The following is an 84,434-nucleotide window of genomic DNA, read 5'->3' on the forward strand; positions in this document are numbered from 1 at the left end:
CCGCCGTGGCGCTGCTGATGGCGGGCGCGGTCTCGATCGGGCTCGCGCCGGTGATCGGCGTCACGGCGCTCGCCGGCGGCGCCTTCGTCGGGCTCTACGCGTTTCGCAGCTACCTGCGGATCGTGCTGCTCGCGCGTCAAAAGCCCTGGGTCGCGGGCGCGAGCGACATCGTCTACGCCGCCTGCGGGCTGGGCCTGGTCGCGTTCCTTCAGTCCAGCGACGAGGCCCTGCTCGAGCACGCCTTCCTCGGCATCGCGGGGGCGCAAGCCATGGGGATCGCCGTGGCGCTGGCGGCTCTCGGGCGTCCCGTCCGGGTCTCGTTCCGCGCCAGCGTGCGGCGGCGCTACGCCGGCATCTGGCGGCCGCTGGCCTGGTCGCTCCTCGGCGTCACCGGCACCACCGTACAGGGGCAGGGGCTGACGCTGCTGTTCGCGGTGCTCGCCGGACCCGCGGCCTATGCGCCGATCGCCGCGACCCTGGTTCTGTTCGCGCCACTGCGCATCCCGACCAACGCCCTCAACAACATGGTCCTGCCGGAGATCTCGGCGCTGCTCGCCGCGGGTCGGCGGCGCGAGGCGCGGCGCCTCGTCCTGCGCAGCACGGCCCTGATCGGGCTCGCCTGCTTCGCTTACGGCGCGGCGATGTGGGCGGCACTGCCGATGATCGAGAGCCACCTCTTCAAGGGGCGCTTTTCCCACGAGCCGATGGCGGGCATCGGCTTCGGAGTCTGGTGCGTGGTGACGATGGCGCTGCTCTACGCGATTCCGCGGGCGTTCCTCGAAGCGTCGGCCGCCTTCCGGGTGATCGCCGCCGGCGCGCTGGTCAGCGCCGTCGTCGGCTTCCTGATCATGGTGCCGCTGCTGCTCACCATGGCGCCGCCCTTCGCGCTGATCGGGCTCGCGGTCTCGGAATGCGTCACGGCCCTGTGGTCGGCGAAAGCCTTCCGCGACCGGTCGCGCCACCCGGACGGACGTGTCCGAACGGCGGCGCACCGTGTCGTCGGGGCCGCCGCGCCGCCGGCCGGCGCTTAAGCGGGCGTTGAAAGCGCGGTTTCAGGCCGCTTCGCTGGCCGCGGCGACCTGCGGAGGCGCCGGCTTGACAGTCCGGCGGCGCATGTCGCGGACCACGAGGTTCCAGGAATCGAGCATCATCGCCGCCGCGCCCGGCAGGGTCCTGCGTCCCATGAAGGCGTCGAGGGTGACGCTGGTGGTGGCGAAGCGGCTCTTGAACGCCTCGGCCCCGCACAGGAAGTCGACGGTGTGCAGGCCCTGGTCGATCGACCACTGGATGTAGTCCATCATCAGGACCATGCCGGGTGAGCCGCGCTCGAAGGCCGGATCGTAGGTGGTGACGAACGCCATCATCGTCCCGGCCTGGACGAAGTTGATCGACACGGCGACGACGACGCCGTCGCATTCGAGCACGAAGGCCCGCAGCAGGCCGGTCTCGGCCAGCACCCGGACCAGCGCGGGAAGTGCCAGCGAGCCCTCGTCGTAGAGGTTCGATTCAAGCTGGTTGCCGGCGAGCCACTTGCGCTTCAGGTCGGCCAGCCGAAGCAGCACCGGCTCCATCGGCTCGTCGGGGGGCAGCAGGCGGAAGCGCAGGGTGCCGGATTCGCCGATGAACTTCTGGCCGCGGCGGTAATTCTGACGGGTCTTCTTCGATTGCGAGGCCATCCAGGCCTCGCCGGTCGGCCAGTCGCCGGCGACGCGAAAGCTCACATCGCTGCGATGGTTCGGACGCAGGCGCACGCCTGCTGCGGCGGCCGGCTCGAGCAGCGCGCGCGCCTTTGCGCCGGGAAGCAGGCGGTTGAGGTAGACGAGGTCGAACCCGCCCGCAGACGAGAGGTGCGCCCACATCCGCCGGACGAGGCCGGAATCGTCGCCAACGAGAAGGGCGTCGCCGTAATCGGTGTGGTCCTTGGCCGCCCATTCGAGCAGACGCAGACCTTTACGCCGACAGGTCGCCATCGGCAGGACCGCGACCAAGGTCTCGCCGCGCCAGGCGAGCACGACCTGCAGGGCGCGGCGCTCGCGGTCGGGCACCGTCGCCCACCATGCCGCGATCCAGGCATGGCTCTGGAACACCAGCGCGCCGGATTCGCGCCACAACGCGGCCCAGGCCGGGCCGACGGCGGCGAGCCGCTCGGCGGTGCGGACGATCTCGAAACGTTCGGCGCTCACGGCTGGACCCCTTTATGGGATGAGATCGCGGCCGGGCCGCGCGGCCGCAGGCGCCGCTTGATCACGAGCCACATCTTCTTCAACGGCAGAATGTAGAGGCCCTTCAGCGACTGGTAGTCGCGCACGTCGCGGTCCACGAGGCCGAACTTGAAGCTCTCGTTCGGCTCCGGCACACACAAGGTCCCGAAGACCCGGTCCCAGAACGAGAACAGCAGCCCGAAGTTCTTGTCGTAGTGCCGCGGATTGGTGCTGTGGTGCAGCTGGTGCCAGTGCGGACACAGGATCAGGTTGTTCAGCTTCCCGAACGAGATCTTGAAGTGCGTGTGCCGGACGAAGTCCATCATCAGGATGTTGCGCATGATGTAGACGTTCACGCCGAACACAGTCACCTCCACCGGATTCAGGGCGATCAGCGTCCAAAGTCCGAAGCAGATTCCCGGGATGACGCCGTCCCAGGCGCGATTCATGAGCTCGTCGAGCGGGTGGACGCGATCCTTGGTGATGCCGACCATCACTTCCGCGGAGTGGTGGACCTTGTGCAGCTCCCACAAGAATGGGAAGCGGTGCTGGGCCGTGTGGTAGAGATAGTACGAGATGTCGTAGGCGAGCAGCATCGTCACGGTGAAGACGATGACCGTTATCGGCCCCGGCGATCCACCCATCAGCGGCGCATCGATTCCGAACAGCGTGCCGACGACCTTGTTGGTGGCGTAGCCGACCGCGACCACGAAGGTGACGCCCGCCGGGATCAGCAGGAAGGGCATGATCGCCTTCCGGGTAATGTAGAAGAGCAGGTCGGCCCGCGCGGACGGGTGCGTGATCACCTCGTGCGGCAGGATGAACTCGAAGAACTCGGCGAAGGATTTCTCCTCCACGGTCCGCCAATACGCGATCACCGCGCAACCGAGGGCGGTCGCCAGTAGAAGGCCGGCTGCTAGGAGGTTCGCGGCGGAGATGCGGTCGAGGATTTCCTCGATGAAGGTGCTGATCATATCCCATCTCTCATGCCCGCGGCGACCGGTCGGCCGCTTGCAGGTCGAAGTACGGAAGACCGGCGCGCGCGTGCGCCCCGGCTAGATCGTATGACGTTCGCCACCGCGGGTTGCGGTCTGCGGCGATGAGGGACAGCAATACAACGTGCGGTCGTTCGATGGAACGACGCACGGCAAAACATTCGCAGAAGAATACCTACGAAGGACTTACCGGACAGTGTAAGCTCGACCGTATCCTCAAGCTCTCGTTCCGTTCCCAGTTCCTTGACCGATCAAACGGGCCGGCCGGGAAACCGAAGTTTGGATAACGGATCGTTGCGCCGGCGCCGGTGACGGCAGCTTGCGCAACCGACTTCGCTGACTGTCAGCCGGCGGATTTCGAGGCGGCGTCGGCGGGGGCGCGGGCGTCGCGCACGCGGGCGGGCTCGCGCTGAAGGGTGAGGCGCAGCATCGCCGCGATGCCCTCGGCCGCGAGCTTCTCGTCGAAGATGCGCTCGTAGCGGGCGCGGGCAGCTGCGGGATAATCGCGCCACAGGTCGGGACGGGTCACGATTTCGGCGAGGGTGCGCGACAGCGCCTCGGCGCTGCCCGGCGGCACGACCCAGCCGGTCGCCCGGTCCTCGACGATCTCGGTCAGCCCGCCGATCCCGGAGACGAGCGGCGGGATGCCGTAGGCCAGGGCCTCGATCGCGACGCGGCCGAGCGACTCGGGCAGTTGCGAGGGCACCGCCACCACGTCCGCCCATCGGTAGAGCGAATCGGGGTCGGCGACGAAGGGCGAGCAGGTGACCTGGCGCGAAAGGCCTGCCTCCGCGACCTGCGCCGCGAGCGCAGCTTCGCGGGCGTCGTCCTCGAAGGCGCTGCCGACGATCTTCAGCTCGACCCGCGACCGGACCGCATCCGGCAGCTGACGGATCGCCTCGACGAGGACCTCCTGGCCCTTGATCCGGCTGATCCGCCCGAGCATCAGCAGGCGAAGCGGCCGGCTGCCGTCGTAGCGGGCCGGGTTGGGCACGGCCGGGCCGGCGATCCCGTTGTAGACCACGCGCGCGGTCGCATCCTTCGGCATCGCGAAGGCGGCCTGGGTCGCGCGCGAGTTGAAGATGATGTTCGCCCGGCTCCAGCGGATCAGGCTGCGCAGCACCGTCAGGGTCGCGCCCTCCGGGATTTCGTGGACGTGGACCACCGTGCGGCCGGGCAAGAGCCGCGCGGCGAGCAGATAGTCGGCCACCACCGTGGTGTTCACGTAGACGAGATCGCTCGCGCGGATGCGCCGGAGCGCCCGAGCGACCGCGAAGGGAAGAGCCGCCATGCCGAGCGTCGCGAGGCGCAGGAGGTTACGCCGGCGCAGCACCCAGATCGGCTCGATCACGATCCGCGAGGCGGCGCCTTCGAGCGAGGCGACGATCGGGCCGGCCTTCGGCAGCACCACGTCGATCCAGGCCTGCGGATAGGCTTCGCGGATCGTCCGCACCGTTTCGCAGAAGCTGCGATCCGATCCATAGAGCTCGTAGCCCTGATGCACGCAGGTGATGCACCGCACGGCGCCGCCCCCCTCACGTGCCGAGAGGAACCCGCCAGCCGGAGAAACATTCCCGTCCGTGATGGACAACCCGGTTCGAAGTACTGATTGAAAACGCATAAGTTGAACACACTTCTATTACAACAACTATGGGTTGTAATCATAAGAGAATTCGTTAGTAATTCTGATGACATACCGTAACTCGATTGAAATCGGAAGGGGTATGCGTATGCGGGAACTTGCGCCGGCGATCCTTATTCTTGGAACGCGCGGCATCCCTGCGGCGCATGGCGGCTTCGAGACGTTCGCGGAACGGCTCGCCCTGCATCTCGCCGCACGTGGCTGGCGCGTCGGCGTCTACTGCCAGCGGGAGGTCGAGACGGTCGGGCAGCGTGTCTCGACCTCGGTCTGGCGGGGGGTCGACCTGATCACCGTGGAGGTCGCCAGCACCGGCCCGGCGGCGACGCTCGCCTTCGACGCGTTGTGCGCGCACGACGCCGCCGCGCGAGGCGGCGTCTGCCTTGTGCTCGGCTACAACGGGGCTGTGTTCCTGCCTTATCTCCGCTTGCGCGGCGCGAAGGTGCTGACCAACATGGACGGGATCGAGTGGCGCCGCCCGAAATGGTCCGCGGCGGTGCGGGCGTTCTTCTGGATCAGCGAGTGGATCGCGGCCTGGAGCTCGCACCGCCTGATCGCGGACCACCCGGCCATCGCCGACCACCTCGCGACCCGCCGCCCGCGAAACGCGATCACCACGATCCCGTATGGCGGCGACCCGATCCGCGCCACGAGCGAGGCGCCGATCCGGGCGCTCGGGCTCGAACCGGACGGGTTCCTGGTCTCGATCGCCCGGATCGAGCCCGACAACAACATCCTGACCTTCGTCGAGGCGTTCTCACGCGCGCCGCGCCCTGCCAAGCTGGTGGTGCTGGGAACCCTCGATCCCGAGAACGCCTACCATCGGGCGCTGCGGGCCGCGGCAGGGGAGGGCGTGATTTTTCCGGGAGCGATCTACGAGGCCGAGACGGTCCAGGCGCTGCGCCATCACGCCCGCGCCTACCTCCACGGTCACACGGTCGGCGGCACGAACCCCTCTCTGGTCGAGGCGCTGTGGGCCGGCAACGCGGTCATCGCGCACGACAACGCCTTCAACCGCGGCACCGCGGGCGAGGGCCAGCTCTACTTTGCAGACGTGGACGGCTGTGCGCGCGCGATCGAGACGGTGCTCGGCGACGCCGCCGCCCTCGCCGCGGCCCGGACGGCGGCCCGGCGGCGGGCGGCCGACTTTTCGTGGGGCGACATCCTCGCCGCCTACGAGCGAGAGGTGCGCCGGCTCGGCGGCTACCCGCCATCCTCCGAGCCGGTTTCGGACGGGACGCGCCCCCTCGGCGTCGATGTTCCTGATCCCGTCGAGGGAAGCCCGAGAGTGACGGCGGCGGACGGGGTCGCCTGACGATGGATGCGAACCGCCGTGCGGTCATCGGTGGCGCCGTGGCGCTGACGCTCGCCGGTCCGGCCAGGGCCGCGCCGCCCGAGCCGCTGGTCCTGCGCCGCGGCATCAGCCTGTGGCCCTGGTTCTCGCTGACACAGGAGTTCCTGGCGCCGCGCACCGACTACGCCTGGCCGCCGTTCCAGCCCGACCGGCCGGTGCCGAATGCCGACGACCTGCGCCGGCTGGCCGAAGCGGGGTTCGACTTCGTGCGCCTGCCGATCGATCCCGGCCCGTTCGCCGCCCTTGCCGGGGCGCAACGCGAGCGGCTGTTCGGCATCCTGTCCGAGGCGGTCGACCTGATCCTCGCGAGCCGGCTCTCCCTGGTGCTGAACGTCCAGGCCAACGCCGCGACGCACCACTACACCCCGGACCGGTTCTACGGCTCGGCGACAGCGCCGCTATTTTCCGCCTACCGCGACGTGGTCGTCGAGCTGGCGCGGCGCTTCGGCGCCCGGGCGCCCGGCCGCATCGCACTGGAACCGGTCAACGAGCCTCCGCAGGCCTGCGGGGCGGTGGCCTGGAACCGGGTGCAGAAGGCCCTCCTCGGCGCCGCGCGAAAGGCGGCGCCGTCCCTGACGCTGGTTGCGACCGGCGCCTGCGGCGGCATGGGCGCGGGCCTGACCGCACTCGATCCCGCGGCCTTTACCGCGTTGGACCCCGTGCTCTTCACCTTCCACTTCTACGAGCCGTACCTGTTCTCGCACCAGGGCGCGCCGTGGATGAAGGACGAGCCGATCTACCGGGCGCTGAACGACGTGCCCTGGCCGGCCCGCGCCGGGAAACTGGAGGAGACTCTCGCGGCGGTCCGAGCCCGCATGCGCGCCGACGCCCAAACCTCGGAGACGGACAAGGCGGCGGCCTACGCCGTGACCGAGGCGAAGCTGAAGGAGTATTTCGCCGCCGACCCGGACCGCGGCTACCTCGACCGCAACCTCGTCGACATCCGCACCTGGGCCGACCTCTACGGCATCCCGCCGGGGCGGATCCTGATGGGCGAGTTCGGCGCCCTGAAGAGCGATGCGCACTACGTCGCCTCGCGTGCGCCCGACCGCGCCCGCTACATCCGCGACGTGCGCGAGGCGGCGGAGGCGGCGGGCTTCGCCTGGGCGTTCTGGAACCTGTTCGACGGGCTCGGCCTAATGGACGACGCCCACCGGATCGATCCCGCGATCATCGCGGCGCTCGGCTTGGCGATGCCGGGGACGCCGAGGCGATGACCGGTCGGCGCGGGTAGAGCACCAGCAGCATCAGCGCGAACTTGGCGAGCATGGTCGTCTTGCCGCCGATGCTCTCGAACGTGTTGATCAGCACCACGAAGGCGAGGATCGGCAGGAACACACCGTGCCGGCACTGGCGCGCCACCTCGTAGAGGAACAGCGCGATGGCGACGATGAGCAGCACCGTCATCGCGACGCCGTTGTAGAGCAGGCTGCGCACGATCGGGTTCTCGATGCCCCATTCGAGCCCGTACATCCGGCGCAGGGTGTCGACCACCGACGGGTCAGGCCCAACGAGCAGGTCGCGGAACGGGATCGCGTCGAAGATCGCCAACATCTCGACCCGGGCGTTGGCGCTGCCGCCGTCCGAGACGAAGCGCTCCAGCAGCGCGTCGAAGAAGCCGCCGACGGCGAGGCCGCCGACCACGATCGGCACCATGGTCAGCCCGAAGGCGGCGATCGCCGCGCCGAGCAGCGGCACCCGTCCGTTGCGCAGGGCGCGGTTCAGGGCGACCACCGCGAAGACGCTGCCGAAGGCCAGCGTCACCACCGTGGCCGAGCGTCCGCCGAAGGTGATCAAGGCCACGAGCTGCAGGACGATGAACCCGGCCCGCGTCGTCGGCCGCAACCGGCCGCCGCCGTTGAACAGCGCCAGGATGTAGCAGGCGGTCAGCGTCGCGTTGGACAGGGGATGCCCCTGCAGCGCGGCCGAGCGCGTGTCGGTGTCGAAGGCCTGCCCGTCCATGCGGAACGGAAAGAAGCGCTGGCCGCTTGCGAACTCGAAGAGGCCGAGCAAGGCGTTCGTGACCATCACCGCGTGCACCGCGATCTCCACGCGTCGCATGGTGATCGCGTCCCGGTCGGCCATCAGGATCACGACGAGGCCGGTGAGCACGTAGGTGTCGATCGAGCCGGCGAGCCCAGTGCCGTTGCGTGAAGCGATGAAGGCGAGCAGACCGAATCCGACGAGGCAGAGCAGCGTGCTAGCCGGCCGCCGCTCGCCGGCTGCCGCCACCGCGATCACCGGGTTGCCGGATCGCAGCATCGTCCAGCCGAACAGAAGGACCGCGAGATAGCTCGCCGGGTGGACCTTCTGCGCCGCCGAGCCGGTGATGCCGTCGTAGTTGATGCCCAGCACCCAGAGCATCCCACCCGACAGGCCCCAGGTGACGAGCGCCAGCGCCACCAAGGCCCAGGATTCGAACCCCACGAGCGACGGCAACGGGAACGCTTGCGGCGTCCGGCGGACGGAGCCGCCTGTCGCTGCGGAGCGATAGGCCCGGGTCACGGGTGCCGCCTCAGCTCGCCGCGCGGGCATCGAGCAGGAGCGAGCCCGAGACCGGCCGCCCTAGGGCTTCCGACGTGCCGACGAGGTTCAGGAGGTCGCGCTGGCGGGTGGCGCCGTTGCGCACGATCAGCAGCAGGCGGTCCGCCGCGGCCGCGACCGGCCCGATCCGCAGGTTCTCGGAGAGCACGCCGCCATCGAGGATCACCAGCTCGTAGCGCCCCTTCACCCCGGCGAGGAAACGCTCGACGTTGGTGCGCAGGAACGCGTCGCGCACCGGCTTCTGCGCGTCGCCCATGCCGATCCGGCGCGCGCCCGTGGCCGGGTCGAGGCGGGCGACGGCGTTCAGGCTCTGCTCGCCGCGCAAGACGTCGAGGAGGCCGCCGACCTGCGAATCATCGATGCGCATGTCGGCGTCGACGATCAACACGCGCTCGCCGCGGGCGACGGCGACGGAGGCGAGCAGGTCGATCACCGCCTTGCGGTCGGCGTCCTCCGCCTCGCCGGAGGTGACGAGGATGCTGATCGAGCGGCCGCCCTCGGCCGATTCGTGCAGGTGGTCGAGGGTGAAGCCCGCCACCGACGCGCTGGCGCCGTCGCCCCCCCGGCGCAGGCGCGGCAGGGTCGCGACGACCGGCGCGTTCGACAGGCGTTCGAGCTGGCGCTGCGACAGCACCGTCGGCTCGGCATATTCCCGTACCAGGGCGAAGCCGGTGCCGAGGCCGAGGCCCGCGAGGGAGGCGGCGAGCACCAGGAACAGCCGCGGCGGCCATGACGAATCGGCAGGCGGGCGCGCCCAGGTGATGACGCGGGCGTTGGTGGTGTCGATGCCGGTCTGCTCCTTCAGCTCGCGCGAGCGCACCAGGAAGTTGTTGTAGACCGAGCGACTCGCTTCCACGTCGCGCTCGAACTCGCGCAGGCGGATGCTCGACTGCGCGCTGACGGCGGATTGCTTCTGGAGCTTCTCGAGGTCCGCGGTGAGCGTGCGCTCGTTGGCCTGCGCCCGCTGGTATTCGGCTTCCGCGGCTTGCGCGATGCGCCCGAGTTCGCTGTCGATCAGCTGCTTCACGTCCTGCATCTGCGCCCGGGTCGCGGCGATGAAGGGGTGCCGCTCGCCGAGGTTGGTGCGCAGGTCCGCCTCCTTGCTCGCGAGCTCGGCGTACTGGCCGCGCAGGCGGTCGATCACCGAGGATTGGATCGCCTCCGGCGTCGCGCCGGCGGCGAAGGGCCGGCCGCGGGCATCCTTGACGCCCTGCAGACGGGCGCGGGCCTCGGCCGTGCGGGTGCGGGCCGCGACGACGCGGGCGTTGCTGTCGGTGAGCTGCTGCTCGCCGACGAGGCGCCCGCTCGATGCGATCAGCCCGTTCTTCGCCTTGTAGTCCTCGAGCCGCATGTCGGCCTGGTTGACCGCAGCGCGCAGGTCGTCGAGGCGGCCGCGCAGCTCGCCCGCCGCGCGCTTGGCACCCTCGGCCCGCGCCTCGCTCTGGTCGGAGAGGTAGGATTTGGCGATGGCGTTGACGATCCGGGCCGACTTGTCCGGGTCGGTGGTCGTGACGATGACGTCGACGACGAAGACCTTGTCGGCGCGCTTCACAGCGAGCTTGCGCCGGAGCCGGTCGAGGGACTGGCCGCGGGCGTCGACCAGGCGTTCGGGCTGCGGCCCGGTGACGAGCTCGCGCAGGGAGCGGACGGCGCCCGCGACGGCTCCGCCCTTGGCCGCGCCGAACTCGGGATCCTTGTCGAGCCCGGTCTCGGCGATGGCGCGCGACAGAACGGTGTCGGATTCGATCACGCGGACTTGGCTCTCGACCTGCGTCACGCCGCCGTCGGGCGCGAGCGCGCCGGGGTTGATGTCGTTGGTCACCACCATGCGGTCCCTCGGGTCGATCAGGAGCTGCGCGGTCGCGGTATAGAGAGAGGGCGTCACGACGGCGTAGGCCAGCGCCGCCAGGCCCAGGACGGCGGCCGTGCCGAGGATCATCTTCCAGCGTCGGGCGAGGATGCGCCACAGGTCGCCGAGTTCGGCCGTCGTCTCCGGCTTGGACGGCGCGGCGCGCTCGGGCACCATCGGCTCCATCCAGGCCGAGACGGCGAGGTTTCTGTTCAGCTGTTCCACCGTCGGACACCGTCGTCTCGAATGGGGTCGTTTTTATGGACGTGCGACCTGACAGTGCAAGTTGCGCGCAAGTGAATGAAAATCCCTCAAGACTGCGTAGGGGCGCAGCTTCTGGGATCGATTCTTGCGGCGAGGGTTAATCTAGATCAGCCGCCCGCTCTGTTTTTCCGGTTATCGTCTCGGTTACAAAGTTAGTGATAGATCGCGATGGCGGGTCGCGTCGGGCATCCGGGATTGGCGCTGGACGCCGATCCCGTCCAGCGCCCACGCTGCGTTCGAGGGCATGTCCCAGAAAGATCGGTCGGCGGCATGCGTCTGAGGTTGCGTCTCGATGGTCGGAGGCCGCGGCTTTGGCAGGCGCAGCTGCTCCGCCGGGTCGCCGGCCTGCCCGGCGTCGAGGCGATCGAGATCGATGCCCGCCCCGGGTCGGACGTATGGCCTGCCAACGCCGACCTGCTGTTCTCCCTGGAATCGCTGATCCACCGCCTGCCGCGCTCGGGCGCCTCGGCGCCCGCCGACCTGTCGGCTTGGCCGCAGGCGGGGCGCGCCCGCCCGGACCTGATCCTCGACCTCTGCGGCGACGTCGAATCCGAGGCGGCCGATGCGATCTGGCGGCTGACCTTCGACGGTTGCGCCGGCGAGGCGGGCCTCCTCGCCAGCCTGCTGGACGGGCGGGCACCGGGGATCGCACTTTCGGACGGAAGCCGGGTCGTCGCGTCGGGCCGCACCGGCACCGAGCGTCGCGGCGTGATGTTGACTTCCTTCGACGACGCGCTGTTCCGCACGGTGTCGCTGCTGTCGGCCGCCGTCGCCGGGCGCCGCGAGCCGAGCCCCATCCGAGCCGACGCCGACGCGCCGCCGGCCGAGCTTCCCGCCCGCGAGATCCTGGCGCGGACCGGGCGCATCCTCGCCCACGCGATCGCGCAGCGGCTGTATCACCTTTGCTACCATGCCCCGCACTGGCGGGTCGGCTGGCGCCGGCTCGCCGGCTCGCCGGATGTGATCGACCTGCGCCGCCACCCCGACGCCGGCTGGACCACGCTGCCCGACGACGGCCGGCGCTTCTACGCCGACCCGTTCCCCCTCGACCATCGCGGCGAGACCTGGCTGTTCGTCGAGGACTACGTTCACGCTCTGGCCAAGGGCATCGTCTCGGCGGTTCGGGTCGGGTCCGATGGGCCGATCGGCGTGCCGGTGCCGGTGCTGGAGGAGGCGCATCACCTGTCCTACCCGTTCGTCTTCGTGCGCGACGGCGAGGCCTGGATGGTGCCCGAGACCGGCAGCGCCGGCACGATCGAGCTCTACCGCGCCACCGCCTTCCCCGGCGGTTGGGTGAAGGAGGCGACGCTGGTGTCCGGAGTGGTGGCCAGCGACGCGACGCTCGTCGAGCACGGCGGCCTGTGGTGGATGTTCGCGACGGTCCGCGACGCGCCGCTCGGGGCGGCGCTCGGCAGCGGCTCCTACTCGGATGCGCTCCACCTCTGGTCGGCCCCGGATTTCCGCGGGCCTTGGACGCCGCACGCCCACAACCCGGTGCTGGTGGACGTCGCCTCGGCGCGTCCGGCCGGACGCATCGTCGCGCGCGGCGGCGCGCTGATCCGACCGATCCAGGATTGCACCGAGGGCTACGGCCGCGCCCTCGCGCTCGCGCGGATCGACCGCCTGGACGCCGACGGCTACGCGCAGACGGTCGAGACCCGGCTCACCGCCGGCCCGGCCTGGCCCGGCACGCGCCTCCACACCCTGAACCGGTCCGCCAGGCTGGAATGCATCGACGGCTCGGCGCGCTCGCCGCGGCTGCGCACGATGCTCGGCCGCTGAAATCGCAGGAGCCGGCGCCGCCGACCCCTGGCGCGACGGGGGTCGCACCGCTACATGGGTTGTGCGGGGCTGCAGAGTCCGTCAGGAGCACTTTCCCCGGGGCCTTATCGACTCCCCCGGGAGCTGTCCCTGGCCTCGTCCCTGGACTTGGTCAACACGGCGCCCACCTACACTGTAGGTTTCCCGGGATCGATCCTCCAACGGCTCACGTGGCTCCGCACTCGACTTCCTCCGACAAGGCCGCCCTGCGCGGCCAAGCCCTCGCCCGGCGCGACGCCCTCGACCCGGATGCCCGGCGCTCCGGATCGCTTGCGATCGCCGAGCACGTTCTGACGGTCGACGGCCTCGCCGACGCCGCCCTCGTCGGCGCGTTCTGGCCGATCCGCAGCGAGGTCGATCCGCACCCGCTGATCGAGCGGTTCTTCGCCCGAGGGCAGCGGGTCGCCCTGCCGAAGGTGACGCCGGACGGGCTGGTGTTCCGCGAGTGGCGCGCCGGCGAGGCGTTGGTCGCCGGCCGCTTCGGCCTCAGCGAACCGCGCGACGACCTGCCGGCCCTCGACCCCACAGCCCTGATCGTGCCGCTGGCGGCCTTCGACCGGCGCGGCCAGCGCATCGGCTACGGCCGCGGCTACTACGACCAGGCGATCGCCCGGCTCTCGCGGAACGGGCCGGTGCTCACCGTCGGCATCGCCTTCTCGGTCCAGGAGATCGACCGGGTCCCGGCCGAGCCGCACGACCGCCCCCTCGACCACCTCGTCACCGAGGCCGGCTTCGTTCCCCTGAGCAAAGACCTCTGACGATGCGCCTCCTCTTCCTGGGCGACGTAGTCGGGCGCCCCGGCCGCAAGGCCGTCACCGACCGGCTCCCGTCCCTGCGCGAGCGCTGGCGGCTCGATTGCGTCGTCGTCAACGGCGAGAATGCGGCCGGCGGGTTCGGCATAACCGAATCGATCTGCGACGAGATCCTGGGGGCCGGCGCCGACGCGGTGACGCTCGGCAACCATTCCTTCGACCAGCGCGAGGCCTTGGTCTTCATCGCCCGGCAGCCCAAGCTCGTGCGGCCGGCGAACTACCCGCCCGGCACGCCGGGCCGCGGCGCGACCATCGTCGAGACCCGCGCCGGCGCCCGCATCCTCGTCGTCAACGTGATGGGGCGGCTGTTCATCGACGCGCTCGACGACCCCTTCGCCGCAGTCGAACGCGAGTTGTCCGCCTGCCCGCTCGGCGAGGCCGCCGACGCCGTGATCGTCGACGTGCATGCCGAGGCCACGAGCGAGAAGCAGGCCTTCGGCGTGTTCCTCGACGGCCGCGCCAGCCTCGTCGTCGGCACCCACACCCACGTGCCCACCGGCGACCACCGCATCCTTCCCGGCGGCACGGCCTACCTGACGGATGCCGGGATGTGCGGCGACTACGATTCGGTGCTCGGCATGCAGAAGGAGGAGCCGCTGCGCCGCTTCCTGCAGAAGACGCCGGGCGCCCGCCTGGAGACGGCGCAAGGGGAGGGGACGCTCTGCGGCATCGCCGTGGAGACCAACGCCGCCGGCCTCGCCGTGCGGGTCTCGGCCGTGCGCCTCGGGCCTCACCTTGAGGAAACCTGGCCTCGGGACTGGGATTAGCGGCTTCGAACGCCGGGAACGACAGTCGCGCGGCTTGATCGCACCGGAGCCTGACGCCACAGTGCCGGCCTGTTCGATCGAGGCCGCCGATCATCTTGGGGAGACGGCCTCGCGTCACCTTCCCCTCGCGTCACCTGCCGAAGAGTCGCGACCGATGGCCGCCCGTTCCGACACCGCGTTTCCCGCCGCCCCGAGGGCGGAGGGGCCGACCACGAGGCCGATCGCGAAGCCGGGCATCTACCTGGTCCGGATGCTGGTCTTCCTGATCCTGGTCGGCTTCCTCGCCTTCATCCTGTTCCGGCAGATCACCCCCGCCTTCCAGGCCAACCCGGGCCTGAACGGACTGATCCTCGGCGTGCTGCTGATCGCGGTGCTGCTCGCCTTCGGGCAGGTGATCCGGCTCTACCGCGAGGCGTCCTACGTCAACGCCGTCGCGTCCGGCGAGGCGGCCAAGCGCCCGCCGAGCCTCGTCGTCCCGCTGGTGCCGGCGATCCAGGCCCGGCGCGAAGGCGCGACGCTTCCCGGCGTCCGCCCGTTCCTCGACACCGTCGCCGCGCGCCTCGACGAGGGCCGGGACATCCTGCGCTACATCGCCGGCATCCTGATCCTGCTCGGTTTGCTCGGCACGTTCTGGGGCCTGATCGACACGCTCTCCGCGGTCGGCTCGGTGATCAAGTCGATGCGCGGCGGCGGCGAAGCCAGCGTGATGTTCGACGAGCTGAAGAACGGGCTCGCCGTCCCCTTGAGCGGCATCGGGCTGGCGTTCTCGGCGTCGCTGTTCGGCCTGGCGAGCTCGCTGATCACCGGCTTCCTCGACCTGCAGGCGGGGCAGGCCCACGCCCGCTTCCACAACGAGCTAGAGGATTGGCTGGTCTCGGGCGAGGGGGCGGCCGCACCCGCCCTCGTCCAGGCGCACCCGGAGCCCGCGGCGGCCGAGGCGCTGACAGAGGCGGTCGAGCGGCTCACCGCCGTCGTATCGGAGGGCGCGAACGGGCGCGCGGCGACCCAGGCGATGACCAACCTCGCCGAGGGCATCCAGGGCCTCGTCCAGCATATGCGCGCCGAGCAGCAGATGATCCGCGACTGGGTCGAGGCCCAGGCCGGCCGCGAGCGCGAGATGAAGCAGGTGCTCGACCGGCTCGGACGCGAGCGGGCCTGATGGCCTCTCGTCTCGTCCGCCGCGACCGCAGCGTCAACGTCTGGCCGGGCTACGTCGACGCGCTGGCGACGCTGCTGCTGTCGGTGGTGTTCCTGCTGACGATCTTCGTCGTCGGCCAGTTCTTCCTGTCGCAGGAGCTGACCGGGCGCGACACCGTGCTGGCCAAGCTCAACCGCCAGATCGTCGACCTCACCGACCTCCTGGCGCTGGAGCGCTCGAACCGGCGCGGCCAGGAGGAGACGGTGCAGGCGTTGCGTAACACCCTGCTCGCCGCCGAGGCCGAGCGCGACCGTGCCCGCGCCGACGTCGCTGCGTCCGCCGCGCATCGCGGCCAGGCAGGCGACCTCGACAAGCAGCTACAGGCCGAGCGGAGCGCCGCCGGCCGGGCGCAGTCGCAGATCGACATGCTCAACGACCAGATCGGCGCGATGCGGCGCCAGCTCGCAGCCCTGGAGGATGCGCTGGCAGCCTCGGAAAGCCGGGACCGCGAGAGCCAGGCCCGGATCGCCGACCTCGGCAGCCGGCTGAACGTCGCGCTCGCGCAGAAGGTGCAAGAGCTCGCGCGCTACCGCTCCGACTTCTTCGGGCGCCTGCGCCAGATCCTCGGCAACCGCACCGACATCCGCGTCGTCGGCGACCGCTTCGTGCTGCAATCCGAGGTGCTGTTCCCGGCGGGCTCCGCCTCGCTCAAGCCGGAGGCCGGCCCGGAGCTCGATCGGATCGCCGGGGCGATCCTCGACCTCGCCAAGCAGATCCCCTCCGACCTGCCCTGGGTCCTGCGCGTCGACGGCCACACCGATGCGCGGCCCATCGCCAGCGCGCAATTCCCCTCGAACTGGTCGCTTTCGGCCGCGCGCGCCATCGCCGTGGTCCAGTACCTCGCCAGCAAGGGGCTGCCGCCGCAGCGGCTGCTCGCCGGCGCCTTCGGCGAGTTCCAGCCGCTCGATGCCGGCACAACCGAGGAAGCTTACGCCAAGAACCGGCGCATCGAGATGAAGCTGACCGAGCGCTGACGGTCGCTCAGCCCTCGGCGAACGCGCTCGGATAGGCGAATAGCCCCGGCACGCCACCGGTCATCAGGAACAGGACCGCATCGCCCGGCCGGTAGTGACCCGCCCGGATGTCGTGCAGCAGCCCGGCGAAGGCCTTGCCGCTGTAGACCGGATCGAGCAGCACGCCTTCGGTGCGTGCGATCAGCCGGACGGCCTCGCGCATCGCGTCGGTCGGGATGCCGTAGCCCGGACCGCGATGGCTGCCATCGACCACGACGTCGGACGGGTCCAGCGTCGCGCCGGGCTTGAGCAGCGCCAGGGTTGCGTTGGCCTTGGCCAGCGTCTCGGCCTCGGCCTGCTCCTGCGTCGCCAGCACAGCGTAGGATTTCGCAAGCTTCGCATCGCGCCCCATCGCGAACAGCCCGGCGGCGAGGCCGGCATGGGTCCCCGCGCTGCCGTTGGCGGTGATGATGTGGGCGAAGGTGACACCCATCGCCTCGGATTGCGCGACGATCTCCTCGGCGCACGCCACGTAGCCAAGGCTGCCGACCGCGCTCGATCCACCCGACGGGAACACCTGGACGCGCCGGCCCTCTGCCCGCAACGCAGCGGCGCGAGCCTCGGCTGCCGCCAGGGAATCGGCGTCGCCGGCCAACTCGTGGACGCTGGCGCCGAACAGGTCGTCGAGGAAGCGGTTGCCGTTGCCGGTGTAGTCCGGGTCGGTCCGCGGGACGGTGCGCGTGAGGAAAAGCTCGCAGGCGAAGTTTTCACGCGCGGCCGCCGCGGCCGTCAGGCGCGCATGGTTGGATTGCAGGGCGCCGACCGTGATGACGGTGTCGGCGCCATCGGAGCGCGCGGCCCCCAGCAGGAACTCGAGCTTCCTGAGTTTGTTGCCGCCCCCGCCGACATACGCGATGTCGTCGCGCTTCATGAAGAGGCGGACGCCGTTCAGCGCCGCGCCGAGGGCCGACGAGAGCCCGTTGAGCGGCTGGATCGGCGTCGGATGCGGGACCAGCGCAAGGCGCGGGAAGCGGTCGAGGTCGAGGCTCATGCCATCGATCTAGCGCATCGCGTCGCCGCGACGAACCAGGAAAGCCCCCGGGGCGAACGCTCGAAGGGCGACTCGGCGAAGGCGCTACTCGCCGGCTGAGACGCTCACCCCGCGCACCCGCGGCTCCTTGCCCCGCGCAGTCTCGTCGAGCGCGTCGGTGAACTGGAGCGCGGCGAGCTGCGCGTAGAGCGCGCCCTGGGCGAGCAGGCTCTCGTGGGTGCCTTCCTCGACGATGCGGCCCTCGTCGAGGACGAGGATGCGGTCGGCGGCGCGGATGGTGGCGAGGCGGTGGGCGATGACCAGGGTCGTGCGCCCGCGCATCAGCCCGTCCAGCGCCGACTGCACCGCGCGCTCGCTCTCGGCGTCCAGCGCCGAGGTCGCCTCGTCGAGGAGCAGGATCGGCGCATCCTTGAGGATCGCGCGGGCGATGGCGACGCGCTGGCGCTGGCCACCGGACAGCGTCACGCCGCGCTCGCCCACCGGTGTGCCATAGCCCTGGGGCAGGGCGCGGATGAAGCCGTCGGCATGCGCCAGCTCGGCGGCGCGGTGGACCTCTGCGTCGCTCGCATGCGGGCGGCCGTAGCGGATGTTCTCGGCGACCGAGCCCGAGAACACCGTGGGGTCCTGCGGCACCAGCGACATGCGGGCGCGCAGGGCCTCCGGGTCGACGCGGGCGATGTCGACGCCATCCACCAGCACCCGACCGGATTGCGGATCGTAGAAGCGCAACAGCAGCTGCAGCACCGTGCTCTTGCCGGCCCCCGAGGGCCCGACGATGGCGATGCGCTCGCCCGGCGCCGCCGCGAAGGCGAAGCCGTCGAGGGCCGCGGTGGTGTCGCGGGTCGGGTAGGCGAAGCGCACCGCCTCGAAGGTGACGGCGCCGCGGGCCGGCACCGGCATCGGCACCGGGTCGGCCGGCGGCTTGATCGCCGGCACGGCGGCCAGGATCTCGCCGAGGCGTTCGGCAGCACCCGCGGCCTGGGCGAGCTCGCCGTAGACCTCCGAGAGCTGGCCGAGCGCGCTCGCGCCGAACACCGCGTACAGCACGAACTGCGACAGCTGCCCGGCGCTCATGGTGTGGGCGAGCACCCCCTGGGCCCCGTACCACATCACCCCGACGACGGAGGCCGAGATCAGGAAGATCGCCACGCCCGTGAGCAGTGCGCGGGCGCGAATCGATTCGCCAGCCGCCGAGTAGGCGTTCTCGGAGGCCTGAGCGAAGCGGTCGGCGGTGGCCGCGCCCATGCCGAAGGCCTGCATTGTGCGCACCGCGCCGACGGCTTCGGCGGCGTAGGCCGAGGCGTCGGCGAGGCGGTCCTGGGCGGCGCGCGAGCGGCGGCGCACGCCGCGGCCGGAAACGATCAGCGGGAACACGATCAGCGGGATCGCCACCAGCACCAGCACCGACAGGCGCGGGCTGGTGATAACCATCATCGCGACCGCGCCAACGAACAGGAACAGGTTGCGCAGCAGGATCGAGATCGAGACGCCGAACACCGCCTTGACCTGCGTCGCGTCGGCGGTGAGCCGCGAGACGATCTCGCCGGACTGCGTCTTGTCGAAGAACGCCGGGTCCAGCAGCGTCAGCTGCCGGAACACGGCGCTGCGGAGGTTCGCCACCACGCGCTCGCCCAGGGTCACCACGGTGTAGTATCGGGCGGCGCTCGACAGGGCGAGCACCGCGACGACGCCGAGCAGCGCCAGGAAGTAGGCGTTGATCATGCTCTCGCCCTCGGGCGAGAAACCGTGGTCGATCACCCGGCGCATGGCGATCGGCACCGTCAGCGTCGCACCGGACGCGGCAAGCAGCGACAGGAAGGCGGCGACGATTCGCCCGCGATAGGCCGCCGCGAAGGGGATCAGCGGCCGGAGCGAGCTCAACGGCGCCTTGTCGCGACCCTCGGCGGGCGGGTTCTTCTTGCGGGCCATCACGCCTCTGGTGTTTCGTCCCTCGTCCGCGCCACAAGCGTGCTTGTGAGCGGCCGGAGCCTGCGGTATACGCGCGCCTTCTTCCGATTGCGCGTGTGCAATGGCCGCGGGCCGCCAAGACGGGCCGTCGGCATCGCATGAGCGGTTCGCACGAACGTGAGGTTCGTGGCAACGGCCCGATCACAGAGTTTTAACCCACGGATCTTACGGGCGCGCCCTCCGCGCTCCCGGAGTTCGTGCACCGTCGAGGACGACACGTCATGGCAAAGAGTCCGGCCGTAAAGGCCCAAACGAATTCCGCCCCCGCGCCCATCGTCAAAGAGAAGAGGACCGGCGCGACGGTGCACCCCGAGTACCACTTCATCAAGGTCGTGATGACCGACGGCACCGAGTACCGGACGCGCTCGACCTACGGCAAGGACGGCGACACCCTGAACCTCGATATCGATCCGCTGACGCACCCGGCCTGGACCGGCGGCGAGCAGAAGATGCTCGATCGCGGCGGCCGCGTCTCGCGCTTCACCTCGCGCTTCGGCAACCTCGTCGGCCGCAAGTAGTCGGACGCAAGTAGTCATCGAATGCCCGGCCTCGCGCCGGGCGCAAACGAAAAGGGCGGCACCGCGGTGCCGCCCTTTTTGCGTTCCGGCCCGAGCCGGTCAGGCCTGGAGGCCGGGGAAGGCCGAGCGCAGGCGGTTCTGCTGGGCCGCGACCGGGCTCTCGACTGCGACCGGCGTCGGGCGGTCGTCCGAGATCAGCCCGTCGAGGTGCAGGATGCGGGCATGCAGGCGGCGCGCGCGCAGGATCACGTTCTGGAGCCGGACCGGCAGCAGCGTGAAGCTTTCGGCCTTCGGCGCCTCGGTCGCGGCGAGCCGCACCCGGTTCTTCTCCTGCAGGGCCTGGCTCGCGGTGAGCTCGCCCTCGGAGACGGCCCGCTGGACCAGCAACCACGACGCGATCTGCATCAGCAGGGTCGTCAGGCGCATGCTCTCGGAGGCGTAGGACAAGGTCGCGTCCCGCGAGATCAGGCGCGACTCGTCGCGGCCTTCGCCATCGAGGTAGGCGGCCGTCTCCTCCACCAGGGCCATGCCGTCGTGGAACAGGGTCCGGAAGGCTTCCGAGGTGACGTAGGTGCGGCCGAAGTCGACCCAGTCCTGCTCGTCCCGGAACGTGACGTCGTACCCGTTCATCCTACCTCCTGCGTCGCTGCCGGAGCCGGTGCCGTCCCATCTCGGAACGCGTCCGGCGTCTCAGCGACCCGTGCCGCAATCCTAGCGCCGATCCGGGGAGCGCGCCGCGACAACCCAACGGTAACCTTAACGGCGCACCCCGGGCGCCGCCTCACGATTGCTGAGACCGAAGCGCTCGCGAACACGCCTACGAATGGCCACGGCGATAGATGTCGCCCGACATCAAGGCCGAAGCGCGACGCCGCATGCGACGAGGCCGACGCGCCCGACATGCGTTCCTACCGCGTGGACGCCGCCGTCGCGCGCGACGCCGCCCATCAGACTCCCGCGAACACGCCGTTCGCGCTGTGGCACGCTGTGGCGCGCTGTGGCGCGCAGGCCGCACGCGCTCGTGATGTGCGCGCTCGCACCGGCGCGCCACAATATAGCCCGGTCGCCATGGAGTCTTAACCGTACCCGGACACCCTGGGCCCAAGGGAACAGGCGGAACACCGCCGGTTCCACTTCGCCCATCCATGGACCAGAGCCACCACGATGCTCATTCAGGCTACCACCCGCGCCACCCTGAGCCTCGCGCTCCTCGGCACCGTCGCCCTCGCGGCCCCGGCCTCGGCGCGTGAGGCCGCCGGAGCCGGCTACGCCCAGGCCGAGTGGGCGCAGGACTACGCCTCGCCCGCCGCGATGCAGGTCCAGCGCTCCTCGACGCCGATCCTGTCGCCGCAGACGGTGGCCACCACCGAGCAGATGGTCGAGCGCTACAAGGAGATCGTCTCCCGCGGCGGCTGGAAGCCGGTGTCCGGCGCCGACCGCCTGCGTATCGGCGCCCGCGGCCCGGTCGTCGGGGCGGTGCGTCAGCGCCTGATCGTGACCGGCGACATCGACCCGGTGGCCGGCAATTCCGGCGTGTACGATTCCTACGTCGCCGCCGGCGTGAAGCGCTTCCAGGCCCGCCACGGCCTGAGCCAGACCGGCACGATGAGCATGGCGACGCAGCAGGCCATGAACGTGCCGGCCGACATCCGCCTGCGCCAGCTCGAGATCAACGCGGTGCGCCTGCGCTCCTATTCGGGCAACCTCGGCAACCGCTTCGTCATCACGAACATCCCGGCGGCGCTGGTTCAGACCGTCGAGAACGGCCAGGTCGTGACGCTGCACGCCGCCGGCGTCGGCAAGATCGACCGCCAGTCGCCGATCATGAACACCAAGGCGACGCAGATCAACTTCAACCCCTTCTGGACGGTCCCGGCTTCCATCGTGAAGAAGGACCTCATCCCCAAGATGCAGAAGGATCCGAACTACCTCACCGACAACAAGATCCGCATCTTCACCGGCGAGGCCGAGATCCAGCCGTCGCAGGTGAACTGGAACTCGGACGAGGGCACGCGCTACCGCTACCGCCAGGATTCGGGCGCCGACTTCAACTCGATGGGCATCGTGCGCATCAACATCCCGAACCCCTACGGCGTGTTCATGCACGACACGAACACCAAGGGCGTGTTCGGCGACGACTTCCGCTTCATCTCCTCGGGCTGCGTGCGCGTGCAGAACGTGCGCGAGTACATCACGTGGCTGCTGAAGGACACGCCCGGCTGGGGCCGCGAGCAGGTCGAGCAGGCGATCGAGAGCGGCAAGCGCGTCGACGCCACGCTGTCGTCGCCGGTGCCGGTCTACTGGACCTACATCACCGCGTGGGCGACGCCGGACGGCCTCGTTCAGTTCCGCGACGACATCTACAAGCGCGACGGCGTGAACGTGCCCTCGACGATCGGCGCGGCCACCCCGGTCGCCAGCGCCGAGACCGCGCCGCAGAGCTTCGAGCCCGGCGACGAGGAGAACTAGGCTCGGTACCATCGGCCCTTCGAGGTTCGCTGAAGCGGCCCGCATCCACCCGGATGCGGGCCGCTCTCGTTCTCACACGCCGCTTCCTCCACACGTGGACGCAGGGACAAATCTTCGGGACGTACAGCCATCGCGCGCGTCCGCATTCGCGCTCAAGTGAGACGACCGAGGCCCCGCGGCCGTCGAGCGAGAGAACGTCGGATGGAACGCACGGCATCGATCCCCGCCTGGGTCGCGCGACGCGGCTGGAGCCGGCGAAACCCGCACTGGGTGCGGGTGTGGCTCGACCGCAAGCCGAAGGCCGGCGGCTCCAAACCGAAACCGTCGGAGACGCAGGCCTCGACCGCGACGATCCTGCCGTTCTCGCGGGACAAGGACTGGGCTTGATCGACGGCGGGCCTCGCGCCACGCGCTGGCGGCACGGCGCGCGTGCGGCCGGGCGGGTGCCGGCCGGCGGCGCCGTCGATTAAGGTTCGCCGATCCCGGCGGCCCGAAGGTCCAAGACGATTTTCCGCGACGAAACGATGCCTGCCGGCCCGACGCCGCCAGCCGACCCGATGCCCGCAGCGAACGTGGCGCCCGGACGCGATCGGCGGCGCCTCGTCGGCATCGCGCTGATGTGCGGGACGCTGGCGTTCTTCGCCTGCCTCGACGCGTCGGCGAAGGTGCTGGCCCGGGCCGGCGTCGACCCGCTGCTTACCACCTTCATGCGCTACTTCGTGAGCGTGGCGCTGATCTCGGTGTTTCTGAACCCGGTGACGACGCCCACGGTGATGCGCAGCCGCCGCCTCGGCCTGCAGGTGGTGCGCTCGCTGCTGCTGTTCGGCTCGACGGCGCTCAACTTCTTCGCGCTTCGCCACCTCCAGCTCGCCGAGACCCTATCGATCCAGTTCGCGGCGCCGCTCACCGTGGCTTTGCTCGCCGGCCCGCTGCTCGGCGAGTGGTCGTCCCGCGGACGCCTGGCTGTGATCGCCGTCGGCTTCCTCGGCGTACTGGTGATCGTGCGTCCCGGGGTCGGCACCGTGCATCCTGCGGTGCTGCTCAGCCTCGGCAACATGCTGTGCTACGCGCTATACATCCTGGCGACGCGCAAACTCGCGGCCCACGACTCGACTGCGACCACGATGGTCTATTCCGGTCTCGCGGGCCTCGGCGTGATGACGCCGCTGCTGCCCTGGATCTGGACCGAGCCGGCCTCGCTCACGGTGTGGGCGCTGCTCGTAGGGATCGGCCTGTTCGGCACGATCGGGCACTGGCTGCTGATTCTGGCCCATGCGAGGGCGCCGGCCAACGTGCTCGCGCCGTTCCTCTACACCCAGCTTCTGTGGTCGCTGACCCTCGGCTTCCTGCTGTTCGGCGACGTCCCGAACCGCTGGACCGTGCTGGGCGCGGCGATCATCGTCGGATCGGGCCTGTATCTCCTCGCCCACGACGCGATGGCGCAACGAAAAGGGCCGGCCACCCGAAGGTGACCGGCCCGTTCGCACGTCGCGCGCTCCGGGCTTAGCGGCCCATGCGCTCGCGGCGGTCCATCCGCTCCTCGCGGCGCTCCTCGCGGTCGCGGCGCGACGGATCGGGATCGACGCCGAGCACGCCGCCGACGGTCCCGGTCGCCGCGCCGAGGGCGCCGCCGACCACGCCGCCGACCGGACCGGCCGCGCGGTTGCCGTCCTCGACGCCGCGCTCGGCGCCGCGAACGGTGCCCTGGGCCTGGGCAGCAACCGACAGGGCCAGCGGCGAAAGGATGAGGGTCGTGGCGATGAGCAGTGTCTTCATGGTCTCGAATTCCTTGATCGGGTTGGGTTTCTGTCCCGGCCGCACACCGCGCAGGCCTTGGGCTCGTGAAGTGTCAACGGCCGAAACCGTGAAAGGTCGCATTTTCCTAAGCGAGGATCCGGGCCCGGCGTGAACCGGGGCCAGGCCCGGCGCCGTCGCGCTCGTTTCAGCGGCGGTGGCGGCGGTGATGCCGGACGGCGCGGCGCGAGCGCAGGTCGGTGCGGTAGGCGCGGCGGCCGGGATCGATCCCGAGCGCGCCGTTGACCGTTCCGACAGCCCCGCCGACAGCCCCGCCGACGATGCCGCCCACCGGGCCGCCGACGCGGTCGCCCTCGGCCGCGCCGCGGCGGACGCCGCCGACGAGGCCCTGTGCCTCGACGGGCGCGGCGACGGCGCAGGCGGTGAGGGCGAGCGTGGCGGCGATCAGGAGATGTTTCATGGCGTTACGTCCCATCCTGTTGTGCTCCGCGGCTCGGACCTGCGCCCGCCGGCGCGGACCGATCGCGTGGTCAGGCAACGAACCAGCCGCGATTTGGTGGCAGCATCCCGCAAGGCGTCCCGACGGCGTGGTGAATGCGCAGCCCCGTTCGGACCGCGCGCATCCGCTGGCCTCCGCTCGCGCCCGCTGCTAGAACGCGGCCATGCGCTGCGTCCACGCCCCACACGTCCGTCGAATTATGGGCCCGGCCGCCGCGTGAGGTCCGCGCCCGCGCGGCTGCGCGGAGGCCGGGATCGTCACGGGAGCCGCCGCTTCCATCGCCCCTCGCGCCGTGACATGCGCCGGCCTTCGCAAAGCCCGCACGCGCGCCGCCCGTTTCCAGGACGCCCGACCCCATGACCGACGAGACCCAAGCCGAAGCCCCGGCCGGCCGCGACTATTCCAAGACCCTCTACCTTCCGCAGACCGACTTCCCGATGCGGGCCGGCCTGCCGACGCGCGAGCCGCTGCTGCTGGAGCGCTGGAGCGCCACCGACCTCTACGGGCAGCTACGTGCCAACGCCGCCGGACGCCCGAAATTCGTGCTGCACGACGGGCCGCCCTACGCCAACGGCAACATCCACATCGGCACGGCGCTCAACAAGATCCTCAAGGACGTGATCGTCCGCTCCATGGGCGGACTCGGCTTCGACGCGAACTACGTGCCGGGCTGGGACTGCCACGGCCTGCCGATCGAGTGGAAGATCGAGGAGCAGTATCGCGCCAAGGGCCGCAACAAGGACGACGTGCCGGTCATCGAGTTCCGCCAGGAATGCCGGACCTTCGCCGGCCACTGGCTCGACGTGCAGCGAGCGGAGTTCAAGCGCCTCGGCGTCACCGGCGACTGGGACCATCCCTACGCCACCATGGCCTACCCGGCCGAAGCCGCCATCGCCGCCGAGCTCATCAAGTTCTCGACAAGCGGCCAGCTCTATCGCGGCTCCAAGCCGGTGATGTGGTCGGTGGTCGAGAAGACCGCGCTCGCCGAGGCCGAGGTCGAGTACGAGGACCACGTCAGCGACACCATCTTCGCCGCCTTCCCGATGCGCGCCGGCGCGGCAGCAGACCTCAGCGACGCCCGCGTCGTCATCTGGACGACGACGCCCTGGACCATGCCCGGCAACCGCGCCGTCGCCTACTCCAAACGTGTCGCCTACGGCCTCTACCGGGTGACAGAGGCCGCGGAGGACAACTGGGCCAAGGTCGGCCAGACCTACCTGCTGGCGGACGGCCTCGCCGCAGGCGTCTTCGAGTCTGCGCGCGTCGCGGCGCATGAGCGCCTGCGCGACGTGACCCCGGCCGAACTCGCCGACCTCACCCTGTCCCATCCGCTCGCCGGCCGCGGCTACGACTTCGCCGTGCCGATGCTCGACGGCGACCACGTCACCGACGAGGCCGGCACCGGCTTCGTCCACACCGCGCCGGGCCACGGCCGCGAGGATTTCGAGGTCTGGATGGCCAACGGCCGCGCGCTCGCCGAGCGCGGCATCGAGACCCGCATCCCCTACACCGTCGACGCCGACGGCGCGCTCACGAAGGACGCGCCCGGCTTCGAGGGACGGCGCGTCCTCACCGACAAGGGCGAGAAGGGCGACGCCAACAAGGCCGTGATGGCCGCTTTGCAGGAGGCCGGGACGCTGGTGGCGTCGGGGCGGCTCAAGCACAGCTACCCGCATTCCTGGCGCTCCAAGAAGCCGGTGATCTTCCGCAACACGCCGCAATGGTTCATCGCCATGGACAAGGCGGTGGACTCGCTCGGCGAACGCACCCTGCGCGAGGTCGCCCTGCAGGCGATCGAGGACACCCAGTGGGTGCCGCCCCAGGGCAAGAACCGCATCAACGGCATGGTCGGCAACCGGCCCGACTGGGTCGTGTCGCGCCAACGCGCCTGGGGCGTGCCGATCACGGTGTTCGTCAAGAAGGGCACCGGCGAGGTGCTGCGCGACGACCGCGTGAACGCCCGCATCGTCGCCGCCTTCGCGACTGAGGGCGCCGACGCCTGGTTCACCGACGCCGACGGCGCGCGCTTCCTCGCCCCCGACCACGACCCGGCAGCCTACGAGAAGGTCACCGACGTCCTCGACGTGTGGTTCGATTCCGGCTCGACGCACGCCTTCGTCCTCGACGACCCGGCGGCGTTCCCCGGCCTCGCCAACGTCGTGCGCCGCCGCGACGGCGGGCGGGACACGGTGATGTACCTCGAAGGGTCGGACCAGCACCGCGGCTGGTTCCAGTCGTCGCTGCTCGAATCCGCCGGCACGCGGGGCCGCGCGCCCTACGACACGGTGCTCACCCACGGCTTCGTCCTCGACGCCAAGGGGCTGAAGATGTCGAAGTCGAAGGGCAACGTCGTCGCGCCCCAGAGCATCATCAAGGATTCGGGGGCCGACATCCTGCGCCTGTGGGTCGCCGCCTCCGACTGCACCGACGACCTGCGCATCGGCCCGGAGATCATCAAGACCTTCGCCGAGACCTACCGCAAGCTGCGCAACTCGCTCCGCTGGATGCTCGGCTCGCTCGCTCACCGCGTGGCGGGCGACGACGTGCCGTTCGCAGAGATGCCGGAACTCGAGCGCTTCGTGCTCCACCGTCTGCTCGAGCTCGACGGCGAGATCCGCGAGGCCTACCGCACCTTCGACACCAAGCGCGTGGTCGCGCTGCTGAACGGCTTCATGACCGGCGACCTGTCGTCGTTCTACTTCGACGTGCGCAAGGACGCGCTGTATTGCGACCCGGCCTCCTCGGTCACCCGCCGGGCCGCGCTGCAGGTGATCGACGAGGCGTTCCGCCGGGTCGTGATCTGGCTCGCGCCCGTGCTCGCCTTCACCGCCGAGGAGGCCTGGCTCGACCGGTTCCCGTCGGAGGCCGGCTCGGTCCACCTGCAGACCCTGCCGGAGACGCCGGCCTCCTGGCGCGACGACGCCCTCGCCGCGCGTTGGCAGAAGATCCGGCGGGTTCGCCGGGTCGTGACCGGCGCTTTGGAGATCGAGCGCGCGGCCAAGCGCATCGGCGCGAGCCTGGAGGCGGCGCCCACCGTCTCGATCGCCGACCCGGACTTGCTGACGGCCCTCGACGGCGTCGACTTCGCCGACGTCTGCATCACCTCCGCGATCCGGATCGAGGCCGGGGAGGGCCCCGCCGACGCGTTCCGCCTCGACGACGTCAAGGGCGTCGCCGTGGTCCCGGTGCGCGCCGAGGGTCGCAAGTGCGCCCGCTCCTGGCGCGTCACGCCGGAGGTCGGCAGCGACCCGGACTACCCGGACGTCACACCCCGCGACGCCCTGGCGCTTCGGGAATGGGATGCGGCCCATCCGGCAGCGAGCGCGGCGTGAGCGGGACGCGACCGCTTCGTTCCTCTTCCCTCCGTCGGGGAAGGGGAGAGGCTGCGGCGGGAGGCGCACGATGAAGCCCGTTCATCTCGGCCTCTTCGCCCTCGTCGCGACCCTGGTCCTCGACCAGCTCTCGAAGCTGTCGCTCTACTTCGGCACCGATCTGGTGCTGACCCAGCCCTGGCGCCTCGGGCCCTATGCCGAGTTCGTCGTCGTTTGGAACAGGGGTGTCTCCTACGGCCTGTTCCAGCAGGAGCGCGGCGTCGGCCGGTGGTTGCTGGTGGCGTTGTCGCTCGCCGCCGCCGTGGGCTTGAGCGTGTGGATGACCCGTACGGGGTCGCGCCTGCTGGCGACGGCGCTCGGCCTGATCGCCGGCGGCGCGCTTGGCAACGCGGTCGACCGGGCCGCCTACGGCGCGGTGTTCGATTTCGTGCACCTGCATGCCGGCGCGTGGTCCTGGTACGTGTTCAACGTCGCCGACGCGGCGATCGTCGCGGGCGTCGTCGGGTTGATCCTCGACAGCGTGCTGCCGGAACGGCGCGACGGCCTGTCCAGCGAGTCCCCGCCGGCGTGACCGGGGCGGTGACGGCGGTGGATGCAGGTCGCTTATGGCTGGCCCCGAGCGGTCAAGGCGCCATACGATCGCCGGAAACCGGCTTCAGACCCGAAGCGCCGGATCAGGCCGTCATCCGTGCGGCCGCTTCGATGAACCCCGGAACGGGGATCGGGCGTCGGTGGGCAAGTTGCGGGGCATCATGATCGGGTACCGGGAGCTCATTCTCATGGCGGCGGCGATCGTCCTGCCGTCCGCGGTCCAGGCGCAGGAGCGGGGCGAGCTGCTGCGCAACACGCTGAGCGGCATCGGCCTCCTCGAGAAGCCGCAGGCGCCGATCGAATATCGCGAGCGCGCACCCCTGGTGATGCCGCCCCGCCTCGACGGAAAGGCCCTGCCGGCACCGCGCGCCGGCGCATCCTCGTCGCAATGGCCGAAGGAGCCCGAGGTGGTCGAGCGCGAGCGCGCCGCCGCCGAGCGCCGCGTGCCGAAGGGCAACCAGGCGCAGGGGCGCTACGAGGACAACAACGCGACGCTCTCGGTCGACGAGATGCGTTCCGGCCGCCGCGCCGACGCCAACGTGACCCGCGAGATCGAGCGCAAGCCCGGAGACAACACCCGGGAGGATTCCTGGGTCAACCCGCTCGACCTGATCCGCGGGATCGGCAACGAGAAGACCGAGCCGTCGGCGGTCGAGCCATCGCGCGACGTGCTCACCGATCCGCCCAAAGGCTACCGCCAGCCGCCCAAGAAGATCGTTCGCAACACCACCGACCCGATCAACAACGCCAGCCGCGAGCGCGAAGAATCCGATCCCGGCGCCTACCTGCGCGAGCAGCGTGCGCGCTGAGGCGCGGATGTGACACACGGTCGGTCGCCGTTCGGCACGGGACCGGCGCCGGCGCTTCCGGTACGGGAATTGCCGATCGAGACGATGCCGGCGCGCTGCCCCGCATCGAACCAGAAACGGACGGTCCCTTAAGGGCCGCACGAGGGAAGACGGTATGCATCTGTTCAGGAAGGCGACGCCCACCCTGTTCCCGGCCGGCGGCCGCTTCGCCAGCGCGGGGCGCGTCGAGGCGGCGCCGTTCGGGCGCTCCGAGGCCGGTGGGCCGGAGGTGTCGTCCTTCACCCTCGACAACGGGCTCGACGTGGTGGTGGTGCCGGATCACCGCGCGCCCGTCGTGACTCACATGATCTGGTACCGCAACGGTTCGGCCGACGACCCGCTCGGCCGGTCCGGCATCGCCCACTTCCTCGAGCACCTGATGTTCAAGGGCACCGAGAAGCACCCGGTCGGCGCCTTCTCGAAGGCCGTCTCCGGTCTCGGCGGGCAGGAGAACGCCTTCACCTCCTACGACTACACCGCCTACTTCCAGCGCGTCGCCCGCGACAACCTCGACACCATGATGGCGTTCGAGGCCGACCGCATGACCGGCCTCGTCCTCGACGACGCGGTGGTCGCGCCCGAGCGCGACGTGGTGCTGGAGGAGCGCCGCATGCGGGTCGAGACCGATCCCTCCGCCCAGCTCTCCGAGGCGATGGCGGCCTCGCTCTTCGTGCACCACCCCTACGGCATCCCGATCATCGGCTGGATGCACGAGATCGAGGAGCTGAACCGCAACCACGCCCTCGACTACTACAAGCGCTTCTACACGCCCGAGAATGCGATCCTCGTGGTCGCCGGCGACGTGACGCCCGACGAGGTCCGGCGCCTGGCCGAGGCGACCTACGGGCGCGTCGCACCGCAGGGCGCCCGCCCGGTGCGGGTCCGCCCGCGGGAGCCCGAGCCGAAGGCGCTGCGCCGTCTCGCGGTGGCCGACCCGAAGGTCGAGCAGCCGACCTTGCAGCGTCTCTACCTCACGCCGTCCTGCATCACCGCCCGCGACGGAGGCTGTCACGACCTCGAACTGCTCGCCGAAGTGCTCGGCGGCGGCTCGACCTCCTACCTCTACCGAAAGCTCGTCATGGAGAGCGGCCTCGCGGTGAACGCGGGCGCCTGGTACATGGGCTCGGCGATCGACGACACCCGCTTCTCGGTCTACGCGATCCCAGCCGAGGGCGTCAGCCTGGAGAAGCTCGAGGCCGAGGTCGACCGCGTGCTCCGGCGCGCACCTTCCGAGGCGCTGAACGCCGAGGCGATCGAGCGGGCCAAGACCCGGCTGGTCGCCGAGACGGTTTACTCCTCCGATAGCCAGTCGTCGCTCGCGCGCATCTACGGCTCGGCGCTCGCCATCGGCGAGACCATCGAGGAGGTGCGCCGCTGGCCCGCCGACATCGAGGGCGTGACCCGCGAGCGTCTGGCGACGGCGAGCGAGCGCTGGCTGACGCCGTCCCGCTCGGTCACCGGCTACCTCGTCAAGGCGAGCGACCCGGACGCGCCCATGGTGATCGCCGCGGAATAGCGCCTTCGGCCTGCGGCGCCCGGCGCCGCACCCAGAGGCCGCATCCAAGAGAACGAGAACAACGAGGTCGTCCATGAACTTCGCCGACACCGACCTGGCCGAGACGCCGGTCCGCACCAAGGCGAGCCCGGCCAAGGCGCTACCGATCCAGACCGCCGCCGGGATCGAGGCGTGGCACGTCGAATCGCCGGTGGTGCCGATGATCGCGCTCGCCTTCACCTTCGAGGGCGGGGCGGCGCAGGACCCGGAGGGCAAGTCGGGCTGCGCCCAGATGTTGGCGCGCCTCCTCGACGAGGGTGCCGGCGACCTCGGCTCCGACGCCTTCCAGGAACGGCTCGCGGCACGCGCGATCGAGCTCTCGTTCCATGCCGGCCCCGACGCGATCGGCGGCTCGTTGAAGATGCTCGTCAAGCACGCCGACGAGGCGATCGACCTCCTGGCCCTGGCGCTCGCCAAGCCCCGCTTCGACGCCGACGCGATCGAGCGGGTCCGCGGCCAGGTGATCGCCGGCCTGCGCTACCAGCAGAACGACCCGGGCGTGATGGCCTCGCGCCGCTTCTTCGCCGAGGCCTTCGCCGGGCACGCCTACGGCCGGCCCTCGTCGGGCACGATCGAGGCGGTGTCGGCGATCACCCGCGACGACCTCGTGGCGATGCACGCCCAGCTCCTCGGCCGCGGCGCGGTGAAGATCGCCGCCGTCGGCGCGATCGGCGCCGAGCAGCTCGCCAAGAGCCTCGACCGCGCCTTCGGGGCGCTGCCGGAGGCCGGCGGCCTGCGCGCGATCGAGCGGACCACGGTGGGCGACCTCGGCAAGCGCGTGGTCGTCGACCTCGATGTGCCGCAATCGGTGATCCGCTTCGGCATGGCCGGCGTCGCCTGGCGCGACCCCGACTTCATCCCAGCCTACGTTCTCAACCACATCCTGGGCGGCGGCGCCTTCACCTCGCGGCTGTTCCAGGAAGTGCGCGAGAAGCGCGGCCTCGCCTACTCGGTCGGGACCTCGCTGGTCAGCCACCGCTCGGCGGCGATGACCTGGGGCTACACCGCGACCAAGAACGAGCGCGTGGGCGAAGCGGTGTCGGTCATCAGCGACGAGATCAACCGCCTGATCGCCGACGGACCGGACGACGAGGAGCTGCAGAAGGCCAAGGACTACCTCACCGGCTCCTACGCGCTGGGCTTCGACACCTCGACCAAGATCGCCCACCAGCTGGTGCAGATCGCGTTCGAAGGCCTCGGCATGGACTACATCGAGCGCCGCAACGCGCTGGTCTCGTCGGTCACGCAGGAGGACATCCGCCGGGCCGGCGCGCGGACCTTCGCCGACGGCCGGATGCTGGTCGTCGCCGCCGGGCGGCCGATCGGCCTCTAGAATCGACCCCATGATCCCTGGATCATGGGGAACGTCCCATCCTTTTGTCGGGCCGCTTTTTTCGCCGAACCGGCAACCCCTACGACGGAAAACGCCCTCGCCGATGCAGCTCACCGGGATCCACCACCTGACCGCGATCACCGCGCGGGCTGCGGACAACCACGCCTTCTACACCCGCGTGCTCGGGCTGCGGCTGGTGAAGAAGACGGTGAACCAGGACGACGTCTCGGCCTACCACCTGTTCTACGCCGACGGGTTGGCCTCGCCCGGCACCGACGTCACCTTCTTCGACTGGCCGGCGCCACCTGAGCGGCGCGGGACGAACAGCATCACCCGCACGCACCTGCGCGTGGCGGGGCCGGCGGCGATCGAGGCTTGGCGCGAGCGCTTGGCGCGGGAGCGCGTGACCCATTCCGCGCCGGTGGAGCGCGACGGTCGCCTGACCCTCGACTTCGAGGATTCGGAAGGCCAGCGCCTGAGCCTCGTCGACGACGGCGGCGCGGGCGACGCGCATCCGTGGGCCGGCAGCCCGGTGGCGCCCGATCATCAGATCCGCGGCCTCGGACCGATCCGGCTGTCGGTGGCGCAGCCGGAGCCAACCGGCCGCGTCCTCGTCGACGTGCTGGGCATGGTGCACGCCCGCAGCTTCGAGACGCCGGAAGGTTCCGTCCACGTCTTCACCATGGGGGAGGGCGGCCCGGCGGCAGAGGTGCAGCTTCTGGGCGACGCCTCCGCCCCTGCGCGGCAGGGAGCAGGCGCCGTCCACCATGTCGCCTTCCGTATCCCCGATGCGGATTACGCAGCCTGGGCCGACCGCCTGAACACGCGCCGGATGCCGTCGAGCGGCCCGGTCGACCGCTTCTACTTCCGAAGCCTGTACTTCCGCGAGCCGAACGGCATCCTGTTCGAGATCGCCACCGACGGTCCAGGCTTCACCGCAGACGAACCGCTCGACCGGCTCGGGCAGGGCTTGGCGCTGCCGCCGTTCCTCGAGCCGCGCCGGGCCGAGATCGAGGCCGGGTTGAAGCCGCTCTAGGCCGTATCGCCGCGGGTATTAAGAGCGATTCCAATCAGTTGCGGTTGCATGGCTGTGTGTCGTCGGCGCGTCTTGACCTGCGTTCCGCACCTGCGAAAAGACCGCCAACCCCATCGGGATTCGGGACACCTCAGTCGATGAGCAAGTTCTACGAGGAGCGCGTTCTGTCGGTCCACCACTGGACCGACACGCTCTTCTCCTTCCGCACGACGCGCGATCCGGCCTTCCGCTTCCGGAACGGCGAGTTCACGATGATCGGCATCGAGGTCGAGGGGCGACCGCTCCTGCGCGCCTACAGCGTCGTCTCGGCCAACTACGAGGAGGAGCTGGAGTTCTTCTCGATCAAGGTCGAGGCCGGCCCGCTCACCTCGAAGCTGCAGCACCTCAAGGTCGGCGACCCGATCATCGTCGGCAAGAAGCCCACCGGCACGCTGGTGCTCGACAACCTGCTGCCGGGCAAGAACCTCTACCTCCTCGGCACCGGCACCGGGCTCGCGCCCTTCCTGTCGATCATCAAGGACCCGGAGACCTACGAGCGCTTCGAGAAGGTCGTCCTCGTCCACGGCTGCCGGCAGGTTCAGGAACTCGCCTACGGCGAGACCATCACCGAAAGCCTGCCGAAGCACGAGTTCCTCGGCGAGATGATCAGCGCACAGCTGATCTACTACCCGACCGTGACCCGCGAGCCGTTCCGCAACCGAGGCCGGATCACCGACCTGATGACCTCGTGCAAGCTGTTCGAGGATATCGACCTGCCGAACATGTCCGTCGAGAACGACCGCTTCATGCTGTGCGGCAGCCCCGACATGATCCGCGACACCCGCGAGCTGCTGACCAACGGCGGCTACGAAGAGGGCAACCACGGCGAAGCCGGCCATTACGTGATCGAGAAGGCCTTCGTCGAGAAATAGGTTTTCCCGACTTCCGAGCCTTGAGACGTACCCTCGAGCGCACGTGCTGAAGAAGTGTGGCCCCCTTTCCCGAACGGGAGAGGGGGCCGCGTCGTTTCTACGCCGGACCACCGACCAACCCGCGCACCTCCTGCGCAAGGTCCGACAGGCTCATCGAGCCCTTGCTGATCACACGGTCGGCCTGCCCCGCGAGGCGGCGACGATCCTCCGCGGTGATGTCCTTGGCGGTGAGCACCACCACGGGGATGTCGCGCCACTCCGCGCGGGTGCGCAGCGCCCGGAGGAAGCCGAAGCCGTCCATCTCCGGCATCATCAGGTCGAGAAGCACGAGAGCTGGCTTCTCCCGCGCCACCGCCTCCAGCGCGAGCTTGCCGTGCTCGGCCGAGCAGACCGGGAAACCCTCGCGCTCCAGGAAGGTCGTCACCCGCTCGCGGGCGTCGGGGTCGTCCTCGACCACGAGGATCGGCCCCTCGGCGTTGCCGGGACGGAACCGGTCGGTGACGGCCTTGAGGTGCCCCCACTCGATCGGCTTGTGCAGATAGTCGGTGGCGCCGAGGGAGAAGGCGAGGTTCTGCTCGTCGAGCACCGTCACCATGACGATCGGCGTCGCACCCAGCTCCGGGTCGGCTCGGAGCGCGCGCAGCACCGACCAGCCGTCCATCCGCGGCATGGTCACGTCCAGGAGGATCGCGCGCGGGCGTAGCGCCCGCGCCCGCTCCAGCCCCTGGCGTCCGTCCTCGGCGGTGGAGACGGCGAATCCCTCCTTCTCGAGGAAGCGGGCGAGCAGGTCGCGCGTCGCCGGGTCGTCGTCGATGACGAGGATACGGTTTCCGACCGCCCCGTCCTCGCCCTGCGCGGGGGCGGCATCGGGGCCGGCGAACTGCGCCGGCAGCGTCAGGGTGAAGGTGCTGCCCGCGCCTTCGACGCTCGCGACCTCGACGGTGCCGCCCAGAAGTCCGGCGAAGGCGCGGGTGATCGAGAGCCCGAGCCCGGTTCCGCCGAAGCGCCGGGTGGTGGAGGCGTCGGCCTGGGTGAAGCGCTCGAACAGCCGGCCGACCTGCTCTTCGTTCATGCCGATGCCGGTGTCGCTCACCGCGAAGCGCAGGACCGCGTCGGCGTCGCGCGTGACGGTGAGGCCGACGCGGCCGTTCTCGGTGAACTTCGCCGCGTTGCTCAGAAGGTTGATCAGGCACTGGCGCAGCTTGGTCACGTCGGTATGCGCCGTGCCGACGTCGTCGGCGATCGTCAGGTCGAGGGCGTTGCCCTTCTTGGCGACCAAACCCTCGACGGTGGCGGCGACCTCGGCCACCACGTCGGCGACGGAGAAGTCCTCGGCGTAGATCTCGACCCGCTCGGCCTCGATCTTCGACAGATCGAGCACGTCGTTGATCAGCCCGAGGAGGTGGCGGGCGTTGGACTCGATCTTCTTCATGTCGGCGATCAGCGCCGGCTCGCCGAGGTCTTCCAGCTCCTCCTGCAGCATCTCGGAATAGCCGATCACCGCCGAGAGCGGGGTGCGCAGCTCGTGGCTCATGTTGGCCAGGAACTGGCTCTTGGCGCGGTTGGCGTCTTCGGCGGCCTGACGCGCCGCCTCGACCGCGGCTTCGGCCGCCTTGCGCTCGCTGATGTCGGTGTGGGTGCCGACCCATTCGCGCAGGCTGCCGTCCTCGGCGAGGATCGGCACGGCGCGTACCGCCATGTGCCGGAATTCGCCGTCGGCCCGGCGCAGGCGGTGCTCGGTCTCGTAGGGTTGCAGCGTCGAGACTGCCGCCTGCCAGGCCTTTGCGGTGTGCGCGCGGTCCTCGACGTGGATCACGTCGAGGAAGCCCTCGCCGGCATAGGCCGCGTCGTCCTGGCCGGTGAAGCGCGTCCAAGACGCCTGGCGCGGATGCAGGCTGCCCTCCGCGGTCGCAGTCCAGACGATCGACGCGCTCGCCTCGATGAGAGAGCGGAAGCGCTCCTCGCTGCGGCGCATGCGCTCCTCGACGATCCAGCGCAGGGTCTCGTCGAGGACGACGATGCCGACGCCCTCGATCGCCGGCTCTCGGTCCGACGAGGTGCCGCGCAACGGGTAGAAGCTCATCGAGAACCGGCGCACGCCGCCGGGGGCCGAAGGCGTCGGCACCGCCACGGGAACGTCCGGCGTCACCAGCCCCTCGTTGAGGGCGGCGGCGAGCTTCGGGCCGAGGGCGTCCGCGAGGTTGGGCAGCATCGCCCAGATCGGCGCGCCGAGGTCGGCGCCGAAGCCGCGCTCGCTCATCACCGCGAGCGCCCGGTTCATGTGGCGGATCTTGAGGTCGCGGTCGAGGAAGCCGAGGCCGACCGGGGCGTTCGCGAGGACGCCGTCGAGGAGCCCGGACATCCGCATCGCCTCGCGCCGGCGAACGAGTGCGAGGCGAGCGAGGAGGACGATCGCGACGACGGCACAGATCGCCGCCAGCACCGACAGCAGCAGGGAGCGGGCGACGTCCCGGCTGCGGTCGGCCTCCAGCCGTTCCGCGGTCGCCGCCTGCAGCCCTGCGGTCTCGGAGCGGATCGCATCCATCAGCTGCTTGCCGACGCCGGTTCGGACGATCTCCGTCGCCGCGTCGAAGCTCACGTCCCGGCGGGCGGCGACGACGCGGGCCGCGAAGTCGCGCTTGTCCGCGATCAGGGCGGCGAGCGAGGCGCCGCCCTGGCGCACGGGCGCCTGCGCCACGCGGCCGAGCGCCGTCAGGCCGGTATCGATCGCACCGAGCGCCTTCTGGTAGGGCTCGAGGTACATGTCGCCGCCGACGAGGACGTAGCCGCGCTCGCCGGTCTCGAGGTCCTTCACCGCCGAGAGCAGACGCTCGAGCTGCGAGATCCGCGCGGTCCCGGCCGCGACCGCCGCGCGGCTCGCCTCGCCGCCGACGTAGTTCCAGGCGCCGGCGACGAGGGCGACGAGCAGCAACCCGAAGGCGACCGGCGAGCCGAGCAGGCCCGCGAAAGGCCGCGCGCTGCGCCAGTTGGCCCGGCGCAGGAACGAGATCGACCGGGGATTGATCACGCGACGGCCATCCCGATCCGGGTCCGCGTCGCAGCACCACCCGCCGCGGGCGGATGTTTCGGATGGGTGATCATGTCGGGCGCCCCGGATCGGCCCGGCGACGTGCCGGGGCGATCCGCGCAGACATAACCGGGCGCGCGCGGTTGTCGAAGCTTTACCCGTCGGCGCGGCAGGCGCCGCGAAGCCGCATCAGGTCTCGACGAGGCCGGTCGTCGAGCCGGAAGCCTCGGAATCGGCCCGGCCGTGCGGCAGGGCGAGGTATTCCACCGAGCGCATCTCGATCAGTCGGGACACCGTCCGATCGAACTCGAAGGCCTCGCGGCCTTGCCGCACCGAGTAGAGCGCCTGCGCCTCGGCGGCGGCCGAGGCGACGAGCTTCACGTGGCGGTCGTACAGGGTGTCGATCAGGGTGATGAAGCGCTTGCACTCGTTGCGGTTCTGCTCGCCCATCACCGGAATCTCTTCGACGATCACCGTGTGGAAGGCGCGGGCGATCGCCATGTAGTCGGAGGCGCCGAGGGGCTGGGCGCAGAGGTCGTCGAAGCTGAATCGGGCGACGCCCGCAGCCTCCTGCGGCACCGGCACCTGACGGCCGTGCACGGTGAGCGTCGCAGACCGGCCCTTGGCCTTGCCGGTCAGGCCGCGGAAGGCGGCATCGAGCGCCGAGCGCGCGGCCGCGTCGGCGGGCACGTGGTAGACCGGCGCGCCGCCGAGTTTCTCGAGGCGGAAGTCGGTGCGCGAATCCAGGCGCAACACCTCGACCCGCTCCTTCAGCTCCTCGACGAAGGGCAGGAACAGGGCCCGGTTGAGGCCGCCCTCGTAGAGCCGGTCCGGCTCCACGTTCGAGGTCGCCACCACCGTCACGCCGCGCTTGAACAGCGCTCCGAATAGCCGGCCGAGGATCATCGCATCGGCGATGTCGGTGACGGTGAACTCGTCGAAGCACAGCAGCGTCGCCTCGTCGGCCAACGCGTCGGCGACCGGGCCGATCGGGTCGTCACCCTTGACCTCGCCGCGCTTCAGCGCCTGGCGGTAGGCGTGGATACGCTCGTGCGCGTCGGCGAGGAAGCCGTGGAAGTGGACGCGGCGCTTCGGGCCGGGGGCGGCCTCGTGGAACAGGTCCATCAGCATGGTCTTGCCACGCCCGACCGAGCCCCAGATGTACAGCCCCTTCGTCGGCCCGACGGTGTCCTTGCGCGAGAACAGCCAGCCGAGGGCGCTGCCCTTCTTGGCGCGTCGGCGCCGCTCCAGGTCGAGGGCGAGCCGGTCGAGGGCGCGCACCAGCCGCGCCTGCGCCGGGTCGCGCTCGATCGCACCCGACGCGATCAGCGCCTCGTAGCGATCGTGGACGGGCCCGGGGGAGAGCGCGCCGCTGCGCGCGTCTGCGGAGGGCGCCTGGCTCGGCAAGGTTGGGCTCACGACATCCGGCTCACGACCACGGGATCCTGCTCGGCCTCGGCCCTGTTGCGGCGCGAAGGACGGATCACCCGTCTGCAGCGCGCGCACAGGGCGATCAACCCGCCGCCCAGCACGATACGAGGAAACGGGTTCCATCCGCCCAGCGCATGTCAGCCCACGCCGCAAACCGCAAGGACGAATTGTTGCATTGCACAATCGGCTTGGCGGTGCGAGACCGGCGCTACCTTCGAGGGAGGGCACGCCCGGATGCGCGCAGACGTCAGCGCCGCGCAATCGGAGACTGGAACCATGGCACTGCCCGAGCCGAAGCCGGCGGGACACACGATCCGCCGCCTACGTGCGAGCGACCGCGCCGAAATCCTCGCCTACTTCCTGCGCCTCGATCCGGAGACCCGTGCGAACCGCTTCATGGGCGCCGTCGGCGAGGCCGGAATCCACGCCTACGCCGAGCGCGCCGTGACGGCGGAGGGCCTGATCTTCGGCGCGTTCGTCTCCGGCGTCCTGCGCGGCGTCGCCGAGTTGCGCCCGTCGCGCGCCGGCGCGACGGCGTTCGACTTCGGCGCCGAGGCGGAGGCGGCCTTCGCCGTCGAGCGCGCGTATCGCCGCCGCGGCCTCGGCGGCGCCCTGTTCGCGCGGATCACGGAAGCCGCCCGCAACCGAAGAGTCGGCGACCTGCACGTGCGGTGCCTTGCCCGGAACGGGCCGATGCGCCGTCTCGCGCTGCGCCACGGCGCCGACCTGCAGGCCAGCGGCATGGAGGCCGAGGCGGCCCTGCATCTCGAACGGCCGACGCCGTTCTCGCTCTGGCACGAGGGCATCGCCGAGGCCTTCGACCTGACGATCGCCGCCCTGCGGCCGGCGTGAGACGGCCGTTCAGCCGATCGGGTCGGCCACCATCGCGAAGGTGAGGAGATCGACGGAGGCCGCCCCGCCGCGCAGCAGCGCGCGGGCGGCGGCGTTCGCTGTCGCGCCCGTGGTGGTGACGTCGTCGACGAGGAGGACGCGTCGGCCCTGAAGGGCGGCCCGGTGCACCGGCGGCACGCGGAAGGCGCCCTGGAGGTTCTCGGCGCGCCCGGCGCGGCTCAGGCCCACCTGCGAGCGCGTCGCCTTCACCCGCGCGAGCACCTGCGGCAGGAACGGCACCCGCCCGGCGCGGGCGAGGGGGCGGGCGAGCAAAGCCGCCTGGTTGAACCGCCGTCGCCACAGCCGCCAGCGATGCAACGGCACCGGCACGACGCAATCGGCCTCCGCGATCAGGGCGGCGCCGGAGGCGGCCATCATCGCCGCCATCGCCTTGGCGAGGTCGAGGCGGTCCTCGTATTTCAGGCGGTGCACGAGCCCGCGAGCGGTGTCGTCGTAGAGCGCCACCGCTCGCGCCCGCTCGAAGACCGGCGGATCGCTGATCGCGCGCGGCGACAGCAGCGGGCCGATCCCGAGGTCGAGGGCGAACGGCGTCCCGTAGCGCGGGCAGCACGGCTCCTCGATGAAGCGCAGGCCGGACCAGCAGGCGGGACAGAGCGCGCCGGGATCGGCCGTGGCTGCGCCGCATCCCGCGCAAGAGGGCGGGTAGACGAGGCCGACGAGCGCCCGCGCGGCGCGGCCGAAAATGGCGGAAGGCCGCGCACCTTTCGATGCACGGCCTTCCTCGCTGTCGATATTTTCAGGCGCAGGCACGACCCACGCCCTGACGCAGCGCGCAGCCGGCTCAGCGCGTCGCGGGCGGGGTCTGGTCGTTGCGGCGGGCCTCGGCGTTGGCGCGGTGGCGACCGATCGCGCAGCCTGCGGCGGCGCCAACCAGTCCGTGGTGCCCGGCATAGTGGCCGGCGATCCCGCCGACGATGGCGCCCTTGATGCAGCCCTTGGCCTCGGCGGTCGAGCCGAAGGCGACGATCGTGAGGGCCAGGGCGGCCCCGGACAGAAAGCGGATCATGGGATGCGACTCCGATATGCGGCTCAGCAGCCGATGGAACTGACCAAGAACGGCGATCGTCCAGACCCGTTCCACCCTCGCAAAACTGTGATGGTCGGCCGACCACCTTCGCCGAGCGCCGCCGCAGCTGGCAACCGGACGGGTCGAGCGCCATGTGTGGCTGTGCATGACAGCGCCTTCGCATCTGTTCGACACCGGGCTCGCCCGCCGCCGCCTCGCCCGCGCGCGACGCACGGGCTTCGCCGACTTCCTCGTCGCCCGCATGGCGGCGGACCTCGACGACCGCCTCGGCGCGGTGCTGCGAACCTTCACCACCTGCCTCGACCTCGCGACGCCGACGACCACGGCGGCACGCGTGCTCGCCGCCCGCTATCCCGACGCGGCGGTGCTGCGGCTCACGCCGCTCGCCGAGGCAGCAGAGCCTGGCGTCGCGCAGGCGGTCGCCGACCTGGAGGCGCTTCCGGCCGCCCCTGGCCACTTCGATTGCGCCGTCTCGTTGCTGGCGCTCCAGGGCGTGAACGACCTGCCCGGCACGCTGGTGCAGCTCCGCCGCGCCCTGCAACCGGACGGGCTGTTCCTTGGATGCTTGTTCGGGGGCGCCTCGCTGAACGAGCTGCGTGCGAGCTTCGCCCAGGCCGAGAGCGAGGTCGAAGGCGGCATCAGCCCGCGGGTCGCACCGTTCGCCGAGGTGCGCGAGGCCGGCGCGTTGCTGCAGCGGGCGGGCTTCGCCCTGCCGGTCGCCGACACCGAGACCGTGACGGTGCGCTACGCCGACCCGTTCGCGCTGATGCGCGACCTGCGCGCCATGGGCCTCACCAACACGCTGGTCGAGCGCCGCCGCACGCCCCTGCGGCGCGCCACGCTGATCCGCATGGCCGAGATCTATGCCTCCCGCTTCGCCGACGCGGACGGCCGGCTTCGCGCGACTTTCGAGGTGCTTTGGCTGACCGGATGGGCACCGCATGCGAGCCAGCAGGTGCCGCTGAAGCCGGGAAGCGCGAAGGCCCGGCTCGCCGACGCGCTCGGCACCATCGAGCTGAACCCCAACGAGAGGATTCCACGATGAGACAGCCCGGCCCCGACCATCCAATCACCGTCACGCCGCATCCGGGTCGCATCCGGGTGATGCTGAACGGCGTCGCCGTCGCCGACAGCCGCAACGCGCTGTCGTTGAAGGAGGCGTCGTATCCGCCGGTGCTCTACGTCCCGCGCGCCGACGTCGACCTCTCGCACTTCACGCTTTCGGCGCGGACGAGCCATTGCCCGTACAAGGGCGACGCCAGCTACTTCAGCATCAAGGTGGGCGACGCGTCGCGGCCGGACGCGGTGTGGAGCTACGAGGCGCCGTTCCCGGCCGTGGCCGAGATCGCCGGGCATGTGGCTTTCTACCCCGACCGGGTCGACGGCATCGAAACCACTTAATCCTGGACCAGCGGCCAGAACCCGTACTTGCGCCCGTGCGCCGCGCGTAGGCCCGCGCGATACGCTTCCGGCGCCGGCTCGATCGCGCCGGCAAGAAGCCGCGGCGCCATCGCGTCCAGGGCCTTGAGGTAGCGCGCCGCATGCGGGTAGGCGCTGCTCCGACCCTCGCCGAGGATGTCGTCGATCATCCGGCGCAACAGGATTGCGGCCGCCGCAGGATGGGCGGGCTCCAGCGCGTCCGCCGCCAGTTCCAGCAAGCGGTAGGCGGCGCCGCGCCACTCCAAAGCGCGAGCGAGGACGAGGCGCGCGGCGCGGTCGAGGCTCGGCCACGCCACGAGGAAAGCGAGCGCGCGGTGGGCGTCGTCGTGCCGGCTCACGTGTTCGAGGGCACGCTCCCAAACTTCTTCGTCCTCGAAGTCGGGCAGCTTCGCGAGGTGCGCCCGCAGCATGTCGGCGTCGAGCAGGGTCTCGAACCCGCGCCAGCGCAGCGCCTGGGCTTCCTCCCGTCGATCGAGTGCATCGAGGATGCGGATTTCCAGGGCGATCCGCTCCCGCGCTCGGCCGTCGATCGCCGCGTCGCCGACGGCGAGCGACGCGCGGGTGACGACGCGGCCCCGTGAGGATGCCGGGCGCCGAATCCAGTCCAGCGCCTCCGCGGCGCGGCCGGCGTCGAGCAGACGCCGGGCGATTTCGATGACGTCCGGCCGGCCGGGCATGATCGCCTGCTCGAGCGCGACGTAGGCGTCTACGTCTCCGCGGCTGTCGGCGATGTCCTGGCGAATGCGCAGGAGGTTCCCGTGGGTCAGACCGGCGCGGATCGCAGGCGTCCCGCTCGTGCCGTCGGCAGGCTTGGCCCCGGCGCAGACGGCTTCGGCAAGCGCGTCGTCGAGGGATCGCAGCGCGGTGGCGGGCAGGCGCGGGACGAGATCGCGGATCAGTAGGCCGAACGGTCCGTAGGGGTCGGCGACGACGCGCGGGATCAATGTCAAGGCGAATAAGCCAGCGGCGTCCGGATCGAGGTCCGCCGCAATGGCGACGACCGCCTCGGAGGCGCGCTCGTAGATGGCCTGGATCGCGCCCGAGCCGTCATCGACCCGGTTCAGCACCGCGTCGGCCCCACCGAGGAAGCGCACCAGACGTTCCAGGGCGGCCGCGCGGTTGAGGGTCGCCAGCTCCGTGAGGATCACGGTGACCGTCGCACCGAGGTCGGTTGTGAAGGCTCGGCGCTTCTGCCAATCGATGAAGCCGCGGGCGCCTTCAAGGGCGGTGAGCCGGCGATCCACGATCGCGGCGACGGCCTCCGGGCCCTGCAGGGAGGCAAGGGCCGCGCTCACGAGCTTTTTGAACGCGGCGTTATGCGCCGCCTCGCCGAGGATCAGGCCGATCAGGCGATCCGGGCTCAGCGCCGCCAGCGTCTCGGGGGAGGGCGTAGTGCGGCGGGTGCCCTTCGGCGGCTTGACCGCCGACGGAACGGATTTAAGAGGCGCCGTGGCCGATTTGCGAGGCATCGAACGTCCAGACCCCGCCCATCACGGCCTCGATCAATCCTCGACTTTCGCCACCGGCCGATCATCGCCGCGGGCGGTCTCGTCGTGCCAGGCGCCCGAGCCGTCCTGGTAGCGGATCCCCTCGGTCGAGCCCGGAACCTGCTGCTCGGCGGCGGCAGCTTGCGCCGCCTGCAGGGCCTCGTCGTGGCTCGGGAAGGTCTCTGAGAACACGTCGCCGACCTTGTAGGCGTAGCCGCCGTCGTGCTCGACGACGTGATAGGTGACTTCGGACATCGCAATCTCCCGACCTGGAACGAAACCTGTCCAGCGCGAACACGTCGGCGGCGCGGTGGTTCCGCAAGCCGCCCGCTCAGTGCCGGGTCGGGGCGGCCCAGGGCAGGCGTTCGATCGCCGCCTCGCAGCCGGCGATCAGCGAGCCGCGCGGGTCGTCGGAGTCGTATCCGGCCCCGTCGGCGAAGGCGACGACGTGGACCGCGCCGTCGTCGAGCCTGCGGATGCGGGCGACCCAGCCCTCGGGCGCACGCTCGAAGGCGACCTCGTACTGCGTGCCGTCGCGCTCGATTCGATGCGGTTCCATGCCGTCGTCCAATCCCGCTCGCGCCGCCGCGGCCCTATCTGGATGGGGCCACACACCAAAGGATGTCGATGCCCTATCGTACGTTGCTCGCCGCCGCGATCCTCGCGGCCGGATCACTCCCCGCCCTATCACAGGGCCGGGGCTATGCCGGAAGCACGTTCGGGCCGACCGGCTCCGCCGTGCCCCCGAACCCGTTCGCGTCGAACTATCCCTCCGCGCCGCCGCCGCGGGCGGTCATCGAGCGGCGCGGGCGCCATGCCGTGCGGCGGCCGTCGCGCGAGCCCGGGCTGCTGCCCCCGGGGCGTATATCGGCGGGTTCGACCCAGGAATGAGTGCGTGGCTCGCCGCCGGTGGTGGCGTCCACCTGATCCTGCTCGCCGCGAGCCTGGTGATCGGGCTGATCGCGGTGACGCGTTGAGGGTCAGGCGTCGCCGACGACGCCGGCCTCGTCCTGCGCCTGGAGCACGTCGGGGCGCGGCATCGAGATGATGTTGTAGCCGGAATCGACGAAGTGGATCTCGCCGGTCACCCCGCACGAGAGGTCCGACAGCAGGTAGAGCGCCGAGCCGCCGACGTCGTCGAGGGTCACGGTCCGGCGCAGCGGCGCATGCGCCTTCTGGTGGTTGAACATCAGCCGCGCGTCGGCGATGCCGGCGCCGGCAAGCGTCCGCATCGGCCCGGCCGAGAGGGCGTTCACGCGGATGTTGTCCGGGCCGAGATCGGTGGCAAGGTAGCGCACCGACGCCTCCAGCGCCGCCTTGGCCACACCCATCACGTTGTAGTTCGGCATGACGCGAGTGGAGCCGCCATAGGTCAGCGTCAGCAGGGATCCGCCCGCGCGCATGCGCTTGGCCGCCCGCTGCGCGATCTCGGTGAAGGAGAAGCACGAGATCGTCATGGTGCGCGAGAAGTTCTCGCGGGTGGTCACGTCGACGTAGCGGCCCTTGAGCTGCGCCTTGTCCGAGAAGCCGATCGCGTGGACCACGAAGTCGAGAGTGCCGTCGAAGCGCTCGTCAAGGGCGGCGAAGGTCGCGTCCACGGAGGCGAGGTTCTCCACGTCGCAGGGGAGGACGATGTCGGAATCGAGCCGCGCGGCCAACGGCGCGACGCGCTTGCCGAGCGCGTCGCCCTGGTAGGTGAAGGCGAGCTGCGCGCCGTGCTTGTGCAGGGTCCTGGCGATGCCCCAGCCGATCGAGTGGTCGTTGGCCACGCCCATGATCAGGCCGCGCTTGCCCGCCATCAAACCCGTCATTCGATCCGTCACTCCCGAGTGCTGCGCCGCATCGGGCGCACGTCAACACGGATCGAGGCTTAGGCGCGGGGGAGGGCGCTGTCCAATCTCGGACCTGGAAAAAGGCGTCCCCTTGAAACACGAAAGCCCTGCCGCAAGGCAGGGCTTCGAGCGGTCCGGCGCAGAGTGGCAACCTCAGAAGTAGCCACGCGTCTGCGACTTGGCGTCGTCGATCAAGGCCTGCTTGGCGTAGATGCCGGCCGATCCGAGGACGACCGCCGCGAGCGCCAAGCCGATGAGAAAGAAGGTCATGCGCGCTCCACTCCCTGGCACAGCCTCAAGGCAGAACTTGAGTGGAGAGTTTGGGTTCCAATGGTTAACGAAGCGTGCCTCGAACCGCCGATTTCCTTGACGACGGTCCGCCGTCGTGCCGGACGCGTCAGGCGTCGACGTTCTTCAGCACCAGCGTCGCGTTGGTGCCGCCGAAGCCGAACGAGTTCGACAGCACGTGGCCGAGCTTGGCCCCGTCCCGGCGTGTCCGCAGGATCGGCATGTCGGCGAAGGCGGGGTCGATCTCATCGATGTGCGCGCTGGCGCTGATGAAGTCGTTGTTCATCATCAGGAGCCCGTAGATGGCCTCCTGCACCCCGGTGGCGCCGAGCGAGTGCCCGGTGAGGGACTTGGTCGCCGCGATTGGCGGGCAGGCGTCGCCGCGGCCGAACACCTCGCGGATCGCCTCGATCTCCTTCTCGTCGCCCACGGGCGTCGAGGTGGCGTGCGGGTTGATGTAGTCGATCGGCGCGCCCTTCAGGCCTTCCATCGCCTGGCGCATGCAGCGCACCGCTCCCTCGCCTGAAGGCGCCACCATGTCGTAGCCGTCGGAGGTCGCGCCGTAGCCGGCGATCTCGCCGTAGATCCGCGCGCCGCGGGCCTTGGCGTGCTCCAACTCCTCGAGGACGAGGACGCCGGCACCCCCGGCGATGACGAAGCCGTCCCGGTTGGCGTCGTAGGCGCGCGAGGCCCGCTCGGGTGTCGCGTTGTACTTCGAGGACATCGCGCCCATCGCGTCGAACAGCACCGACAGTGTCCAGTCTAAATCCTCGCAGCCGCCTGCGAAGATGATGTCCTGGCGACCGCCCTGGATGATCTCGGCGGCGTTGCCGATGCAGTGGTTCGAGGTCGCGCAGGCCGAGGCGATCGAATAGTTGACGCCCTTGATCTTGAACCAGGTCGCCAGGGTCGCCGAGGCGGTCGAGGACATCGCCTTCGGCACCGCGAACGGGCCGACACGCTTAGGACCCTTCTCGCGGGCGATCGCGGCCGATTCAACGATCACACGTGTCGAGGGACCGCCCGACCCCATGATGATGCCGGTGCGCTCGTTCGAGATGTCGCCGGCCTCAAGCCCTGAGTCGCGGATCGCCTGATCCATCGCCACGTGGTTCCAGGCGCTGCCCCCGCCGTGGAAGCGCATGGCGCGGCGATCGACGACTCCCTCGGGGTCCAGGGTGGGCCGGCCCGAGACCTGGCTGCGGAAGCCATGCTCGGCATGCGAGCCGTCACGGGTGATGCCGGACCGCCCTTCGCGGAGCGAGGCGAGCACTTCCTCGGTGTTGTTTCCGATGGATGAGACGATGCCCATCCCGGTGACGACGACACGGCGCATGAACGAACTCGTCTCCCCGGCGACGCGCCCGGTGGGTGAGCGTCACGCTACTTCGTCAGCTAGGATGCCGCCGGCCTGTTCTCAACCGGCGAGGACGCGCCCCGTTGCCGGGAACGCATCGAAATCAGGTGTGGCGCTCAGCTCTGGAACAGGGCGACGCGCAGGTCCTTGGCCTCGTAGATGCGCTTTCCGTCGGCTTCCAGCCACCCGTCGGCGATGCCGAGGACGAGCTTGCCGGTCCGCACCCGCCGCAGGTCGACGCCGTAGACCACCTGCTTGACGGTCGGCAGGACCTGATCCGTGAACTTGACCTCGCCGACGCCGAGCGCCCGCCCGCGGCCCGGCGCGCCGAGCCAACCGAGATGGAAGCCGACGAGCTGCCACAGGGCGTCGAGCCCGAGGCAGCCGGGCATCACCGGGTCGCCCTTGAAGTGGCAGGAGAAGAACCAGAGGTCTGGCCGGATGTCGAACTCCGCGCGGACCAGACCCTTGCCGTGGGCGCCGCCCTCGGCGGCGATCTCGGTGATGCGATCGAACATCAGCATCGGCGGCAGCGGCAGCTGGGCGTTGCCCGCGCCAAAGAGTTCGCCGCGCCCGCAGGCGAGCAGGTCCTCGTAGGAATACTGCGAGGCGCGGGGGGCGGTCTGTTCGGTGTCGGACGTCATGAAGGCGGGTCGGTCCTCGTGTCGCGAGCTTCGGTCGGCGGGCACGGGCCGGCTTCGGCGCCGGCGCGCATCCCGTACACGGGGCGAACCGCGCACTCGGCGGCCTCGTTAGCATAGGCGCGGAGCCGGTTCCAAGCAGGCGCGAACGAAGCGGCCTTCGCGCGAGCGGGAGAGGGGCCACCTGCGCGTGTTGCGAGCCGGCGACCGTTCCCATATACACGAGGGCGAAATCCTTCACCCCTCGCGAGCGTTCAGTCCCGCCGATGTCCGAACTGCTGTCCCTTCAGGCCGCGCTGAACGCCCGGATCCCGGCCCTTTCGGGGGATGCGGCCGGCGCGGCGCGCCGCGGCTGCCCCCTCTCGGACCTGCGCGACCGCCTGCGCCGCGCGGGCCTGCGCCCGACGCGCCAGCGCCTGTCGCTCGGCTGGTTGCTGTTCGGGCGCGGCGACCGCCACCTGACGGCGGAAATGCTCTACGACGAGGCGATGCGCGCCAAGGTTCCGGTGTCGCTGGCCACCGTCTACAACACCCTGCACCAATTCACCGAGGTCGGCCTTCTGCGCCAGCTCGCGCTCGACGGGTCGAAGGCGTACTTCGACACCAACCCCTCCGAGCACCACCACTTCTTCCTCGAGGACGAAGGTCAGGTAATGGACATGCCCGATTGCGGCATCACCGTCGAATCGCTTCCCGACGCGCCGGAAGGCATGGAGATCGCCGGCGTCGAGGTGATCGTCCGCCTCCGCCGACGGGCCGGCGCCCGCCGCCAGAGCTGAGCGGCCGTCAACGTCTCCGAATCGAAGAAGGTCCGGTGCGAACCGGGCCTTTTTTCTTAGTCGACCTTCTCGTTCGGGTAGACGCCCCACAGGCGGTCCTGGTGGATGTAGCCGTCCACGTCGCGCTTGGAGGGCAGCGCGACGACGAGGCGGCACCACGATCCGGTGCAGCTCTTCACGCTGCCGATCACGCCGGCCTCCAGGCGCGCCTCGTCCTCGGCGCCGTCGTCGGCCCGCGCCCGCAGCGGGATCGCGGCCTTGTCGGCGCCCTTCGAGGCGGTAACGATCGCGGTGCGGCGGCCCGACAGCAACGAGTGCAGGACCCACCCCTCGGTCCCTTCCGAATCGCGGATGCGGCGCCAGGTCTCGAACTCGGCGACGATCTCCACCGGCATGCCGGCGCGCTGGAACACCCAGAGGGTGCGGTGATCCTTCGAAGGCCCCTCGCGCAGGTTCACGCGATCGGTCTTGAGGCTGGCATAGCGCGGCAGCGGCAGCTTGGTGACCGGACCCACGCCGGATTCGGGGCCGCCGCCCGCGGCGGGCGCGGCCAGCGCCGACCTGGTGGCCAGGGGAAGCGTGAGGGCGGCCGACGCCAGGAGGGCGGCGCCCGCGAAGAAGAGCCGAGCCAGCCGCATCGTCCATCTCCTGATCTGCGCACGACGAAGGAACGCCCGCACCGCGCGGCGATGCCGGCGCGGCACTTCCGATTGTGTTCCGGCCTGCCTCTGATAGAGAGGCCGGAAGCCGTCCGCACCTGTCTGGCGGAGCTCGGTTAACGGAGCTTGAAACCGGGGACGCGGCCGGTCCACGATGCGCCGACGCCGCGCGAGGCGTTCGTGTCGGGCCTGCCCGAACCCGGTGATGGGAGAGATGATGTCGTTGAAGCGCAAGCCGCTCGTCGTCGTGACGCGACGCCTGCCGGACGCGGTCGAGAGGCGGATGCGCGAGCTGTTCGATGCGCGGCTGAACCACGACGACGCCCCGCTCGCGCCCGAGCAGATCGCCGCCGCGATGCGCGAGGCCGACGTGCTCGTTCCCACTGTCACCGACAAGATCGATGCGGGCCTCCTCGCCCAAGCCGGGCCGAACCTCCGGCTGATCGCCAACTTCGGCAACGGCGTCGATCACATCGACGTGTCGGCAGCCTTGGAGCGCGGCATCACCGTCACCAACACCCCCGGCGTCCTCACCGAGGACACCGCCGACATGACCATGGCGCTGATCCTGGCCGTGGCGCGGCGCGTGCCCGAGGGCGCGCGCATCATTCCCGACGACGACTGGACCACGGGCTGGTCGCCGACCTGGATGCTCGGGCGCCGCATCACCGGCAAGCGCCTCGGCATCGTCGGCATGGGCCGGATCGGCCAGGCGCTCGCGCGCCGCGCCAAGGCGTTCGGGCTGCAGATCCACTATCACAACCGCCGCCGGGTGCCGGCCGCGATCGAGGCCGGGCTGGAGGCGACCTACTGGGAATCACTCGACCAGATGCTGGCCCGCGTCGACATCGTGTCGGTCAACTGCCCGCACACGCCCGCGACCTACCACCTGCTCTCGGCCCGCCGCCTCAAGCTGATGAAGCCCGAGGCGATCGTCGTGAACACGGCCCGCGGCGAGGTGATCGACGAGAACGCGCTCGCCCGCCTGATCGAGGCCGGCGAGATCTCTGCGGCCGGCCTCGATGTGTTCGAGCAGGAGCCGGCGGTGAGCCCGCGCCTGGTCAAGCTCGCCAAGTCCGGCAAGGTCGTGCTGCTGCCGCACATGGGCTCGGCGACGTTCGAGAGCCGGATCGACATGGGCGAGAAGGTGATCATCAACATCAAGACCTTCATGGACGGTCACCGCCCGCCGGACCGGATCCTGCCCAGTATGCTCTGAGGCGCGCGGGGCGGGCATCGGCATGGCGGGCGTCGCGACGGAGAAGGCCACGGTTCCGGGTCTCGCCGCGCGCATGGCTGCGTTCCGCAGCCTCGGCGGCAATTGCGAGTTCGGCTTTGTACAGCGCTATTGCGGCGCCGAGCCCTCGGGCCTGCTCCGCTTCTCCTACACGCCGCTCGACGACCTGATCGATGCGCTGGAAACCCGCTTCGAGCGCTACGGCGCGCCCTCGGACCTCGTGCTGGCTCCGACCGCGACCGGCGTCTACTATTGCCGGAGCCGGACCTACAACATCTGGTCGAACACGCAGCGGGCCGTCGCGGGCACCGACCACGACGCGCTGCTCGAACGCGAGTACGGCCGGGTCGCGCATCTTAAGGCGAGGATGCTCGCCGACCTTGCCACCGGCGAGAAGATCCTCGTGCGAAAGGCCGACGCGGGACAGACCGAAGCCGACTTCCAGCGCCTGGCCGAGGCGGTCTGGCGCCACGGCCCCTCGACCCTGCTGCGGGTGAGGGAAGCCGCCCCGGGCTCGGCGACCGAGCCGCTCCGGCGCACCGGCGACCTTGTGCTCGAAGGAAGCGTCCGGCGGTTCGCCCCCGGCGAGCAGGCCTGGGACGTCGAGCTCGAATCTTGGGTCGCGCTGTGCGACGCGGCCTACGCCGCCCATGCCGGCGTGGCGCCGGCCGCGCTCGCCACCGCGCCCTCGGCCGACGCGATGCGGCTTCCGCACGGGACGGCGCGGCACAAGGGACGGCACCGGGAGCGGGGCCTCAGCGCCTTCACCAAGCTCCTCGACACGACCCGGTTCGACCCGGCCAAACCCTACGTGTTCTCGGCCTGGGTCCGTATACCGGCGCACGCGTTGCCCGAGCGCGTCTTCGCCGTCATGGGCCGCGAACGGCTCGGCTGGTGCGACGCAGACCTCACCATCCGCAACCGGTGGCAGCGAGTCTGGGCTGCGGGGCGCGTCGGCGACGGGACCGACCGCCCCTGCGTCGGCCTCGGCCTGATCGGGGATGCTGGCGACCGATTCGAGTCCCGCGACTGGCATCTGCGGGAGGGGGCGGTGCCCGACTGGTCGGCCCCCCCGCCACCGGAGGCGATGGGCTTTTTCGCGCGCCTGCGCGACCGCCTTGGCGGCTGATCCGGGTTCGATTGTCCAAGCAGGGCGTGCAGCTCAGACTATGTCGCCGCCCACTGAGACTGGCGCGTTCGCGCTCTGGAACAGCCGCTCGCTCGTGAGCTTGAGGAAGCTGAAACCGAATTCCGGGTTCTGGTAGTAGAGCTGCTTGACCGCGGAATAGGGCACCTCCAGCGCCCGGCCAGCCTCCGTGCAGATCAGCGAAGCCGTGCGCCGGTTGCCCGGCGAGAGCAGGCCGAGCTCGCCCACGATGCCGCCGGCCCGCACCTCGATTTCGTATTCCGGTATGCGGAAGCAGCCGGCCTCGACGTAGTACATCGTCGTCGCCTCCTCGCCCATGGCGAAGAGCGCGGCGCCGGCCGCGAAGGCGCGCTCGGTGCCGTAGGGCTTGAGCCAGTCGAGGGAGAGGTCGCCCTCGGCGGCCGTCTCCACGTCGCGCACGAGCCGGACCATCTGCCAGAGCCGCCAGGCGTTGAACGGGATCTGGATCGCCTCCGTCAGCACCACCGGCATGCTGCCGATCAGCAGCCCGTAGGTGATGACCGCGGCGCTCGCGACCAGCGAGATGATCCTGAGGGGGATCATCGTACTCATCGCCGAGGCCGAGATGGTCAGCGCCGTCCCGAGATAGCCGATGCCCTCGACCCAGTTCATCAGACGGCCCCATTCCGCGTCGCGATCGCACGCCGCCTGATGCATCGCGTTTCGGGCCCGACCGCAAGACGATCCGGCGCCGCCGCCGCATCCCGTCAGGCGGCTGTGCCCATCCGGATACGCTCGGCGACGGCGACGGCGGCGCGCACGCCCTCTTCATAGGCGCCGCCGGCGGTGCCCCATTGCTCGCGCGACAGCGCCTCGCCGGCAAACCAGATCGTCCCGCCGACCGCCTCATGGAGCACGCGGCGTGCACCCGCATGGCCGGGCGGCACCGAGGCCCAGGAGCCGCGCGACCACGGATCGTGGCGCCATTCGCTGACCGCTGGGATCGACAGGTCGTGCAGGCGGCGCGCTCCGAAATGGTCGGCCAGCGTCGCGCGCACGCGGCGGCGCAGCCCGTCCTCCCCGGTGCCGGCCGCGTCGATCTCGGCGGCGCCGACCGCGTCGAGCTCGAAGTAGTGGAACGGCGTGTCGTCGATCCGCGTGAGCAGGCCCGGCGGGCTGAGTCGGCCGCCGACGAGGCTCGCGAGGCGGTCCCGACCGCGGAACGGGCTCGACGGCCAGTGCAGCACCGCGTGCTCGTAGATGCCGGCGCGGAACCCGTCGATCGCCGCGCGGGTCGGCGCGGGCAGGGCCGGAGAGAAGGCGACGGCGTCGCGCAGCACCATCATCGGCACCGTCACGACCACGGCGCGGGCCTTCAGGCGCCGGCCGTCGGCGGTGGCGATGCGGACGCCGACGCCCGACCAGTCGATCCGCGTCACCGGACAGTTCAGCGCGATCGGCAGCTCTTGCGCGAGGCGGGCGAGGTAGCCGCCGAAGCCGCCGGCGATGAAGAAGTTGTCGCCGTATTCCATGCTGGGGAAGTCGTGCAGCGAGACCTCCTTCAGCGGCCGGCCGGAGACCAGCCCGTGGACCAGGGCGACGCGGGCGCCCCAGGGGCCGAGGCTGCAGGGCAGGGCGCTCGCCGCGGAGCGGTCCGGGCCGTCCTCGGCGGCGCCCGCATGCATCGCCCGGTCGGCGCGGTCGAAGGACCGGGCCGAGGCGGCGACCTCCGACGGACGTCCCGGGCGGCGTCCGACCCAGACGTGTCCCTCCTGCGCGGCGCGGCGGAGGGGCTCGTCGCGGGCGAAGCCCAGCTGCACGAGGGGGTTGATCGGCCCGGCATGAAGCCAATGCGCTCCGAGGTCGATCGCGTGACCGCGCAACGTCGTCGTCACCGTACGACCGCCGACGCGGTCCCGCGCCTCCAGCACGGCGACCGACAGGCCGGCGGCGATCAGGGTGCGCGCGGCTGCGATCCCGGCGGCGCCCGCTCCGACGACGACCACGTCGGGGTCGGCGGGCAGCGGGGCGAGCCTGGGCGCGACGCTCGGCCGGAACCGGGCATGCGGGGGTGGCGTGTCGAGCCTCGGTCTCATGCGCCGGTCACCATCCTTCTCCTCGTACCGGTCCCGGCGGAGGGCCACCCGCCCGGCGGTCATCTCGGATCACGCCGAACGCCACGACCCGTGCGGCTTTCCAGACGCGTGCACGGCTGCACGACGCCCTTGCGGCGGCGGGATCGGGACACCACAACCGCGATGCGCCGAACCACGGCGGCAGACGGGATCACGGCATGCTCATCCAGTCGGCACTCGCGGCCCTGCGCCAGACCTTCTCCCCGCCGCTCCGCGCCATCCTGTGGAAGTCGCTCGGGTTGACGCTCGGCATCCTGGCACTGGCCTGGTTCGGGCTGACGCGGCTGATCCAGTGGTTCCAGGCGAGCCACCACATCTCGCAATCCTACCCCATCCTCGACAGCCTGGCCTATTTCCTGGCCGGGTTCGGGCTCTTCGTGGCCTTGGCCTACCTGATGCCGGCAATCTCGATCCTGGTCGCCGGGTTCTTCCTCGACGACGCCGCCGAGATCGTCGAGCGAACCGACTTCCCGAACGACCCGCCGGGCCGCCCGATGCCGTGGGGCTCGGCGATGCTCTACGCCCTGCGCTTCGCCGGCCTGACCCTGCTGGTGAACCTCGCCGCTTTGGTCATCTTCTTCGTGCCGGTCATCGGGCTGGCGGCGTTCTTCGCCGCCAACGCCTACCTGCTGTCGCGCGAATATTTCGAGATGGCCGCCGCCCGCTACCGCCCGCTGGCGGAGGCCGGCGAGATGCGCCGCGCGTTCTCCGGCACCACGATCGCGGCGGGCTGCCTGCTCGCCGGGATGATGGTTGTGCCGGTGCTCAACCTGCTGACGCCGCTCTTCGGCATCGCGCTGATGGTGCACGTCCACAAGCGGCTGACGCACCGGCTGCTGGCGCCCGCTCTGCAAGGCCGGCTTCGCTAGGACGGCGAGGACATCTCGCTGGCGCCACGAGGCCCTAGCTGCGGGTGCCCCAGCGCTGGCCCATGCCCGGCGATCCGCCGGCATCGGCCCCGATCGCGGGACCGGACGCGCGCATCGGCCGATGCTGCGAGCCTTCGCCCATAGGCGTCGGGGCGATCATGTCGGGGATCTCGGCCTGCTCCTCGGTGCCGCGCCCCTTGGCGAATTGACCGGCCTTGCGAAAGCGCCAGAGATAGCCCGGCACCACGGCCTCGGCGGCGGTCGGCTGGATGCCGAGACCTTCGAAGCAGCGCCCCTCGGCCTTGGCGGCCTCCGAGACGACGTTGTCGTTCTGCAGCAGGACGACCTGGTCGCGGGTCAGCTTGAGGTCGGCCGGCAGCAGGCCGAGGGTCAGGGTGTCGGCGAGCTCCATCGCGCGGGCCTGGATCTTGGCGAGCGGAAGCGGCAGCGAAACGACCATGCGCTTGCGCATCGTCGTCTCCAGCATGTAGCGCACGAGGTGATCGAGGGTCGCGACCTCGGGGCCTCCGAGCTCGTAGACCTTGCCGCCGGGCACGCGGCCGTCGGTGGCGAGCGCGATCGCCTCGGCTACGTCGCCGACGAAGACCGGCTGGAAGCGCGACTCGGCGCCGGCCAGCGGCAGCACCGGCAGGAACCGGGCGAGGCTGGCGAAGCGGTTGAAGAAGCTGTCGCCGGGACCGAACACGAGGGAGGGCCGGAATACCACCGCGTCGGGCCGGGCGGCGAACACTGCGGCCTCGCCTTCGGCCTTGGTCCGGGCATAACGCGATTCGGAGTTCCGGTCGGCGCCGATCGCCGAGACGTGGACCATCGCGGCACCCGCCTTCGCCGCCGCCCGCGCGATCTCATCGGGCCCGTCGACCTGGAGGCGCGAGAAGCTCTGCGCGCCGGTTTCCTGAAGGATGCCGACGAGGTTGATCACCACGTCCGCGCCCTCGACCGCGTGCCGCACCGATTCGGGATAGCGCAGGTTCGCCTGGACGGCGACGATCTGGCCGACCTTACCGAGCGGCTGGAGGAACAAGGCGAGGTCGGGCCGGCGCACGGCGACACGGATGCGGTATCCGCGCTTGGCCAGCGCCCGGACCACGTGACGCCCGAGGAAACCGGAGCCGCCGAATATCGTAACCAGCTGCGACGCGGGCCGCGTCAGGGACGGGGTCAGAAGGGTGTTCGGTGTGCTGGAGCCGGTCATCGCCTCGTCTCGGTCTGTCTGGCCTTCGGGCTCGGGGGCGTCGCCGCCCCCGGCCACCCTTTCCTTAGACCATTTCCGCCGACGACACGCGTCGCTCAGGCGACGAAACGGCGAACCTGATCGCCGCATCCCCGACTGCGCGCGTCACTCACGTGCGAGACGCTCAGCGGTCCCCGCTCAAGAGCCAGCCGAGCCCGAAGGCTGCGGCGGCGACGATCGCCAGGGTAGCGCCCTTGTTCTTGTCGGCGCGTCGGGCAGCGTGGCGCCCGTGATGTTCTGCGCGATCGCGATAATGGCGTCCGCGGCTCGCGGCCTCGTCGGCGATGGCGCGGCCGCGGGCGCTGGCCTCGTCGATCAGGTGCTCGCCGTCGCGGCGCCAGACCTGGGCGGTGTCGCGGGCGCGACCGTAAGCGTGCTGCGCGGCGCCTGCGGCCTGGTCGATCGCGCCGTCGAACTGGCGCCCGGGGTCGCCGCTCACGGCGCCGACGGCGGTCTTGGCGCGGCCGCGCAGGTGGCGTACGCCGCCTTCGAAACGATCTCGATTCATGATCTCGTCCTCGTCCTTCGATGTCGGGGGGCGGCGATGGCACGCCCCGCGGAGGGGGATCGGGGCTGCGCGAGTGCGGCCCCGATCCCGGTCACCGAACGGATCAGATCTTCTTGACGGCGTCGGCGGCCGTCTGGGCCGCGCCCTTCACGCCGTCCTTGGCGTCGCCGACGGTCTTCTGGGCTTCGCCCTTCAGCTCCTGGGCCTTACCCTCGGCCTGCAGCTTCTCGTTGCCGGTGACGTTGCCGACCCCCTGCTTGACGTTGCCGACGGCCTCGTTGGCCAGGCCCTTGATCTTGTCGGTGGTGCTGCTCATCGGGAAGCTCCCTGCTCGTTCAGCGACCTCGATCCGGCCTCGCGGCGGCGCCGCGAAGCGTGACCGAATGCTGTCGGGATGTCCGAACGGCGGGCTCCTGCGAAGGTTCCAAGGCGCCCGCGGACGCGCGAAAGCGTGATCGGACGGCGCGCACGCGGCCGGTGCGGGGCCGCCGCTAAAGCATTTTCAAGCGAGGTGGATGCCGGCTCGCGTGAAGAAAATGCGACCACACAGCAGGTTAGAGCATTTTCCGTGATCCAGAGATCACGGAAAATGCTCTAGATCTCGATCTCGGTCCCCACCTCCACCACCTGCCGGGTCGGAACGCCGAAGAAGGCGCCTGTGCGCTCGGCGTTTCGCTGCATGAAGGCGTAGAGGCTCTCGCGCCAGGGCTGCATGCCACGGTGGTCGTTCTTCGGGATGATGGTCTCGTGGCCGATGAACACCGTGAGGTCGTCGAGCATCTGCGGCGGCAGCCGGCGGTGCTCGACGGCGCAGGCCAACCCGTCGGGGATCGAGGCGTCCTCCATGAAGCCGTAGCGCAGGGTCACCCGGTAGAAGTCGGGGGCGAGGATCGTGACGTGCCCGCGCTCGTCCCGCGGCACCGTCGGGGTCTCCTCGTACTGGGCGCAGACGATCAGCACCCGCTCGGGGAGGGCATGGCTGCGCTCGACGAAGCGCGACAGGTGCAGCGGGATGCCGTGCGTCGCCGCCGACAGGAACACCCCGGTGCCCCGCACCCGGACGAGGTCGCGGTGCTGGAGCCCGGCGAGGAACGCGTCCTCCGGCTGCCGCAGGCCGGCGCGCGCCTCCTCGACGAGCTGGTTGCCGCGCCGCCACGTCAGCATCATCAGCGCGACGATGCCGGCGAGGACCAGCGGAAACCAGCCGCCCTCGAACAGCTTTACGCTGTTGGCCCCGAGGAAGACGAGGTCGATCACCAGGAAGAAACCGTTCACCGCGAGGATCGCGACGAGGTTGTAGCCCCACTTGCGGGCGATCAGCGCGGCGAGCAGCGTGGTGATCGCCATCAGCAGCGACACGGCGATGCCGTAGGCGCCGGCGAGGGCGTCCGAGGATTCGAACACAACGACGGCGGCGATGGTGGCCACCGCGAGCAGCCAGTTCACCGCCGGCACGTAGATCTGCCCGCGCTCCTCGGACGCCGTCTGGACGATGTGCATCGGCGGCAGGAAGCCGAGTTGGACCGATTGCTGGGTGAGCGAGAAAACGCCCGAGATGATCGCTTGCGAGGCGATCACCGTCGCCATCGTGGCGAGCCCGATCAGCGGGTAATGCGCCCAGCCCGGCACGAGCCGGTAGAACGGGTTCTCGATCGCATCGGGCGAGGCCAGCAGCAGCGCGCCTTGGCCGAAATAGTTGATCACCAGCGCCGGCAGCACCAGGGCGAACCATGCGATGCGGATCGGCCGGGCGCCGAAATGACCGAGGTCGGCATACATCGCCTCGCCGCCGGTGACGGCGAGGAAGGCCGCGCCCAGCATCGCGAAGCTGACGTGCCAGCCGGCATGGAACAGGAATTCCACCGCCTTCAGCGGGTTGGCGGCGGCCAGGATCTCCGGCTTGTGCAGGATTCCGCCGAGCCCCATCAGCGTGAGGACGAGGAACCACAGCAGCATCACCGGACCAAAGATCTTCCCGATGAAGGCGACGCCCTTGCTCTGCACCAGGAACAGCGCGACGAGGATCGCGATGGTGATCGGCACGACGTAGCGGCCGAGCGCGGGAGCATCGACTTTCAGGCCTTCGATCGCCGACAGCACCGAGATCGCCGGGGTGATCGCGCCGTCGCCGTAGAGTAAGGCCGCGCCGATCAGCCCGACGACGAGCAGCAACGCCTGCCACGAGCGCGGCTTGGCGTGTCGGGCGCCGAGCAGCGCCAGCATCGCGACAATGCCGCCTTCGCCGCCGTTGTCGGCCCGCAGGATCAGCACCGCGTACTTCAGCGAGACGATCAGGATCAGCGCCCACAGGATCAGCGAAACGGCGCCGACCACCGCGATCGGGTCGGCGTTGCCGCCGCCGCTCGCGGCGCGAACCGCCTCCTTGTAGGCGTAGAGCGGGCTGGTGCCGATGTCGCCGTAGACGACGCCGAGCGCGCCGAGCAGCAGGGCGGGGCGGAACCCCTGCGCGGCGGAAGGCTTCGCGCCGCCCTCCGCGCGGTCATGACTTTCGCTCACCGGGCGCCCTCGTCGTTTCTTGGCGCGACGCTAGCAGGCGCCGGTCGCCCGTCCATCGGAACCGTGCGCCGTGGCCGACGATCGCGAGGATGTGTGTCGGCCGGGCGTCAGACCAGGGCGGCGAGCGCGTCGGGGCAGGGCGCGTCGCGAGCGATCACGATCACCGGCACCTCGACATGGCGGCCGATCGCCTCGGCGACCGTCTCCGGCGGCGTCGGGGCGCCGGGGCTCTCGTTGACGACGATCGCAAGCACGGGCACGTCGGCGGCGCGGCAGGTCTCGTAGGCCGTGAGCGTGTGGCTGATCGCCCCGAGGTAGCTGCCCGAGACCAGGATGGCGGGGCAGGCCAGCGACCAGAGCCAGCCGAGGCCGGTCGCCTCCTGGGTGACCGGGCTCATCAGGCCGCCGACGCCCTCGATCAGCAGCGTGCCGGCCTCGGCTTCCATCCGCTCGAGGCACCAGGCGACGACCGCCTCGAGTTCCAGCGTGCGGCCCTCGAGCGCCGCCGCCTGGTCAGGGGCGAGCTCCGCCGCGTAGCGCCAGGGCGAGCAGGCCGCGACCGAATTTTCCGAGACTGCGACGCCCTGCGCCGCCAGAAGCCGCGCCGTGTCGCTGTCCGCGAACCCGGGGTCGCCCACCGGCGGCACGCCGCTCGCGATGGGCTTCAGCGCCCACACGTCACGCCCGTCGGCCCGCAGCCGCCGCACGATCGCCGACGTGACGTAGGTCTTGCCGATCTCGGTGCCGGCGCCCGCGATGAAGACGGTCGTCATGGATACCCGCTGCGCTTCTCCCTTTGCCGCAGAGGCGCAGGGAGAATCGCCCTCTCAGGCCGAGTAGCTGCCGTGGCAGTGCTTGTACTTCTTGCCCGAGCCGCACGGGCAGGGCTCGTTGCGGGCGACGCGGCCCCAGGTGGTGGCGTCGTCGGGGTCGCGCTCCAGCACGGCGCCGTCGGCCGAGAGCCCCTGCGCCGCGTAGCCGTAGGCGGGTCCGCCGCCGCCGTCGCTGCCGGAGCCGCGGCCGTCACGGTCCATCTCGTTCTCGCCGGTGACCGGGTCGAGGTGCTGGGCGAACATCTGCGGCAGGCCGGGGGACTGGCCGAACGGGTTCGCTTGCGCCTCCGGCTCCTGGAACATGATCTCCACGCGCGAGAGCTGGCTGGTGACCTGCTCGCGCAGCTGCGTGACGAGGCCATTGAACAGGTCGAAGGCCTCGGACTTGTACTCGTTCAGCGGGTCGCGCTGGGCGAAGCCGCGCCAACCGATCACCTGCCGCAGGTGGTCGAGGGTCACGAGGTGCTCGCGCCAGAGGTGGTCGAGGGTCTGGAGAAGCACCTGCTTCTCGATGTAGGTCATCACCTCGGCGCCGTTCTTCTCCGAGCGCGCGGCGTAGGCGGCGTCGGCCGCCTTCTTCAGGCGCTCGCGCATCTCCTCGTCGGCGATGCCCTCTTCCTTCGCCCAGTCCTCGATCGGCTCCTGAAGGTTCAGGACCTCGGTGACGCGCTCGCGCAGGCCGACCACGTCCCACTGCTCGGCGTAGGCGTTCTCGGGGATGTGGGTCGCGACGAGGTCGTCGATCGTCGCCTGGCGCATCTCCTCGACGGTCTCGGCAACGCTGTCCTGGCCCATGAAGTCGCGGCGCTGCTCGAACACCACCTTGCGTTGGTCGTTCATGACGTTGTCGTACTTGAGCACGTTCTTGCGCATGTCGAAGTTGCGCGCCTCGACCTTCTGCTGCGCCTTCTCGATCGCCTTGTTGATCCAGGGGTGGATGATCGCCTCGCCCTGCTCCAGGCCGAGCTTCTGCAGCATGCCGTCCATGCGGTCGGAGCCGAAGATCCGCATCAGGTCGTCCTGCAGCGACAGGAAGAACTTGGAGCGGCCGGGGTCGCCCTGGCGGCCGGAGCGGCCGCGAAGCTGGTTGTCGATGCGGCGCGATTCGTGGCGCTCGGTGCCGATGATGTAGAGGCCGCCCGGAAGCGCCTTCTTGCGGCCGGCTTCGGGGTTGGCCGGCTCGCCCGACGCCAGCACCTTGGTGCGGTTCTCGGCGATCTCGGCCTTGATCGCGGCGACCCGGGCGTCGCGCTCCGGGCCGTCCTCAAGCCCGGCGAGCTCCTTCTCGACGCGCATCTCGACGTTGCCGCCGAGCTTGATGTCGGTTCCGCGGCCGGCCATGTTGGTGGCGATGGTGATCGCGCCCGGCACGCCGGCCTCGGCGACGATGTAGGCCTCCTGCTCGTGGAAGCGGGCGTTCAGCACCGCGAAGCGCTTGGTCACGCGTCCCTCGCGCGCTGCGGCGTAGACGTCGGTCAGCGCGTTCGGGTCGGAATAGTCGAGCAGGGTGAAGCCGGCCTTCTTCAGCAGCTCCGCGATCAGCTCCGACTTCTCGATCGAGCCGGTGCCGACGAGGATCGGCTGGTGGCGCGCATGCGCCGTCTCGATCTCCTCGATGATGCCGGCGTACTTCTCCTCGACGGTCCGGTAGACCTGGTCGTCCTCGTCGACGCGCTCGACCTCCTTGTTGGTCGGGATGTCGACGACCTCGAGCTTGTAGATCTCGGCGAACTCGTCGGCTTCGGTCGAGGCCGTGCCGGTCATGCCTGCGAGCTTCTCGTAGAGCCGGAAGAAGTTCTGGAAGGTGATCGAGGCCAGCGTCTGGTTCTCGGGCTGGATCGTCACCCGCTCCTTGGCCTCCAACGCCTGGTGCAGGCCCTCCGAGTAACGCCGACCCTGCATCATGCGGCCGGTGAACTCGTCGATGATCACCACCTCGTCGTTCTTGACGATGTAGTCCTTGTCGCGCGTGAACAGGGTGTTGGCGCGAAGCGCCTGGTTCACGTGGTGGACGATGGTGACGTTGTGGCCGTCGTAGAGGTCGCCCTCCTTGAGGATGCCGGCGTCGCGGAGCGCATCCTCGATGAACTCGTTGCCTTCCTCGGTGAGCGAGACGGTGCGCTGCTTCTCGTCGAGGTCGTAGTGGGCCGGCACCAGCATCGGCATCAGCGCGTCGACGGTGACGTAGAGCTCCGAGCGGTCGTCGACCGGGCCTGAGATGATCAGCGGCGTGCGCGCCTCGTCGATCAGGATCGAGTCGACCTCGTCGACGATCGCGAAGTTGTGCCCCCGCTGCGCCAGCTGGGACATCTCGTACTTCATGTTGTCGCGCAGGTAGTCGAAACCGTACTCGTTGTTGGTCCCGTAGGTGATGTCGCAGGCGTAGGCGTCCTTGCGCTGCTCGTCGTCGAGGCCGTGCACGATCGTGCCGACGGTGAGCCCGAGGAAGCGGTAGACCTGCCCCATCCACTCGGCGTCGCGTGCCGCGAGGTAGTCGTTGACGGTGACGACGTGGACGCCCTTGCCCGACAGCGCGTTCAGGTAGACCGGCAGCGTCGCGACGAGGGTCTTGCCCTCGCCGGTCTTCATCTCGGCGATGCCGCCCTCGTGCAGCACCATGCCGCCGATCAACTGCACGTCGAAGTGGCGCTGGCCGAACACCCGCTTGGCCGCCTCGCGCACGGTGGCGAAGGCGGGAACGAGGATGTCGTCGAGGCTCTTGCCGGCGGCGAGTTCCGCCTTCAGCATGTCGGTGCGGGCGCGCAGGGCCTCGTCGGACAGGACCTGGATCTCGGCTTCGAGTTCGTTGATCGCGGCGACGCGGGGACGATAGCCCTTCACGCGCCGGTCGTTCGACGAGCCGAAAATCTTCTTGGCGAGGGCACCGAGCATCGTGAACCTGCAAACGGGAAAGCCCGTCTGCGGTCTCCCGCAGACGGCTGGCCTTGGCTGAGTTGGCCGGGCTTATAGAGGTAAATATCGCAGGCCGCATCTAAAAGAGGCCGGCGCGCGATGGGCTGCGCAGAGGCGCCTCACAGGGCCACCCCCGCCCACGCTCGGCGACCCGGTGCGCTCCGGCGTCGGGCCCGCGGCTTCAGTTGATCTCGCAGAACCCGGCCCCGGCGCCGACGACGCGGCCCGGCGGGCACCAGGGGCCGGCGACGCGCACAGGGGACTGGGACGGCTTCGCAAGCTGCGACGTGTTCGGCAGCGTCACCGGAGTCAGCCCGGAGACCGGGGCGGGCGCCTCCGGCGTGGGTCGCGCCGTTGCGGCTACGGCGCTGGCGGACGCGGTTGCGACGGGCAGCGGGATGGCGGCGGCCGCGATCCGCTGGGTCGCGTGCGGCGGGACCGGAGCCGGCGTCGCCGCGGCGGCGCTGCCGACGCCGAGCCGCAAGCGGAACCCGCGCGCCTCGGCGATCGAGGGCGTCGCCGCCAGCGCGCACGCAGCCGACGCCGCCAAGGCGATCCATCCGATCTGCGAGATCCTGCGCATCCGTGCCTCCATCGATCGGGCAAGCCTGCCGCGGAGCGCGTTCACGAAAGCTCAAGAAACAGAGTCAACGCATCCGGCGCCTTCGACCGGACGGACGGCGTGACGCCGTCGCGAACACGCGGCCGCCTTTGCGGACTTCCTTTGCGCCTTGCCTTTGGGCGTCGCGCGATCCACCTGTCTGCCCGATTCCCGCGGCTTCCGACGCCGCTTCCTCGACGCCTCGTGCGACGCCGTCCGGCCCTCGGCCGCGGCGGGTCGGGGCGAAACACGCCAGGAACGCCAACGCCATGTCGAAGACCCACACCCTCAGCGGCGCGAGCGCGCTCGCCCTGGTGCTCGCGCTCGGAGGCGCCGCCATCGCGCAGACGCCGACGCCGACGGCCCAGCCCTCCGTCGCCGCCTCGGTGCTGCCGTCGCCCGACAGCGTCGTCGCCAAAGTCAACGGCATCCCGGTCACCGCCGGCGACATCGCGGTCGCCGCCGAGGACCCGGCCCTGTCGCTGCCGGGCGTCGACGACGCGCAGAAGAAGGGCCTGCTCGTCGATTACATGCTCGACCTGAAGGTCGGCGCGCAGGCGGCCGACGCCGCCAAGATCGGCGACACGCCGGACTTCAAGCGCAAGCTCGCCTACTTCCGCGACAAGCTCCTCCTCGACGAGTACCTCGAGCGCGAGGCCCGCAAGGCCGCGACGCCGGAGGCGGCCCGCGCCCTCTACGACCAGTCGGCCAAGCTGATGAAGCCGGAGGAGGAGATCCACGCCCGGCACATCCTCGTCGAGAACGAGGCGGACGCCAAGAAGGTCGCCGCGCGGATCAAGGGCGGCGAGGACTTCGCCAAGGTCGCCGCCGAGACCACGAAGGACGCCGGCTCGAAGGCCGAGGGCGGCGACCTCGGCTGGTTCTCGAAGGACCGGATGGTGAAGGAGTTCGCCGACGCGGCCTTCAAGCTGCAGCCCGGTCAGGTCTCCGATCCGGTGAAGTCGCAGTTCGGCTGGCACGTGATCAAGGTCGAGGAGAAGCGCAACAAGCCGGTCCCGACCTTCGAAGAGCTCAAGGAGCAGATCGACCAGGCGCTGATCCGCAAGGCGCAGCAGGACCTGATCCTGAAGCTGCGCGCGGACGCGAAGGTCGAGCGCTTCGACGAGAACGGCAAGCCGATCGCGGCCCCGGCGCCGACCCCGGCCCCCGAGGAGCCGAAGAAGCCCTGAGGCCCGGTGCCGCCGGTCGCGTCCGCGCGACCGGCCCCCGTCTAGTTCGGCGCGGCGAACAGGTAGGCCGATTCCGCCGTGGTGGTCTGAGCCTCGGGCAGGATGCCGAGCGCGGTCAGCTCGTTCGTGCGCCGGTTTGACGCCAGGATGTCGAGCACGGCGATCACGAGCCAGGGACAGGCGATACCGATAAAGAACGCCATCTCATCACCCTTGCGGACCGGGGCTATCCGGACCTTTGCGGACCCGGGCTGCCCGGCGTCGAGAGCGCGATGATAGCCGCGCGCCGAAGCTTCGCAAGATGGCGGGCGAGCTGACGGCCCGACACGCCGGCCACGATGCCCGGACGGGCCGGGCGGTCAGACCCAGCCCTGAAGCTCGCGCCGCACCACGGTCTCGATCACCTTCATCCCGAGGTCGCTGTCGTTGAGGCAGGGGATGTAGGCGAAGCGCTCGCCGCCGTTGTCCTCGAAGTAGTGCCGGTTCTCGCCGTCGAGTTCTTCCAGCGTCTCCAGGCAGTCGGCGGTGAAGCCCGGCGCCACGATCGCCATGCGCTTCACGCCGGATTTCGCGAGGGTCTGCACGGTCTCGTCGGTGTACGGCTTCAGCCATTCCTCGTTGCCGAAGCGCGACTGGAAGGTGGTCCGCATCCGCTCGGTCGAGAAGCCCAGCTCCTCGCGAATCAGCCGCCCGGTCTTCACGCACTGGCAATGGTAGGGGTCGCCCTTGAGCAGGTAGCTCTTCGGCACGCCGTGGAACGAGGTGAGGATCACCTCCGGCTCGAAGTCGAGCTTGGCCAGCCCCTCGCGGATCGAATCGGCCATCGCGCGGATGTAGACCGGGTCGTCGTGGTAGGGCGGCGAGACCCGCACGGTCGGCTGCCAGCGCATCTGCATCAGCGCCTTGAACGCCTGGTCGCAGGCGGTGGCCGAGGTCGCGGCGGCGTATTGCGGGTAGAGCGGCACCAGCAGGATGCGGTCGCAGCCCTGGTCGAGCAGCGCCTGGATCCGCAGGGAGACCTCGGGCTTGCCGTAGCGCATCGCCCAGTCGACCACCACGCTGTCGCCCATCGCCGCCTGCAGCCGCTCGGCCTGGCCGCGGGTGATGGTCTTGAGCGGGCCTTCGTCGCGCTCGTTGTTCCAGACGCTCGCGTAGTCCTTGCCCTTCGGGCCGGGACGCTTGGTGAGGATGATCAGGTTGAGGAGGGGCCACCAGATCAAGCGCGGCACCTCGATCACCCGGCGATCGGACAGGAATTCCTTCAGGTAGCGGCGCATCGGCCAGTAGCTGGTCCCCTCCGGCGTGCCGAGGTTCATCAGCAGCACGCCGACGCGGCCCCAGCGGACCGGGGGGTGCTCGGCCGGAAGCGTGCCGGAGCCGGCGGCGCGCTGCGGCTCGACGGAGGTGACGGCCGACAGGGATGTCGGTGCGACGCGTTCGTTCATGGTAAGGTTCTCGGCCATGGCGGCCGCTTCCTGTCCTAGAGCCGCCGGGGGCGCGGCTTCGTGGGGCCGCGCGGCCGCACGACGGCGCTGCGGTTGTGCGGGATCGGATATCTAACTAGAGCACGAAGCCTGCCAGCGAAGATCCGGCCGACGAGAGCGCGACATGCAGTCTCCCCGCTACTTCCTGAACCACTTCATGCCGTTCACCGGCTACCCCTACACGGGGGCGCCCACGGCCTGCAATCTGTGCGGCTCGACCGAGAGCGTCACCGTCGCCGAGACCGACCGCCGGCTGAAGACGCTGAAGTCGATCGCTTGCGCCGAGTGCGGCCTAATCCGCACCGACCCGATGCCGACGCCGGCCGAGCTGGCGGATTACTACGCCCACGCCTACCGCGCCGACTACCAGCTCGCCTTCGCCGGCGGCCCGCCGCGCGTGCACCTCAAGCGCTCGGCGCGCGAGGCCGCGTTCCGGGCGGAGTTGCTGGCGCCGAAGCTCGTGCCGGGCGCGCGCCTGCTCGATTTCGGCTCCGGCTCCGGCGAGTTCCTGGCCGCCGCCCGGGCGCGCGGCTGCGAGGCGATCGGCGTCGAGCCGGGCCGCGACTATTCCGCCTACGCCCGCACGACGCACGGCGTCGAGGTGCTGGACGACGCGGGCGACGACCGGTTCGAGCCTGGTACGTTCGACGTGATCACCACCCACCACGTGATGGAGCACCTGCGCGACCCGGCCGACGTGATGGAGCGGCTGGCCCGCTGGCTCAAGCCCGACGGCGTGCTCTACGCCGCGGTGCCGAACATGGCCGCCACCGGCAAGCCGCCGCACGAGCGCTTCCACTTCGCCCACGTCCACGGCTTCGTGCGCGACACCTTCGACCTCACGGCCCGCCGCGCCGGCCTGGTGCCCCATACCGGGTACTGGCGCGAGGACACGACGGTGGTCTACCGCAAGACCGACGCGCCCCCGGTCGCGATCCGCTCGCCGGGCCTCGCCCAGCGCCTCGCCGAGGAGTTGAAGCCGATGCCGGCCGCGGCCTACCTCGCGTCGGGCGCCTGGATCTGGCCGATGGTCCGCCGCAACGCCAAGGCCGTGCGCGAGACCTTCTCGAACCGATAGCGGGCGTCGCGCGCGCGTCACGGGACGCGGCGTAGGGCGAGCCATCCGCCACGGTCGAGCCGCGCCATGCCCCCACCCAATCGCCGCCAGACCTTCGGCCTCGGTGCCGGCCTCGTCGCCGGGCTGGCGACGCCAGCCCGCGCCGCCGAAGCGTCGCCCGAGCCGACGCTGACCCTGCTCCTGGTCAACGACGTCTACCTGATGGGCGAGGTGGCCGGCCGCGGCGGCTTTGCGCGGCTCAACGCCATCGTGAAGGCCGAACGCGCACGGGGCGTTGCCGTGCTCTACGTTCACGGCGGCGACACGCTCTCGCCCTCGCTGATGTCCGGCTTGGACAAGGGCGGCCACATCGTCGACCTGCTCAATATCGCGGCCCCCGACGTGTTCGTGCCCGGCAACCACGAGTTCGACTTCGGGCCGGAGACCTTCCTCGAGCGCATGCGCGCCGCCGCCTTTCCGTGCTTTGCCGCAAACCTCCGCGACGGGGCGGGCGGCGCGATCCCGGGGATCCGCGACCGCACGATCCTGACGCTAGGCGGCGTGCGCGTCGGGATCGTCGGCATCGCTTTGGCATCGACGCCGGAGAAGTCCCAGAGCGGCGACCTGCGCTTCGGCCCCGAACTCGCGACCCTCGCCGAGCAGGCGAAGGCGCTGCGCTCCGAAGGGGCGGACCTCGTCGTCGCGGTGACCCATACGGCGCGTCCGACCGATCTGGCGATGCTGGAGGCGGGCTATGCCGACATCGTGCTGTCAGGGCACGACCACGACCTCGTGGTGCATTACGACGGCCGCCGCGTGCTGGCGGAGTCGAGCAGCGACGCGCACTACGTCACCGCCATCGACCTTTTTGCGACGATCTCGGTCCAGGGAGAGACGAGCGCCGTTTCCTGGCGGCCGAGCTTCCGCATCCACGATTCGAGCTACGTCGTGCCCGATCCCGAGACCCTGGCGTTGGTCCGGCGGCTGGAAGCCGACCTGTCGCGCCGGCTCGACGTGCCCGTCGGCGAGACGGCGCGCCCGCTGGACAGCCGGATCGCCGCGGTGCGCGCCCGCGAGGCGAGCTTCGGCAACCTCGTCGCCGACGCGCTGCGCGAGGCGACGCAGTCCGACATCGCGGTGATGAACGGCGGCGGCATCCGCGGCAACCGCCTCTACCCGGCCGGGACCGTGCTGACGCGGCGCGACATCCTCACCGAGCTTCCCTTCGGCAACACCATCGTTTCGGTGGCGATCACCGGCGCGCAGGTCCGCGCCCTGCTGGAGACCGGTCTCGGCGAGTTCGGCCGCCCGGCCGGTCGCTTCGTGCAGGTCTCGGGGCTGACCGTGCGGGTGGATCCCGACGCGCCGGCCGGCGCCAGGATCGTGTCCGTGCAGGTCGGCGGCGCGCCCCTCGACGAGGCCCGCACCTACCGCGTCGCGTCCAACAACTTCCTGTACGAAGGCGGCAACGGCTACGGCATGCTGGCGCAAGGGCGGACGCTGGTCGGCGCGACCGATGGCGGGCTCGTCGCCAACGCGGTGATCGACTATGTCGCCCGCCACGCGCCGATCGCCGTGCGCGAAGGCGAGCGCATCCTGGTCGGTCGATGACGAAGCTTTCCGCCTCCTCAGCCCTCGCCGACTTCCGGGCGAGCGGTTCTCCATGGCTCGCCCTACCGTTCTTCGCCGGCGGCGCGGCGGACGCCGTCGCGGCGCGCGTCGACGAACGCATCGCGGCGGGCGCGGAGGTGCTGCCGGCGCCCCAAAACATCTTCGCCGCCCTGGCGCTGACGCCGCTCCCCGAGGTGAAGGTCGTGATCCTCGGGCAGGACCCTTACCCGACGCCGGGGGACGCCAACGGCCTCGCCTTCTCCTATGTCGGCGCACGCCGCCTGCCGGCCTCGCTCAAGGTGATCCTCGCCGAAGTCGAGCCGGCCAAGCCGACGCGTGGCGACCTCACGCCTTGGGCGCGGCAGGGCGTTCTGCTCCTGAACAGCGCCCTCACCGTCGAGGCCGGCCAAGCCGGCGCGCATCTCCGCTACGGCTGGGCGGCGCTCGCCGACGAGGCGGTCGCGGCGGTGTCGGCCCGCGCGACGCCCGCCGCGTTCCTGCTCTGGGGGGCGCAGGCGCGGGCGCGCGCCGCGCTGGTCGACCGCGACCGCCACGGCGTGTTCGAGAGCGGGCACCCATCGCCGCTGAACCGCGCCCGCGACTTCCCGGGCTCGGCCCCGTTCGGACGCGCCAACGCCTGGCTCGCCGAGCGCGGACTGGCGCCGATCGAATGGCGCCTGCCCTGAAGGCTACTGGGCCGGCTTCGGCGCAGGCGCCGGCTCGGCGGGCTTGTCGGCACCGGGGGCGGGGGCCGCGTCGGCGCCTGCCGGCAGCAGCACGTTCTTGGCGACCGTGCCCTCGGGGCCGTATTCGCCGGCGACCGCGAGGCAGGCCTTCTCGCGGTTCTGCGCCATGTCGTTCGACATCAGCGCGAAGGTCGACTGCACCCGCCCGCCGAACGGGCCGCGCGGGCTGACGTCGGCCGAACGGGTGCCCTGCTTGACCAGCAACGCCTCGAAGGTGTCGGTGCCGATGCGGTAACCGCAGACGTTCGAGGCCGCGAAGATGTAGGCGGCGAATTCCAGCGCCCGCGGCGCCGGCGCGTTGCGGATCTGCGCCTCGGCGGGCACCGCAGCGAGGGTGGCGGTCAGCAGGGCGGCCGCGGCGGCCAGGGTTGCGAGCAGGCGCATGGGCGTAGGTTTCCTCGATGTCGGGGCGACGACTTCTTCCGAGTCGCTGAGAGGGGCGGGATACGCCGAACGGTGAGCGCCGCACAGGGGGACCGACCCGGCGGATTGCCTCAGGACGATCACGGCAAAGGCCGCCGCAAAAATACGGTTAAGCGTTACCTGCGTTGCAATCGTGCCGTGCGCTGCCAGCGCGGCATTGGGCATCCCGCCCCCTTGTCCAGCACCAGACGGTCGCAGGACCTGTTTCGACTTGATCACGCCCGGCGCGCTCATGCGAAGCCTACTATTAACCGGTGACGCGCAGATCGGAGTTCGACCTCTTCCGCACAGAGCCGGACCGGACGCCGCATGCACTTCGCCCTCGACCGACGCGCAGAACCAGATCCCGCCTTCGCCCCGCCCCCCTTGCGCCTGGCGGATGCCGGCGGAACGCCCTCGGGCGAGCGCCGCAACCGCTACGCCCGCTGGGCCCTCCATGAAGGCCTCGGCGAGGGCGACGTCGTCGCCCTGCTGATGCGCAACCAGCCCGACCTGCTGGCGATCTGGCAGGGCCTCGGCTCCGTCGGCGTCACCGTGGCGCCGCTCGACCTGACCCTGCGCGGGGCGGCGCTCGCCCGCAGCCTCGACGCGATCGGCCCGCGCCACCTCTTCGTCGATTCCGGCCTCGCGGAAATCCTATGCGGCGTGCAGGGCCTCGTGTCGGTCCAGCCGCTGGTGTGGTGGCACGGCGGCGCCGACTTCGCCCGGATCGACCTCGAGATCGCCGAATACGACGACGCCCCGCTCGACCCGCAGGAATCGGCCCCGCGGCGCGCCTGAGAGATCCGCGAAACCTGGCGAGACCGTGTTAGGTTGGGAAACCATCGACACGGGAGCCACGGCATGTCCTCCACCGCGACGCAGACCGCACGCGCCGACGCGCCGCTTCTGCTGCGCGAAGATGCCGGCGGCATCGCCACGCTGACGCTGAACCGTGGCCCGGCGCGCAACGCGCTTTCGCTCGGGCTGATGGCGGCGCTGCAGGACGCCCTCGACGCGATCGCCGAGGACCGGGCCGTCCGCGTCGTCGTGCTGCGCGGGGCCGGCCCGGCCTTCTGCGCCGGGCACGACCTCAAGGAGATGCGCGCCCATCCCGGGCGGGAGGCAGCCGCCGAGGTGTTCCGCGCCTGCTCGCGCCTCATGCTGGCGATCACCCGGCTACCGCAGCCGGTGATCGCCCAGGTGCACGGCATCGCCACCGCCGCCGGGTGCCAGCTCGTCGCGACCTGCGACCTCGCGATCTGCGCCGACGACGCGCGCTTCGCGACGCCCGGCGTCAACATCGGCCTGTTTTGCTCGACGCCGATGGTCGCGCTCTCGCGCGCCGTGCCGCGCAAGGTCGCAATGGAGATGCTGCTGCTCGGCGAGCCGGTGGACGCCGCGGAGGCTTTCCGCATCGGCCTCGTCAACCGCGTGGTTCCCGCGGCCGACCTCGACGCGACGGTGCGGGCGACGGCGTCCCGCATCGCCGAGAAGTCGGCGCGGGTGCTGGCGATCGGCAAGGAGGCCTTCGGCCGCCAGGAGGAGCTCGGCCTGGAGGAGGCCTACGCCTACGCCGCCAAGGTGATGACCCGGAACATGATGCTTGCCGAGGCCGGCGAAGGCATCGACGCGTTCCTGGAGAAGCGCACCCCGATCTGGCCGGCGTGAGGCCTCAGCCGCGCCCCGCGGGGCCGGGGAAGCGGCGCGCGAACCAGTCGCGCAGCACCGCGCGCTCGTAGTACAGGCCGCCCGTCGCAAAGCGCGGGTTCGCCGTCAGCATGAAGTTGATGTCGGTGGCGGTGTCCTCGCCGCTGGCGACCACACGCCGGCCCCGCCGCAGCGCGTAGGCGAAACGGATCCGCGGGGGCGTCGAATCCTGGACCACACGCAGCCCACCCGGGGTGCCGAAGCCCGGCTGCTCGTATCCGGCGAGGTCGATGTCGAGGACGGTGACGTCGAGGCTCTCGTCCGGGCCGAGGCGCCGGCTGCCGAGTTCCTGGAAGATCCGCGTCATCTCGGCGAGCGTCGTGCGCAGGCTCCGGCCCGACGCGCCCCAGCGGTCCTCGGCGTCGGTGAAGCGCTCGGGCGCCACGTAGCGCACGCCGACCTCGGCGACGGCCGGGCCGGCGAGCGCCAGCCCCGCCAGGGCGGCGAGCGCGAGACGCCTCATTGCTTGGTGCGGTTGATCACCGCCAGCAACGCCCGGGCGACCGGCTCGGTGACGTTGCGGCGATACTTGCGGTGGACCAGCTGACCGTTGTGGTAGACGTCGTGCTCGACGTAGAGCCGCTCGCCGTCCCAGCGGACGATGTTGTCGGTCTCGGTGGTTTCCTCGACGCCGAGGTCGTCCCGAAGGATCGCGCTGCCGGTCTGGGTGAACATGCGCAACTCCTCGCACTCCGATCGGGGATCGCCAGCGCGGACGATCCCTCCGTCGAGGGCCACAATAGGCAACCGGCGCGGACTGCGCCAGTTCTCGCGACGGCTCCCGAGGCTGCGACGCCTGACAGGCGACCGCCGGTCTCGCTCCCGATCAGATCAACGAACCGTGACCTGATCCTTGATCTTGTCGTAGGTGGCGCGGCTGAGCACGCGCTTCGACAGCAGCTGGTCGATCGAAGCGTAGGGCCGCCGCTGGATGATCGCCCGCCCGATGCTGCCGCCGCCGCGCAGACCGTTCAGATCCGCGACCGACGCGGTGTTGAGGTCGACGAGTGCCAACGCCCTCGGGCCGCCGGTTTCGGCGGCCGCCTCCACCTCCGCCCGCCCGGCAGGCTGGGAGGCGTCCAACTCGGGGGCGACGGTTCGCGGCTCAGGGGACGTTTGCGGGACGGCGGGTGCCTCGGCCGTCGGCTGAGGCGCGGGCGTCGGCATGGTTGCCGGCGCAGGCATGGGAGCGGGTGCAGGCGGACGTGTCAGGGCCGTGTCGCGCCGCGGCGCCGTCGAGGGCACCGGCACCGACGGCCCGACCTGTCGCGGCGGCGGGGCTGTCGCCGCGGGCGGCGTCGCGACGGGCCGCTCGTCCACGGGGGCTGCGCCGTGCGGCAAAAAGTACTGGACCAGGGCGGCGAGGCAGCCCGCGACGACCAGCAGAAGCGAAATCCGCAGAATCGCCGAACCGCTCAGCATCTCCTCTCCCATCCCTGTGATTTTTCAAACTCTTGCCAGGATAGGGACTTCACGCTGCTTGAGCAAAGCGCGGCATCGACGATCGAGGCGTCGTCAACAGGTGTCGGGGCCAAGACATCACCATCGAGACGTCGCCTTCCGACGACGCCAACGGCGGGAACTTGATCGAACGTCCCGCCGGGGCCGACGCGCATCCAGCCTCCGGCATCGACGCCGGGTCCTCGGCGGCCCATACCGGCCGGAATGCCGACCACCCGTCTCGACACCGTCCTCGCCGCTCCCGTCGCCGCGGCGCGGCGCCATCTCGCCGAACGCTTCGGATCGGTGCGCTACCTGCCGGCCCTGTTCGCGCAGGTGCGCGCCGCGAGCCCGCGCCTGTTCGCCGCAAGCCTCGCCCTGCGCCTCGTCGGCGCCGGCCTCCCGGTGGCGACCCTATGGCTCGCCAAGCTGATCCTCGACGCGATCGTGGCGGAGCACGCCCGGCCGCGCGCCACCCCGATGAGCTTCGACGCGTGGCTCTCGGACCCGCACCTGTCGCGGCTCGCCGCCCTCGTGGCCGCCGAGCTCGCGCTGGCGATCCTCGCCGACCTGATCGGCCGCCTGAGCACGCTCGTGGACGGCTTGCTCGGCGACCTCTACTCCAACGCCGCCTCGCTGCGGCTGATGCGCCATGCGGCGGCCCTCGACCTCGCCCAGTTCGAGGACAGCGCGCAGCAGGACCGGCTCGAGCGGGCGCGCCGGCAGGTCACCGGTCGCACCAGCCTGATCGGCCAGGCGTTCGGGCAGGGGCAGGCGCTGGTGACGCTGCTGTCGTTCGCGGCCGGCGTCGCGGTCTACACCCCCTGGCTGATCGTGCTGATCGCGGCGGCCTTGATCCCCGCCTTCCTCAACGAGGCGCACTTCACCCGCGCCGGCTACCGCCTGGCCTGGATGCGAACCCCGGAGCGGCGGCGGATCGACTACCTGCGCTACCTCGGCGCCAGCGTCGAATCGGCCAAGGAGGTCAAGCTGTTCGGCCTGAACGGCTACATCACCGACCTCTATGCCGGCTTGGCCGACAAGGTGGTGGCCGACAACCGCGCCTTAGCGATCCGCCGCGCCGGCTGGGGCGGCGCGTTCGCCGCGCTCGGGACGCTGGCCTACTACGCCGCCTACGCCGTCATCGTCTGGCGCACGGTGGCGGGCGGCTTCTCCATCGGCGACCTCGCCTTCCTCGCCGGCGCCTTCCAGCGCCTGCGCGGGCTGATCGAGGGCCTGCTGCTCGGCTTCACCCAGATCGCGGGCCAGTCGCAGTACCTGGAGGACCTGTTCTCGTTCTTCGCGATCGAACCGTCGATCCACTCGCCCGACCGCCCCGTGCCCATGCCGGCGCCGATCCGGCAGGGCCTGACGTTCGAGGATGTCGGCTTCCGCTATCCCGGTTCGGAGGCCTGGGCGGTGCGGCACCTCAGCTTCACGCTGGCGGCCGGCGAGACCCTGGCGCTCGTCGGCGAGAACGGCGCCGGCAAGACCACCATCGTCAAGCTGATGACCCGTCTCTACGACCCGACCGAGGGGCGCATCCTGCTCGACGGCCTGCCGCTGCCGGCCTACGACCTCGACGCGCTGCGCGCCCGCATCGGCGCGATCTTCCAGGACTTCGTCCGCTTCGACCTCACCGCCGGCGAGAACGTCGCCGTCGGGCGGATCGAGGCGCGGGACGATTCCGAGCGCATCGGCCGGGCGGCGGTGCGCGGCCTCGCCGACGCGGTGATCGCGCGGTTGCCGGGCGGCTACGACCAGCCTCTCGGCAAGCGCTTCGACGGCGGCGTCGACCTCTCCGGCGGCCAATGGCAGAAGATCGCCCTGTCGCGGGCCTACATGCGCGACGCCGAGATCCTGATCCTCGACGAGCCGACGGCGGCGCTCGACGCGCGCGCCGAGTACGACGTGTTCCGCCGCTTCCGCGATCTCAGCGCGGGCCGGGCGGCGGTGCTGATCTCGCACCGCTTCTCCACCGTTCGGATGGCCGACCGCATCCTCGTGCTGGAGGACGGCAAGGTGCTCGAAGCCGGCACGCACGACGCGCTCCTCGCCCGCCGCGGCCGCTACGCCGAGCTGTTCGAGCTCCAGGCGGCCGGCTACCGCTGATCCGGCCCGGCATTGCTCCGGATCTGGCATTGCTCCGCGCCCGGCACCCACTACCTGCAGCCTGCGCATGCGCATGACTTTTCACCTCGGCGGTCGCCGCCTCGGGAGTTTCCACGATGCCACGTCACGCCACCGCCCTCGTCGCCGCGCTCCTCGCCGGCGCGGCCTGCTTCGGCGAAACGGCGCACGCGGCGCCGGCGACCCCGGATGCCGCGACCAAGCCGGCGCCCGAGAGTCCGAAGTCCCAAAAGCCCGAGCCGGTGATCCTCGCCAACCATAAGGCGGTCTACGACCTGTCGCTGGCCTCCAGCGGCGGCACGCGGTCGGTCGAGAGCGCGCGCGGGCGCATCGTCATCGACTTCAAGGGCGACGCGTGCCGCGGCTACACCATGCAGACGCGGCAGGTGACCGTGCTCGAATCGGGCGAGAGCGGCGGCCGCACCTCGGACCTGCGCAACACCACCTTCGAGGGCGGCGAGGCCCGCGACTTCCGCTTCCGCACCGTGACGGTGCTGAACGGCCAACCGAGCCCGGCCGTGGACGGCACGGCGGATGCGAACGGCGACGCCTTCAAGATCCGGCTCAAGGAGCCGAAGAAGGAGCAGGTCTCGGCCGACGGCCCGGTGCTGTTCCCGAGCCTGCACATGCGCCGCCTCGTCCAGGCCGCGCGGGCGGGCGAGACCACGATGTCGGCCAAGGTCTTCGACGGCTCGGACGACGGCAAGAAAGTCTACGACACCCTCGCGATCATCGGCCGCCGCGCCACGGGGTCGACGAACGCCGCCGCGTCCGACCGCGACAAGCCCCTGCACGAGGGCGCGATGGCCGCCGTGCCGCACTGGCCGGTGACCTTGAGCTACTTCACCCAAGGGGAGGGCGAGCGCACCCCGATCTACACCCTGACCTTCGACCTCTACGAGAACGGGGTCAGCGGCGCGCTCAAGCTCGATTATGGCGACTTCGCCATCCTCGGCGACATGACCCGCCTCGACCTCGACAAGGCGCCGGACAAGCCCTGCGCCCCGTGAGCGGCGCGGCGGCGCCTGTCAGAACTCGTCGGAGCCGCGCGGGGAGAGCCGTCCCCACGCCGCCGCGATCCGCTCGGGCTTGATGTCGAGCCCCTTGGCGCAAGCGAGCAGGACACCCTCGTCGCCCATGACGTGGTCGAGGACGCCCGCCAGGAACGCCGGGTCGGACAGAGACGCCCGCACGGTCTCGGGCGACAGGCCGGTGGCGTTCAGGAACGGGAACAGCCGGTCCTCGTCGGCGACGATCCAGCCGAGCACGTCCACGGCCAGGTTGTGGTCCGCTCCGGTGGCTCGCCCGGACCCATCGTCTTGAAGTGATTTGCGATTCATCAACATCTGGCGCTTACAAAGGAGGGAAGTCGGGTAACGTCCCGTAAAGGACGCGCGGCGGCACCGGGATCGAAGCGTGATGAAGAAGACGGTGCTCATCGTCGAGGACAACGAACTGAACATGAAGCTCTTCAACGACTTGTTGGAGGCCCATGGCTATGCGACCCTCAAGACGGCCAACGGCATCGAGGCGATCGAGCTCGCCCGCGCCCACCATCCCGACCTCATCCTGATGGACATCCAGCTCCCAGAGGTCTCGGGTCTCGAAGTGACCAAATGGCTCAAGGAGGACGACGACCTCAAGCACATTCCGGTCGTCGCGATCACCGCCTTCGCCATGAAGGGCGACGAGGAGCGCATCCTCGAAGGGGGCTGCGAGGCCTATTTGTCCAAGCCGATCTCCGTCGCGAAGTTTTTGGCAACAGTTCGCACGTATCTTGCCGACAAGTAGGGTTCGGATCGAGCCCTCGCCGGCGCCTTCGATCGCCCGCTGAAATTTTGTGCGAGGAACGATGTCGGCCCGCGTCCTGATCGTCGACGACCTCTTCCCGAACGTGAAGCTTCTGGAGACGAAGCTCGCGCTGGAATATTTCGACACCGTCGCGGCCATGAACGGCCCGGACGCGATCGCGATCTGCGAGAAGGGTCTGTGCGACATCGTCCTGCTCGACGTGATGATGCCCGGCATGGACGGGTTCGAGGTCTGCCGCATCCTCAAGAACAACCCGCTCACCGCGCACCTGCCGGTGGTGATGGTCACGGCCCTCGACCAGCCCTCGGACCGCCTGAAGGGCCTCGACGCCGGCGCCGACGACTTCCTGACGAAACCGATCGACGACACCGCCCTGTTCAGCCGTGTGCGCAGCCTCGTTCGCCTCAAGGCCGTCACCGACGAGCTACGCAGCCGCGCGCTGGCCTCGCGCGAGTTCGGCATGGGCGACCCGCTGGCGCTCGCGACCGCCGAGACCGGCCTCAACGCCAGCCTGCTGCTGGTCGAGGACCGGCGCGGCTCGGCCGAGCGGATGGCGGCGGCGCTCGGCCAGTACCACACGGTCACGGTCGAGGCCGACCCGCAGGCGGCGATCCACGTGGCGGCCGAGGGCAACTTCGACCTCGTGCTCGTCAGCCTCGACCTCGAAGGCTTCGACGGGCTGCGCCTGTGCAGCCAGCTGCGCAGCCTGGAGCGCACCCGGCAGGTGCCGCTGATCATGGTGGCCGAGGCGCATGACCGCGCCCGGATCGTGCGCGGCCTCGATTTCGGGGTGCACGACTACCTCCTGCGCCCGGTCGACCGGAACGAGCTGGTGGCGCGGGTCCGGACGCAGATCCGCCGCAAGCGCTTCTCCGAGGTGCTGCGCGGCGCCGTGCAGGCCTCGATGGAGATGGCCGTCACCGACGGGCTCACCGGCCTGCACAACCGGCGCTACCTCGACAATCACCTCGCCGGCCTGTTCGCCGATCCGCGGCTGCGCGAGCGCCCGGTGGCCGGGCTGATCCTCGACATCGACCACTTCAAGGCGATCAACGACACATACGGCCACGAGGCCGGCGACGAGGTGCTGCGCACCTTCGCCGAGCGCGTGCGCCTGCACACCCGCACCATCGACATCGTCGCCCGCTACGGCGGCGAGGAGGTGGTCATCCTACTCCCCGACGCCGGGCTCTCCGAGGCCTACGCCATCGCCGAGCGCATCCGCGAGCGGATCGAGGGCACGCCGTTTCAGGTTCACCGCGACACCCGCAGCGTCGCCGTCACCGTCTCGATCGGCGTCGCGAACCGGCGGCCCGAGGATGTCGGCCCCGGCGAGATGCTGAAGCGGGCCGACCTCGCGCTCTACCGCGCCAAGGCTTCGGGCCGGAACCGTGTCGAGGCCCAGGCGGCCTGACACCCGCCGACATCGGCCGAGCCGCCTCCGCTCGCCCCGACGTCGCCGCACCGCCGGTTGACACCCGTCCACGCTTCGCCAACACCTCGCGCCGTTCGCGGCCGGGGCCGCCGGCACCTGCACCCGCGGCCGCTCCGGCCTTCGGATGGGAGTCCTGTGACGACGATGGCGGCGATGCGCTCCTACCTCGATTTCGAGAAGCCCGTGGCCGAGCTGGAGGCGAAGCTCGAAGAGCTTCGCGCCGTCGGCGCCCGCGACGGCGCGGTCGCGATCAGCGAGGAGGTCGGGCGGCTGGAGGCGAAGGCGGCGCAGGCGCTGGCCGAGATCTACGCCAACCTCACCCCCTGGCAGAAGACGCAGGTCGCCCGGCATCCGCAGCGCCCGCATTTCGTCGATTACTGCGCCGGGCTGATCGAGGAATTCACGCCGCTGGCCGGCGACCGCGGTTTTGGCGAGGACGCGGCGATCGTCGGCGGCATGGGACGCTTCCGCGGCCGTCCGGTCTGCGTGCTCGGCCAGGAGAAGGGCGCGACCACCGAGACGCGCCTGCGCCACAACTTCGGCATGGCGCGGCCCGAGGGTTACCGCAAGGCGGTGCGCCTGATGGAGCTCGCCGACCGCTTCGGGCTGCCGGTGCTGGCCTTCGTCGACACCGCCGGCGCCTTTCCCGGCATCGAGGCGGAGGAGCGCGGGCAGGCCGAGGCCATCGCCCGCTCGACGGAGGCTTGCCTCGGCCTCGGCGTGCCCAACGTCGCCCTGGTGATCGGGGAGGGTGGCTCGGGCGGCGCCATCGCGCTCGCCACCGCCAACCGCGTCTTGATGATGGAGCACGCGATCTACGGCGTGATCTCGCCGGAGGGCGCCGCCTCGATCCTGTGGCGCGACCAGGGCCGCGCGCCCGACGCCGCCACCGCGATGAAGATCACCGCGCAGGACCTGATGCGCCTCGGCATCATCGACACCATCGTTCCCGAGGCGACCGGCGGCGCCCACCGCGACCGCTCAGGCGCCATCGCGGCCGCAGGCGACGCCCTGGCCGGCGCGCTCGCCGAGTTCGACGGGGTCGGCGCCGACGAAATCCGCGACCGGCGCGCCCGCAAGTTCCTCGAGATCGGCCGGCGCCTGTGAGCGGTCAGGAACCCGACGGCCCCTACGGCACCGGCTTCCTGCGCGGGCTTGGACGCAGGCTCGGCGGTCTGCTCGCCAGCGAGCGCGAGCCCGGCCTCGTCAACCACGTCTCGCTCGGCGCCCACTGCCAGATGGCGCATGTGCTGAAGACGCTCGGGCTGCGCACCTGGTCGGGGCCGTTCGACTGGATCTTCACCATGCCGGGAATGGTCCGCGACTGCCTCGCCGACGACTTCGCCGACCTCCTCGATAGGACCCAGCTCGAGACGATCCCCCTGGCCGAGCGGCAAGGCGAGGGCATCTGGCGCGGACGCCATAGGCTGTACCGCGAGCGCCACGGCCTCGAATGCGTGTTCAACCACCACGACCCGGCCGCCGACGACGCCGACTACCGCTTCCTTGCCGACGGCGTCCGACGCCTGCGGATCGCTTTGGCGAACCCCGCCGCCGAGAACCGATTCTGGCTGCTGACGCACCTCCACACCCCGATGGACGTAGTACAATCCATCTGCGACGCTTTGGCACAGTCAGAGTCACGGAACCATTTAACGTTTTTGCAACACCTGCCGGGGGCGTGCGAACGCCGCGTTGTCACCGGCGAGGCGACGCGGCCGGACCTGCGTTGGCTTGCGGTGGAAACCCCTTCCGCATCAATCGGTTTGCGGCTCGCCGAGCCTGCAGACGACGCCTTCCTCATCGACGTGATCGCGGCGGAGTCGCGGCGCCCGGTGCCGCCATCCCCGTGATCCCCACGTTGGCCGTGCAGGGCAGGGCGGCGGGACGCCGATCCTTGCGGTAACGGAGGGGTAAGTTTACCAAAGCTAGAAAGTGGGGGAGTGACGCACGACGGTTGCCGCCAAGGCCCGCGCGCGGTGTGTTCGAGGACGAGGTTCCCCCATGGCTGTGCGCCGGTTCGCCGTTGCAAGTCTCGATCGCGCGTCCCGTTTGCTCGCGCCCGTCGTCGTCGCGGCCGCCGTGACCCTCGGCGGCTGCCAGGACGGGATGATCAACGGCGCCTCGACGCGCTCGCTGACGCCGATCCCGCCGCAGACCCTGTCCCTGATGCAGACCAAGGGCATGCAGCAGGGCGATCCGATCCTGATCCGCGCCTACAAGAAGGAAGCGGAGATGGAGGTGTGGAAGCGCGGCACCGACGGCCGCTACGCGCTCCTGAAAACCTATCCGATCTGCCGCTGGTCGGGCCAGCTCGGGCCCAAGCGCAAGCAGGGCGACCGCCAGGCGCCCGAGGGGTTCTACACGATCACCCCCGCCCAGATGAACCCGAACTCGTCCTACTACCTGTCCTTCGACACCGGATTCCCAAACGCCTACGACCGGGCGAACGGCAGCACCGGCAACTACCTGATGGTCCACGGAACCTGTTCGTCGGCCGGGTGCTTCGCGATGACCGACGCGTCGATGTCGGAGATCTATGCCGTCGCCCGCGAAGCCTTCGCCGGCGGGCAGCGCGCCTTCCAGTTCCAGTCGTATCCGTTCCGGATGACGGCCTCGAACATGACCAAGTACCGCAACGACCCGAACGCCCCGTTCTGGCGCAACCTCAAGGAGGGGGCCGACTACTTCGAGACCCTGCGCGACGAGCCGAAGGTCGGGGTCTGCGGCACGAAGTACGTGTTCGGCGGCGCCGACGCGGCGGCCGGGTCGTGCACGCCCAAGGTCGACCCGCTGGTCGCCGAGAAGCGCGCCCACGACAACCACGAGATCGCAGAGCTCGTCGCCAAGGGCACGCCGGCGACGCGAGTGGTCTACGACGACGGCGGCGGCAACCCGGTGTTTCGCGCCGAGCAGAGCACGGCCTTCGCCAACCTGTCCGGCACCGAGACCGAGCTGCCCTACAGCGCCAAAGATTACGGGCGGCACAACCTCGGCGACGTGAGCCGCCCAGAGAGCTTGGCCGCGGGCCCGCGCGAGATCGAGGTCGACGCCAAGGGCCGGCCGGTGATGCTCGCCGCCGCCCCCGAGGCGCCGATCCCGACGAAGGCCGCCGCCGCCGCCCTCGGCAAGGGGGGCAAATCGGATGCGGCCAAGTCCGATACGGGTAAGTCCGATACGGGTAAGTCCGATGCAGGAAAGCCCGGCGCGTTGAAGCCCGCGGCCCGGACGCTGATGGCCAAGCAGCCCGGCCCGGCCGACGACGACGCCAAGGTGACCGAGAAGGCGACCGAGAAGGCCAAGCCCGTCCGCATCGCGGTCGCCGGCGCGGACGACGACCCGAGCGCCTACCAGAAGCTCCTCGGCAAGGTCTTCAACAAGGAGACCGCGCCGGCCCCGGCCACGCCCACCGCAGACGCGGTGGTGGCCGAGCCGATGAAGGCGGCGGCCCACAACGTGAAGATCGCCCACGTCGCGCCGCGCTCGGTCCACAAGGTGACGACGGCGCTTCGCACGGACAAATCCGACAAGGATTGATCGCCCGTCGAGCACCTGAAACGAAGAGAGCCGCCGGTCGCAGGACCGGCGGCTCTCTTCGTTCGCAGAGCGATACTTTTAGAGCAGCGGGCGGTCGCGGTTCATCAGCCAGAGCGCGTGGATCATGCCCGGCAGGCCGAACATCAGCGTCAGCACGATGTTTAGCAGGAACTGCAGGCCGATGCCGTTGGTCACGAGGACGGCGATCGGCGGCAGGAAGATCGCGAGGAGGATGCGGACGAGCGACGACACGGGAACTCCGGGTATGCGGGCGTTGTCGCAGGTGGAACGAAGCTCGGCCGTTTCCGTTCCAGCCCCGGCCGGGGGATCCCCCCGGCGTTCCGCGCACGCGCCGGCCATATCCCCGCCGTGAACTCGCCCGATGAGGCGGCCCGCGCGCCTTCCCGTCGAAGGCATCCCCGCGCCGCCGAGGGCGTTCCCCGTGACAGCACCGATCCGGCCCAACCCTCCCGACGGTCAGGCGATCCCGCGCGAGCGTCCCTGGACCGGGCCGGGCTTCGTCGAGTTCGTGGCGATCATCGCCCTGATGATGGCGGTCACCGCGATCTCGATCGACAACCTGCTGCCGGCCTTCCCGGCGATCCAGGACAGATTCGGGGTCAGCGACCCGAACCACCTGCAATGGCTGATCTACGTCTACATGATCGGGTTCGGCGCGGCGCAGATCGTCTACGGCCCGGTCTCCGACGCGCTCGGGCGGCGTCGCGTGCTGCTGGGCACGCTCGCCGTCTACGTCGCAGGCACGCTGCTGGCGATGGTCGCGCCGTCGTTCGGCTGGCTGCTCGCCGCCCGCGTGATCCAGGGGCTCGGCGCCGCAGGCGGCCGGGTGCTCTCGACCGCGATCGTGCGCGACCGCTTCGCCGGGCGCGAGATGGCGAGCGTGATGTCCTTCACCATGATGGTGTTCCTGATCGTGCCGATGATCGCGCCGGCGATCGGCGGGGCCATGCTCGCCCTCGGCTCCTGGACCTACGTCTTCGTCTCGATGCTCGGGCTCGCGGGGCTGCTCGCGGTCTGGTTCACGGCGCGCATGCCCGAGACCCTGCACCCGGAATACCGCCGGCCGCTCTCCTTCGCCTCGACCTGGGACGCGTTGCGCACGACGCTCCGCTGCCGCGTGGCGATCGGCTACGCCACCGCGCTCGGCCTGCTCACCGGCTGCATCATGGGCTATGTCGGCTCGGCCCAGCAGGTGTTCGACACCGGGCTCTACCACCTCGGCGCGCTGTTCCCCCTGGCCTTCGGCCTGGTCGCCGGCGCGATGGGCGCGGCGACCCTGGTCAACGCGCGGGTGGTCCGCCGCCTCGGGATGCGGGCGCTGTCGCATGCAGGCCTCACGGCCTTCGTCGCGGTGGCGCTCGGACAGGTCGCGATCGGGCTCAGCTATCGCGGGCATCCGCCGCTGGTCCTGTTCCTGGCCGTGCTGGCGGCCAACCAGTTCCTGATCAGCTTCGCGATGCCGAACTTCAACGCGCTGGCACTGCAGCCGCTGGGCGCGATCGCCGGCACGGCCTCGTCGTTCCTTGGGTTCTACACCACGATCCTCGGGGCGCTGTGCGGCTTCGTGATCGGCCAGTGCTTCGACGGCACCACCCTGCCGATCGCCTTCGGCTATGCCGGGCTCGGCGCCGCGGCGCTCCTGGTCGTGGCTTGGACCGAGCGCGGAAAGCTGTTTCGCGGCGGCGTCTCCGGTTGAGGGCGACCGCCGCTTAACCCGGTCTTCAGGGGCGCGGGGGACGATGCCGCCTTCGCCCCACACCACCGGAGTCCACGCGTGATCGCCCGAGCCCAGGACGGACTGCTCCTCGCTGCGCGCCTCTTGCTCGCGGCCGCGCTGCTGCCGACCGGCATCGCCCGCGCCCTCAACGTCTCGGGCTTCGCGCTGACGCTGGCCGGCGCCGGCGTCCCGGCCCCGAACGCGGTGGCGACGCTCGCCGTCGTGGTCCAGGTGTTCGGGCCGCTGGCGCTGATCGTCGGCGTGCTGCCGCGGATCACCGGCGTCGCGCTGGCCGGGTTCGCCGCCCTGACGGCGGTGCTGCTCCACGCCTTCTGGCAGTTCTCCGGCCCGGCGGCCGCAGCCGAGCGCACCCTGATGCTGGCCGATTTCGGGCTCGCGGGCGGCTTCCTGATCTATGCGCTGACCGGACCGGGCGCCTGGAGCTGGCAGGGCTGGCGCGCCGGCACGGCCTGCCGGCCCGTCGCGAAATCCGCGTCGAAAGCCTCGGCCAAAGGTGGCGCGAAGGCCAGCGCCAACTCAAACCGCCCCCGCCGCGCCAAGGCGGCCTGAGGCGGGCTCGCGGCGGACCGCGCTACCGCGCTGCGAGCGCGATCAGGCCGAGGTGCCCGGCGAGCCCGAGGAACCCGACGAGGTTGATCCCGAAGACCCGGCCGCGCAGCCTCACGTCGTCGGTCAGGGTCTGCACCGCCGTGTGAGCGAGGCGGCCGGCGACGAACAGCCACGCGCAGGCGACGTCGAACCGGCCGACTTCGCCCAGGGCGACCAGCAGCGCGACGCAGCCGACCATCAGAACCGGCAGCTCGAACTGGTTGGCGAGGTTCCGGGTGATCCGCGCGACCGCCCGCGGCTCGTCGCGCCCGAGCACGAAGGCGTCGTAGCCGACCTCGCCCCGCCCCACCGCGCGCAGGCGCGCCAGCGACAGCCAGACGTAGAGCGCCATCATCAGCCCGATCTGGGCCATCACCGGTTGCAGGATCAGGGCGTTCAAGGGAGGCCTCCGC

Annotated in this window: 80 protein-coding genes and 1 other RNA gene (1 of these 81 running past the window's edge); 42 read left to right on the forward strand and 39 right to left on the reverse strand. The window is 70.6% G+C overall.

Annotated elements, in window-relative coordinates; translation table 11 throughout:
- Positions 1-1,031 carry the 3' portion of a hypothetical protein gene (locus tag FV226_RS01645; RefSeq protein WP_246685455.1) on the forward strand. The gene continues 277 nt to the left of window position 1, outside the view, so the window shows 1,031 of its 1,308 coding nt (coding positions 278-1,308); the start codon falls outside the window, past its left edge; its stop codon occupies positions 1,029-1,031.
- A gap of 21 nt (positions 1,032-1,052) precedes the next feature.
- Here FV226_RS01645 and FV226_RS01650 read toward each other — a convergent pair whose 3' ends face one another.
- The 3 genes from FV226_RS01650 to FV226_RS01660 form a co-directional block, all read right to left on the reverse strand.
- Positions 1,053-2,183 (reverse strand): GNAT family N-acetyltransferase, encoded by a 1,131-nt coding sequence (locus FV226_RS01650; protein WP_147761532.1) that lies wholly within the window; start codon positions 2,181-2,183, stop codon positions 1,053-1,055.
- A complete protein-coding gene (locus FV226_RS01655; protein WP_147761533.1) occupies positions 2,180-3,175 on the reverse strand; it encodes a sterol desaturase family protein in 996 nt (331 codons plus the stop codon). The genes FV226_RS01650 and FV226_RS01655 overlap by 4 nt, the downstream gene beginning before the upstream one ends.
- A gap of 364 nt (positions 3,176-3,539) precedes the next feature.
- Entirely contained in the window at positions 3,540-4,700 is a 1,161-nt protein-coding gene (locus tag FV226_RS01660; protein ID WP_348644082.1) for a glycosyltransferase, read from the reverse strand.
- A 226-nt stretch (positions 4,701-4,926) separates the two neighbouring features.
- On the opposite strand from FV226_RS01660, the gene FV226_RS01665 reads away from it, so the two are divergent.
- Complete coding sequence (locus tag FV226_RS01665; protein WP_147761535.1) at positions 4,927-6,150, forward strand: DUF1972 domain-containing protein; 1,224 nt, start codon at positions 4,927-4,929, stop codon at positions 6,148-6,150.
- Positions 6,151-6,152: 2 nt separating this feature from the next.
- Positions 6,153-7,406, forward strand: a complete 1,254-nt coding sequence (locus FV226_RS01670) for a cellulase family glycosylhydrolase (RefSeq protein ID WP_147761536.1) — start codon at positions 6,153-6,155, stop codon at positions 7,404-7,406.
- Here FV226_RS01670 and FV226_RS01675 read toward each other — a convergent pair.
- Complete coding sequence (locus FV226_RS01675) at positions 7,360-8,628, reverse strand: VpsF family polysaccharide biosynthesis protein (protein ID WP_147761537.1); 1,269 nt, start codon at positions 8,626-8,628, stop codon at positions 7,360-7,362. The two genes, FV226_RS01670 and FV226_RS01675, sit on opposite strands and share 47 nt — an antisense overlap.
- Positions 8,629-8,704: 76 nt before the next feature.
- Positions 8,705-10,807, reverse strand: a complete 2,103-nt coding sequence (locus FV226_RS01680) for an exopolysaccharide transport family protein (protein WP_147761538.1) — start codon at positions 10,805-10,807, stop codon at positions 8,705-8,707.
- A 309-nt stretch (positions 10,808-11,116) separates the two neighbouring features.
- On the opposite strand from FV226_RS01680, the gene FV226_RS01685 reads away from it, so the two are divergent.
- The 6 genes from FV226_RS01685 (at position 11,117) to FV226_RS01710 (ending at position 16,418) form a co-directional block, all read left to right on the forward strand.
- The gene (locus tag FV226_RS01685; RefSeq protein WP_147761539.1) at positions 11,117-12,628 is read left to right on the forward strand and encodes a formyl transferase; all 1,512 of its coding nucleotides are present in this window, start codon (positions 11,117-11,119) and stop codon (positions 12,626-12,628) included.
- Between the two features lie 63 nt (positions 12,629-12,691).
- A non-coding RNA gene (ssrS, locus tag FV226_RS01690) (6S RNA) lies at positions 12,692-12,848 on the forward strand.
- Positions 12,838-13,425: a 5-formyltetrahydrofolate cyclo-ligase gene (locus FV226_RS01695; RefSeq protein ID WP_147753160.1), complete on the forward strand. Its 588-nt coding sequence runs from the start codon at positions 12,838-12,840 to the stop codon at positions 13,423-13,425. Before ssrS ends, FV226_RS01695 begins: the two co-directional genes overlap by 11 nt.
- Before the next feature lie 2 nt (positions 13,426-13,427).
- Complete coding sequence (locus FV226_RS01700; RefSeq protein WP_147753159.1) at positions 13,428-14,246, forward strand: TIGR00282 family metallophosphoesterase; 819 nt, start codon at positions 13,428-13,430, stop codon at positions 14,244-14,246.
- Positions 14,247-14,496: 250 nt separating this feature from the next.
- Positions 14,497-15,405 carry a MotA/TolQ/ExbB proton channel family protein gene (locus FV226_RS01705; RefSeq protein WP_246685584.1) on the forward strand — a complete coding sequence of 303 codons (909 nt, stop codon included), beginning with the start codon at positions 14,497-14,499 and terminating at the stop codon, positions 15,403-15,405.
- On the forward strand, positions 15,405-16,418 hold the full coding sequence (locus FV226_RS01710) for a peptidoglycan -binding protein (RefSeq protein WP_147761541.1): 1,014 nt from the start codon (positions 15,405-15,407) through the stop codon (positions 16,416-16,418). The genes FV226_RS01705 and FV226_RS01710 overlap by 1 nt, the downstream gene beginning before the upstream one ends.
- 7 nt (positions 16,419-16,425) lie before the next feature.
- On the opposite strand, the gene FV226_RS01715 is transcribed toward FV226_RS01710, so the two are convergent.
- Both FV226_RS01715 and FV226_RS01720 read right to left on the reverse strand, forming a co-directional pair.
- Complete coding sequence (locus tag FV226_RS01715) at positions 16,426-17,448, reverse strand: D-cysteine desulfhydrase family protein (protein WP_147761542.1); 1,023 nt, start codon at positions 17,446-17,448, stop codon at positions 16,426-16,428.
- An 84-nt stretch (positions 17,449-17,532) separates the two neighbouring features.
- Positions 17,533-19,377 (reverse strand): ABC transporter transmembrane domain-containing protein, encoded by a 1,845-nt coding sequence (locus FV226_RS01720; protein WP_147761543.1) that lies wholly within the window; start codon positions 19,375-19,377, stop codon positions 17,533-17,535.
- 311 nt (positions 19,378-19,688) lie between these two features.
- On the opposite strand from FV226_RS01720, the gene rpmE reads away from it, so the two are divergent.
- Positions 19,689-19,934 (forward strand): 50S ribosomal protein L31, encoded by a 246-nt coding sequence (gene rpmE, locus FV226_RS01725; protein ID WP_147753167.1) that lies wholly within the window; start codon positions 19,689-19,691, stop codon positions 19,932-19,934.
- A gap of 99 nt (positions 19,935-20,033) precedes the next feature.
- Here rpmE and FV226_RS01730 read toward each other — a convergent pair whose 3' ends face one another.
- Positions 20,034-20,564, reverse strand: a complete 531-nt coding sequence (locus tag FV226_RS01730; RefSeq protein ID WP_147761544.1) for a DUF1465 family protein — start codon at positions 20,562-20,564, stop codon at positions 20,034-20,036.
- 534 nt (positions 20,565-21,098) lie between these two features.
- Here FV226_RS01730 and FV226_RS01735 point away from each other — a divergent pair.
- From FV226_RS01735 to FV226_RS01745, 3 genes are all read left to right on the forward strand, one after another.
- Positions 21,099-22,403, forward strand: a complete 1,305-nt coding sequence (locus FV226_RS01735; RefSeq protein ID WP_147761545.1) for a L,D-transpeptidase family protein — start codon at positions 21,099-21,101, stop codon at positions 22,401-22,403.
- Between the two features lie 201 nt (positions 22,404-22,604).
- The gene (locus tag FV226_RS01740; RefSeq protein ID WP_147761546.1) at positions 22,605-22,790 is read left to right on the forward strand and encodes a hypothetical protein; all 186 of its coding nucleotides are present in this window, start codon (positions 22,605-22,607) and stop codon (positions 22,788-22,790) included.
- A 170-nt stretch (positions 22,791-22,960) separates the two neighbouring features.
- On the forward strand, positions 22,961-23,875 hold the full coding sequence (locus FV226_RS01745) for a DMT family transporter (RefSeq protein ID WP_246691457.1): 915 nt from the start codon (positions 22,961-22,963) through the stop codon (positions 23,873-23,875).
- Between the two features lie 31 nt (positions 23,876-23,906).
- On the opposite strand, the gene FV226_RS01750 is transcribed toward FV226_RS01745, so the two are convergent.
- Positions 23,907-24,179 carry a hypothetical protein gene (locus FV226_RS01750; RefSeq protein ID WP_147753150.1) on the reverse strand — a complete coding sequence of 91 codons (273 nt, stop codon included), beginning with the start codon at positions 24,177-24,179 and terminating at the stop codon, positions 23,907-23,909.
- 166 nt (positions 24,180-24,345) lie between these two features.
- Positions 24,346-24,618: a hypothetical protein gene (locus tag FV226_RS01755; RefSeq protein ID WP_147761548.1), complete on the reverse strand. Its 273-nt coding sequence runs from the start codon at positions 24,616-24,618 to the stop codon at positions 24,346-24,348.
- 395 nt (positions 24,619-25,013) lie between these two features.
- Between FV226_RS01755 and ileS the strand changes: the two genes are divergently transcribed.
- The 7 genes from ileS to FV226_RS01790 all read left to right on the forward strand — a co-directional run bounded on the left by ileS (position 25,014) and on the right by FV226_RS01790 (position 34,263).
- Positions 25,014-27,989, forward strand: a complete 2,976-nt coding sequence (ileS, locus tag FV226_RS01760) for an isoleucine--tRNA ligase (RefSeq protein WP_147761549.1) — start codon at positions 25,014-25,016, stop codon at positions 27,987-27,989.
- Positions 27,990-28,059: 70 nt separating this feature from the next.
- Positions 28,060-28,560 (forward strand): signal peptidase II, encoded by a 501-nt coding sequence (lspA, locus tag FV226_RS01765; protein ID WP_147761550.1) that lies wholly within the window; start codon positions 28,060-28,062, stop codon positions 28,558-28,560.
- Positions 28,561-28,768: 208 nt separating this feature from the next.
- A complete protein-coding gene (locus FV226_RS01770) occupies positions 28,769-29,389 on the forward strand; it encodes a hypothetical protein (RefSeq protein WP_306422416.1) in 621 nt (206 codons plus the stop codon).
- 154 nt (positions 29,390-29,543) lie between these two features.
- Positions 29,544-30,944: a pitrilysin family protein gene (locus tag FV226_RS01775; RefSeq protein WP_147761551.1), complete on the forward strand. Its 1,401-nt coding sequence runs from the start codon at positions 29,544-29,546 to the stop codon at positions 30,942-30,944.
- Positions 30,945-31,017: 73 nt separating this feature from the next.
- Positions 31,018-32,316, forward strand: a complete 1,299-nt coding sequence (locus FV226_RS01780) for a pitrilysin family protein (protein WP_147751806.1) — start codon at positions 31,018-31,020, stop codon at positions 32,314-32,316.
- A gap of 103 nt (positions 32,317-32,419) precedes the next feature.
- Positions 32,420-33,352: a ring-cleaving dioxygenase gene (locus tag FV226_RS01785; protein ID WP_147761552.1), complete on the forward strand. Its 933-nt coding sequence runs from the start codon at positions 32,420-32,422 to the stop codon at positions 33,350-33,352.
- A gap of 137 nt (positions 33,353-33,489) precedes the next feature.
- Entirely contained in the window at positions 33,490-34,263 is a 774-nt protein-coding gene (locus FV226_RS01790; RefSeq protein WP_147761553.1) for a ferredoxin--NADP reductase, read from the forward strand.
- 97 nt (positions 34,264-34,360) lie between these two features.
- Here the strand turns inward: FV226_RS01790 and FV226_RS01795 are convergent, their stop codons facing one another.
- Together FV226_RS01795 and zapE are read right to left on the reverse strand one after the other, a co-directional pair.
- Entirely contained in the window at positions 34,361-37,291 is a 2,931-nt protein-coding gene (locus FV226_RS01795; protein ID WP_147761554.1) for a response regulator, read from the reverse strand.
- Between the two features lie 189 nt (positions 37,292-37,480).
- Positions 37,481-38,698, reverse strand: coding sequence for a cell division protein ZapE (zapE, locus tag FV226_RS01800; protein ID WP_147761598.1), 1,218 nt, complete (start codon positions 38,696-38,698; stop codon positions 37,481-37,483).
- 300 nt (positions 38,699-38,998) lie between these two features.
- Here zapE and FV226_RS01805 point away from each other — a divergent pair, with 300 nt between their 5' ends.
- The gene (locus FV226_RS01805) at positions 38,999-39,574 is read left to right on the forward strand and encodes a GNAT family N-acetyltransferase (protein WP_147761555.1); all 576 of its coding nucleotides are present in this window, start codon (positions 38,999-39,001) and stop codon (positions 39,572-39,574) included.
- 9 nt (positions 39,575-39,583) lie between these two features.
- On the opposite strand, the gene FV226_RS01810 is transcribed toward FV226_RS01805, so the two are convergent.
- Positions 39,584-40,318: a ComF family protein gene (locus FV226_RS01810; RefSeq protein WP_246685659.1), complete on the reverse strand. Its 735-nt coding sequence runs from the start codon at positions 40,316-40,318 to the stop codon at positions 39,584-39,586.
- A 97-nt stretch (positions 40,319-40,415) separates the two neighbouring features.
- Positions 40,416-40,640: a hypothetical protein gene (locus FV226_RS01815; protein ID WP_147751799.1), complete on the reverse strand. Its 225-nt coding sequence runs from the start codon at positions 40,638-40,640 to the stop codon at positions 40,416-40,418.
- A gap of 166 nt (positions 40,641-40,806) precedes the next feature.
- On the opposite strand from FV226_RS01815, the gene FV226_RS01820 reads away from it, so the two are divergent.
- Complete coding sequence (locus FV226_RS01820) at positions 40,807-41,706, forward strand: methyltransferase domain-containing protein (RefSeq protein WP_147761557.1); 900 nt, start codon at positions 40,807-40,809, stop codon at positions 41,704-41,706.
- On the forward strand, positions 41,703-42,062 hold the full coding sequence (locus FV226_RS01825; protein WP_147761558.1) for a DUF427 domain-containing protein: 360 nt from the start codon (positions 41,703-41,705) through the stop codon (positions 42,060-42,062). The genes FV226_RS01820 and FV226_RS01825 overlap by 4 nt, the downstream gene beginning before the upstream one ends.
- On the opposite strand, the gene FV226_RS01830 is transcribed toward FV226_RS01825, so the two are convergent.
- From FV226_RS01830 to fabA, 6 genes are all read right to left on the reverse strand, one after another.
- A complete protein-coding gene (locus FV226_RS01830) occupies positions 42,059-43,570 on the reverse strand; it encodes a DUF6880 family protein (RefSeq protein ID WP_147761559.1) in 1,512 nt (503 codons plus the stop codon). The two genes, FV226_RS01825 and FV226_RS01830, sit on opposite strands and share 4 nt — an antisense overlap.
- Before the next feature lie 33 nt (positions 43,571-43,603).
- Positions 43,604-43,843, reverse strand: a complete 240-nt coding sequence (locus tag FV226_RS01835) for a DUF2188 domain-containing protein (protein WP_147751795.1) — start codon at positions 43,841-43,843, stop codon at positions 43,604-43,606.
- 76 nt (positions 43,844-43,919) lie between these two features.
- Complete coding sequence (locus FV226_RS01840; RefSeq protein ID WP_147761560.1) at positions 43,920-44,147, reverse strand: hypothetical protein; 228 nt, start codon at positions 44,145-44,147, stop codon at positions 43,920-43,922.
- Between the two features lie 421 nt (positions 44,148-44,568).
- Positions 44,569-45,399: an enoyl-ACP reductase FabI gene (gene fabI / locus FV226_RS01845; protein WP_147751792.1), complete on the reverse strand. Its 831-nt coding sequence runs from the start codon at positions 45,397-45,399 to the stop codon at positions 44,569-44,571.
- A 418-nt stretch (positions 45,400-45,817) separates the two neighbouring features.
- The gene (fabB, locus tag FV226_RS01850; protein ID WP_147761561.1) at positions 45,818-47,044 is read right to left on the reverse strand and encodes a beta-ketoacyl-ACP synthase I; all 1,227 of its coding nucleotides are present in this window, start codon (positions 47,042-47,044) and stop codon (positions 45,818-45,820) included.
- A 137-nt stretch (positions 47,045-47,181) separates the two neighbouring features.
- Positions 47,182-47,709, reverse strand: coding sequence for a 3-hydroxyacyl-[acyl-carrier-protein] dehydratase FabA (gene fabA / locus FV226_RS01855; RefSeq protein WP_147751790.1), 528 nt, complete (start codon positions 47,707-47,709; stop codon positions 47,182-47,184).
- 263 nt (positions 47,710-47,972) lie between these two features.
- On the opposite strand from fabA, the gene irr reads away from it, so the two are divergent.
- Positions 47,973-48,485 carry a Fur family transcriptional regulator Irr gene (irr, locus tag FV226_RS01860; RefSeq protein ID WP_147761562.1) on the forward strand — a complete coding sequence of 171 codons (513 nt, stop codon included), beginning with the start codon at positions 47,973-47,975 and terminating at the stop codon, positions 48,483-48,485.
- Between the two features lie 56 nt (positions 48,486-48,541).
- Here irr and FV226_RS01865 read toward each other — a convergent pair whose 3' ends face one another.
- Positions 48,542-49,123: an SH3 domain-containing protein gene (locus tag FV226_RS01865; RefSeq protein ID WP_147761563.1), complete on the reverse strand. Its 582-nt coding sequence runs from the start codon at positions 49,121-49,123 to the stop codon at positions 48,542-48,544.
- Between the two features lie 235 nt (positions 49,124-49,358).
- Here FV226_RS01865 and FV226_RS01870 point away from each other — a divergent pair, with 235 nt between their 5' ends.
- Together FV226_RS01870 and FV226_RS01875 are read left to right on the forward strand one after the other, a co-directional pair.
- Positions 49,359-50,363 carry a D-glycerate dehydrogenase gene (locus FV226_RS01870; protein WP_147761564.1) on the forward strand — a complete coding sequence of 335 codons (1,005 nt, stop codon included), beginning with the start codon at positions 49,359-49,361 and terminating at the stop codon, positions 50,361-50,363.
- 22 nt (positions 50,364-50,385) lie between these two features.
- Positions 50,386-51,510 (forward strand): hypothetical protein, encoded by a 1,125-nt coding sequence (locus tag FV226_RS01875; RefSeq protein WP_147761565.1) that lies wholly within the window; start codon positions 50,386-50,388, stop codon positions 51,508-51,510.
- 33 nt (positions 51,511-51,543) lie between these two features.
- On the opposite strand, the gene FV226_RS01880 is transcribed toward FV226_RS01875, so the two are convergent.
- Both FV226_RS01880 and FV226_RS01885 read right to left on the reverse strand, forming a co-directional pair.
- Positions 51,544-52,161 carry a cyclic nucleotide-binding domain-containing protein gene (locus FV226_RS01880; RefSeq protein WP_147761599.1) on the reverse strand — a complete coding sequence of 206 codons (618 nt, stop codon included), beginning with the start codon at positions 52,159-52,161 and terminating at the stop codon, positions 51,544-51,546.
- Positions 52,162-52,256: 95 nt separating this feature from the next.
- On the reverse strand, positions 52,257-53,585 hold the full coding sequence (locus FV226_RS01885; RefSeq protein WP_147761566.1) for an NAD(P)/FAD-dependent oxidoreductase: 1,329 nt from the start codon (positions 53,583-53,585) through the stop codon (positions 52,257-52,259).
- Between the two features lie 197 nt (positions 53,586-53,782).
- On the opposite strand from FV226_RS01885, the gene FV226_RS01890 reads away from it, so the two are divergent.
- Positions 53,783-54,493 carry a sulfate transporter family protein gene (locus FV226_RS01890; protein WP_147761567.1) on the forward strand — a complete coding sequence of 237 codons (711 nt, stop codon included), beginning with the start codon at positions 53,783-53,785 and terminating at the stop codon, positions 54,491-54,493.
- Between the two features lie 34 nt (positions 54,494-54,527).
- Here FV226_RS01890 and FV226_RS01895 read toward each other — a convergent pair whose 3' ends face one another.
- The 7 genes from FV226_RS01895 to FV226_RS01925 all read right to left on the reverse strand — a co-directional run bounded on the left by FV226_RS01895 (position 54,528) and on the right by FV226_RS01925 (position 63,102).
- Entirely contained in the window at positions 54,528-55,709 is a 1,182-nt protein-coding gene (locus FV226_RS01895; protein ID WP_147761568.1) for a complex I NDUFA9 subunit family protein, read from the reverse strand.
- A 163-nt stretch (positions 55,710-55,872) separates the two neighbouring features.
- Positions 55,873-56,256 (reverse strand): CsbD family protein, encoded by a 384-nt coding sequence (locus tag FV226_RS01900; RefSeq protein ID WP_147761569.1) that lies wholly within the window; start codon positions 56,254-56,256, stop codon positions 55,873-55,875.
- Between the two features lie 103 nt (positions 56,257-56,359).
- A complete protein-coding gene (locus tag FV226_RS01905) occupies positions 56,360-56,572 on the reverse strand; it encodes a CsbD family protein (RefSeq protein WP_147751780.1) in 213 nt (70 codons plus the stop codon).
- Positions 56,573-56,850: 278 nt separating this feature from the next.
- Entirely contained in the window at positions 56,851-58,704 is a 1,854-nt protein-coding gene (locus tag FV226_RS01910) for a KUP/HAK/KT family potassium transporter (protein ID WP_187277293.1), read from the reverse strand.
- 176 nt (positions 58,705-58,880) lie between these two features.
- Positions 58,881-59,546 (reverse strand): dethiobiotin synthase, encoded by a 666-nt coding sequence (gene bioD, locus FV226_RS01915; RefSeq protein ID WP_147761571.1) that lies wholly within the window; start codon positions 59,544-59,546, stop codon positions 58,881-58,883.
- A gap of 54 nt (positions 59,547-59,600) precedes the next feature.
- Positions 59,601-62,498: a preprotein translocase subunit SecA gene (gene secA / locus FV226_RS01920; RefSeq protein WP_147761572.1), complete on the reverse strand. Its 2,898-nt coding sequence runs from the start codon at positions 62,496-62,498 to the stop codon at positions 59,601-59,603.
- Positions 62,499-62,700: 202 nt separating this feature from the next.
- Positions 62,701-63,102: a hypothetical protein gene (locus tag FV226_RS01925; protein ID WP_147761573.1), complete on the reverse strand. Its 402-nt coding sequence runs from the start codon at positions 63,100-63,102 to the stop codon at positions 62,701-62,703.
- Positions 63,103-63,389: 287 nt separating this feature from the next.
- On the opposite strand from FV226_RS01925, the gene FV226_RS01930 reads away from it, so the two are divergent.
- The gene (locus FV226_RS01930) at positions 63,390-64,310 is read left to right on the forward strand and encodes a peptidylprolyl isomerase (protein WP_147761574.1); all 921 of its coding nucleotides are present in this window, start codon (positions 63,390-63,392) and stop codon (positions 64,308-64,310) included.
- A gap of 41 nt (positions 64,311-64,351) precedes the next feature.
- Here the strand turns inward: FV226_RS01930 and FV226_RS27840 are convergent, their stop codons facing one another.
- Together FV226_RS27840 and hemH are read right to left on the reverse strand one after the other, a co-directional pair.
- Entirely contained in the window at positions 64,352-64,513 is a 162-nt protein-coding gene (locus tag FV226_RS27840; RefSeq protein ID WP_187273622.1) for a hypothetical protein, read from the reverse strand.
- A 156-nt stretch (positions 64,514-64,669) separates the two neighbouring features.
- Complete coding sequence (gene hemH, locus FV226_RS01935; protein ID WP_147761600.1) at positions 64,670-65,755, reverse strand: ferrochelatase; 1,086 nt, start codon at positions 65,753-65,755, stop codon at positions 64,670-64,672.
- 163 nt (positions 65,756-65,918) lie between these two features.
- Here hemH and FV226_RS01940 point away from each other — a divergent pair, with 163 nt between their 5' ends.
- From FV226_RS01940 to FV226_RS01950, 3 genes are all read left to right on the forward strand, one after another.
- The gene (locus FV226_RS01940; protein ID WP_147754115.1) at positions 65,919-66,872 is read left to right on the forward strand and encodes a class I SAM-dependent methyltransferase; all 954 of its coding nucleotides are present in this window, start codon (positions 65,919-65,921) and stop codon (positions 66,870-66,872) included.
- 66 nt (positions 66,873-66,938) lie between these two features.
- The gene (locus FV226_RS01945; RefSeq protein ID WP_147761575.1) at positions 66,939-68,462 is read left to right on the forward strand and encodes a bifunctional UDP-sugar hydrolase/5'-nucleotidase; all 1,524 of its coding nucleotides are present in this window, start codon (positions 66,939-66,941) and stop codon (positions 68,460-68,462) included.
- Positions 68,459-69,148 carry a uracil-DNA glycosylase gene (locus FV226_RS01950; RefSeq protein ID WP_147761576.1) on the forward strand — a complete coding sequence of 230 codons (690 nt, stop codon included), beginning with the start codon at positions 68,459-68,461 and terminating at the stop codon, positions 69,146-69,148. The genes FV226_RS01945 and FV226_RS01950 overlap by 4 nt, the downstream gene beginning before the upstream one ends.
- A gap of 3 nt (positions 69,149-69,151) precedes the next feature.
- Here the strand turns inward: FV226_RS01950 and FV226_RS01955 are convergent, their stop codons facing one another.
- On the reverse strand, positions 69,152-69,592 hold the full coding sequence (locus FV226_RS01955) for a hypothetical protein (protein WP_147761577.1): 441 nt from the start codon (positions 69,590-69,592) through the stop codon (positions 69,152-69,154).
- A 348-nt stretch (positions 69,593-69,940) separates the two neighbouring features.
- On the opposite strand from FV226_RS01955, the gene FV226_RS01960 reads away from it, so the two are divergent.
- Positions 69,941-70,411, forward strand: coding sequence for an AMP-binding protein (locus FV226_RS01960; protein ID WP_147761578.1), 471 nt, complete (start codon positions 69,941-69,943; stop codon positions 70,409-70,411).
- Positions 70,412-70,474: 63 nt separating this feature from the next.
- The gene (locus FV226_RS01965; RefSeq protein WP_147761579.1) at positions 70,475-71,281 is read left to right on the forward strand and encodes an enoyl-CoA hydratase; all 807 of its coding nucleotides are present in this window, start codon (positions 70,475-70,477) and stop codon (positions 71,279-71,281) included.
- 4 nt (positions 71,282-71,285) lie between these two features.
- Here the strand turns inward: FV226_RS01965 and FV226_RS01970 are convergent, their stop codons facing one another.
- From FV226_RS01970 to FV226_RS01980, 3 genes are all read right to left on the reverse strand, one after another.
- The gene (locus tag FV226_RS01970; RefSeq protein ID WP_147761580.1) at positions 71,286-71,783 is read right to left on the reverse strand and encodes a DUF3016 domain-containing protein; all 498 of its coding nucleotides are present in this window, start codon (positions 71,781-71,783) and stop codon (positions 71,286-71,288) included.
- Complete coding sequence (locus FV226_RS01975) at positions 71,780-71,995, reverse strand: hypothetical protein (protein WP_147754119.1); 216 nt, start codon at positions 71,993-71,995, stop codon at positions 71,780-71,782. Before FV226_RS01975 ends, FV226_RS01970 begins: the two co-directional genes overlap by 4 nt.
- Positions 71,996-72,151: 156 nt before the next feature.
- Positions 72,152-72,742, reverse strand: a complete 591-nt coding sequence (locus FV226_RS01980; protein WP_147761581.1) for a helix-hairpin-helix domain-containing protein — start codon at positions 72,740-72,742, stop codon at positions 72,152-72,154.
- Between the two features lie 243 nt (positions 72,743-72,985).
- Here FV226_RS01980 and FV226_RS01985 point away from each other — a divergent pair, with 243 nt between their 5' ends.
- Positions 72,986-74,872 carry an ABC transporter ATP-binding protein gene (locus tag FV226_RS01985; protein ID WP_147761582.1) on the forward strand — a complete coding sequence of 629 codons (1,887 nt, stop codon included), beginning with the start codon at positions 72,986-72,988 and terminating at the stop codon, positions 74,870-74,872.
- A 116-nt stretch (positions 74,873-74,988) separates the two neighbouring features.
- Positions 74,989-75,900, forward strand: coding sequence for a cell envelope integrity EipB family protein (locus FV226_RS01990; protein ID WP_147761583.1), 912 nt, complete (start codon positions 74,989-74,991; stop codon positions 75,898-75,900).
- 18 nt (positions 75,901-75,918) lie between these two features.
- On the opposite strand, the gene FV226_RS01995 is transcribed toward FV226_RS01990, so the two are convergent.
- Positions 75,919-76,164, reverse strand: a complete 246-nt coding sequence (locus FV226_RS01995) for a DUF3572 domain-containing protein (protein ID WP_246691458.1) — start codon at positions 76,162-76,164, stop codon at positions 75,919-75,921.
- Between the two features lie 145 nt (positions 76,165-76,309).
- On the opposite strand from FV226_RS01995, the gene FV226_RS02000 reads away from it, so the two are divergent.
- From FV226_RS02000 to FV226_RS02020, 5 genes are all read left to right on the forward strand, one after another.
- Positions 76,310-76,681, forward strand: a complete 372-nt coding sequence (locus tag FV226_RS02000) for a response regulator (RefSeq protein WP_147753907.1) — start codon at positions 76,310-76,312, stop codon at positions 76,679-76,681.
- A 61-nt stretch (positions 76,682-76,742) separates the two neighbouring features.
- Positions 76,743-78,116: a PleD family two-component system response regulator gene (locus FV226_RS02005; RefSeq protein ID WP_147761585.1), complete on the forward strand. Its 1,374-nt coding sequence runs from the start codon at positions 76,743-76,745 to the stop codon at positions 78,114-78,116.
- Between the two features lie 174 nt (positions 78,117-78,290).
- The gene (locus FV226_RS02010; RefSeq protein WP_187273623.1) at positions 78,291-79,244 is read left to right on the forward strand and encodes an acetyl-CoA carboxylase carboxyltransferase subunit alpha; all 954 of its coding nucleotides are present in this window, start codon (positions 78,291-78,293) and stop codon (positions 79,242-79,244) included.
- Entirely contained in the window at positions 79,241-79,990 is a 750-nt protein-coding gene (locus FV226_RS02015; RefSeq protein WP_147761586.1) for a DUF1796 family putative cysteine peptidase, read from the forward strand. The genes FV226_RS02010 and FV226_RS02015 overlap by 4 nt, the downstream gene beginning before the upstream one ends.
- Before the next feature lie 151 nt (positions 79,991-80,141).
- Positions 80,142-81,674, forward strand: coding sequence for a murein L,D-transpeptidase family protein (locus FV226_RS02020; protein WP_246691459.1), 1,533 nt, complete (start codon positions 80,142-80,144; stop codon positions 81,672-81,674).
- A 78-nt stretch (positions 81,675-81,752) separates the two neighbouring features.
- Here the strand turns inward: FV226_RS02020 and FV226_RS02025 are convergent, their stop codons facing one another.
- Complete coding sequence (locus FV226_RS02025) at positions 81,753-81,926, reverse strand: YqaE/Pmp3 family membrane protein (RefSeq protein ID WP_147761587.1); 174 nt, start codon at positions 81,924-81,926, stop codon at positions 81,753-81,755.
- A gap of 190 nt (positions 81,927-82,116) precedes the next feature.
- On the opposite strand from FV226_RS02025, the gene FV226_RS02030 reads away from it, so the two are divergent.
- Both FV226_RS02030 and FV226_RS02035 read left to right on the forward strand, forming a co-directional pair.
- A complete protein-coding gene (locus FV226_RS02030) occupies positions 82,117-83,391 on the forward strand; it encodes a multidrug effflux MFS transporter (protein ID WP_246685498.1) in 1,275 nt (424 codons plus the stop codon).
- A gap of 78 nt (positions 83,392-83,469) precedes the next feature.
- A complete protein-coding gene (locus FV226_RS02035; RefSeq protein WP_147761588.1) occupies positions 83,470-83,982 on the forward strand; it encodes a DoxX family protein in 513 nt (170 codons plus the stop codon).
- A gap of 22 nt (positions 83,983-84,004) precedes the next feature.
- Here the strand turns inward: FV226_RS02035 and FV226_RS02040 are convergent.
- Positions 84,005-84,434, reverse strand: a 430-nt coding sequence (locus FV226_RS02040; RefSeq protein WP_348644083.1) for an MAPEG family protein, incomplete at its 5' end; no start/stop codon positions are given.

The sequence above is a fragment of the Methylobacterium sp. WL12 genome (genome assembly GCF_008039475.1).
GTDB lineage: Bacteria > Pseudomonadota > Alphaproteobacteria > Rhizobiales > Beijerinckiaceae > Methylobacterium > Methylobacterium cerastii.

Bases quoted from the DNA above. Each gene is read 5' to 3' on its own strand.
- FV226_RS01840 (WP_147761560.1), bottom strand. From the start codon at position 44,147: ATGGAACCGCATCGAATCGAGCGCGACGGCACGCAGTACGAGGTCGCC.
- FV226_RS01890 (WP_147761567.1), top strand. From the start codon at position 53,783: ATGCTCATCCAGTCGGCACTCGCGGCCCTGCGCCAGACCTTCTCCCCG.
- irr (WP_147761562.1), top strand. From the start codon at position 47,973: ATGTCCGAACTGCTGTCCCTTCAGGCCGCGCTGAACGCCCGGATCCCG.
- FV226_RS01985 (WP_147761582.1), top strand. From the start codon at position 72,986: ATGCCGACCACCCGTCTCGACACCGTCCTCGCCGCTCCCGTCGCCGCG.
- FV226_RS01895 (WP_147761568.1), bottom strand. From the start codon at position 55,709: ATGACCGGCTCCAGCACACCGAACACCCTTCTGACCCCGTCCCTGACG.
- FV226_RS01735 (WP_147761545.1), top strand. From the start codon at position 21,099: ATGCTCATTCAGGCTACCACCCGCGCCACCCTGAGCCTCGCGCTCCTC.
- FV226_RS01710 (WP_147761541.1), top strand. From the start codon at position 15,405: ATGGCCTCTCGTCTCGTCCGCCGCGACCGCAGCGTCAACGTCTGGCCG.
- FV226_RS01770 (WP_306422416.1), top strand. From the start codon at position 28,769: ATGGCGGCGGCGATCGTCCTGCCGTCCGCGGTCCAGGCGCAGGAGCGG.
- FV226_RS01740 (WP_147761546.1), top strand. From the start codon at position 22,605: ATGGAACGCACGGCATCGATCCCCGCCTGGGTCGCGCGACGCGGCTGG.
- FV226_RS02005 (WP_147761585.1), top strand. From the start codon at position 76,743: ATGTCGGCCCGCGTCCTGATCGTCGACGACCTCTTCCCGAACGTGAAG.
- FV226_RS01785 (WP_147761552.1), top strand. From the start codon at position 32,420: ATGCAGCTCACCGGGATCCACCACCTGACCGCGATCACCGCGCGGGCT.
- FV226_RS02020 (WP_246691459.1), top strand. From the start codon at position 80,142: ATGGCTGTGCGCCGGTTCGCCGTTGCAAGTCTCGATCGCGCGTCCCGT.
- FV226_RS01720 (WP_147761543.1), bottom strand. From the start codon at position 19,377: ATGGCCCGCAAGAAGAACCCGCCCGCCGAGGGTCGCGACAAGGCGCCG.
- FV226_RS01705 (WP_246685584.1), top strand. From the start codon at position 14,497: ATGCTGGTCTTCCTGATCCTGGTCGGCTTCCTCGCCTTCATCCTGTTC.
- FV226_RS01870 (WP_147761564.1), top strand. From the start codon at position 49,359: ATGATGTCGTTGAAGCGCAAGCCGCTCGTCGTCGTGACGCGACGCCTG.
- FV226_RS01820 (WP_147761557.1), top strand. From the start codon at position 40,807: ATGACAGCGCCTTCGCATCTGTTCGACACCGGGCTCGCCCGCCGCCGC.
- FV226_RS01805 (WP_147761555.1), top strand. From the start codon at position 38,999: ATGGCACTGCCCGAGCCGAAGCCGGCGGGACACACGATCCGCCGCCTA.
- FV226_RS01715 (WP_147761542.1), bottom strand. From the start codon at position 17,448: ATGAGCCTCGACCTCGACCGCTTCCCGCGCCTTGCGCTGGTCCCGCAT.
- FV226_RS01975 (WP_147754119.1), bottom strand. From the start codon at position 71,995: ATGTTCACCCAGACCGGCAGCGCGATCCTTCGGGACGACCTCGGCGTC.
- secA (WP_147761572.1), bottom strand. From the start codon at position 62,498: ATGCTCGGTGCCCTCGCCAAGAAGATTTTCGGCTCGTCGAACGACCGG.
- FV226_RS01930 (WP_147761574.1), top strand. From the start codon at position 63,390: ATGTCGAAGACCCACACCCTCAGCGGCGCGAGCGCGCTCGCCCTGGTG.
- ileS (WP_147761549.1), top strand. From the start codon at position 25,014: ATGACCGACGAGACCCAAGCCGAAGCCCCGGCCGGCCGCGACTATTCC.
- FV226_RS01905 (WP_147751780.1), bottom strand. From the start codon at position 56,572: ATGAGCAGCACCACCGACAAGATCAAGGGCCTGGCCAACGAGGCCGTC.
- FV226_RS01900 (WP_147761569.1), bottom strand. From the start codon at position 56,256: ATGAATCGAGATCGTTTCGAAGGCGGCGTACGCCACCTGCGCGGCCGC.
- FV226_RS02000 (WP_147753907.1), top strand. From the start codon at position 76,310: ATGAAGAAGACGGTGCTCATCGTCGAGGACAACGAACTGAACATGAAG.
- FV226_RS02010 (WP_187273623.1), top strand. From the start codon at position 78,291: ATGCGCTCCTACCTCGATTTCGAGAAGCCCGTGGCCGAGCTGGAGGCG.
- FV226_RS01885 (WP_147761566.1), bottom strand. From the start codon at position 53,585: ATGAGACCGAGGCTCGACACGCCACCCCCGCATGCCCGGTTCCGGCCG.
- FV226_RS01780 (WP_147751806.1), top strand. From the start codon at position 31,018: ATGAACTTCGCCGACACCGACCTGGCCGAGACGCCGGTCCGCACCAAG.
- fabA (WP_147751790.1), bottom strand. From the start codon at position 47,709: ATGACGTCCGACACCGAACAGACCGCCCCCCGCGCCTCGCAGTATTCC.
- FV226_RS01750 (WP_147753150.1), bottom strand. From the start codon at position 24,179: ATGAAGACACTGCTCATCGCCACGACCCTCATCCTTTCGCCGCTGGCC.
- hemH (WP_147761600.1), bottom strand. From the start codon at position 65,755: ATGAACGAACGCGTCGCACCGACATCCCTGTCGGCCGTCACCTCCGTC.
- FV226_RS01815 (WP_147751799.1), bottom strand. From the start codon at position 40,640: ATGATCCGCTTTCTGTCCGGGGCCGCCCTGGCCCTCACGATCGTCGCC.
- FV226_RS01880 (WP_147761599.1), bottom strand. From the start codon at position 52,161: ATGAACTGGGTCGAGGGCATCGGCTATCTCGGGACGGCGCTGACCATC.
- FV226_RS01730 (WP_147761544.1), bottom strand. From the start codon at position 20,564: ATGAACGGGTACGACGTCACGTTCCGGGACGAGCAGGACTGGGTCGAC.
- FV226_RS01980 (WP_147761581.1), bottom strand. From the start codon at position 72,742: ATGCTGAGCGGTTCGGCGATTCTGCGGATTTCGCTTCTGCTGGTCGTC.
- FV226_RS01965 (WP_147761579.1), top strand. From the start codon at position 70,475: ATGTCCTCCACCGCGACGCAGACCGCACGCGCCGACGCGCCGCTTCTG.
- FV226_RS01745 (WP_246691457.1), top strand. From the start codon at position 22,961: ATGCCCGCAGCGAACGTGGCGCCCGGACGCGATCGGCGGCGCCTCGTC.
- FV226_RS01960 (WP_147761578.1), top strand. From the start codon at position 69,941: ATGCACTTCGCCCTCGACCGACGCGCAGAACCAGATCCCGCCTTCGCC.
- FV226_RS01835 (WP_147751795.1), bottom strand. From the start codon at position 43,843: ATGTCCGAAGTCACCTATCACGTCGTCGAGCACGACGGCGGCTACGCC.
- FV226_RS01955 (WP_147761577.1), bottom strand. From the start codon at position 69,592: ATGCGCCTGCTCGCAACCCTGGCCGCCGCGGCCGCCCTGCTGACCGCC.
- FV226_RS01685 (WP_147761539.1), top strand. From the start codon at position 11,117: ATGCGTCTGAGGTTGCGTCTCGATGGTCGGAGGCCGCGGCTTTGGCAG.
- FV226_RS01775 (WP_147761551.1), top strand. From the start codon at position 29,544: ATGCATCTGTTCAGGAAGGCGACGCCCACCCTGTTCCCGGCCGGCGGC.
- FV226_RS01970 (WP_147761580.1), bottom strand. From the start codon at position 71,783: ATGAGGCGTCTCGCGCTCGCCGCCCTGGCGGGGCTGGCGCTCGCCGGC.
- lspA (WP_147761550.1), top strand. From the start codon at position 28,060: ATGAAGCCCGTTCATCTCGGCCTCTTCGCCCTCGTCGCGACCCTGGTC.
- FV226_RS01865 (WP_147761563.1), bottom strand. From the start codon at position 49,123: ATGCGGCTGGCTCGGCTCTTCTTCGCGGGCGCCGCCCTCCTGGCGTCG.
- FV226_RS01665 (WP_147761535.1), top strand. From the start codon at position 4,927: ATGCGGGAACTTGCGCCGGCGATCCTTATTCTTGGAACGCGCGGCATC.
- FV226_RS01945 (WP_147761575.1), top strand. From the start codon at position 66,939: ATGCCCCCACCCAATCGCCGCCAGACCTTCGGCCTCGGTGCCGGCCTC.
- FV226_RS01940 (WP_147754115.1), top strand. From the start codon at position 65,919: ATGCAGTCTCCCCGCTACTTCCTGAACCACTTCATGCCGTTCACCGGC.
- FV226_RS27840 (WP_187273622.1), bottom strand. From the start codon at position 64,513: ATGGCGTTCTTTATCGGTATCGCCTGTCCCTGGCTCGTGATCGCCGTG.
- FV226_RS01755 (WP_147761548.1), bottom strand. From the start codon at position 24,618: ATGAAACATCTCCTGATCGCCGCCACGCTCGCCCTCACCGCCTGCGCC.
- FV226_RS01655 (WP_147761533.1), bottom strand. From the start codon at position 3,175: ATGATCAGCACCTTCATCGAGGAAATCCTCGACCGCATCTCCGCCGCG.
- FV226_RS01875 (WP_147761565.1), top strand. From the start codon at position 50,386: ATGGCGGGCGTCGCGACGGAGAAGGCCACGGTTCCGGGTCTCGCCGCG.
- FV226_RS01925 (WP_147761573.1), bottom strand. From the start codon at position 63,102: ATGCGCAGGATCTCGCAGATCGGATGGATCGCCTTGGCGGCGTCGGCT.
- fabB (WP_147761561.1), bottom strand. From the start codon at position 47,044: ATGCGCCGTGTCGTCGTCACCGGGATGGGCATCGTCTCATCCATCGGA.
- FV226_RS01990 (WP_147761583.1), top strand. From the start codon at position 74,989: ATGCCACGTCACGCCACCGCCCTCGTCGCCGCGCTCCTCGCCGGCGCG.
- FV226_RS01670 (WP_147761536.1), top strand. From the start codon at position 6,153: ATGGATGCGAACCGCCGTGCGGTCATCGGTGGCGCCGTGGCGCTGACG.
- FV226_RS01790 (WP_147761553.1), top strand. From the start codon at position 33,490: ATGAGCAAGTTCTACGAGGAGCGCGTTCTGTCGGTCCACCACTGGACC.
- FV226_RS01950 (WP_147761576.1), top strand. From the start codon at position 68,459: ATGACGAAGCTTTCCGCCTCCTCAGCCCTCGCCGACTTCCGGGCGAGC.
- bioD (WP_147761571.1), bottom strand. From the start codon at position 59,546: ATGACGACCGTCTTCATCGCGGGCGCCGGCACCGAGATCGGCAAGACC.
- fabI (WP_147751792.1), bottom strand. From the start codon at position 45,399: ATGACGGGTTTGATGGCGGGCAAGCGCGGCCTGATCATGGGCGTGGCC.
- FV226_RS01700 (WP_147753159.1), top strand. From the start codon at position 13,428: ATGCGCCTCCTCTTCCTGGGCGACGTAGTCGGGCGCCCCGGCCGCAAG.
- FV226_RS01825 (WP_147761558.1), top strand. From the start codon at position 41,703: ATGAGACAGCCCGGCCCCGACCATCCAATCACCGTCACGCCGCATCCG.
- FV226_RS01830 (WP_147761559.1), bottom strand. From the start codon at position 43,570: ATGCCTCGCAAATCGGCCACGGCGCCTCTTAAATCCGTTCCGTCGGCG.